Raw genomic sequence first — 115,343 nt, 5'->3', positions numbered from 1 at the left:
CCAGGTGGTGATTCCTGCGCAAAGTATTGGAGCAATACCGGCAAGATCAAGGTTTTCTGGAATATTTAAAACAAAATGTTCATCGACCACAATGCTCTCGGAATAGCCACCAAATGTTGGCAGATCTAAATGCTTATCATGGCCACCATAGGTGCCCACCCATTCAGGACAATATTGCTCCAGATCTTTTTTGCAATTCCCGCATGTCCTGCACGAATCTACCAAACAACCCACAGCAACAACATCGCCGGCTTTAAAATTGCTTACCCCTTCCCCTACTTTAATGACCTTACCCACAATTTCATGACCGGGAACTACAGGATACACACTAAATCCCCAATCGTTGCGTGCAAAATGCAAATCGGAATGACATACGCCACAATATAGAATTTCTATTTCGACATCCTTAGGAGTAACTTCCCTTCGGTTGATTTGCATGGGTTCAATAGCAGCATCAGAGGCTTCTGTGCCATAAGCTTTGATATTTTTTACATTCATTTTATTTTAATATTTAAGTAATTATTTGATTCATTTTTAATACACAAAAACTTCTATAAATATACATAATAAAGCGTTCCACACAAATTTCACCACCACTCCCCTGTCCTTTTGAAAAAAGAGTGTATTTGTATAATAAAAGCCTGGATTTCTCCAGGCTTTTGTGTAATAATTACTAAAACTAATTTAAAGAGCACTAATCAGTTTCATCATAAGGTTTTAATTTTATTGTATCCATAGTTTTATATTATAATTGTTTGACTAATTATTATTTACACCATGAAGTAAACATCCAGTTTCTTTTCTCTAGATTTCTCATGAAGTCAGTGACTATTTGTTCAGTGACATTATCACCAGTTTCTAAAGCAGCATTAACAACATCTAACATCTTGTCATGTAAAACATCAAAATCTTTTAATACTTCTGTGACCATTGCTGTAGGAGACATTTTATCTGCACTAACCTCTTTAATTTCAGACAAATCTAAAATTTCTTTTATTTTCATCGATGGTTTTAATCCAAATACGCGAATTCTTTCTGCTATTATGTCAATGTTTTGCTTAACTGTGTTATATTCTTTCTCAAATTCTTCATGTAATTCAAAAAAATCATGACCGTCAACATTCCAATGAAAATTTCTCAATTTATTGTAATGCACAAAATAATTAGCCATTAACTGATTTAAGCTAACTACAATTTCTGCGGTTTCGAGATAAGTAAATCCTAATTTTCTAAAAGGTTTTCTATTTATTGTTTTATTTTCTGTTATTGATTTCATTTAATATAAGTTTTTCTAATTAATAATTTATAGATTAAATTATACAAATCTGAATGATAGATTTTTATAATTAATCAAATGCTTTATAACGTCTGTGATTTTTACAAAATCGGGAAGTAGAATATATAGACTTTATTAAAGCCTAGAACATAATGAAGTGGTATGTGTCGCCTACAAATAACATACCTTTAATATAGGCTTTTTAATGAAAAAGTCAAGTTTTTAACGCTTTTTAACGGTCTTGTATAGAATTTTCATCATCTGGCACTTCATTCAAAAGGCAAATCATTGCCTTTTTCATTTTGCACTATTAACGCTTTGCCATGACTTTTCTAAATAAAAGATTCATGACAACACGAAAAAATAGAAATTTGTTGAATTATATACCATAACTCTTACATCCTTCAGAGTTTAATAATTCCAGGTTTTCATCAAAACGACTATCTAATACATTGCCTGTTTTTTTGTGACAAAATGGGCAAGCATTCATATCCCCATCTGTGTCTATGTATATTCCTTTTTTTCCAGCACTTAAGCAACCTTGTCTTCGCTGATAATAACCATGGTACGTAATTATAGGATATGTGCTGTACTCCGAAGTAAAGTTCATTTTCTTAAAGAATTTTTCTAATAGGTCTATTTGATCTTGATTTAGAATTACGTCTTTATTGGCATAATGGCCAACTGCTTTGGGTTCTAAGAATTGCACAAACGAAACCTTTAGTTTTTTGGCCAATTCCATATATGACATTAAATTATCTTCAGAAATAAACTCTTTGGTGGCACATAAAGAAAGTGCAGTGATAAGATTATTGTTGTTTGCGTTTTTAACAGCTTCCTCAACCCAATAATAGGCATCCTTAAAATTTCTGAACCTATTATGTAATTTCGGACTAAAGTGATCTAAGCTAATAACAGCACCAGTTAAACCAGCTTCTTTTAAACGTTTAGCATTGGTATTATTAAGCATAAAACCGGAGGTGACCACCCAAAACTCTGTTGATTTATCTGCACCATTTAAAAGTTTAACCAGTGCATCCATTTTAATCAAAGGTTCGCCACCAGACAAGTGAATTTGACTCACACCTTTATCTTGAATTCTTTTCACTATACCCTGTAATTCACTATCTGATAAAACCTCTTTCTTATTTAAATTATCCCATTCAAAACAATGTTCGCACTGCAAAGCACATTTTTTAGTAATAGCAAAAAAGACGTTATTAAATCTATTAATGGTCCCTTTATTTACTGGCTTAAAATCATTAATTTGAGAAGCAATAAACCTTTTATAAACCTTACTGTTCCATCCTGGGGTATATAAACCTATATGGTATTTGCCATTTATACACACCATTTTATGCACTTTATTATTGCCTAAAAAACGTCTTCTGAATCGAATTAAATAGCGAAGGGATTGTATCCAGTCTAAAGGATTATGATAACATTTTACTATAACTTTTAAGAGCGTAAACTTTATTCTTAATCGAATGAATTTCAATCTCAATCCAGTAATAATTTGCGGTTTGTTTGAGGTGTCAATTGTTGTGGAAATTAATCTGGTTTCCTTTGCCTCTTTATCCTGAAGTTCAACTATCATAGCTTTTTATTTAGTGTTTGATGCTAAGTCAAATTGATTTTCATAATCCATTAGGGCTTGATATTCATACATTGAAAAATCTGTAAATGCACCAGCTTGTTTAAACAATCTTAGTTTTTGAAAATCCGGTTCACCTTCATAGTTTCTTATATAATTATAATAACCTCTGTTTTTTAAAAAAACCGTTCTAATTATATCTGGAGTTGGTTTACTAGTCTTAAAGGTAACTATGACTTCGTCACCAATATTGGGTTGAACAAGGTAATTTTGATCTTCTCCTAATAGTAGTTTAGTTACATTATTATTATTTCCATCAATAGCGGCATTAGGATTAATGTAATTAATATCTAATGCTAAATTTTCTGTGAAATCAATACCAACATAATCTACCTCCCAAAACATAAATCCAGTTTCAAGTTTTATAAATACTTCCTCACCAGGCGCGTTACTTATGTCAATTGGTACAGCTATATCTCTTGAAGCCATGGGGCCAACTGTATTTATTCTATCAACTAATTCCCAACCAGTATTAGTTTTTAAATAAACCGATAAAGGTATGCTTTGTTCGTTCATCCATTTCGTGCTTTTTTCTTTAGAAAAATCTTGTTGGTCTTTTTGAAATTGAGAATAATAGGAGCCAAATTGTTCGTTAAATTTCCCAAAAACATAATCTAACCACATAGAATTTTTTACAGTTAAAACTAATTTAGCGTTTTTTGTCTGTTGAGGTTTATTAAATTTTAATTCAATATTTCTTAAACTACTAGAGCTAATTAGTTCTGAATTAAACAAATAAGAGTTGTTGTCTTTAACTAATACGGGATCGCTATTAGTGTTTAAATGATCAACCAACACATTATTTGGAGAAATTATATTTGAAAATGTATGTAGTTTGCCATTTTTATCTAACAGCACTTTAACATTATCAGGATGATTAACTTCTAATAATTGAACATAATCGGTGTACTGGATCTCTTTTAATTCATTAGTAATCTTAATACTATATTCATTATTCACTTCATTTAAATTGGGTAATAATAAATAATCATTTCGTTGTTGATTTGCAGTTAAAATTCCTGGATAGAGCTCGCCTGTAAAAACAAATTCTTCTCCATTATTTATATAAATAAAAGGACAAGAGCTCTTTGTCAAAGCAGCAATAATGCCTATCACAGCTATCACTCCTATTGTGCCTACGGCAATATTAGCAGCAGTACGACCATTATTTTTATCATTTACGGATATGGTATAAATTTCAGAAAATGGAATACTTACTTCTGTACCAAAATCTGGAATGTTGTTATTGTTTACAAAAAAATGAATTTCATTAAGAGGTGTTTGTTTATTGTTATATCTATGAACTTTCTTTTTTTCTCTTGGTTGAAATGGGATATGATACTTATCTATTTCTTGAGCTATACCTGAAATGGTCTTGTTTTCTTCACTTAAAACAAGATTTTCTAAATGCCAAATAGTTCCTCCGGAGTGTATGACTACATATTTTTGAGATTCATTTAATTCATCGATTTGACGTGCCATTGTTTCGGGAGATGTTGTTAAATCTCTAACCTTATAATAAGAACAGCTTATAATTAGGTTCAAAAAAGAAAGCGTTAAAAACAGGGATAAAAAAGAGGAAAATTTTTGATTTTTTCTAAAAAAATAGAAAGGGAGGAACTTTTTTTGTGATAAAAGTTTCATTATAGTATTACTTTAAAAGAAAGCCTTATTCTGATTAAGATTAGAGGGGATAATGTCTAATAGTTTAAAGAAAATTAGTAATAGATATAGTTTCAGTCTCTTTAAAGATATATAAAATAAATAAATATGAAGCAATATTTTATCCTTGCCCCTTATGGAAGATTTTATTAACAGGATTAATCTATTTTTAAGACACCTATCTAAAATAATCTGCAGCCTAATAGATACAATTTAGTAACTTCTATTACTATCTATTCGGGTTTCTGCTCCTGTTGCGGTTTTGAGATCCGTTACTGTTTGAATTTCGTTGCTGGTTCCGATTTCTGTTGCGATTAGAATTGTGCGACCGCTGTGGTTTCTGTTCCTTCTTGGTTTCCACCTCGTCTTCACTGTCCACAAATTGGTGTGCCGGCATACGGGGAACGTCCTGTTGGATGAGTTTTTCAATATCGCGCAGGTAAGGTTGTTCTTCCTTATCACAAAAAGACAATGCTATACCACTGGCACTCGCCCGACCTGTTCGCCCAATCCGGTGCACATAGGTTTCCGAAACATTGGGCAGGTCATAGTTGATAACTAAGGATAGTTCCTCTACATCAATGCCCCTTGCTGCAATATCTGTAGCGACCAATACTTTTAGTCTTCCATCTTTGAAGTCCCCTAAAGCCTTTTGCCTGGCATTTTGTGATTTATTGCCGTGAATGGCGGCCGATTTTATATCGGCTTGTCTTAATTTTTTACCAATTTTATCGGCACCGTGTTTTGTTCTGGAAAACACTAAAACGGAATCTTCAGGTCTCCCCTGTAATAGATGTACCAATAATTTGGGTTTGTTGACCTTACTTACGAAATAGACACCTTGTTCTACTTTCTCAGCGGTAGCTTGTTCCGGTTTGATGGTTACCCGCTCAAAATCGCCCAGCATTTTTCTGGAAAGCGCTACAATATCTTTAGGCATGGTTGCCGAAAAGAAAAGTGATTGTCGTTTTGGAGGTAGTATGGAGATGATCTTCTTAATGTCGTGAATAAAGCCCATATCCAACATATGGTCGGCTTCATCCAGGACCACAAATTCTAAGTCCCTAAAGGAAATATATCCCTGGTTTAGCAAATCGAGTAAGCGGCCTGGTGTGGCTACCAGGATATCAACGCCATTTCTTAAGGTATTTACCTGCTTCCCTTGTTTGACGCCACCAAAAATAACGGTGTTTCGCAAACCTGTAAATTTTCCATAAGCGCTTAAACTCTCGCCTATTTGTATGGCCAGTTCGCGTGTTGGAGTTACAATCAGGGCTTTTATCCGTCGTTTACCCTTTTGTCCGTTTTGCGAATTATACAAATGCTGAAGTATTGGAATTCCGAATGCTGCGGTTTTTCCCGTTCCCGTTTGTGCCACACCCAAAAGGTCTTTTCCTTTGAGGAGTATGGGAATCGCTTGTTCTTGAATTGGGGTGGGATTTTCGTAGCCTTCTGCCTGAAGTGCTTTAAGTATTGGTTCGGCCAAGCCGAGTTCTTTAAATGTCATTTTGTTAAATAAGCCGCAAAGGTACGCTTATTTAGGCTGAGAACGGTGAATTAAGATGTCTGAGCGAGAAATACTTCACAACCCGGCAACAGCAGCCTCTGCACAGCGCTCCCCATCCATGGCCGCTGATACAATGCCACCTGCATACCCACCACCTTCGCCGCAAGGGAACAACCCTTTGATTTCCGGATGCTCTAATTGCTTGTTTCTGGGGATATTTACCGGAGACGAAGTTCGCGATTCTACTCCCACGACATTGGCTTCTGAAGTGTAATAGCCTTTCATTTTCTTACCGAACTCGGTAAACCCGGTTCTTAAACGACTCCCTATCAACCTGGGAAGGAGTGAATGCAAAGGTGCGGATTTAAGTCCCGGTTGGTATGATGTTGGGTTTAAATCCGGAGAAAATATACCCTCTACAAAATCTGTTAACCTTTGTGCAGGAGCTGTTTGGGTTCTTCCACCGGCGGTAAAGGCTAAACGTTCTAAATCTTTTTGATATTCCAATCCTTTTAAGACACCGTACTTTTCGTATTTCGGAATATCTTCCTCCACGTTTATTTCAACAACGATTCCTGAATTCGCGAAAAGGTTATTCCGTTTCGAGGGCGACATGCCATTGACAACCACTTCTCCCGGGGATGTTGCCGCAGGAACTATAAAACCACCGGGGCACATACAGAACGAATACACCCCGCGATTCTTCACCTGGTGCACCAAACTATAGGCGGCCGCCGGAAGCAATTCATTACGCTCTCCTTTGCAATGGTATTGAATAGAATCGATAATTTGTTGTGGGTGTTCTACGCGAACGCCCATTGCAAAAGACTTTGCTTTTAGGGCAATGTCCTTTTTTTGAAGCAGGTAAAAAATATCGCGTGCAGAATGGCCGGTTGCCAGAATAACCCGAGACACTTGCATTTCATCTCCATTTTGTAAAATAATGGTTTTTAATTGATTACGTTCTATTATAAAATCTATTACTTTAGTATTGAAATGTACCTCACCGCCATATTTAAGTATAGTTTCCCGAATGATCTGCACTATTTTCGGGAGTTTATTCGTGCCAATATGGGGGTGTGCATCAATAAGTATTTGCTCCGTTGCGCCATGGTGCACCAGACTTTCAAAAATTCGCCTCACATCACCTCGTTTAAGACTCCGTGTATATAATTTTCCATCAGAATAGGTGCCTGCACCGCCTTCCCCAAAACAGTAATTGCTATCCTCGTTAACGATATGGTCCTGGTTGATGGCTTTTATATCTCTTCGACGATTTTGAACATTCTTGCCCCGTTCCAGTACAATAGGTTTGAAACCAAGCTCCAAACAACGCAATGCTGCCCACATACCTGCCGGACCAAAACCGATGATATGAATGGGTTTGGCTTTTGAAACATCCTTATAATCAAAGGAATAGGAAGAATTCTTAGGAGCTTTTTCCTTGATGTAAACGGCAAGTTTGTAATTGAAATAAATAGTTTGTTTTCGGGCGTCAATAGACTTCCGGAGTACCTTTAATGTAAAATCAACTTCAGGAATCCCAAGGGTTTTGGCAGCTTTGCGCCTAAGGATGCCTTCCTGGCCTTCTTCCTTTAATGGTATCCTTACCTGGATGTTTCTGATCATAAGGCAAAATTACTCGAATTAAAGTATAGGTTTCGATATAATTATAATCATAGCAATTTACAGCTATAACCTAATCCTAAGTTATAGTTATTTCCTTCTTTTACTTTTATTATAATTCTTATCACCTCTGGTTTTGGGTTTTTTGTATTTAGCCTTAATTATGCGTTTATAAGACCCTCTTTCATTTGTTTTCTTATTCTTTTCTGACTTTTCGTGAAAACTTGCTCCACGCTCATGCTCATTGCTTTGTTTATGGGGATTATTTGGTTCACTAACCTGAGGTTGCTCTTCAGGGGTTAGCCGTGTGGCGATTTCTACCTCCCTTGGAAAAGGAATATGTTTAATTTCCATATTCATAAGTGCTTCAATAGCATTTTTATAGGCAATTTCTTTCTCTGTATAGAACAAGAGGGATTCTCCCTTCTTTTCGGCACGACCAGTACGACCAATACGATGCATGTAATTTTCAGGAAAATGCGGGGTGTCAAAGTTTATAACATGACTTATTTCGTTTAAATCGAGACCACGTGCCATAACATCAGTTGTGACCAAAATCCTGTTTCTACCTTCATCAAACTGTTTAATAGACCGCATACGGTAGTTTTGCGTTTTATTAGAGTGAATTACACAAATTTCCTCATTATATGATTCTTGTAGTTCTTCAAACAACCGATCAGCGCTTCTTTTGTTGGATACAAAAACCAGTACTTTTTTAAAAGTTGTTGCATTTTTCAGTAGGTGTATTAGCAAGTTTACTTTCGTATAAAAGTTAGGAACTGCATAACTACTTTGTGTAATATTTTCTAAAGGCGTACCACTTAAGGCAACGGAAATCTTTTCAGACAAAATAAAAAATTTAGCTATTAAATCTTCTATATCTTCTGTCATAGTAGCCGAAAACATAATATTTTGACGCTTTGTTGGTAATAAATCGAATATATTGGTAAGCTGAAACCTAAACCCTAAATCCAACATGACGTCCACTTCATCGATTACTAATTTTTTAATCGATTTTAATTGCAATGCGCGACTTAAAATCAAGTCGTATAAACGGCCAGGGGTTCCTACTACAATGTCCTGGCCTTCCACTAACAATGCTTTTTGAGTGTTTATATTGGTGCCTCCATAAACTCCTAATACCCTATTATTTAAGTATTTACTAAATTTTTCAATCTCCTCAACAACCTGCACTACCAATTCTCGCGTAGGCACTAAAATTAAAACTCTTGGATGCTTATCTGTTGAAAACGTAAGCGATTGCAAAATAGGCAGCATATAGGCAAATGTTTTACCTGTTCCAGTTTGTGCAATACCTACGACGTCCTTACCTGATGAAATTACCGGATAGGCTTGAGATTGAATTGGTGTTGGATTTGCGAAACCTAAATCGGTTATAGCCGAACGCAGTTGGTTGGAGATATTAAATTCGTCAAACGATTGCATCTTTATTAAATTTTATGCAAAAGTAATGTATTACAGCTACTGGCAGGAATTGATTCAACTCTGGTTACTATATAACAGGAATTCAAGTAGTTCGTTCATGGATCTCAAGCGTCTCCTCACTCCTAAGTCAAAATCACTTTTTCAAAAGATACTAATCTGGGTTTAATTCATCAACATGCAGCATATAGGTAGCTATGGTTTTCAGTTCTTCATCAGATATACCTTTTAAAAAACCGTCAATATTAGCCTGCATAATAGCCACCTGGCTGGAGGTGGTGTCTACAATGGGTTTAGCATTACCCTTTAAAAATGCCACTATATCTCCATTTTTTTCTTTATAGATCTTCATGATTTCTTTGACTGAAGGTCCTGTTTTTTCCTTGTTTACTTCATGACAGGTAATACATGTTTTTTCAGAAAACAGCCTGTTGCCAAGAAAAATTTGGGAGTCTCTACTCAATTCTGCGCGTTGGGGTATAGCTTTATCTATAACCTTAGTTGACTTTTTATCCATCTTACAGCTATACAACACAAGAAATACTATAAAAAATGAAACTAAACGCATATGTTTTGAGATATAAATAATGATACTACTAAATATAGTGAAAAGGGTACTTTATATTCTAGTTATTCACGTATTTTCTATAGCTATTAATGGAATTCTTGAATGTTTTACTTTGGACGGGATACAAAAATATTGGCTATATTACCGGTATTTTGTGAACCTTCACAAGCAACCGAGCGTAACCCATGGCAAAAAAGAAGAAGTTTGGAACTTTTGCAGGAGTCTTTACCCCTTCCATACTCACTATTTTGGGGGTTATCATGTACATGCGCCTGGGTTGGGTAGTTGGTAATGCCGGCCTGTTAGGTGCCATTCTTATAATCATAATAGCCCATGTAATAGCTGTGACTACGGGTTTGAGTGTATCTTCAGTAGCAACCGACAAGAAGATAGGTGCCGGCGGCATTTATTATGTATTATCCCGGAGCATGGGAATTCCTATAGGGGGCTCTATAGGTATAGCCTTGTCTGTAGGAACCGCTTTATCTATTGCCCTTTATTTAATAGGTTTTTCAGAAAGCTTTAATGCGTATTTTGGATTTGGAACGTCGGTCAATGATTTCAGATTAACGGGAACCATTGCATTGATAATACTAACGGCGCTTGCATTAATAAGTACGTCTCTGGCCCTAAAAGCACAATATTTTATCCTGGCGGCGATTGCCGTTTCATTGATTGCCATCTTTTCAGGAACATCTGAGTTTGTACCTGAATCTGTACCCTTATTTTCAACCGAGGGCGCCGTACCCCTTGAGGTAGTCTTTGCCATATTTTTTCCGGCAGTTACCGGTTTTACCGCCGGTATTGCTATGAGTGGAGATTTAAAAGAACCTAACAGATCGATCCCTGTAGGTACATTATCGGCTATTGGCGGAGGACTTGTGGTTTATATTGCCCTTGCTGTTTTTATGGCCTATACTATTAATCCGGATGTATTGAAAACAGATTATAACATCCTCATGAAGATTGCCATTTTTGCACCTGCTGTTGTTGCCGGTATTTGGGGCGCAACCTTATCTTCGGCCTTAGGAGGCATTCTTGGAGGTCCAAGGATTTTGCAGGCCATGTCTATCGATAAAGTAACTCCTAAAATATTTGGGAAGGGAAAGGGCTCCAACAATGAACCGGTGAACGCATTATTGATGGTGTTTATTATCGCAGAAGCAGGCATTCTCATAGGTGAATTGGACGTTATTGCGCGAGTGGTCTCCATGTTTTATCTCACTGCTTACGGTTTTATCAATATATCTTATTTCCTGGAAAGTTGGGCGAATCCTGATTTTCAGCCAAGCTTCAAAATTAAACGCTGGATCGGTCTGCTTGGTTTTGCTGCGTGTTTTGGGGTCATGTTCAAGTTAGATATGATTGCCATGTTTGCGGCATTGGCGGTAATTGGTGGTCTGTATTTTGGCCTGCAACGAAAGGAAGTAAAGCTACAATCAAATGACGTATGGAGAAGTGTTTGGGAAAACGTGGTGAACAAAGGGTTAAAAAAAATAGATGCCGAGGTGGACGAAAATTCCAATTGGAATCCAAATATTATTCTCTTCAGTGGTAAAAGTGACCATCAGTCCTATTTGTTGGAGCTATGTAAAACAGTTTCGGGCCGCACCGGCATCGTAACTAACTTTAAACTCATTGTTAATGCCAAAGATGATACACCCTTAAAAAAAACAGAGCAAGTCGTACGGAATGAATCCTTTAAAGAACTTGGTATTTTTGGGAGGCAGGTTAAAGTGGAGAACATCTATAGTGGTATTACCAATATTGCCACAGTTTTTGGGTTTTCCGGGGTAGAACCCAATACCATAATGATGGGATGGCCCAAAGGTTTGGAAAATTCAGAGGAATATGCCAAAATGACCGAGACCTTGTTGTATTTGGATTATAACTTATTGTATTTGGATTTTGACAGGAAGAACAAATTCGGCAATTATAGCACCGTAGATCTTTGGTGGCGGGAAACAGACAGCAAGAATGCCGAAATGATGCTGAATATTGCACGATTTATAATCGCCGCCCCTAAATGGAACAATACCAATATTCGGGTATTGTTCGTTAATAACAACAATGTTGATAGTACACTCATAAATTCGAAAATTTCTAAACTTGTTGAAGATTTAAGAGTTAATGTTGAAATTAGAATTATTAACAATGCAGTGGAGCAAAAACCATTTTATAACATCATTGAAGAACAATCTGCGTCAACTGATCTGACACTGGTTGGTATACCCAATTACAAAATTGAAAAACAGGCCGAATTTGTCATAAAAACGAATCAATTGTTTGAAACCATAGGTTCTACCCTATTGGTCAAAGCTGCTAATAATTTTAATGAACTAGATTTAACTCTGATCGAGGCGAATTCTGAAATTACAGAAAGTTGAGTCTTGCTGTAACCTCTTATCTAATTTTAGAAGAAATATTTAAAAAGGGATGTACCGGGGTTAAGGATAATAAAAAAACCCATCACTCGTGATGGGCTTTTGTGACAAAGTTTAAGCGTATATGTTAAATAACTTTTACGTTTACTGCATTTAATCCTTTTTTTCCTTCTGTTAGATCAAATTCAACTTCATCGCCTTCACGAATTTCATCAATTAATCCAGAAAAATGTACAAAATGTTCTTTGTTTGAACCTTCTTCTGTGATAAATCCAAAACCTTTGGCATCATTGAAGAATTTTACTGTTCCTTTACTCATTGTAATTTAATTTAAATGTATTTATAATACTTATTATTAGACAAAGATGGTGCCAATAATTTAAAATCCAAAAGATTAACTAATTAATTTATAATCATTGATCATTTATTATCACTATAATACATGCCTTACTGCCCTCAATAAGGTGTTTTTATAACTGTTTGTCTGAATTGTGTTTCCCTTTCCTTTTGGCAACGGTGAATGCATTTTAGGTGTTGCCAGGCACTTTTTAATTAAAAGTCATATTTCAAAAGGTCATTACCCAGGTTTGTAATGTAAAGCGTGTGGCCATCATCAGAAAAGAACATGCCCGTGAGTAATCCTGGCAGGGGATCAAAAAGATCAGGTGAAAGTAATTCAAGTCTCTCCATTCCCAAATGACTTCTTCTATTCCATTCGTTTGTAATCTTTAAATTATCCGTTGTGGAACCATCAAATAGCACATGCTGCGAATGATTTTCAAAATCTACAACAATTACCTGATTGTACAGAGGTGAAGCTACGACTAGCCGACCATCACTATCTACTAATAAATTATCCGGAGTTCCCACATTAGCAACTACTCCGGCATATTTGTATGAACCACTATTCGTATCTACTTCAAATTTATGCACTCTGTCCATCATGGTTTCTGAAATATAGAGGTGTTTTTCGTCCTTATCCATGGTAATGCCATTGGCAAAATGAAGACTGTCCATAATTCTAACCGGAGGACTTTTTAAATCGGCCATTCTGAAAACTGCTCCATGTGGTACTGGTAAATTTACATCACGAAACATTTCTTCCAAATTCGTACTCTCCGTAGATTGGGAAAACCAAAGTGCTCCGGTTTTATCCCTGTAGATGGTATTAACCCCATAAGGATGGTCATAGATCATTTCTGCTTTTTCAGAGTCTATGTTTACTCTATATATCTTTCCGTCTGCAACGTCCGACATTAAAATATGTTTACCGTCGTGTTCCAGAACCATGCCATTAGGTGATGCAGTCTGCTCTGGTGGAAGATGCACAAAACCGGCTGCGGCGAAATCACCAAACGGACGATTAGAACCATCTTTTTCAATTAGTCTGAGGCCATTGGCCTGATCTACAACCACAATTCTTCCATCTTCCAGTTGAACCCCATCTTCGGCACGAAGCAAGCTGCCATCTCCTGGGAATAAATTTTCTTCTTGATAGGTAAAATATGGGAGCGGTTTTGCGGATTCTTTTTTATCACTAATCTTCTCTGCCGGTTTAGGCGTATTGCAGCCAATAAACGTAAAAACAAAAAGGAATAAAGGGTAGATCGATAATTTCATTATTGATTGGTTTGATATCCATAAAGATAAAAGAATTAGGAATAGTTGATTACGTAATTGCTAACTACTTATTCAGAAATCTTTTAATTTCAATTATGCCTATCATCAATTATTTCTCGCAACTCATCTCCTCTGGAGATAGTATGGAATTAATCTATAGATTCAGGTTCAAGCCGCTTAGAAATTATAAACTCTTAGTTTTCTGCTTCTATCTTCTTTAACATGGCCTTTGAATTCTTTGCAGTAGCTCCATCAGGATCTAGTTGTATGGCTTTATTATAAAATTCTTTTGCTTTCACCAGGTCGCCGGATTTCCAGTAACCCTCAGCCAAACTGTCCCAGGCATTAGCAGATTCCGGAAAAAGTTTAGTATTCATTTCAAATACATACAGAGCTCCTTCGAATTGGCCGGAGCCCAGTAATTGGTAACCTGCCTTATTAAATTCAGCTTCAAAATCAAAAAACTTATAAGCAGGATCCTGTACCAGGCGTTGGGCTTCTGTAGCCAACAGCTCATACTTTTCATCCATAAAGAGCTGCGTGAGATAACCCATGGGATCTATGATAAAATTATCTGCAGAAAAACTCAAAGCGGTCTCCAGAACCGGATCTTCGTTGGCACTATATTCTGCAAAGGTGGGTTCTACGGCCAAATGGGGTACCGTATAATCTGCATTTTCCCATTGGGGCTTATCCTGCCACCAGGCAAAAGAAAGATAAACGGGTAGCTTTGAATTAGGTAATTCTACACGGCGGTTGTCGCCATAGAAATTGATGTTTTCCCCGGTGGGCTCTCCTACAAAAATGGCATTGGTATAATTATCCAGTTCATTCACCAAATTCTGGCAGGCTGAAAAAGTATCCCGTCCTATGATAACGAAAAATTTCCCGGGTTGATTGATCTTTTGGTGCTCTATGATACCTGTAACTATAGGCTTATTCTTATAGTTGTTGCCACCGCCATTAAGACGTACGTCCAGAATTAATTTCTCTACCTCATTGTTGTCTATAAATTCAAACAGACGTTTGTAAAATGCGGGGATATTCTCACTTGGATCATCTTGTATCTGGCTATGCCGCACATAAACGGCCTTTTCGTTGGGCAGGTATTCAAAATAATAGATCTTATCCAGGTTTTTTAAATAGAGTGGATTTTGTGATTGATCCCTCACCCCTACCCAGTCGCTGTCTGGTTTCGGTTCTCCATATTGTAATGGGGTATCAAGATTGCTGGTGGCATTGATTACAGAATTAAATGTCTTGCCGTCTTTTTCAAGGCTTAGGTTAATATTCTGTTTTAAGGTTTTGGTGATTCCCTGTGCATGCAGCACCTCAGGTATTACCATATAGATGCCGGCATAAGCTTTAAAGAATTGTTCGTTTTCTACAGGAACCACAGGGTAAATAGCTTTTGATGCTTCCTTTGTGGGCATGCCTTCAATGGCGGTTATTTTGGCACCAACCACAGACGAAAAATCTTTATGTGCTCCTATAATATAAAGCCCGTCAGGGAATTGGTATAGGTTCAGGGGTAATTTATGATAAGGTACCGGGCTTTCTCTGAAGCCAACTCTGGTATGCCCGTATTTGAACATCCCTATGATCCTGCCAAAACCTACGAGTACCTCGTGATCCTGCATCTGAGGGATCTCCTTATAAAATTCTTCAACAGCCTCATCAAAAGCAGCGGCGGTGACCTTTTTAAAAAGGAACGAATAATCCTTATGAACAGTTTCCAGTAGGAAACGCAAATCCTCCTGCCATTGTGTACTTGAGATTTTTTGTTGTGCGGGTACTTGCCAGAAAAGTAAAAAAGCAGCTAAAAAGTATAGTTTTTTCATCGTCGTTGAGTTAAAAGTTTAGGCATAAAGAGATTATGCTCTTTATAGGACAACATTATTTACTAAATGTTACAGTTCTTCTTGTATAGGGATCTAAAACGACTTACAGTTTACTGGTTCTCATTTTAGACCTAATGCCTGTGTAAAGGATTACTACCAGGATATATACCAGTCCAATAATCCAAAACCCGGGGTCACTAAAAAAAGAAAGATGATCTCCCCCGGCAGGTATAATAAATACAGGAACTGTTATTAAAGCATCTAAACCAATGGTAATCAAAAACATAAAAACCCCTAATTTAAACCCATTTGTATGTGCTCCGTTTTTATAATAAAACTTAGTTCCAAGAATTGCACTCGGTATTAAAGCTAAAGTGAGGACCACATTTGCCTGGAGTTCCGGATTATCCATAATTTTTACAAAATGAGATAGAATGTAGGCCGAAACGCCTAAGACCCAAACTATTGACGTAGCTAGTATTGCTCTTTTGATTTCCATGATTCCTTTGTTATTAGGGTTGTTATAGATAACTAAAATGAAATAGGCAGGTTATTTCTATTTGTGCCCTACCCCTACCGGGTCCCATACCCCCCTTTTTACAGCAGCGTTTACGTATTCCGTAAAATCTGTGGGTTTTCTACCCAATACTTTTTCAATATCATTCGTAATCACAGAATTACTTTCTACCAAAACTGTTTCAAACAAATAGTTGATTAACCACAGGTAGCCATCGGGTAAATTAAATTCCTGCATCATTGCATTGTATTCTTCCATGCTTATAGCCGTGAATTGAATTTCCTTGCCCGTTGCTGCGGAAATTTCTTTAACCACATCTGAAAATGTCAGGGTACGCGGACCAGTTAATTCATATATCTCACCATTATGTTTATCATTCAACAAGGACGCAACTACCACATCTGCTATGTCATTGGCATCTACATAGGGGACCAGGGCATCATTTTTAGGTAAGGCAACATGGCCGGCAAGAATGGGATCCAGAAAGAAACTCTCACTAAAGTTCTGATTAAACCAGGTAGCTCTCACTATAGTCCAGTCCAGACCGGAATTCATTACTATTTTCTCACATTTTTCTGCCTCTATCTCCCCTTTTCCTGATAAGAGCACCACTTTTTTAACTCCGGATTTCACAGCCTGCCCGGTAAACCCCTCAATAGCTTCGCTTGCTCCCGGGACCGCCAAATCTGGCTGAAAAGTTATATATACCTTATCTATTCCTTCCAGGGCGCCTGCCCAGGTAGCCGGTTCCTCCCAATCAAAAGAGGGGTCTTCACTACGGGATCCGATTCTGACAGCTTGCCCTTTTTCAATTAACCTGCCTGCTACGCGACTTCCTGTTTTGCCTTTGCCGCCTAATACTAAAATGTTTTGTTTTTTTGTCATGATGTTAATTTTTAAGATTTATAGATTACGTGTTTAAAGTGTTGTTTCTGCTAAGACAGACTAGAATCAATAATAAAAATGAAAGTGTTGCACAAAGCGTTCTTATTAGATGATAGCTGTTCCATTTACTTTCAAACTTGTCTCTAAGCAGCTTTATTTCTTCTGCACTGGCCTGCATTAAATCTGTTTTATCCAATAACTCATTGAGCGGTACATTTCCAAAAATAGTGACCAAACCAACCCCAATAATATACAGGGCGGCTGATGCAACAACCATCCATAGAATAGTGCCGGATGAGGTCCTGAATAAAAAGATATTTGCGATATGTAAAAAAACCGGACCAAAGAATACGAGTATAAACACGGGATTAATAATGCTCCTGTTCATCTCCTGAAAAGAGCGCAGATAACCTATGTCTGCTAATTGGCCAATACCGGGCGTTACCGCATTGTTCCAGGTAAAACAAAGCCCTGCTGTAAGTCCGGTTAGAAGCGTTGCCAGTACTACTACTATGGCTTGAGTGTCAAAATTTAGCGTTGTCATTATTACATTGTTTTAAGATTACAATGCAAATTTGCGGCTAAACGCTATGACTTATTTGTTTGAAAAGGATTGAAATTTGTTCCAAAAGGATTATGATTTTACCTCACTGGGGCGAAAGCCATATTTTTTGATAAACGCATTAGAAAAAGAACTCAGACTTTCATAACCAACAGACCATGCCACTTCCTGAATGCTGACATCCTGAGAGCTCAAAAGATCATGGGCTTTAATCAACCGTTCATTCTGAAGGTATTTGTATACAGGAAAACCAAACAGTTCTTTAAAATTCTTTTTGAGTTTAAAATCATTGAGCCCAATGAGTCTTGACAGTTCTGATATAGATGGCGGGGTCTCCATGTTCTTGGAGAGTATTTCCCGGGCCTGATATAACTTTTCACGCTCTGTATCTTTTATAGAGGTATTATTATCCTTTTCCAGGGTGGAAACTTTCGCAAAGAAATGAGCTAATAATTCTGTAACCTGACTTTTGAGAAAAAGCGATCTCGCAGCCCCTTCGTAGGTATTGGTGAAAATTTTATCGACCGCATTTTGCATATTATGGTCCATAAAAAAAGTGGGACCCTCTACATAATCACTGGTGGGGTTGATAAGTTCATTTAAGGTTTCTGCATAGATTTCGCGTTCGCCATCCGGTAATTTATTTAAATTCTTAAGGCTATACAGGATAACCACACAATGTAATTTTCTGGATTCTGAAACGGTATGTATAAAATCAACTTTTTCATTGGCAAAAAAAGACATGGCCAGCCCTTTGGTATTGTTATAGCTTTTTTGATGTGTGCCGTATTTTACATTTAAATCCACGTTGCCGGACCCATAGAATGCAAAGGCAATAACTTCTTCGTCAAAACCGCATTTATCAATGGTTTCTTCGTTGGAATCTGCATATTCCAAAAGAACCAGGAAGTCGTTTATATTCAGGAAATCTCTCGTCATACTAAATACTAAGATACTTAATTAGGTAATTACAAAGCAGATTCAATTTCTTTTACTTCCTCTGCCCCCTGGTTCAAAAATAAAAAGTATAGGTGACGCTTGGGAGGCCACAAAAGATGTGGAAAGGTATAGTGCAAAAGTATCATTGGTGGTTTTGGCGATAGGAATGGAATCTGTTAGCTTGCCCTGTTCATAGGTTTGCTGCGCATTTAATTGGGTAACTACTCTCGGTAAGAATAGGTGGTAAATGAGCCTCATGATCTAAATTGGAATACTGTTTTTTAGTCCCTGTACAAAGTACATCTTTAGTTTGCCCCTGTTCTTAACCTCTATTTCTCCGCGATATTCGCAATCTGCATCCTCTTTTATCAAGGCATAGGTGTTTTCAGATATATTAATGCGGCCGGGTTCTGACATAGATTCCATTCGTGACGCCACATTTACCGCATCACCCCAGATATCGTAGGCAAATTTTGTGGTTCCCACTACCCCGGCAACCACGGGTCCGGTATTGATGCCAATTCTAATATCAAAGGTCAATTCACTGGCGGTTACATCATTTTTTGTTTCCTCTACAAATGCAACAATTTCCAGGGCAGCCAAAACCATTCTGTAGGCATGATCTTTCTCATTATCATTTAATCCGCCGGCACACATATAGGCATCTCCTATGGTTTTTATTTTTTCCAAACCATACTTCTCCATAATCGCATCGAACTTAGAAAAATAGAAGCCCACGGTTTCTACCAAAGCCTCTGGTGACAGCTTTTCAGAATAATTGGTAAAACCCTTAAAATCTGTAAATAATATCGTTGCAGCATCGTATTTTTTGGCTTTTACCATGCCATTGTTCTTTAGTTCTTCTGCGGTTTCCTCAGGGAGTATATTTAGCAATAAACGATCTGAACGATCTCTTTCTTCCTCAATGATTTGTTTTGTTTTTCTGATAAATTTATTACGTCTCAACAAGCCAATAGCCATGAGACCAATTAAAAATAGGGCAATTGCGGTCCCTATTGCTATATTGCGTTGGTTTTTACGTCTTTGATCAAGTAAATCTACCTCTATTTGTTTTTGTGAAACCTCATAATTAGTGCGCTGATCTGCCATTTGCTGCACGGCTTCAATGTTTTTTACACTATCCCTGTAGGCAATATGTGCCCTGTAATGTTTATAGGCGGAGACCTGATCGCCCTTTACTTCATACAATTCTGAAAGTTTTAGATTCGTATCACTGATCTGATCTTTTAGACCATATTTTTGTGCAAGGTGTAAGCTTCGTTCCAAATAACCAAATGCAGTATTAAAATCGAGTTGCTTGGTATAAATATCGGCCATATAGGTAAGATATACCGAAATGGGATAATAATCTTCCAGCTCCTCTAGAATAACTATCGCCTCATTAATCCGCTGTTCTGCCAGTGCATGTTTCCCCTGCTCAGCATAGACCATCCCGATATTTCCTAGATTATAGGCAGTGCCATTTAAATAATTTACCTTTTTAAAAATGATTCCAGCCTCATCAAAATAAATCAGGGCCGAATCATAGTTTGAGGAATTAAAATACTCATCTCCGGCATTTGTTAAGGCTGAGGCCAAAGGAATGGAATCTTTAATCTGTCGAAATAGTTCTATGCTTTTACCGTAGTAATTCTTTGAGTTAACGGGGTTTCCCATTATGGAATATACGTCGGCAATAGCAATAAATATTGCACCTTGGGTTGCTGGCTTTTCAGCTTCTAGCGCTATCTCAGCACCCTTATAAAATGAGCTTAAAGCCTGCTCCAAGTTACCAAGAAGCCTGTGGGCATTTCCCTGTCGAAGATACCCGGAAGACAGGAATTCATTATTTTCCTGTAAGCTCGATAAGGTAATTAATTCTTCTGCGTACTTTAGAGATAATTCCACATCATTAACCTCATTAAAGGATAAATCTCTTAGTAATTGTAGCTTTTCCGTTCCTGCAAGTCTATTTTCATGATACACCTTTGCTAGACTATCAGACAATTTCTGATCCTGTCCGGAAACATCACATGGGAAACAACAAAAGAAGCCTATTATTAAATAATAGGCTTTTCCTTTTAAATACATATTTTTTGATTAGCGATTAACACTAATTTTAGGGTCAAAGGTATGTTCCTCTGGTGGATTTTTTTCATCGTACCAAACAATATTGTAGTCTTCTGTAAGTGGAGGAGGATCAGGAATGGTAAGGTTAGGATTGATCGTTCCTTGCCAATTTGTGGAACCGCCCCCAACTGGTGCTGGATCGGGGTTAAATACATCTACTGAAGTAGTTTTATTTTTAATTTCTTTAATGGAACTAACTCCTGAATTTGGATTGATAATCCAAGTCACGATCTGACTTTTATTCGCACCGACTGCTCCACTGGGCGATAAGGTAAGATCTCCAGTTGTTGTGTCGCTACCTGTAATTCTAATTGATGGCATAATTTAAGTTTTATTTAGTTAATATTCTACAATTTATTAGAAGAAAATCATAATGAATTATTTTATAATGTATCTTCCAAATAGTATAAAAGAAATTTACAAAAAAATATTAACTTGATAAGGAATATTACCCGGAGCCCATCATTTTTTGTCCGAAACCCCCTATTTTTTTACCGAAGATTTTTCTGAAAGTTTCTTTGCTATTTTTTAAATCTTCCTAAAAGCATTATTTTTTTCTTTGTATTTATAAAGTAAACCCCTGTGAGTAATACACCGGCGGCAGCAATGGATTGCATGCTAATAGGTTCATTCAAAAAATAACTTCCCAGAAACATGGCAACAATAGGGTTTACATAGGTATTGGTGGCCACCTTTTCCGGGGAAACATTTTTTAAGAGATAATTAAAGGAAGTAAAGGCCACTATACTACCAAAGATTATAAGTAAAAGCATAGACCAGTTGGTTTCTGCACTCCAGGTAGTGGGCAGGCTCCAGGTTTCGCCAAAAGCCAGGCTCATAAGGCCCAGCATTAGTCCTCCGGTAAACATCTGGTAGCCAGTATTTACAAAAAAGTTTTTTGGAAAATCGGCACCGGCCACAAAAAGGCTGCCATAGGCCCAGGCCAGCATAGCAGAAAAGATCATACCTATTCCCAATAAAGCGTTTTCCTGCTCCAAGACGGCTTTTTGGTTAATAAGCAAATACATTCCTATGATGCCCAGAAAAATGCCGATTAAGGAGCTGGCTTGTATCTTCTTCCCCTGCAGGAGCCACATCATCAGAAGAACTATAAGGGGCTGTGCAGAGATCTCCAAAGCCGCAAAATTACTATCTACATATTTCAGGGCCCATACTACTACCCCATTGCCAAAACTAAGAAAAAGGAAACCCACAAGGATGGTATTGCCGAGCTGTTTTTTGGTAATGCGAAGGCTTTTACCCAGTAGTGCCGCAATACCAAAAATTAAGAGGCCGGCTGCGATAAAACGTACTCCGGCCAGCATAAAGGGCGGTAATTCTGCTACTGCAATTTTGTTAAGCAGATAGGTAGAGCCCCAAATCACATAAATGGCGAAAAAGGCACTTATAATTAAGGGTACATTCCTTTTGGACTCCATATGCTTTGCAATAGAAAGCAATATTAGCTTTTTGGGAGTACATCCTAAAGTATTTTACCCATAACTATACGCGGATGGTTTTAAAAATGTTTAATAGGCCTAAATAAAACAAACCCAACATGCACATATGTAGTTTGTTATAGGTTTTTATCTTAAGTATTGGTAACTAGGATTGGCTAATTGCAGTACAAATCATTTCGGGATAAGGTTTTGCCTTTAAATTTGATGGGAATTCCTACCATCACAGAATCTTTATCGTAAACTGCAGCCTGAAAATGAAGATGAGGTTCCTGGGAAAACCCGGAAATACCTACCAAACCCAATGGTGATCCCTGCTTTACATAACTATCTTTGGAAACAAATATGCTGTATTGCTTAAAATGAGGGATAAAAATATAAGCCCCATCACATTTTAATTCCACATAATTTCCGGTGCCATCCTCAGCGCTAACATTCATACTACTGCCTTCATTATCCTTAACGGTGGATTTTGTATCTAAAATAACCCCATCACACGGGCAATATACGGTGTCCGCAAAAATATGGTGATCTGTATTCCTGGAGGACATGAGTTTTTTTGAGGCACCCCCATAGGGGCCTAACTTGTTGATATCAATAGCGTAGTGCTGTGCTGTGGGAAAATCCCTGATGTGATTGTTGATTAATTTATGGGACCCTGCTGAGGAAACATAATACGTACCTCCTTTTAAAGGGAAGGTCAATTCAATAGCCTGCTCCGCATAAAACCTGCCTTGTAATGCATTAAAAACCATCATTATAAGCAGGATTGCCAATGCAGCGGTTACCCCTATACTAATCTTTTTAAAGATACTTCTAGGTTTACCTAAGTTGCCCGACTTGAACCGGACAAAAGCGCTGCCAACAATGCAGAGTATGAGAAGCAGTAGTAGATATCTAAAATAATAGCTGCCTACTAAAGACCATTGCCCCCATAGGTAAAGAAAAAAGAGAATAGCAGTGTATAATATGGTCCTTGTTATTAAACCAATAGTACTTTTAGGCTTTCGCAAAAAAAAATCTGTAAGCAGTAATAAGGGTAATCCAAGGTGAATAAAGGCAAATACGATCTTCTCCATAAAAATAATGCTTTAAACGGCCCACGTTTAAAATATAGATAAAACTATTTGCAAATTGTTACAGTCTAAAATCTTTCCCTTTAAACCCATTGTTGAATTTTATATCCTTGAAGGTATACCTGCCATTTAAAAGATACTCTCCCTGTTCATTGGGGCCGTAAGACTCCCGTAACGTTGTCAGATAAATGCCATCAATGATTTCATAGGCTAAAGTCATTTTTAATATAGGGTCGTTTATTCCCCAATCCGGTAATGAAAAATAGAAAAGATCTATTAAATGGGTGTCAGGGTTGAAATACAAGATGTACTCATCGTTCTTTTCTTTCTTTGTTATATCAGCATCATAAGTCAGGCTTACTTTATCATAGGTAATATCATCAACACTTTCAGTACCTAAATACTTATAATTTGTCCCAGGGTCTTTTAATTTATACATCATCGTAAACCAATAAAAGTTCACTTTTCGTAAAAAAACGGTTCCATCCAGTGCTTTTTGGTCAGTAATTGGCTTACCGTCCAATGTTAGTTCAGGTTTACCATCTACTAATGATTGGACTGCTAAACCTTTTTGATTGGGTAATACGTTCCGTTTATGTTCTTCATAAGATCCCCATGATTGTTCTCCATTAAAAATATGCCGTTCGGTAGAAACATCTCGCCCCTTATCCATATTGTCATAGATATAAGTAAACTGCACATCTTTTTTTGCGGCAATTTTTTGATAGCCTCCATTGACATTTGTCATAGCGTTTAACAGCTCTTTAGATTTAGTATCGGCTTGTTGCCCGTAAAGGAGGTTACCGGATCCTAATGCCAGCGCCAATGCGAATAATGCAGCCGTTTGCTTCATGAATTTTGTTCTCATCTTTTTTGGTGATTTTTGATTCTAATTTATATAGATGACTTCTTCGTCGTTAAAAAAGACTATAGCTTTCAAACTGTTCTGTTTATTAGCAAAAACAGTTTCGCCAGCGAACTAGAGGAATTTTTTAAGATGCTTTTTAAAATACACGGCACTATCCTCAATACTTTGCATAGAATTAACCGCAAAATTACTTCCCTGTTCTATATAGTAATACTGAAGCCCCGAAAGCGGCAGTCCCGGTAACATGCTTATATAATCTATAGACCCGCTACCTAATTCTGTATAGTCTCTTGTAATTTTGTCCATATCTTTTATGTGCCACATCACAAATCGTTCTGGTTGTTTATTAATTAATTCTGCCGGACTCAGCTTAGAAGAATGCATCACCCAATACAGGTCTAGCTGCAACTTTACAAGAGCAGGATCTGTCTCTTTCAAAATCAGGTCGTATCCATTTTCTCCATGATGATCCAGAAATTCAAAGTCGTGGTTGTGATACGCAAAGCCCAGTCCGGATTTATTCACTCGTTCTCCAATCAAATTCAGTTTCCCGGCTAATATTTTATAATTTTCCATTGTCCTGAACTTAGGATCGAGCCAGGGCCAGGTTATAAAATCCTGATCTAAAATATGGGCTCCTTCAATACATTGGTCTACATATCGCATAAGATCTGCCTCAGGCTTGTCAAAATAAGCCGGTAAGTTGTAATGCCCGCTGGAGGTGGTAAGGTCATGATCATCCAGTACTTTTTTAAATTCGGTAGCTTTAAAACCATAGTATTTACCAGTATCCCCATCATAACCAAAGATCTCCAGGTCTTCATACCCCAGGGAGCGTACTTGTTTTAGACTACCCAGCGAGTCCTTTTCCATAGCATCTCTTATGGTAAAGAGCTGTAAGCCCATTTTATACTTTCTTGAACCAGATAACGCAAATCCTGAAGGAGTAACCATTGATGCCGAAATTAGTAAACAGGATTGAACAATAAATTTTCTGCGGCTAATGCCTTTGTGCTCTTGCATAGGGTTAGGAGAATAAGTTTAAAATGATTGATTATTTCTTCCTGGCTTTTTTCCTGCTTGCTTTCGCATTGGGGTTAAATGCCAGGGTAAGTTTTATCCAGTACTCCAAATCCTTATCCAGGTCCCAGCCATCCGGGCTTACATAAATATACCCCTTCATAGGCCTCCCGGTAAAGTCCATAGGCAGGCATTCTGCTTTTTCAATTTCTTTGGAATAGGCCTCCTCGCCTATTCTGGCCATCAGCAGGCTATCCCCATATTTCTTATCGATATGGATGCCACAAAGCATTTTGTCATCTACGGAGAATAAAAGTCCTCCCATCATTTTTTTTGTAGTATAAACCACCCCAAGACTATTCAGGATTTGTTTTATTCTATCGGCTAAGTATTCATCGTAGGCCATAGTGATAACAAATGTAGAATTACTAAGTTAGCCAATAAAAATTAAAAAATTGGCGTATGTCATCCCACGATTTATGCCCTATATTTTCCTGATACGAATGTATGTCTCCCAGGATGGGGTGGCTCACTGAAATATTTTGTCTCTCCGCCAACAAGCCATGTTTATAGCCTGGTTTTTATGGTGATTTTTATACTAATGAGCGGCTTATTCACGCCCATAGAAAGTATGCCACAATGGGCCCAGTTTATAACCGAGTTTAATCCGATAAAATATTTTGTTGAAGTAATGCGAATGGTAATGCTAAAGGGATCGTCTTTTACAGATATATTACATTAATTCTTAAAGACTACGATTTATGCTTTAATTATGAATGCATTAGGCGTTTGGAGCTATAAAAAAACCAATTAGCCACAAGTTTTCTGTATTCTCTAACTTCTGAATTACCCCAATCCTTATTACATATTCTTCAATTCACTAACCAGATTTGTTAGTGCGTCTTTTGCATCCCCAAAAAGCATAACCGTTTTGGAGTTGTAGAATAATTCATTTTCAATACCTGCATAACCTGCATTCATGGTACGTTTGTTAACTATGATATTTTTAGCATTTTCAACATCCAGGATAGGCATTCCATAAATTGGGCTTGAAGGATCGTTATGTGCGGCAGGATTTACCACGTCATTTGCTCCAACTACAAGAACAACATCAGTATTCTTAAATTGAGGATTAATATCATCCATTTCTAACAACAGGGAATAATCCACATTGCTTTCTGCAAGCAATACGTTCATATGGCCGGGCATACGGCCTGCTACCGGGTGAATGGCATATTTAACATTAACTCCTTTCTTCGTCAGCAATTCTTCTAATTCATGAATGACATGTTGTGCCTGAGCAACTGCTAAACCATAACCGGGTACTATGATTACATTAGTAGCATAATTCATCATAATTGCGGCATCGCTGGGATTTGTTTTTTTAATCGTCCCTAATCTTTTGTTTTCACCGGCTGTTGTATCTGTTGAACCAAAAGAGCCAAAAATTACCGCTCCCAAAGTTCTATTCATTCCCTTACACATAGCTATTGTAAGTATAATCCCGGCGGAACCCACAAGAATACCTCCTACCAACATCACCATATTAGAATATAAAATCCCTGTGATGGCAGCAGCAATTCCGGTTAAAGAATTAAGCAATGAAATTACAACGGGCATATCAGCACCACCTATGGGCAGCACGAATAAAATTCCATAAATTAAACCGGTAGCCAATAAAACCCCCACAAAAACCTGTTCGTTAACACCTGTAGTTACCATAAAGACAGCAAAAGCAATAATCCCTATTAAAAAAAGATTGTTTACTATTTTGTGAAAAGGAATTTTTACTACGCTTTTAAGAGACCCATTTAATTTTCCCCAGGCTATCAAACTTCCTGAAAAAGTAATTGCCCCGATAATTATACCTGAGACAATAGTTGTGGCTTGCATCTTATCTCCCACATTTTTACTGAATTCTACCAAACCAATTAGGGCCGCACTTGCACCACCAAAGCCATTGAACAAAGAGACTAATTCCGGCATCTTTGTCATTTTCACTTTTATGGCCATCCAGGCTCCTATAGCAGAACCTATTGCTATTGCCAACCCAATTAGAACATAAATAATTGTTGGCACCTGTAAATCATGGATAAAAATAGTCCCTGCAATAGCAAGTCCCATACCGATGGCAGCAATTAAATTACCGTTTTTTGCAGTAGCCGGATGCCCCAGCTTTTTTAATCCAATAACAAAGGTTATAGTGGCTATCAGATAGATAATACTCAATGATATACTCATTAATTTTTCTTTTTAAACATTTGAAGCATTCTACCTGTAACTGCAAAACCACCGACAACATTCAAGATTCCTAAAATTACAGCTATAAATCCCAGGGTCAAGGCCAGATAATCCTCCGGATCTGAATTCAGCATAACTAATATGGCGCCTACGACCACCACACCACTTAGTGCATTAGCACCGGACATCAATGGCGTATGCAATACTGAAGGGATGTGCTTGATTACTTCAATACCCACAAATATCGCAAGGATTAGGATATATGTAATTTCGAGATTATTACTTATAAATTCTATCAATTCATTCATCTTATTTGCTTTACTAATTTCGAATAATTCCGTTATGTACAATTAAAGTTTCATTTGTTATTTGTTCTTCCAGATCCCATTTGAATTTGGTGTCTTCGGTCAGATGCATAATAAAATTGTACATATTTTTCGCATACAATTCACTGGCGTTAGTAGAAACACTTTCCGGTGCAATGGTGGTGCCAATAACTTTTACGCCATTTCTCATTACCGTTTTATTCAGTTTACTGATTTCACAATTTCCTCCCTGAGCAGCTGCCAAATCTATGATTACGGCACCGTTTTTCATTTGTAACACCTGTTCTTCAGTAATTAAAATAGGAGATTTTCTTCCCGGTATACCTGCAGTGGTAATAACTAAATCTGCTTTAAAAAGAGACTTATTAACTGCTTCTTTTTGTCTTTGAACATAATCCTCGGAAGCTTCCTTGGCATAGCCGTTTTCAGATTCACCTACGGCTCCTTCTACCATAATAAATTTTGCGCCTAAAGACTCTACCTGCTCCTTGGTTTCTATTCTAATATCTGTAGCCTTAACCATGGCACCTAAACGTCTGGCGGTAGCTATTGCCTGTAATCCTGCAACCCCTACCCCGTAAATCAAAACCCTGGCTGGTTTTATTGTCCCGGCCGCAGTCATCATCAACGGTAATATTTTAGTCATTTCATAGGCTCCCAGAATAACCGCTTTATAACCCGCCAAATTGCTTTGCGAACTTAATACATCCATATCCTGCGCCCTTGAAATTCGTGGTATAGCATCCATAGAGAAACAGGATGCTCCTTTTTCTGCAATTGAATTTATCAATTGTGGGTTGGATTTATGAAACAACTGACTTATTAAAACCTGTCCTTTGTCTACTAATTTTAAATCTTCTTCATCAAACGGATTAATTTTTATAAGAAGTTCCGAGTCTTTAAAGACAACACCCCTCTTTTCTACCCTTGCTCCCGCTTCCCTGTAGTCTGAATTCTTATAAGATGAATAAGTGCCTGCATCTTTTTCCACAATTAACTCGAAACCCTTATCAATTAATTGTTTTGTAATTCTTGGAGAAATTGAAACACGCTTTTCGCCTTTTTGAGTTTCCTTCAATATGCCTATTATCATATTCCTTGGTGGTTTATTCGCGTATTGTTTTTTTTAGTCTTGGACTGTAAATTTAGGGGTTTATTGAAAAACTGAACTATCTATTTCCCGATTTGTGTGTTCCGACAAACAGTTTGACATAATTAAAGCTATCGAAACGGTGGATATAAAAAATTCGGTTCTTAATAAATCATGAAAATATGTTTTTTTTTTTTAATACTGCACATATCATATCAAAACTCTAGCGAGTATTTTCATATATAAAACATAAGAGTTAGGAGTATTAATTACAATTACAGCAATTGTGTTGGTCTAAAAGGAATATTATTCGATTTTCACAACCATATAGGTCTGTTTGGCAACAAAAATAGCAACTACTTTGAAGAAGCTGCTAGATTTGGCGTTGTACAATAAAAAGTCAGTACAAATGAAAAATATAATTTTGGCGTTTGCATTCACATTTTCAATAATGGGATTGTATGCGCAAGAAGGATTAAAGTTAGGAATTCACGCAGGTTTGCCTATAGATGATTTTAATGATCAAATAAGCATTATGGCAGGTTTGGACCTTGGATATATGTGGGCTTTGGGAGAAACAGTGGACCTGGGAATAAGTACGGGACTTATTTATGGATTTAAAGAATCTTTTCAATCGGATGTAATTGTTTCTGGACTAACTGATGTTCAATTTGTACCGCTTGCCGCTTCGGTAAGAATTTGGCCATCCAATTCATTCTCCTTTGGAATTGAAGGCGGATATGGCCTTGGATTAAATAAAGGTAATGATGGAGGTATTTATTACAGACCTATAATTGGTTATTTAATTGGGCCTTTGACTGAAATTAACCTGTCCTATACCGGAATACAATTAGAAAACAGAACCTGGAATACAGTCTCCCTCGGATTCTTGCACACATTCGAGTTTTAAAAGGAGGCAAATCTCACTAATCCCTTAATATTTCTTCAATCAATTGTAATTCTTCCGTTGTAAATTCCATTTTATCAAGAATACCAACGGCATCTTCTATTTGCGATACTTTGCTGGCACCTATTATTACCGAAGTAACTCTTTTGTCTCTTAAAACCCAGGCGAGCGCCATTTGAGCCATTTTTTGACCTCTGGATTCTGCGATTTCATTTAGTCTTTTAACTTTGGTTATCTTTTCTGGTGTGATATCTGCAGATTGCAGGTAGCTATCCGCTTTTGATGCCCTGGAGCCTTCCGGAATCCCCTTAAGGTACTTATTTGTCAAGAGCCCCTGGAATAAGGGACTGAATACTACAGAACCAACACCATTTTTTTCGAGCACATCCAATAATCCATCTTCTACCCATCTGTTGAACATGCTGTAAGACGGCTGATGCACCAGGCAGGGCGTACCCAGGTCTTTTAATATATCTATTGCCTGCTGAGACTGCTCAGGATTATAGGAAGATATACCTGCGTACAAAGCCTTTCCTGATCTAACGATTTGATCAAGCGCCATCATAGTTTCAACTAATGGAGTGTTTGGATCTGGTCTGTGGCTATAAAAAATGTCTACATACTCCAGTCCCATGCGCTTAAGACTTTGATCACAACTAGCGATTAAATATTTTCTGGAGCCCCACTCGCCATAAGGTCCGGGCCACATATCATAACCCGCTTTTGAGGTGATGATCATTTCATCTCTATAAGAATGCAGATCGGTCTTTAGAATTTTGCCAAAGGTCTCTTCCGCAGACCCATAGGGCGGGCCATAATTATTTGCAAGATCAAAATGTGTTATTCCAAGGTCAAATGCCCTGCAAACCATTTCCCTCCCGTTTTCATAAACATCTATACCTCCAAAGTTATGCCATAACCCCAGGGATATAGCAGGCAGAAGCAAACCACTGTTTCCACAACGGTTATATTTCATTTTTTTATACCGATCGTTGTTCGCTGTATACTTCATATATAAAAAGCTGTTATTATCGTAATTTTTGACTTAAATTCTAAAGTAAATTGAAAATTGTTAGAATAATCACTAGTTGTTAATAGCATGACCCACGTCTACAGCGGTTCGCACTTTTTTCCAATCTACCTTCCCTAATAAAGCACATTCAGCGCCTAAGATAAAACGATCCGGAGCTTCTTTAAGAACTGCGGCTACCTGTTGTTGTATCTCCTGATCAGTACCGGTCAGGATAGGCCCCCTTTTCTCCAAGCCGCCCATTATAGGGCGTTCACCGAACATGGAATACAGTTCTTTTAACGGAACCCTTTTGCCGGCAACGATATCACTCAAATTCACGATATGACCGGGATAATCAATAAATGGACTTAAATCGTCATAAGGTCCTTCATAGTCACAAATATGTAAAACATTGCAGATACAGTTATCATTAATTTCATTCTGCACCACCATATCCGTAGGCTTAATATAATCCAAAAATATGTTCGGATCCTGAAACCTAAAGGCTTCATTGCCCTGTGTTGGAGCTAAGAAACCATCGACACCTATTTTTATACATTCTTTCAAAAAGATCATTACACTATCTGTGATAATTTCAAGACCCTTTATAACACTCTCAGGATCTTGTTTTAAATGTTCGGTAACCAATTGGCTTGTAACACTGTGACCGGCGCACATAAAAGGGGAATAAAAAGTGGCAATGACAGGAGCTAACTTTTTACCTTGTTTTACAAGTTCCTTAACCACATAAAGCTGCTTTTCGTAATAGTCTTTCCCGTAAAAGGGCATATTAGCCCAGTCTTGCGGTTTTTTTATGGTATCGATTGCCGGAAACAGCGCTTCATACTGGATTTTGATAAAATCCATATCAATAGCTTTAAAATATTCGAGATGCCTGGCTACCGCAGCATCACCCCATTGATACCCTTCGCCAAAATGAACGAAAAATCCGCTTGGGATATAGTCCTGCTTTCCGGTTGAAGTCAACAGATTTAAAACAGCCTCCCTTTTATTGAATACAGGTGCAGACTCGCAGGATCCCAGGCTAAAAGCTCCCAGACCTGATGCATATGTTCCAGCTGAGATAAGACCCAGGGATTTGACAAAATCCCTTCTTTTAATTGTTTGTATGTCCATAAATCAGAATTTTAAAATTATGAATTCTTGCTAGTTGTTTTTTTAAGTTCAAAGGAGAGATAATCATAATTCATCCGTCCATTTTCAAGGGTATGCAAAGTGAGTAATTGTATGCCGCTTTTAAGCTCAATCTCGCCAAGCTCTTGGGTATAGTTCCAATGGTGCCATTGCCGCCAGGCGATTGTATCATTAGCATCATAAGTAGATTTAATTTGCAGAGGACCGGATTCTTCTCCGGTAGTTGTTGTGATGCTAATTTTTCCGTCTTGATTTGCTGTATACATTAATCCAATTTGGTAGATCCCTGTGGCTTTCACATCCACAGTATATCTTGTCCATTCACCTGGTTCCGTCCAGCCAACATATAATTGCCCCTCCTCAGGCTGCACAAGATTATATTTTGAATTATCACTGCTAATGTGAAATTTTGTATAAGAAATATCTACAGCTTCCCCTTTTCTGAAGGCGCTTAGATAATCATATCCTTTATTAAGGTTTCCGCTCCCATTGTTGACAGAGTCTGTATCATGATAAGCTATTCCTTCGCCTCCCAGATCGTAATATTCACAGTGTAATTTGCCTGGGATGGTTTGAACACCCTGCTTGTATTTATCATCAGAGTAGGCTGAATTTAATTCCTCCTTAGATAAATTTTTACATGAAGAACCAAGGATTAAAATTAAAGCAAAAAAATTAGTCAGAGAAGCAGCTTTTTGTGTCATGTGCGGGTTAGTGAGTAAGCATAACTTTTTCCACCGCCTTTTGAACAATATCGAGATCGTTAAATCCCCTAAAACCACTAAATCCAACAGATAATAGTGTGTCCTCAATTTTGATGGGTTGCCCTCCTACCCATCCAATAAGGTCCGGGAGTTCTATGGGTGAATCTTCAGGGTCCATTTCTCCTCCAAAAACTATTTTCTCATAGTCGCCTGTTCGTTGCCCCGTAATCCAAACCTGACTTGCCTTTTTATAGGCGACGCTAAAAAATTGCCGTCTTTTTATCTTATCGACTCCAAATAGTTTGCCGTAAACCCGGCCATCTTCTGTTATTATACAGATGGCTACATTTCCATCTGATATATTCCAGTCTTCAGGGCTGTTTTGGTAGCTAAGGATTTCTTCTTCTAAATTCTCAAATAGGGAACTTATTATTTTTTCAAGCGCAGTTTGATTCATCTATATTGTTTGAGTTGAATATTCAAATCCTAATAAATATAGTATAAAATGCTTAAAGTATAATTATGCCAAACCGGGGTTTGCACATATTTGATAAAGCAGCTTCAATAACAAGTAGTTGCTTCAATAAATTAAGGAGTGGCAGTAAATTTTATTAGTCAAAAATGGGGAAGTGAAATGACATGTACTTCATCTTCCCCTAATTGTCTTACATCCATTATTCAATTCAACAGATCTGGATATAACTATTTTTGAAAACCTGTTTTAAGCTTTGGGTTTTATATTCTGGTTTACCCTAAAGAAATTGTTTGGATCATGCCTTTTTTTAATCTCGGACAATCGATTATAATTGTGTTTATAACTGGCCTGAACCCTTTCCTGACCCTCGTCCATCATAAAATTAGAATAAGCACCACCGGAAGAATATGGATGTAGGGCTTCCCAATAGTCTTTGCACCACTGGGTAATTTTTTCGGCATTATTGGGATCAGGATCAACTCCGACAATTACGCCTGTATATTTTGCATCTCTATAAGCCCATGGCGTATCTTCTTTACCAACCCGGCTGGCTGCGCCACTAATTGGATACAGGTGCATTTGCGACAAGGGTGTAGGGATACTGGAACCGTATTTTAAATGAACAGCCCTTGCTTCTTTGTTAATATCATTAAAAAAGTCTGCCCTCCAATACCATTGCATTCCAGACGGCATTAATCCGTCAAAAAGAGTTTGTATAGAAGGATAGGGCATCTCCCCTACATGTTCAAATAAGGGGTTTTTGTCCCTTACCTCTTGAAATAGTTTATCAAACTTGGAGGGGTCACCTGTATAACACCATACGATGCCACAAAACATTTTATTGTGCAATTCTTCAGGAAAAGGTGGTCCGGGGATAATCATGGTAGCAATAAAACCATTCAAGTCATCGGGTGCATTTAAAATAAAATCATGATACCAAGACATAATTTCTTCTGTTTTTTCTATTGGCCATAAGGTAGGTCCACCAATTACAGTACTTACAGGATGTGCCTGGAATTTAAAGGATGTTATCACCCCAAAGTTTCCACCACCACCGCGAATAGCCCAGAAAAGATCTTCATTTTGATTCTTGTTAACCGTAACAAAGGAACCGTCTGCCAAAACCATATCTGCCTCTAAAAGATTATCAATGGTCAGACCGTATTTTCTGGAAAGATGGCCTACTCCTCCCCCAAGAGTTAATCCACCTACACCAGTTGTTGAAATAATACCAGCCGGTACTGCCAAACCGAATGGGTGTGTTGCATGGTCTACTTCGCCCCAAAGATTTCCACCTCCAACGCGTACTGTCTGATCTGCCAGGTTCACCCGTACACTCTTTAGTCCAGATAAGTCAATGACTAGTCCATCTTCGCAAAGCCCAAGTCCTCCGCCATTATGACCACCTCCCCTGATGGCAACCAATAGATTATTTTCCCTGCCAAAATTTACGCAAGCCATCACGTCTGCAACGTCTACACAGCGTACGATCATTCCCGGATGCTTATCAATCATTGCATTATATACTTTTCTGGCATCCTGGTATTCGGGGTCCGAGGCCTGTATAATTTCTCCCCTAAGATGCGAGCTAAATTCTTCGATTAATGAAGTTGCTAAATCTTTAATAGTTTGTTTTTTTTCCATTGTATTTGAAATTGTTTTAGTTATTAATTGGTTGTTATATTTTATTTGGAAAGTATCATTCCCTTTAAGGACCATAGAATGTAGAGTACCTCCTTTTTGGCTTCATCATTAATGCCATTTTTATCTAAGGCCACAAAAATATCATCAATTACATGCATATATTCGCCAAGACTAATATTCATGCCTTTATGTGCAGTTACCATATCTTGCCCGTTATATACCGAAGGCCCCCCACTACCAGCGCTAAAAAATTCAATAGTATGCTGCTTTATCACCGCAAGGCGTTCGGGTTGCTCTTTTAGTGGCAAAAACCGGGCATTCACTGCCGGATTGTTCATATGGGCATCAACAGCATCATCCACTATCATCGAAATGCCTTTTGTTCCTCCTAATCTTTCAAAAAGTGTTGTTTTCATCTTAATTGTTTTGGTTATCTCGTAAAGTTAAAGAGACTAAAACACCCAGATTACCAATTTTAATCCAAAAAATTACACTTTTAATGCATCGTGGTCTTAAAAGAAGAAAATTTTAACTCTGATACATTTGTGCATATTTTGAGGGGAGGATCCCAAACTTCTCTAAAAAAGATTTTGAAAAATAAGCGGGACTATTAAATCCACTTTCAAATGCAATTTCAGAAATATTTCCCTGTTGGTTATGTATTAGCTCCAATGCCTTATGCAACCGGTATTCTCTAATAAAGGTGATTGGTGATTTACCGGTTAGTTTCTTAACTTTTCTGTATAATTGAGATTTACTATGCCCAAGTTCTTTGCTAAGGTTGAGTATATTGAAATTTGATTTATTCCAGGTACGTTCACAAAATTCAACCAATTGAGTAACAAATAGTACCTCTTTAGGAGTCAAGGTTCTGATTAATTGATCGTCAATGACAGCATTTCGATTTTCATTTTCATACAAGGACTTTACAGAAGGAGAAATAACGATTTGGCCCTGGATAATTTCGCACATCTGCGTTGCTAAAAAAATAGATTCTGAAAAGAAACCATCCTTTGCTGTTACAGGAGCACCTGTGCATATACCTATTTTGAGGCGCTGATTATCCCTTTCCAATTTGGGATAGCTGTACTTAAAACTTTCCTGGATCTTCAAAGCACATAATACTGCATTGGTGACAGATTTAAAAGAAATTAAGTATGATTTGTCATTTTCCCGAACGATACTTCCTTCAAAGTGATTAACAGATTTCGCAACACTACGATGAAATTTCTGAGTGAACATACTTAGCTGATGCGTATCTAACCTGTGAAGGTAATCGGAGGTTTCTAAGACCATGATCACCCTAAAGGCAGGATCATCAATAATATTTAAGTCCTCGTTTTCCCCCTTTTGAGGATCTTCAATGCGGCCTAGAAAGGATTCCACCAAATGTGGGTCTACTTCAATGATATCATGTGGAAAATCTCCATGGGCATGGTTGTGCATATTTTGAATGGCCTCCCTGTTAGGTGCCTCTATCAAACAGAATGCAGTATGCCGTTTAGTGTCACACCAATAAGTCATTCCCTTACACCCATATAAATGCTCCACTTTCAGGTCTTCCTGGTGCATTAAAGCCACATGTTCTGCAGTAATTTCTTCAGGGATATCATGTCGGTCCATGTATAAAGGCATCGGCTTTGTTTTTATACAATTTAAGAAAAATAATTAAATTTTAACAAATTATTTCCGCCAAGCAACCTAACTAAACCCAAGTGACAGAAATTAAATTGGCGGAAATAAACCAACAGAGATCATAATAACCTAGTCACTTATTTTAACCAATAATAAGCTAAGAGCAGCGAGAAGTCCAAAAAGACTTTGTTACCTTGCCAACTCAAATGGATATAAAACCACGTCACTTCAAGCTTTATAAACCCTTCGGAATAATAAGTCAGCTCAATTCGAATTGCTCAAGGGAGTTACGAAAAAAGAAATTTTTAAATGAGCTTTTTGATTTTCCCAAAGGTGTGATGCCAATAGGTCGGTTGGATGAAAAATCAGAAGGATTGCTCCTGCTTACAACTGATGGTAAGCTAAGCGATACTATAAATCGCTCGGGTGTCGAAAAAGAGTATTATGCTCAACTGGATGGGGAAATAACAAATGAGGCAGTAGCACTTTTAGAAAAGGGCGTTGCAATTGGTTTTGAAGGAAAAAGATACCTTACAAAAGCCTGCAAAATAGACAAATTAAATTCCTTGTTAATACTTCCTGAGGCCGATAAAAAACTTCGAATTGGACGACACAGGCCTACCAGTTGGATTAGCATTACACTTACAGAAGGTAAGTTCAGACAGGTTCGTAAAATGACGGCAGCTGTTGGCTTCCCAACTCTCCGACTTATTAGGATCCGCATAGGAGATATAACTTTAGAAAATTTGTCGCCGGGAGAAGTACAACCGTTGACAAATCTTACTAGTAAAGGCGAACAATTCAATTCATAGGAATAACCTGTCCTGAGCCGGATATATCTATAATCATACTGGGACTACCTTTGTAATAAACATTACCACTGCCTTCAATGGTCACTTTTAAATTTTCTGTGCAATATACTTCACAATCTCCTGAGCCCTCAATGCGCAAATCTACATTGGCCGCCATAAACTCTGCACAATTAATAGTTCCGGACCCTTCATTGATAATAGTTAAGTTATCTGTGTAACCGGCAATTGCAATATTTCCAGTCCCTACATTTTCAATTTCCATAATCCCGGTATTTTGTAATTCGAATACAGTAATATCTCCTGTGCCTTCGTTTTTTATGCCATTTAAATCCGCCACCGTAATATTGGCTTCCAAATAGGTGTTTTTATAGTTTCCATCTTCCAGATGTATCTTTAATTGTCCATCGGAAACTGTGGTTTTAACTCTGCCAATGATATTGTCATCCGCGATAATTTCCAAAGATTGTGTCGGACCCTGAGTTATATTAACACCAAAGGTTCCTTCACTACTAATTTTAGTAAATAGATTTACGTCTCTGAATTCTGAAACCGTATTTCCTGATCCTGTATAATCATCTTTGGAGCAGGAGGCTAATGTTATTGCCGTGATTGCTATTAAAAATAACCTTCTCATGATGTATTGAATTGATTTAAGAGGATTTGTTATTTCTATAAGTTCTTTTTAAGGAATGACTTCTGCTCATTCCCCATCCATAACCCATTTGATAATTTAAGGTCCGTTTAATGTAGTTCATGTCAAGTGTTCTCATGATGATCGTTTTTTGATTGATGTATACTTAAAAGACGACGTCTTTTAATTTTTGTTACAAATCGCACTAAAAATTGAAGCAATTGTTTTGTAATAACATTAAGCCTTTATTTAAGTTATTACAAAAAAGGGCAGAGGTAATTAAGTGATATATTTCAAAAAATATCAAGGGGAAGAACCCCAATATTTACCCGAAAAACACTTGGAAAAATTTGTAGTGGCTATTTTATTCCTAAGATTCTTTTAAATATGCGAACCTCACATTGATAGAACTTGCAGATAAATTCTATTAATTCTGAATACTTATTGTCTGATTTCATCTTGTTTTGAATATACTATTTAACCATAAGTATAGGAATACATTAGAAAATCACAATTAAATTAAGACAATTTGAAAATAATCCGAGTAAATGATGTTTTGAGGAGAAAGTTTGAAGTTAAACTTTCTTTACCCGAACGGCATTAAGCCCTTTCATCCCTTTTTCCAGTTCAAATGACACCTTATCATTTTCTACAATCTCATCGATCAAGCCACTTACATGGCAGAAATATTTTTCATTGTTTTCAGCATCAATGATAAAGCCAAACCCCTTAGAGGAGTCGAAGAATGATACTTTGCCCTTTCTTACCGGATCTACCTCTTCTATATCGCCTTCTTCCCTTTTTGGAATACCAAGGATAATATCTTCAGCCTCAATTTCCACTTTCAGTGAAGGATCTGGGGGGGTGTCTGTTAAATTTCCATTATGATCTACATATGCAAATTCAATGCCGCCGCCTTTTTCTTTGGCCGCTGCTTTACGTGCTTCTTTTTTCTTTTGTTTATCCTCTCGCTTTTTGAGACGTTTTTTTTCTTTTTCGCCTTTGCTATAGGTTTGTTGCGATCTTGCCATTAAAATATTTTATTTGGATATTATAGTTTAGTTTAAAAAGAAGCATGATTAAGAAATGAGCGCTTGGAAAAGTAAGTGTGGAACTGTGAATACTCCAAAAAATTAGCCAGAGCGATGGTAACTATAGGTCGGTAGTCATCTCATTAAACTTCTACAAAGATAACACCTTGCATTTTAATTTACAATTAAAAGGGCTGGAAAGCTATTTTTGAGAACCTCTAGGGATAATTCCGGTTAGAATTTGCCAATAAATCCTAAACTATCTGTTATTTGAACGAGGATGCTAATATTGTTTTCTAAATGCTTATTTTTAAATACAAGTATTAATCAATAAGGTTATAGATTTTCTATATCAGATAAGTAATTAGATTAAGGTTATCAGCCCTATGAGAATAAGACTAAAAAAACTCAAACGAATCTCATGGTATATAATTTGGTCTGTTTTTTTGATTTTAGGCTTGCATTTCTGCAAGGATAAAAAAAACCAGATTACTGTTGTGGAATCGGGGATTATCCATCAAGAGGAAGAAGGTTTTGTTCAAATTTTTGATGGAGCAACTTTGCAAGGCTGGGAAGGAGACCCTGCGTACTGGCACGCATCCAATGGGGTTCTGACTGGAGAAGTCACGCCCGAAACGCTTTTGGAAAGTAATACTTTTATTATTTGGCAGGGTGGCCGGCCGGCAGACTTTGAGCTAAAATTGGACTTTCGTATCGCTGAGTCCGGGAACAGTGGCATTAATTACCGGAGTGAACGCTTAGACACTATTCCTTTTGCCTTAAGGGGATATCAGGCAGATATTGACGGCAAAAACACATATACCGGGCAGAATTACGAAGAGCGAAAACGCACTACCCTGGCTTACAGGGGAGAAAAAGTGATAATTAAATCGCAAGAAAGTGCACATGAACCGGGTTCCCTGCAGGCAAATGTCCAAAATAATGCCTGGAAGAACAGGGAGGTAATCGCATCACTGGGGAGTTCAGACAGTTTAAAAACAATGATAAAAACCGAAGACTGGAATAGCTGCCATTTAATAGTTAGGGGAAACCGTATGCAGCATTATATCAATGAAATTTTAATGAGTGAAATAACGGATCTGGATTCAGTTAACCGGAAATATTCTGGCTTTCTTGGTTTACAGGTGCATGTGGGTCCACCCATGAAGGTAGAATACAGAAATATAAAATTAAAAGAACTCTAAGCAGATATGAAACCCATAGTACAAATATCCCTGGACCTGACAAATATTGATGAAGCTTTGGAAACTGCAGCATTGGCCATGAGGGCAGGTGTCGATTGGCTGGAGGCAGGAACTCCTCTACTTTTGGCCGAAGGATTGCACGGGGTAAAAAAATTACGTGAAAACTTTCCGGGTGTGCCTATTGTTGCTGACCTGAAAACCATGGATGGGGGCTACCTGGAGGCGGAAATGATGGCTAAGGCCGGTGCTACGCATGTAGTGGTCATGGCCAGGGCACATGAAGAAACCATTAAGGTGGTCGTTGAGGCAGGAAAAGATTTTGGAATTGAAGTAATGGGCGATAATCTTGGCTGCCCGGATATGGTTGCCGGTGCCAAAAGGCTGGAAGAACTTGGTTGTGATTATGTTATACACCACATCGGCTATGATGAGCGCCGAGGAATAGCTGCTCAGGGGTTTCCCATGCCAAGTCCGCTTGATCAGTTGCGAGAGGTAGTAGCGGCTGTAAATATTCCTGTACAAGCCGTAGGTGGCTTATCGTTGGAACAGGCAATTAGGTGCCCGGAATACGGCGCGCCACTGGTTGTGCTGGGAGCTCCCTTAACCATAGACGCCGATTCGTTTAGGACGGCTGATGGCGATCTTGAAGCATCATTAAAACTTATATGTGACAGAATACATGCTTATACAGATGTTAAATAATCTACCATGAATTGAAGATTAAATAGTAATTATATGAACTCTATTGCAGTTGTAAATTTTGCTCCTAAAAAGGGCAGTGTAGAAATCAGAGAAATAACCAGGCCTGCCATTAGTGATGACGAAGTTCTGCTTGAAGTGGCTAATGTGGGAGTTTGCGGGAGTGATCTGCACCAGTGGACAGCAGATCATAGCTGGCCTGTAAATTATCCTGTAGTTCTTGGACATGAATTTGGAGGCCATATCGCTGAAATTGGCAAAGGCATCAAGGATTGGAAAGAAGGTGATGCAGTGGTGAGTGAAACCGCTGCAGTTATAAATGCCCAAAGTCCGCTGACCAGACAGGGCCTCTACAATTTGGACCCCGATCGAAAGGGATTTGGATATGGAGTTAACGGGGCCATGACAAGATTTGTTAAGGTCCCGGCAAGATGTCTTCATAGAATACCTGAAAATCTTTCTTTTGAACAGGCCTGTTTAACTGAGCCCTGTTCTGTTGCTTATAATGCTGTAATAACTAATTCAAAAATACGACCCGGAGACCGTGTCATTGTTATAGGTCCAGGAACCATAGGAATATTGTGTGCTGCCATGGCTCAATTATGCGGAGCCCATGTAGCTCTGGTTGGTCTGAAAAAAGACGCAGAGAGATTATCAATAGCAAAGCAATACGGCTGTGATATTATTGTGGATGATGCTACCCAATGGGCACTAGAACAGGATGGTCTCGGGGTAGATTGTGTTATTGATGCGGCAGGGGTAAGTGAAACCCTGAAATTGGCACTAAAATGGGTAAGACCTAATGGGCATATCACCAAGGTTGGTTGGGGTCCCCAACCTTTTAATCACTCGCTGGATCCCCTTGTACAAAAAAATGTGACTTTGCAAGGCAGTTTTAGCCATAACTGGCCTGTTTGGGAAAAAGTTCTTTCCTTGTTGGCAACAGGGCGATTGGATGTAAGACCAATAATTGGAGGAATATGGCCCCTAGAGCAATGGAATGAGGCTTTTGAAGCCATGCACTCCGGGAAAGTGGTAAAAAGTATTTTGAAACCTAATTAACTTAGTATGCGTTTAAAGAACAAAGTTATTATAATTACCGGAGGTTATACCGGCATAGGGCAGGCCATTGCAAGGGCATGCGTAAAAGAAGGCGCGCAAGTCCTTTTAAATGGATTGCGGAATGAAAAGGGCCAGAGATTGGTTGAGGAGTTAGGAAGTAATAGTGCCATTGCAATTACAATGGATATAACCACAGAGGAGGCTCCGGAAATTTTGATAAATGAGGCTGTAAAGAAATTTGGCAAACTGGATGCCGTGGTCAATAATGCCGCTATGATTGTTTCTTCAAATATTAATACTACAGATCTTTCTTTTATGAGAAAGATGCTGGCCATAAATACCCTGGCTCCTTTTGCTATTATTCAAGCTTCCCTGCCTCATCTAAAAAAAACAAAAGGATGTGTACTAAATATTGGCTCTATTAATGCCTGGAGCGGAGAACCCAATTTATTGGCCTATAGCATATCTAAAGGTGCTTTGATGACTTTAAGCAGAAACCTTGGAGATAGCTTATTCCGGGATCACGGGGTTCGTGTCAATCAAATTAATCCAGGTTGGGTATTAACGGAAAACGAAAAAATAAACCAGAACCAACAAGGGATGAATGATGATTGGTTTAAGGAGTTACCAGACCTGTTTGCTCCTGCACAACGTATTTTTGAGCCTCAGGAAATTGCATCTGGAGCTGTTTACCTGCTGTCGGATGAATGCGGCCCTGTAAGCGGTCAGGTACTAGAGTTGGAACAATTTCCTATGATTGGCCGAAATTTACCGAAAAACTGGAAGGGATTCCGTAAAATATAATCAAATAATCACCAGATAAGAAGTGCCAAAGTTAGCTGTTTTCCCAAAAGCGTATATGCAGGATCTTTGTAAAACCGGAACTATGAAAGTGGCGGAATGGATTGATTTAGCTACTTCATTGGAAATTGATGGTTTGGAATGGTATGCGGGTTTCCTGGAAATGGCAGATAAGTCTAATTGGGAATTGTTCAGAAAAAAAGTGGAAGAACAGGGAAAAGAGATTCCTATGCTTTGTTGTTCGCCAGATTTTACGCATCCCGATAAGGCTTTCAGACAAAATGAAATCAAAAAGCAAAAACACTGGATTACAATGACCAAAGCCCTGGGAGGATCCTATTGCCGTGTTCTCTCCGGGCAAAGACGCCCTGAACTTTCTATAGATAAAGGTATTGAACTGGCTGCTTCCTGTATAGAAGCTTGTTTACCTTACGCAAGCGATTTAGGCATTACCTTAATTTTAGAAAACCACTATAAAGACGATTTTTGGGCTTACCCTGAATTTGCCCAGAAAATGGAGGTATTTTGCAAACTTGTGTCTTCCATAGAACACCCGAATTTTGGGGTTAATTATGATCCCAGTAATGCCTTTCTGGCAGGGGAAGATCCTTTGGAATTATTGAAAAGAGTTTCCTCCAGAGTAGTGACCATGCATGCCAGTGATCGTTATCTTCTTGAGGGAACCTTGGATGATCTTCGAAAAGAGGAAGACGGTGTTTTGGGTTATGCTAAAAGACTTCGCCATGGGGAAATTGGAAAGGGTTTAAATGACTATGACGCTATTTTCACAGAGTTGAAAAGAGTAAATTTTGATGGGTGGATCAGTATAGAAGACGGCGTGGACGGAATGGATCAGTTAGCGCGAAGCGTAGCTTTTCTAAGAAAAAAGATCGCGGTTTACTGGCCTGAATTCGAATAAATAAATATCTTAACAATAGGTCACTGCTAGTTATTAAAAATAACAACTTCTAACTTATTCCTGCTTAAATCTTTTCTTCAGGTATTCTTTGTCGACCACAAATCACCTTCGCCTTTTTACTTAATCAAATTACGACATGCTACCCATTCCTTAAGTTTCTCCCGGGCATCCGCAGCAGGATACCCCAATACAGTTTTCCCGGCCGGAACGTCGGCCAAAACCCCTGAACCAGCGCCAACAGTAGCACCGGAATGAATGGTGGTATGATCTTTTATAGACGCACTACCGCCAATAACTACTCCGTCTCCCAGGGTAACAGATCCAGCTAATCCACTAGCTCCTGCCATGATACATGAACGCCCTAAAATACAATTATGCGCAATCTGGACCTGGTTGTCAATCTTACAACCGTCGCCTATTATAGTGGAACTGAATTTTGCTCTGTCAACCGATGAATTTGCTCCAATTTCCACATCATTACCAATAACCACATTGCCTATATGCGGAATTTTCAATAAGCCTCGTCCATCTTCTCTCGGACGATATCCAAAGCCATCACCACCAATACTAACATTATTTTGAAAAATACAGTAAGCCCCTATCTCAGTTCGCTCCCGAATAACCGTACCAGACCAAATAACTGTATGAGCTCCAATTTTAGTTTCATCCAGAATAGTAACATTAGGATATACAATAACAGCTGCTCCCAAAACAACATCCTTTCCAATATAAGATCCTGCGCCTATTTTAGTCCCTTCACCTATTGTGGCTGTTTCATGAATTACTGCAGTAGGATGTATATCTACATCAAAATGAGGCGGTTCTTTAATAAAAACTTCCAACAATTTGGCCATAGCCAAATCAGCGTTTTTGACCTTAATCAGGGCTCTGTTTTCTCCAGGCTCAGCCTTGAGTCCTTCATTAATAATTGCCGCTGCCGCGTTGGAATCATCCCATTTTTGAGCATATTTTCTACTCCCAATGAAGGTAATTTGCGAATTACCCGCTTTATCAATTTCTTCTAAACCCAATATCTTTTGGTCTGTATTTCCAACGAGTTCTCCTTCGAGAATTGCATTAATTTCCTGAATTGTAAATGATTTCATATGATTTTGCAGTTAGCTTTTAAAGTGGCAATAAACCAGATTATACAAAGATAGAATTTATATTTAGAGCATCCATTTTTATGCACTTTACAAAGGTATAAGCCTATTAATCCGTGGCCACCCTTTAAAAGTGGTTGCATTATGGCGCAGTTATTATTAGATAATAAAACACTACTCTTCAGACATGCTTAGGCTGGTAATTGGTATTAGTTCCAACTTCCGGAATTCTACTTCCGAACCTTCTGCCTGTATGGCAATATGTCCGCTTTTAACTGTGGCATTATATCCATAGTTAACCAAATCTCCGTTTACCCAGACTTTTATTTCATTTTTCAGACATTCTATACTCATTGAATTCCATTCACCAAGTGGTTTTTCAGAACCATCGGTAAGGTTTTTAATTCTCCTCCCCTTACCTTCTATAATACCCCAATTCTCTTCTGGCCCTCTGCGGTCTATCATATTGTCCGTTTTAATGTCTTCAGCAATACACCAAAAGTCGCCGGCATTTTCATGCATCATTTGCACTTCTATAGATTTCGGGAACATCAACATGCCATCCATTCAAATCTTTTCCATTAAAAAGGCTAAAAGAATCATTTTGGCTACAGCCCATTATTAGTATTATGAATAATGAAAATGTCCAAAACCTATTCATATGTGCTGTTATTGATTAAAAAAACACCTAATTAATTATCTTAAAAAGAATTGACGACTGTAATTCCTGATGAACTATTTTCATGCATCTTTGGTAAGTGAACAGGCACTTCTTGAAGGGAAATGGTTTTTGTGATCATATTCCCTAAATTAATTCCTGCCTTGTCTATAAAATTAAACATTTCCGGATATTTATGAGCTTGCATCCCATGGCTTCCAAGAATTTCCAATTCGTTTGCCACAATATTTGCCATAGGTATTGGAGGCGCAGCATGTGATTCTGTCATTAATCCAATCTGAATATGTTTACCTCGTTTTCTAAGGCCCATTATAGAATTAATACAGGTAATACTATGCCCTAATGCATCTACGGAGACGTGTACACCGCCACCGCTAAGTTCTTTTACGGCTTGCACAACATTGGTCGTAGCTGCGTTAATAGTATAGTCAGCACCCAGATCTTTTGCCAGGTTGCATTTTTGCACGTTAATATCTATGGCAATGACTTTGGCTCCAATACCCTTTGCAATTTGAATCACTGAAAGCCCTACTCCACCGCATCCATGTACTGCAATGGTTTGATCTGAAGTCAATTTTCCCTGCTCTCTAACACCCCTGTATGCCGTAATAAATCTACAACCCAATCCTGCAGCTTCAAGGAAGTTCATATTGGCAGGTAATTCTACCAAATTTATATCAGCATAATCAATTGCGACATATTCAGCAAAAGAACCCCAGGCTGTAAACCCCGGTTGAAACTGAAAGTTACAGACTTGTTGATTACCTTCGAGGCAATAGGTACAGGATCCACATCCTCCTACAAAAGGGACGGTGACCCTTTGGCCTGCCCTCCAGTTTTTAACCTTTTTGCCTACACTCATTATAGTTCCGGCCAGTTCATGACCAGGAACGTGTGGCAAAACAATATCCGGATCATGCCCCATCCAGCCATGCCAATCACTAAGGCATAAACCACTGGCTTCTACCTTAATAACTACACCAAACTCTGAGGGGTTCGGATCAATGACATTTGCAATTGAAATTGGTCCTTGAAATGCATTATATAAAGCAACTTTCATAATTGTAAATAAAAGAAAAACCAGAATTTTTAATTCATGGAATTACTGACTATTACAACCGAAAATAATGATTTTCGCCAATTAAAAAGAATGGAATTTACAATTATTGATAAGGGTTATCTGAAGGTAATCAATAAAAAAGGCGGAATAGTGATATTCCGCCTTTCGGACTTAACCACTGTTCCTTATGGCACAGGAACCAAATCAAAGTCTTGAATTATTTTATTCCCCGCCACAATAGTTACTTCTTCAATAATTTGCGTTTCATAACCGTCCAGTTCTACCATCACATCATATGAACCTGCATTAAGACCCATTATAGTATAATTACCGTTCTCATCTGTAGCGCCAGTCTTAAAAGGTTCTTCTTCCATGGTTCCTGTCTCATAGACATATAACATCGCATTCTCCAGCCCAACTATCTCGTCATTGTCCATCTTTGTTGAAACCAATCCTGATAGTGTACCAGCAAAAGACATATTACTTGCCTTAATAACAGGTTTAAAATTAAACCCGGTAATACCAGAAATGTTATCGATATTTCCTTTGGGTATAAAAGATCTGCTTACGTCAAAGTCTAACAGCAGATCTGAACTTATCTCCCCACTTACATTAATAGAAGGTTTTACAAACACCTTTATACCTGTTTGTTCTCCGCTCGGAACCTTTAAGTCAAAGGTTCTGCCGTCATTAAGAACAACATTAACCCCTTTGACGTAAATTCGGATAAGATCATATGAACCTGCAGGAACCTCAATATCTGCTAATGTCTCGGTAATTCCATTAGTTAGGTTTAACAGATTAAAATCCCTTTCTTCTTCCATTAAAACTATAAAAGAATTGCCTTCATCATCATTATTCTCGTCACCTTCCATTGAATCCCCTTTATAACGCGCATCTACTTTAAAAATAGTAACATTGGCCTCAGAGATCATATCATAGGGAAATGGTGCATCCGTTAAATGCACTGTAAGTCTTCCCATGGTTGCTTCGTTGTTCAAGTCTTCAGAACATCCTAAAAAAAATAGTGATGCCAGAACGATAAAAGAGGATAAAAGTTTAATTTTCATGGGGGATATCATTTAGGGTTCGTAGTATTATGTTAGAATTATTTTCAGGTAATCCACATCATTTTAAAGTGCTAATTTCCTGATTTTAAAAAGAAGAATTACGATTTTAGCCATTTTTTCGATGTAATACATGACAGGTCCAACTTAATTAATGCTTCTTTTAATACTACCAATGATATATCTATAATACTGTTTATCAGTATTTTAATCTTGCGATTCGCATATTTCTTTTTAGGTATTTTACCCGGGAGGATCAGAAAACCAAAAAGAGCGCAAATAGCGCTCTTTTAAGGGTTTTTTTTGGATTGGTTGATTTACTTTGCCTCGAGCACCTTGGTACTTATATAGGAACTAGACCTGACTATCTTTCCATCTTCATCAAAGTCGTGAATATATAATGCTGGGAGAATTATTTTTTTCCCGTCAGCTTTTCTTATCATTCTGAATTTCCACCAGGATTGCACGGCTCTTGCATCTCTCAGATCGTATTCAAGGTAGTCCGGATAACCTACAACATCTATGCTCGTAATTTCAAAATCTTCCATGATCTTATTGTTTCTCGCTTTTACTTCTTCAAGGCTCATGGTTTCACCATCCGGCAACTCTAAAGAATTAAAGCGGGCATCTTCTTTAAAAAAGCTGTAGGCAGTTTCAAGGTCCATGTTTTCAAATGCGTTCATCATTTTCCGAACTGAATTGATATTGTCATGATGGTTGTATATAGTGCCGTTTTTTCTGTCTTCAAAACTTTGACCGATTTCCCAGAAAACACGCTCATTATAATAATTGATCATGGTTTCTATTTTGTTATCGTCATTCAATTTAAACAGCCTGTGAGTTGGCATATCAATTTTTACTCCGGTTGTATTATGCATTGCCTTTAAGTGGTTCCAGGTCTGTACCCAGGTGCCACCATCTTTATATTCAATAGCGTCGGGATAAGCACCACTTGTAGGTTTAAAAGAAACATAGGATAGGTTTTCTTTCCAATAATTGGCCTGATCTATAAACTGTTCTTTAGAGTTTCCTTTGTTATCTTTATTAATGCCTGTGCCATTATAGGCTTTAAAATCTTCAGCGAGGTATGATGCCACCTTATCAGCATCTCCCGCAAAGAAAGCCTCGAGCATATCATTGACTATACCAATAGCAGGGTGTTCATTAAATACCTTGCCGTTGTTTTTCTTTTGAGAATAACCCATAGTTGCTAAAAGCATTAGGGCAGTAAAAAATACATTTTTCATATTTATCTGTTAAATGGTTAATGGCTGCGAATTAAAAAAATCCATTTAAGATCACCAACCCAAAACGGACGAACATACCTATTTTATGTCCCAGTATGGCAGTTTACTGATCGAAAGTAAAAATCGACCCCGTTTTTTAATAATTTAGTTTGTTATTCCCTATGGAAAAATTGATCTATAATTGGCACATAATTGTTATCTTCTGCACTAATTAAACATTACTTATTGTATAATGGAAACACAGCCAACCAACAGTAAGAAATTTGGAACATTTGCAGGTGTATTCACGCCCACACTTTTAACTATTCTAGGCGTAATTATGTACCTGAGAATGGGTTGGGTGGTAGGCAATGCAGGTCTTCTGGGTGCCTGGTTAATAATTATTGTATCGTTTCTTATTACCCTGACTACGGCCTTATCCATGTCGGCGATTACAACCAATATACGCATTGGTGCCGGTGGTGCCTACGCCATAATTTCCCAGGCATTGGGGCTGGAAGTAGGTGGAAGCCTAGGCATTCCACGTTATATTTCACAAGGTTTGGCGGTAACTATGTATATCTTCGGTTTCAGAGAAGGATGGCTTGGTATATTTCCTCATCATATCCCGTTTTTGATTGATATTATTGTTTTTGGAATTTTATTAACTATAGCCTACATCAGTGCTGATCTGGCTATCAAAACCCAGTTCTTAATTATAGGTATTATTATTCTTTCTCTAATATCTATAGTTATTGCGGCATATTATGGTTCTATGACCATTCCAACGGAAGATGCCATCAGATGGGGTAATTTTAAAGGTTCACCGGAAAATGATTTTGGTGGCAGTGGTTTCTGGATTGTATTCGCAGTATTCTTTCCTGCTTCCACCGGTATTATGGCAGGGGCCAATATGTCCGGGGAGTTAAAAAACCCTAATAAAAGTATTCCTTTTGGTACTTTATGGGCAATTGGGATTAGTTTTGTAATCTATATGGTTTTGGCCTTCTGGCTAGCACGCTCAGCCACGGAACAGGAACTGATCTCCAATTATAATATCATAATTGATAAGTCTTATTTTGGACCCTTAATAATTGCAGGTATCCTTGGCGCCACCTTCTCTTCTGCCCTGGCCTCTCTTGTTGGCTCTTCACGTATTCTTTTTGCAATGGGGGAACATCGGGTATTGCCCTATGGTAAATTTCTTGCAGGCCAAAGTGCAAACGGGCAGCCAAGAAATGCTATGTTGGTCACAGGCATAATGATTTTTATTACCATGTTGCTTCGTGATCTGAATGCGGTGGCTCCTCTTGTAACGCTATTTTTTCTGATTACCTATGCAATGATCAATGTTGTTGTAATTATTGAACAAAATTTAGGGTTAATAAGTTACCGCCCGTTGTTTAAGATCAATAAATGGGTTCCATGGGTAGGGTTGGCATCCTCTGTAATGGCAATGTTTATTATTAACCCGACGATAAGCCTTATTTCAATAAGTATTGTTTTTGTAGTCTATTGGTTTTTATCACGCCAACATATCGAAACCCCTTTTGAAGATGTTAGATCGGGCCTTTTTGTTTCATTTGCAGAATGGGCGGCCAAGCATACATGGGGCATGAAAACCATGCAGCAAAGGGCATGGAAACCAAATTTGATGGTCCCGGTAAGAGATGTTGTTGGTGCTAAAGGTAATTTTCAGTTTTTAAGGAATATTGCCAAACCTAAAGGATCGATAAAACTCCTGGGGATAGAATCAAATAAAGCAAACACAAAATTGGCTGAGGAACTTGCTTCTCTTTCGGAAGCATTTAGAATTAAAGATGTTTTCTCTTCCTGGACGGTAATTAATACAGATGATTTTGCCAAAGGGGTTAATTATGGCAATCAGGCTTTAAAAGGAGCTTTTTTTAGACCTAATGTTGTTTTTTTAAACCTACAGCAACATGACAATTACGAGACAGAGATCAGGCCTGTTATAAAAGAATGTATCCGCTTAGAAATTGGTGTTTTACTATACTCTTCTCATCCAACAGCATTATTAGGCAGAAGAAATATGATTAATGTATGGGTAAGTGACCGAACTGACAATTGGGATATAGGATGGGATATTGGTAATTTAGATTTGTCGATCCTAATTGCATATAAACTTAAAAAAAATTGGGATGCTACTATTCGGTTGATTATTGTTATTAAAGATGAAAAAGAAAGAGAGAATGCCCATAAATTCCTGAAATTGTTAATTAACCTGGCCCGATTACCCGAAACACTTACTGAAGTTCGGGTAGGAAATTTCAAGGATACTGTGGCAAATGCACCTTCGGCCGATCTTAATATTTTTGGTATGGAAGAAAATTTAAAATTTGAATTTGTAAAGGAAATGACTATAAGTACTAACAGTTCCTGTCTTTTTGTTAAAGATTCCGGCCATGAAAGTATACTTGCTTAAATATTCCTCCTAGTAATTTTTCTAATTTCCATCAGAACTTTCCATTAACTCATATCCCTGATTTACACCTTTCTCCATGGCAGGAACGCCACGATCCATCCATACTGGTATTGGAGCGCCTTTTAAATAATGATCGAAAAACTGAGCCATTCGAATATTAAAATCTTTACGATTTTGCAATTTTAGGGGCCAGTGTGGTTCTCCATTATAATTGAGAAACCAGGAAGGTTTACCCAATCGCCTTAAACTTACAAAGAATTCTATGCCCTGATACCAAGGTACAGCACCATCCGCGTCATTGTGCATAATTAAAAGAGGGGTATTAATCTTATCAATATTAAAGATGGGTGAGTTCTCCATATACCGGAAGGGGTATTCCCAAGGAGTTCCTCCTATCCTACTCTGTGTATGTTCATATTGAAACTGTCTGCTTAAGCCGGTCGACCATCGGATTCCCCCATAAGCACTTATCATATTCGGAACTGGAGCTCCTGCCTCAGCTGCTTTAAAAATATCTGTTTTGGTCACCAGATAAGCTATTTGATATCCTCCCCAGCTATGACCCTGTACCCCAATATTATCCTTATCAACAAAACCTTTTTCTATTAAGGATGTAATTCCGGGAATTACACAGTTATATGCGCTTTCTCCGGGATAACCAATGCGATAGTGTACATCGGGGTTAAAAATCAGATAGCCCCGACTGGCATAAAAGCTATAATTAATTGTAGAACGCCCAGGGATTGGAGCTCTGTGATAATTTAACCTATCGGCACTTTTTTCATAAAAATTAACGATCATTGGATATTTTTTTGAAGGGTCAAAATTTTCTGGCTTTACCAACATTCCTGTCAAAGCTTCACCATCCAGAGAGGTCCAGTTAACCAATTCAATCGTACCCCAGTTATATTCATTTTGCCGGGGATTTGCATCGGATACTATCTTTACATTTTTAAAGCTGAGATCAGAATAACGAATATCTGGAAACTCTTTGAATGATTCTCTGGTGTAGATAAGTGCATCATCCAATTCCGCCTTTATTGGATTTGTAAAGCGAAACGGCCCTTTAAGTAATGTTTTTAACCTATTATCCCCAGGATTAAACTCTGCGTAGCCTCCACTCTTATCAGTTTCCTTAAAAGTAGTGAATAACCATTTTTTATTGGTGTCTATAAACTTCACTTCTTTGTCCAGAGATACATAACGAAATCTGGTTTTAGATTCCCTGCCATTTGTTAAACGCTCCGATAAACCGGTGTTAGGGTCAAATTTCCAAACATCATATCGGTCATACAGAAGTAAAGCGTTGTCATTTTCAGTCCAACCGGCTGCACCATAAGGTTCCGGGGGGCTGGGTGAATCATGTAATTCATCATAAAAGACTTTATCCTTGGTCAAATTCAAAAAAGTGTCTCGTTCAATATTATAAACAAACCAGGTTTCCGCTGTAGAATTATATCCGTAAACAAATCTACCTTCCGGGCTTAAATTTACTTTTCCCGCAACTTTGGTAAGTACTTCTTTCAACTCACCTGTATTGGTATTTATAATGGCATAATCCCGTGCCCTTCTGCCAGTCCATTGCCGTTCAAGGTCATAGGGCTCCGATCTGTTTATCAAAGCATACTTTGCATTTCCTTCATCTCCCAGTTCGACTTCCGGAAATGTTTCCGAACCCAGTTGTACAATCCTGAGATCTTCTTTTAGGTGTACTACGGATTCGAATGACTGGATAGTATCACTTTTAAGCTGCAATTCTTGGACAGTATATAGCCTGGGCTCATTATATGTCCATACTTCAACATTAACAATTTCGTCTTCTGTAAGCAGTGTATCCTTGATAATAGGTGGTTTTAACAAGCCAAAAAACAATTTCGACTCATCTTCTGAAAATACCAGCTCTGCGTTGGAAGATGGATGGTATGCATTGGGAGTCATAGAAGCGTCGGCTACTTTTTGAGCCTTGTCCTGCCCTTTAGTCCATAGATATAGTTCAGTTGGTCTTACCTGAACTTTTGTAGTATCCTTATCAACAATAAAACCCAGATTATTTCCAGATTCACTAAAATTTAACTGATAATACTTTCCTTTTTTAGCAGTATGAACTTGTTTCAGGCTGGCTTTTTCCAAATCCAGTATATAAACCCCGGAATTATCTTTTTTGTCTTCTCCTGAAGAGGCGAATGCTAATTGCTTACCTTCTTTGGCAAAGACATAATCTGTAACAAACTTAAAGGTATCCTTTTGCCCCGTTTGTATATCCTGAACCAGCAGGTGATAGCCATTCTTTTTTCCAACCTTTTTCTCTTTATCCTTAACATCTTTGTCCTTATCTTCTGTAGTATCCTTTACTTTCTTTATTTCCTCCAATTGATAAGCTAGATAGCCAGTCCATTTTTCAGGTAATTTATACGACTTTATATGGCCTATTTTTGTTAGCGAATTATTCTTTAAATCTAATATCCCCAGACTGTCTTTTGGCAAATCTTTCTTTTTGATTTTACGGCTTTTCATGGCCAGCACGCTATCTCTCCAGGCAGTAATGGTAAAAACAGCATAGTTAGAATCATAGGTAAACCCACCTTTTGAGCCCCGGTCATATTCAAAGACAATATTTGCCTTATTATCCTTTATTTTCAAATACTGATCCGCTTCTCCCCTTTCAAGGGAATACATGATAAAATTACCATCCGGGGAAATAGACTTGTTTTTTATAGAATTCCAGATTTCAAAATCTGCATGATCTAAAATCTTCTTTTGAGCAAGAATTATAGAACAGGAAAATAGCAGCAACGCAGCAAGAATTACCTTCATAATTTGGTTTAATTTTGAAGCTTAAATATACTAGGAAAATTCTTTTATAAAATTCATGGATCAAGTTTTCCCGAAATTGTACTTCAATGCTTAATAATTGTTTTTATAAAGTGCGACTATTATAGTTTTACAGCCGAAAATTGTCGGATTAGATTAAAAAGTTGAACAGCACCCTTTGAAGTAGTAATGTTTTAATATCTTTAATTCTCAGAATTTAATAGTGGAACACAAAGTGTTGTAATTGCAAATTAAAATGAAAGCCACTCTTATAGCAGCAGATACCTTAGAATCTTATTTTCAACCTTTTCGAAAACAGGTTGTTGGCATAGATCAAACTTTTGAATCGCCTTTTGGGATCAAAAAAATAATTTATGCGGATTGGATTGCCAGTGGAAGACTATACCGTCCAATTGAAGAAAAGTTGCTTAATGAAATTGGGCCATTTGTAGCTAATACACATACGGAAACTTCTGTTACCGGGTCTGCTATGACTCTGGCTTACAAAGAAGCCCGTACTATTATTAAAGAACACGTAAACGCTTCAGAGGAAGATGTCCTAATAACTGTCGGGACAGGAATGACAGGAGCCATAAATAAATTTCAAAGAATTTTAGGATTAAAGGTAGCAGAAAATCTCAAAGCGCATACAAAGGTACCCGAAGCCATTAAACCGATAGTTTTTATTTCTCACATGGAGCACCATTCAAATCAAACTTCATGGTTAGAAACTATAGCGAAGGTAGAGGTAATCCCTTGCAATTCTGAAGGTCTTATTTGTTTTGATAGTTTTCGGGAACTACTCGTGAAATATGAGCAACATCCAATTAAAATTGCATCTGTTACAGCCTGCTCAAATGTGACCGGTATTATTACAGATTATTTTGAGGTAGCAAAACTTATTCATAGTTATAATGGCTTATGTTTTGTAGACTTTGCATGCTCCGCGCCTTATGTATCAATTGATATGCACCCAAAAGACAAAGAGGCCTATTTGGATGCTATCTTCTTTTCCCCGCATAAATTTTTAGGCGGCCCAGGAGCTTCAGGGGTTCTCATTTTTAATAAAAAATTATATAAAAATCTGATTCCGGATAATCCCGGTGGCGGAACGGTGGCCTATACAAACCCATGGGGAGACCATGACTATATAGACGATATTGAAACCAGAGAAGACGGAGGTACTCCAGGTTTTCTGCAGACCATAAAAACTGCTTTGGCCATACGGCTAAAGGAACAAATGGGAACAGAAAATATATTGGCTAGGGAACATCAGATTATTGACCGAATATTTAAAAAATTATCAAATATTCAAAATATACATATACTAGCCCAAAGGCACAAAGACCGATTAGGGGTATTCTCATTTTTTATAGATGATGCCCATTATAATTTGATTGTTAAATTACTCAATGACCGATATGGAGTGCAGACCCGAGGCGGATGTTCCTGTGCAGGAACATACGGCCATTATTTATTAAATGTTGACCTGTCTACTTCAAAAGCCATAGAACAAAAAATACTGGAAGGTTGCCTCATTGAAAGGCCAGGTTGGGTGCGCATGTCTGTACACCCGATAATGACTGATAAGGAAATAGATTTAATTTGTGAGGCTGTAAAGCAAGTTGCTTTGCATCATAAAGAATGGGGAAAGGATTATGAGTATGATAGCCTAAAGAATGAATTTATATATAAGGATAAAGAACCTGCAGAAAAGGCCATTACAGCTGAATGGTTTAATATTAAATAAAACTGAGCAGGATTCTCATTTATTAATTGAAACCTACTCAGTTTCAGCACTAAGTCAGACTTAGCAGATGTTCAGGTTGATCCTTGTTTAGGCTATGTTAAACCAATTCTTCTTCTTCTTTCTTTTTTATGGTTTCCACATACTTGTCAATTAAGTCCGGTACTTTTTCAAAAGCGGCGGCCAAACCATGAGCTTTTCCTGCTTCTAGGAAAGAGATTTCATCTCCTTTGGTTACCAAAAAACCTAATGGTTCAATTCCTACCCCGGCTCCGGCACCCATTCCCTGCCCTTTTTTTGCTTTTGCTTCCATACCTTCTCCTCCTCCTGATCCAAATCCCATACCTACTTTAATAACAGGTACACATTTAAATTCTCCTAATTGAAATTGTTCGCCAACAACAGTTTCAGTTTTTGCTTCAGTTTTGATAAAATCTGTGATTTTACCTAAAAATTCTTCAAAATGTAATTCCATGATAAATTTTTTAAAAGTTAATAAATGATTTTATAATGTTTATAGGCCTGCTTTGCAGGTGTAAAACCATGTTCACTCTGCCTTCAAAATTTACTTGAAAAGTGCCTACATGGTGATTCAATAAAGCAAATGCAGGATACAATTTTGCGTTTTGTATACAATTACCGGTATCTATATCTAGTATTAATTTCTTGACTTTAAATGATTTTATTACTTGCAGTCCTCTTTTAAAGTTTGACTTAAAATTTCGCATCTTCCTGGATTTTGCCTCAACTTTTTTCTTCTGTTCCTTTTTCTTTTTTCTTAATGGATAGAAGTAAAATCGGGTAAATAGGGTATTTAGCTTAATTCGCAAGAATTCTTTTTCATGTCCTTCTAAGGCGACTTTAGCCAAACCCCAAATTCGCATAAAGTATTGGTTTTTAGTACTATTTATAACAATATCCATAGGAACAAATAATAGATACAGTATAAGTAAAAATAAAAGTATACCGAAAAAGGCCCAGAGCATCGTTTAATGTTTATGCAAAGGAAATACAAAGCGTATTTTTTGGCAATGATTTGAATCATTCCAAAGCACTATCTCTTAAAAAATTTGACAATCAATTTTTTCTGTGGATGATCATAGGGAAAACTTATGTAAACCTGCATAAGTGTCAATTTAAAATAACTACATCGCCTGATCCAGTAGTGATAAATAATTATTTTATGAGTTGGATTTAAAATAGCCCTTTTCGGACAGAAGATTCTTAACATTATACCAAAAAACTTTCATGACGAAATTTGATTTTTCTGAACTAGTTGAAATCTCTAAAAGAGAGCTCTTAATTTCTTGGACTTCGCTATTCAAGTGGGCATTTAGGGGATCGTGATAAAAGGCCATTGCCCATTCATTGAACGTCCGTAAATTCGTTTGACCCTCTGAAAGTATGCTAAAATGATCATGGCGATCATCCAGCTCAATCTTATTAAGTAAGGTCATTACAAGCTGCTTTTCTCCCTCAAGAATCTGAAGGAAGTGCCCGTTATTATATATCAGACAACCTGTTATGTCATGAGCAGTATTATATTGTGTTGCCTGTGTAATGATTTCTTCAATTTCTGAAATGGAAAGCCCCGGCTTAGCTACCGAGCTGTATGTTATCTGAAAAACCATATTGCGGTGTACTGTTTGTAAATCCTGTTAATTATTTAAAGCTTTATATTTTTTGTTAAGTTAGGGAATCATCGCCGTATCTCCATGTTTGCAGCCGTTTTCCGATTAATCTTATAGAGCGCAGAACTATTTTTAGCTATTTATATCACAGGGAATAAGAGACGAAGCAGCATAGTCTATTTTTTAAGTTATCTAATATAACTACCCGCATTAACATCTATGGTAGACCCGGTTGCGTGATCCATCTGTCCACTGCACATAAGTACTACCAGAGGGGCTATATCTTCAGGAGTGGTTAGCTCTTTTAATGCCAGTTCCTTAAGTATCTTTTCTTCTCCGTGTTTACCAATTGCATCTTCCGCCATTTCTGTTCGGGTGAATCCCGGGGCTATAACAAAAGATTTGATATTGTATTTGCCAAAAGATCGGGCCACTGTTCGCGCAAGGGATGTGAGTCCGCCTTTAGAGGCTGCATATGCCAGATATTCCTCCGTTTCACCGCGGAATGCAGCCCTGCTGCCAATGTATACGAATCTTCCCCCTCCATGATCTTTAAAGTGTTCTATACCTAATTTGGTTAATAATCCAACCGCTTCAAGATTAATAGCCATTGTTTTTCGCCAGATATCAAGCCATTTCTCTGTGGGATCATCTATCGGATGTGGTAAAAATATGCCGGCATTCAGAATAATAGTATCTAAATTTCCAAATTGACTAATTGTATTCTTAAAAAGCTGTTGCACCTGATCTATATGGCCGAGGTCTGCTTGAAATGTTTCCGAAAAAGGATATTTAACTTTTATTTTATTTGCCTCAGCACTGCTTTTATTATAATGGATTCCTACTTGGGCATTCGCTTTAAGCAAATGAATAGCAATTGACTTCCCTATGCCTTTGGATGCCCCGGTGACCAAAATATTTTGCCCTTTTAGATTCATAGTAAATTGTGAGATTTAAAAGTGAAAGTATTGAGAATCTAATACAATTCCAATTTTTCCCTGCTGCCTTCAATATCCTTATTTTCGCCATTGTCGAAGTTTACTTCTTTATGTACAAGAAGGTAACAAGGCTATGCATACTTTTTTTCAACATATATGGTTTCGGCATTCTGTAATAAGTAATTCAAAGAATGAAGATTCAGAGTATTAAATGAAAATTTGGCTGTAATTTTGCACAAATGCTCAAGTATTATGAATAAGAATATCGTTCACCTCCTCTATGACTATTTAATTGAACTGGGAATCTCAGAATCATTTGCAAGATATTTAAATCTCGTTGGGTTAATTCTGGCGATGCTATTTTTAGTAGGTATTCTTGACTTCATTATAAAAAGGGTTATCCGAAAAACCTCTATTTTTTTTGCTCGCAAAACCAAAACCAATTTAGACGACATTGCCATAACTAATAAACTGCCAAGTCGTTTAGCACATATCTTCCCTCTCCTTTTAGCCTTGGAACTTATCCCCGTTGTTTTTACCGACTTTGAATATTTAGGTAGTATGGTTTTGAAAGTTGGTGCGATTATAGGTATTATTCTGATATTGAACATTGTAGAAAGCATTTTACGAAGCTTGCGGGATTACCTCAAGAAACGACCTGGCTATAGTGACAAGCCTATTGATAGTTATATACAAGTCTTTATGATAATTGGTTGGATACTTGCCATACTGACCATTTTTGCTATTATTACCGATACTACAATTTGGAAGTTTGTAACGGCTTTAGGAGCCGCCTCAGCAGTTTTATTATTGTTATTCAAAGACACTATACTTGGCCTGGTTGCAAGTATTCAGGTAAGCATGAACGATATGGTAAGGATTGGGGATTGGATCACTTTTGATAAATACGGGGCCGATGGCGACCTAATAGAAATTAGTCTGGCTACGGTCAAAATTCAGAATTTTGATAAGACAATCACAACAATACCCACTTATGCCTTAATCACAGACTCTTTTAAAAATTGGAGAGGGATGCAGGAATCCGGTGGTCGACGCATAAAACGAGCATTAATTATTAAGCAGAAGAATATAAAATTTTTAACAGATAAAGAAATTGAAAAACTAAAAAAAATTCAACTTATAAGTAATTATTTGAATTTGAGAAATGAAAAAATTACAAATTATAATCAGGAAAATAATATTGATAAAACGCTTCTTCTGAATGGCCAAAATCTCACCAATATTGGTGTTTTTAGAAAATATATTGATTCTTACCTGAATAATCACAGCGCTTTGAATACGAAAATGACAATGATGACCAGACAACTCGCACCAACTCCACAAGGCATTCCTATAGAGATCTATGTCTTTAGCAGTGACAAACGATGGCAAAACTATGAATATATAATGTCGGATATTTTTGATCATTTGTTGGCTGCAGTTTCCTATTTTGATCTCGAAGTATATGAATTACCCACTTCACTCCAAAAGGATGATGCCTAGGGCTAATAAAAATGCTGTAGGCTTTAAAGAATTGGTTAGGACAACTCAGTGCTAAAAAACCAAATCTATAGATGCAATATCAAGTGAACGGGAATATTTGTCTATCTTGTTTATCCAAAAAAAATGCTGTGTATAAAAAAGTACTCTTCCTGGGCTTGCTGTTTACAATGGTATATGGGTATACTCAGGACAAGACAATAAAAATAATTAGCGAAGATATTCCTAACCGGATCGCATTTTATGCCATTAATGAAAATGAACAGGACCTTGATGTGATGTTTACCTTATCCGGAACTAATTTTAGGCAAAGCAGTGCTAGGCCAAGGTTTATAAGGGTTCCTGCTACTTCAAAAGTACATATGAAGACTATAGTCCTGATAAGAGGTAAGCAACCTTCCTTCAGTTATGACTTAAAAGTCAACGATAGTCTTTCAACCAGATCATTACTTAAGGAATCTGAACAAATCAAGATTAAGCCACCTAAACAAATAACCGTTTATATCCCTGATATATGTGAACAATGTGATAGTCTGGTAATTCCATTGAGTGAAAGTAAGTACATTTTCAACCTTATTAAACTCGATGAAAAACCAGAATTGCAGGAGCAACTACAAAAAGCATTTGGGAGAGAATCATCAATAGATTCAATGAATACTCCTATCGTAAATCTCGCCGGCAAACTATATACTAATTTGATTACCTATGAGCTGTTAATAGAAGAAATTAACAAGGATTAAAATTTCATCTGACTTTAGGATCAAAAAAAGATTGTTAGATCTAAAAAATGAAAAACACTAAATCTCTGGTCTGCCTTTAAGTCGTTTTTCCAGCTTTTTCTTAAGAACTGTTAAACGCTTCATTAGTTCCATTAAAGATGAGTCTTGCGTCTGCTTGTAGAGCTCATTTATTTCCAATATGAGTGCTTTTACTTCTCTTGAAGCAACAATGCGGTCATTTGTCGTAAGCTTATTCCACTTACGTTCTTCAAACAAACGCGCTTTGTCAATTATATCCATAGTAATTAAATTCTTGTTTATTAGAAGGAAAAAATGCAATTCCTTACACTATAATTAGCCTCTATGCCTTTTGTATTTTAATTAATCTTTAAAGCAAAACAGGACTACAATAATAGCAAGTTATTATAATATTATTACTGCGAAGCTATTTTTCAGAAATAAATTTATAAATTCTATTATATTGTCTAATATGTTTAACATATGTTTAAACATATTTTTTTAAGTTTTTAATACATTCAGTGGATTTTTTAAAAAAATCTCAGGGAAGCTGTCAAAAATAGTTTTTTAAGAAGTTTCGCCCATTTTTAGACATTAGCCTTGCTATAATTTCATCCGCATCCAGTACATTCTTAATGTTTTCCAGATTATGAGCCCCCATATAATTATATGCGTGGCGCTCCAGGAAATCTGCCAGATAAGGCAATTCTTCAGCAGTCCAGAACCCGTTTAGTGAATCTATTATACCGTCAAAATCGGAACCAATTACCATACAATCCCAGGCAAAGAGGCCTTCAGTATCTAATACTTCCGCAATATGTTGTATCTGATTCCACAATAATTCTGAGCGGTAATGCATTATTTTATTTCGCTTCAAGGAATTCTTGGTCTTCTTCAGAGTTTTTTTATTAACAATTCTGCGCTCATCCAGTTGCAGCCCGATTATGCCTTTACTTTTTGCAATGCGTATGATCTCTTCGTCGAAAAAATTTATGGAAACCGGATTTAGTTTGTTCGCAGTTTTGGGATGGGCTATAACAGGATCGTCAAAGGATTTCAGACCGTTACAGGCCGCGTGACTGCCGATTACCGGGATATTTGCAAATTTTGGGTTTCCAGAATCCAACAGCTGGTAGTATTCTTTTCTAGCCTGAATACTCATATGTTTAATATCCGGTATAATTCGTTTGCCATTAGTATCGTCAACAAGACGTTCCAATACTTTCCTTCCCATGGAGGTAAATCCACTGTTGAGTCCTTCGGACTGGTCTGCAAATTTCAATATGATCCCCGATAAACTTTCAGAATGTCCGCATAATTGATTCCAGAAGTGATGCGCGATGGTCACGAAAAAAGGGCGAAATTCCCAATTTTTAATCTTTTCCAGATTTTCTAATATTTCTTCACTGCTAAATGGCTGCTTTAAGCCAGTGTTGAGCACATGCAAGCCTTCTATACTTAATATTACACAAATGGTATGCACTTTTCCACCGGAAGCATTTTGATTCTTAATAGCCTCAATTTCCTTGTAATTTGAAACTAATTTGTAACGAAACTTGCCTTCGGGAAGTTGTACTATCTTAGCATCCAATTGCTTGTAAAAGTCATATTGAGCTTCAACATCCTTAAAATAATCGGTTATTTCCTGTAAATAATCTATGCGCTTATCCCCTACTCCCAAGGCAAAATTGGCTGTAAGATCCAGCAATAATTCATTGTTCATTTTGTTTCTCACAAACCATTTTTCTAATGGGTAAAGCGAGACACATACAATACCTACCCCGCCCTTGACAAGGCTTGTAAAGTTTGCCTGGGAAAACTTGGTAAGCCCGGTGGCGTAGTTTAATAATTTATCGAAAATTGATGGAGGGTTATAATGCCAGATACTTCGTTTGCTATTCCTATGGCTAATATGAATTCCAGTAGGAGTATAATTGAAGCTTTTCCCAAATGGTTTTAAGGAAGGATGACAATGAAAATCAATATACTCATCATTAAAATGCATTTCTGCCTATAATTATGGTGCAATAAAATTTACCTACAATAAAATACTATATTTTATTCTGTTGCAAAAGAATAATGTATCAATTACCAGATATCGAGTATGATCGGTTGATACTTTGAGCCCTTTTATTTAAGCATTTATGAACCTGAAATTAGAATTGGGACTTAAAAAAACCATACCGCCTGAAATATTGCGATATGGTTTATTTAAAACTTGTGCTGTTTAATTTTTAACCAGGTTTGCCTGAATATTATTAGGAACAGCTTTAAAAGCGGAAAAGGCTGAATTGAACGTGGCCTTTCCTTGCGTTAGTGACCGCAAGTTGGTTGAATACCCGTAAAGTTCGGATTGTGGCACGGCACACTTTAGAATCTGATAGTGATCAATACTGTCTATTCCTTGTATGATTGACCTTCTTGATTGTAAGTCGGTCATAACACTTCCTACCATTTCTTCAGGAACCTTAACAGTTAATTCCTGAATTGGTTCCAAGAGCTTTGGCTTGGCATTTAGAAAAGCTTCCCTAAAGGCATGGGCTCCGGCAATCTTAAAGGCAATATCGTTGGAGTCTACGGAATGCATTTTACCATCGTATACCATTACGCGAACATCCCGGATATATGAGCCTGTAAGTGGTCCCGATTCCATAACCTCCAAAATGCCTTTTTTAATGGATGGTAAATAGCGGATATCTATTACTCCTCCCACAATACAGTTATAGAATACCAATTTACCTCCCCAGTCAAGGTCAACTTCTTCCTTTCCTCTTATGTTAAAACCTTCCGGATCTGGCATACCCTCGTACCATGGTTCTATTTTTAAATTCACCTGAGCAAACTGACCTGCACCTCCTGATTGTTTTTTATGCCTGTAATTAGCATTTGATGATCTTTGTATGGTTTCTCTATAGGCAATTTTTGGGGGTTCGAAGTTTGCTTCAACCCCATAAACATTGGTTAATATCCATTTAATCGTTGCTAAATGTAATTCTCCCTGACAACCCAAAATCAGTTGTTTTAGTTCCTTGGAAAATTCAATTACTACGGTTGGATCCTGACTGTGAATCTTCTTTAAAGCATCGCTAAGTTTCTCCTCCTCATTCTTGTTGACCGCTGATACCGCCTTACGTGTTCTGGGTTCCGGGTATTGTATAGGTTTAATAGTAATTGACTTCCCAGCCACATGAAGCGTGTCATTGGTTTCTGTACTTTTAAGTTTTAATGTGGCTCCAATATCACCTACTTCCAATTTTGATACTGATTCACGTTTTTTACCATCCATTATATAGAGATGGTTCAGTATTTCAGTATCACCAGTTCTGGAATTAACCAATTTATCATTTGCCTTAACAACACCTGATTTCACTTTAAAAAATGAGATCTGACCCAAACTGGGTTGATAAACAGTTTTAAAAACAAACAAAACTGTTGGTGCTTCTTTTTTTCGAACCAACACATCTCCTTCAACAGTTTGTTCCGGGTTTAAATCTGCAGCAGCTGGTGCTACATTATCTATAAAGCCCATAAGCCTTCCGGTACCCATATCATTTAATGCAGAAACACAGAAAACCGGAAACAGCTCATGATTAAGCATTCCTGCTTTAATACCTACCCGCATTTCATCCTCATTTAGAGTTCCTTTCTCAAAAAACAACTCCAATAATTCTTCATCATTCTCCGCAGCTTTTTCAACAAGTTCATTGTGTAATTGATCTGCTCTTTCCTTTTGATCTTCAGGAATTGGTAATTTTTCAGGTTTACCTCCTTCAGGTGAAAATTTATAACATTTCATCTTAAGAACATCAATGATACACTGAGCGCCATCAATGATTAGGGGATATTGGATAATTACCGCGTTGTTACCAACGAGTGCCTTTATACCCTTAAAAGAGTTCTCGAAATTACTATTAATATGGTCTATTTGATTTACCACAAAAAGAGTAGGTTTCGAATAGTTGCTGACATAATTCCAAATGATTTCAGTTCCAATTTCTACTCCATGCTGTGCATTTAAAACTGTAACAATTGTATCCGCTACCCGAATTGACGAAATAATTTCACCCACAAAATCATCGAGCCCGGGAGTGTCTATTATGTTTATTTTGTAATTACGCCATTCGGTATGCAAAGGTGTGGCATAAACCGATGTTCCTCTTTCATGTTCAATTTCATGATAATCTGAGACGGTATTCTGTGTTTCTACAGTTCCTCTCCTATTAATAAGACCGGCCTCGAAGAGCATGGTTTCCGAAAGAGTTGTTTTGCCACTATTATGAGCCCCTACGAATACTACATTCTTAATGTGTTTGTCATCATATATTTTCATATGTCCTTGTTTTTGGGAATAAAATCATAAATCTAATATGGATATAAAATATAGCATATGACTTTTGTTAGGTTTTGGTACGAATGGTTTCTACAATATAAGTTTTAATTGCTTTTTATCCTTAAGATTTTTGTCTTTTTTCCAATAATCTCTCCAATATGACAATTTATTGATAAATAACATAAATAGTATCATTTTTACATAAAAAGCAGTATATGAGGCATATAGCGATATTTTAACGACAATGGTAAAAACATAATCTGTTAAAAAATGTATAAAACGGTACTATTTTATACATAGTACTGTAACAAATGAATTTAATTGTCGTCTATTAGTTGTAGGTCTTTAAGATTTACAGTTTATAAAAAGTAAAAACAAACAATATCAATTTAAAAACTTAAACGATGAGAAATTTTAACAATCAAACACCAACAGGATCAAGAAGGTATTCATTCTTTTCCAATTTTAAAAACAGCAAAAGAGTACGCTGGTCAGAAGCTAGAAACTATATCAATTAATATTAATATCAAAAACGAACAAATCATGAGGCATTTTATCAAACAAACACCAACAGAATCCAGAAGACATACGTTCTTTTCAAATTTTAAAAACAGTAAAAGAGTGCGCTGGTCAGAAGTACGACACTATACTATATAAGAATTATAGATAGAAAAATAGTAAGTAATCAAAATATTAAATATCAAAGAAATGAGAAATTTATTGCACCATTCACCAACAGATTCAAGGAGGTTTTCATACTTCTCTAATTTTAAGGACAGTAAAAGAGTACGTTGGACAGAAAGCAGAAATTATGTACGGTAAGAGCAAGCGAGTAACTGGCCCGATGAAGCCAGCAGAGATTTAAGCAAGGAGGTAATAGAAATTAACCTCCTTTTTTTATGACCTATTTTAGCTTATTTATTCTTTCTTGTCAGTGGAACAAATCTTACAGCCATAACTTCCTTGGTTTTAATCTTACCAGATTTTTTTGTGATTAGAAGCAATTGCCTTATTCCATTGTGAGGTCCAACAGGAATAATCATCCTCCCTCCTTCTTTTAACTGTTTTATTAATGGTTCAGGTACTTCCTCCGCACCGGCCGTAACTATTATTGCGTCAAAAGGTCCTTTCTCCGGCCAACCAAGGTATCCATCGCCGGTTTTTACTTCAATATTGCCATACCCTAATGCTGAAAGTCTATTTTTTGCTGTAAAAGCTAATGCTTCAACAATTTCTATGGTGTATACAGTATCTACGATTTGTCCTAATATAGCTGCCTGGTATCCGGATCCGGTGCCTACTTCCAAAACCCGGTCGTGATCTTTTAGTTTTAAGACCTGAGTCATATAAGCAACTATATAGGGCTGTGAAATGGTTTGGTCCATTCCTATGGGTAACGGATTATCCGAATAAGCATATGGCTTCATCTCCGGTGGTACAAATTCATGTCTGGGAACATTCCGAATTGCTTTTATAGTAGCCGGATCACTTATATCTCTTGCCAACAACTGCTCCTTTATCATGTTTTCCCTCAATTGTTTATGATCTATTTGGCCGTGGCCTAATATGACAAACAGATAAATTATACCAAGAGCAATTGATTTAAATAGCGTTGCATTTTTAAGTATTATTGTCATTGCGTTCCATTATGATAAGATGGCATCTACAGTAATTAGCAGAATTATTAAAAGGTATTTTATGTAATAATTTACTCCTTTAATGGTTTTAAATACCCACTATAATTTATAGAAGACCTGGAGCTACTTATTACTTTTACAGTGGTCTGCCCACTGGAGCCCACAGTAAGTGTAATATCGTGGCGCTCATTGCTGCTGCGTATACCTATTTTAATGATTGATCTTCTTTTTTTATCAATATGTTCTACATCATATTTATCCGGAACCCCTTTATAAGTTATGCGCGGATTACTATTGTATCCACCATCTCCTCTCGCTGATCCAAAAAATGGTAAATCTATATCAACCTCTCCTTCTTTAACTATAAAACGATTTGTATTTGTTGCAAGCGACATTCCACCATTAACAAAGCTTGCATTGAATATATAGGTGCCGGAATCTATAAGGCTTTTGGTATCTGCAAACGCAACATTTTTTTGGTCTTCTTTTTTTTGTTTCTTTTCTTCTTTAGTTTGTGCTATCAAATTAACTGAGAACAGCATCAAAATTATTGAGTTAATAAGTATGTTTTTCATAGTAATTGTTTAGCAAGACGATATATTTTTCCTTTATACAATGTAGTAAAAGCATTCATGATTCAGGAAGAACCCCGACCATTACCCATATCATTTTATCCGGGTCTTCTTCCCAATAACCAAGGTCTTTTTCTATTGCGATCACCTCAAAACCGGCCTCTTTCAATTCATTTTCAACATATTTTGGTGCGATTGTATGCCCCAAGGTTTGCTCTTGTCTGGATTTTCCAATCTTTTGTCGTTTTAGTTTTTCCAGAATTAAGATACGTCCATCTGGTTTTAATGCTTTTTTTACATGAAAAAGGATTTGCTTGTAGTCATTCATTTCATGGTAGGCATCTATAATTAAAACAACATCTATGCTATTCTCCTCTAATTTAGGATCGTCATAGTCTCCTAAAATAGTTTGGATATTCCTGATACCTCTTTTAGAGGCAATATCATTTAGTTTGTTTAAACGATCCTCCCGAACATCTACGGAATATACTTTTCCGGTCTCACCAATAAAATCTGCAAGTCGAATGCTTATATAGCCCTCATGACAGCCAATATCCGCAACTTCGTTACCAACCTGTATGCTGGCTATTTGGAATATTTCCGCAACTTTCATCCATTTATCACGAGCCTTCCAATCACTCTCGGAATATTGGCTATGTATATCAGGGATGATCAATAAAATTAAAAGAAAGCCTATGTTAATTGCTCTGGAATACATCATTAAAAGATACTATTTTCAAAGATAAAAAGCACTTAAAACTATCTTAAAATCTTTATCCATTACCGATTTACTATGGGCAATCTGATTTGGGAAGGATATTGTTTTGAATGATGAACACTATTGCGTGCAACTACGCCTTGATTTTCATCGTAGTTTTTCCCCCCAGTATTTAAATTTCTTGCGAATCTTGGAAAATTACTGCTCGAGACTTCGATTCGAATTCTATGTCCTTTTTCAAAGAAGTTACTTGTCGCCATTGGTGTTAAGTTAATTTTATACACCTTACCTTTCTCCATAAATACTTCCTTATCATAACCTTCTCTGTAACGAACACGTTGTATGGTTTCATCAAGGTTATATGCCCGTCCATCTGGGTATACATCAACTAGCTTTATTGTAAAATCGGTGTCTTTAGCGTCAGATGAAATGTATAGTGAACTTTCTATGAAACCAGTAACTTCTATACCTTCTTCCAATGGTTCTGTGGTGTAAACAAGAATATCCTGTCTTGTCTCCATGGCCTGTTGATCGTACGCACCTCCTTTTACCGCATTCCCAGTACAACAAACATTCCCCCCGTAAGAGGTCACAGGATTCATAGGATCATATTTAAAACTATCAGGTGCATTTTCACTATTAGGCTCTTTCATACTAAGCCTTCCATCCCCATATAGGCTATTAGCTTTTCCACCACTTGTCAAATAAAAGGTTTTCAATTCAGAATTTTCCGGAGGCCAGGATTCAGCAGACTGCCAAACATTACTTCCCATGGTGTAATACTGAACTCTTGGCGTGTTGTCTTTAAAATTGTTGTTTTCTCCTTTTAACCAAAGATCAAACCAGGAATATATTTGCTCGCTATAGTTGAGCCTGGCATCCCCCACATTTCGTTCACCTACTATTGTGTTCTCAGTAGCTCTGGTATACCTGCAGTGTAATGTAGGCGCGATTACCAAATACTGGTTATCTTTAACAAATTGGTCCTTACTATTGTTTCTGACATGATTATATAATGCCAGGTTAGGACTTATAGATACATCGTACCATGAGGCAAACCAAAAGCTTGGCACCCCTATTTCCATATCGTCGTGGTAGAGCCCACCTTTATACCAATCCTTATGATTAGGATTACGCCTCACCATTTTGTCAAAAACCTCTCGTTTCCCTTTAATATTCTGTAAAATATCTTGAATAGGTAAATGGGCTAAAGCTTCGGACATATTTACCGGAGGATTTTCCGGTGCCAAATCATAGAATCTGGAAATACGGATAAGGTCTTCCTGACTGGCTCCTTGAGGAATTCTGGGTTTGTACTTATCATGTTCCACACCATACAACCATGCAAAAAATAGCAATTGCTCCGCACCACCTCTGTACCAATTACCCTGTTCATAATAGTCGCCGACTCTACCCACGCCTGCACCAAAGCTTTGAGGTACCATGGCCGCATGGGAAGGATGATCTAAGGCGGCAACAGCCATCTGCCATTCTGCAGTAGATGAGCATCCAAGCGTTCCAATCTTACCATTAGACCAAGGCTGATCCTTCATCCAGCTAAAGGCATCATAACCATCAGTAAGCGGAATCCCTAATATATCCCATTCACCTTCTGAATAATATCTTCCACGCTCATTTTGCACAACATAAGCATAACCCTGTTGCACAACTTCGTATGCTCTTTCCGCTGTTCTGGTTTTTTGCTCGCCATCACCCCAGGAATTAAAATTATATGGTGTTCTGGAGAATATGACAGGTACTTTTTTATCAGTTTTGGGTCTGTAAATATCAGTAGCCAATCGAATTCCATCTCGCATGGGCATCATTACTTTCTGATCTATTATTGCAATTTCCTGGAGTTTTTCAAAAATATCATCCTGCGCACAGGTATTGAAGACACCAAAAGAAAAAGTAATTACAAATAATTGAAAAATGATTAAAAATGTTCTCATAAGCTTGGATTTTAAAACAACAATTGAAGATCAAAAATAGGAAAATACGTTATCGCTTTAACATAAAATATCCAACCTGTGAATTACCCTGGGTAGTTTCTATTCTGTACCAATAGGAGTCAGAGGCCAGGGGTTTTCCATTAAAATTACCATCCCAACCCTGATCGGGAAATAATTGCTTCAACAATTGACCATACCTGTTAAAGATATGCACCGTACTTACTTCGAATTCGGGAGTTGAGCTAACTATCCACAGGTCATTAAAACCGTCATTATTTGGAGTAAAAAATCTCGGGACGGGTAATTTCTCAGGCATAAGTTGAAATCCAGTTGTGTTAAATGATTCCTCCCGGCAATTTTCTGCCAGGTAATTTGCGCTATAGGGAATAATCGTTACATAAATAGTGCTCGCCTCAGGAAGTGGCTGTTCAAAGCTGTAAGTCGTTGTATTCCCTAAATCAAGTGTATTCACCAAATCTGTTCCACCTGCAGAGGTCCCTACGGATAGTAAATATCCCAAAATATTATTTACAGATTCCCATTCCAAATTAGAGTTCACACTTATATTACCAGAACCATTTTTTGGGTTTAATAAATTCGTGCATTCCGGAGGGAGGGGCCCTGTACCAGTTGTAAAAGAAATTGGCTGACAGTTTGGAGCTACTCCCAAGTCATTGTATGGAGTTACTCGTACAAAATACAATGTATTACCTTCAAAATCAGGGGGTTTATAATTAGTCCCGTTACCGACATCAAAGTTGTCAAGAATTTTAATCCCACCAATGGACGCTTTCTCCACTGTCATAAGGTAACCCGAGGCATTAAAATCTCTTATCCAGGTGATGTTTGCTGTAACGGAAACAAATTCTCCTCCGTCATTCGGATTTATTATTTCCGTACACATAGGTGGGTTATTTCCTCTGGTCCTAAAAGTAACTTCGGAACAGGAAGGAGATTCTCCAGCGCTGTTATAAGGTGTTATAGTGATATAAACACGCTGGGAAAGTGGTAAATCAGCAGGGGGATTATAAGTAGTCACATTTCCTACATCCTCATTGCTTAAAATATCGCTTGCGCCTGTGCTTGTACCAATATTCAGAATATATCCTATGGCTGCTGACTGGCCATCCCAGCTAATATTAGTATCCGGCGGCACCCCATAAGAACCTGCAGCCGGACTGGATAAAGTAACGCATCCGGGAATAGCACTGGCCTGTCCAGTTGTAAAACTTTCCTCATCACAGTTTTGAGCATTGCCGTTATTATTATTGGGAATTACTGTTACATAATAAACTGTATTGGGCATAAGACTTGTGGTGGGTGTATAACTGAGATTGCTTCCCATTGATACTCCATTTAATATATCTGTACCACCCGGATTGGTACCCATAAAAAGGAAATATTGTGTGGCATTTGCTACTGCCTGCCATTGCAGTTGGGTATTTACAGAAACTCCTGTTTCACCATTAGAAGGAGTAGTCAATGTCGTGCAAGCAGGCGGTGTTTGTGCTGAGACATGAAATAGGAATCCGAAAAACACTACAATCAATAGTATCTTTGGTATCGTTTTTTTTATTCGTGTTTTATATGGTACAACTTGATGATCCACCTTTAAATATAGTAGAAATATTAAATATGACCCTACATGTAAGGTTGGTCTTAGAAAATTGCTAAAACTTTCAGTCTCAAACTTAAATAATAAAACCCTTAATGGACCATTAAGCAGGTCAAAGCGAGTACATTAAAATTTTCGGTATTTCACATGTCGCATCTTATTGGCCGCACTGTTGCCTTTAAACTTTTCTGTATCAGGATTCCAGTGAAGTGTTTCACCAAGATCATAGGCAATATTTGCAATATTGCAAACACTAGCCGATCGATGCCCTGTTTCTACATCACAGATAGGTTGGGTTCTATTTTTTATAGCATCCATCCAGTCCTGATAATGATCCTTTTTTACTTTGTACAAACGTGTGTCTGTATCTTTTAACTCTACGTTCAGAATACCTGCAGGATCAGTTTCAAGAAAACTACGACTCACATCCATCTTACCTTCCGTTCCAATAAAACGAACACCCCATCCGCGTTCAAAATCTTCATGAATAACTTCAATCCCGTTTGCGTAGTACATCTTTAAACCTCGCACCGCATTTTTATCAGCTGGAGGCACAAATTTCACAGGTCCGGTCCTGTCCATACCCAGAGCCCATTGAACGATATCAAACATATGTGCTCCCCAGTCGCACAAAATACCACCTCCGACTTCCTGATATAAACGCCAATCCGGCCAGAAATCCACATCATTACTGGAAGGTGCAAGCCTGTGATTGTAGCCTAGAAGAGGTGCGGGGCCACACCAATTATTCCAATTAACTTCGTTTGGCATGGCCTCAGCCTTTAAATCATAAGGCCTAGCGGGGTCACCAACATTTACCAAAATTTTCTGAATATCTCCTAAATAACCATTCCTTACCAGTTCACAAGCTTTTCTAAAATTATCCCACGAGCGTTGCATACTTCCCGTCTGTACAATTTTGCCGGTTTTTTTGGCCCATTTTACCATCTCCTTACCTTCCTTCAGCGTATGAGTCAGAGGTTTTTCACAAAAAACATCTTTACCGGCTTTCATGGCGTCAATAGATTGTAAGGCATGCCAATGGTCCGGAGTAGCCACAACAACAGCATCTATTTCTTGTTGATCCAGCAGTTCTCTATATTCAAGATATGTATTTACGCTGTTATAATTTGATTGATTGCGATGTTCTGCATAGACCTTTTCAACATGATCTTTAAACCAGGCATTTTTAGTGGTCCAGACATCGCAACTGGCTATAATTTGCGCATTCGTGTTCTGAACAAATCGAGCAGCAAGTCCCCTACTCTGCTTTCCAAGACCAATAAACCCAAGATTCACCTTGTCGCTGGGCGCTATAAAACCTTTTCCTAAAACATGGCGCGGTATTATTGAAATGGCCCCTACAGTAAAGGCGGTATTCCTAATAAATTTCCTGCGTGAAAGATTTAGTTCATTAATTCCTTGTTTTGCCTTAGAACTTAGTTTTTTTCCTTTCATGATGGGTAGTATTAATGTTAGTTAGATAGCCGAAATAGCATCTTAAATTACGTGAAAAATTTAAATATTTTATATAATAAAACCATTTTTACAGTGTTGAATATTACATTTTAATTCCTCCATAAACTATTGGTTTATTTATTAAACCAGTAAGTAAGTTTAAGAGTAATTGACCATATCCTCCCGTCAAATGGTGCCAATAATTCATTATTAGTATAAACAAGAAACAAATCTGAAGCCGGTTTATAACGCCATTGAAGCCTTGAGTTTAGATTAAAGTTTTTGGATTGTTCATTATATTGAAATAAGGTTGCAAAAAATAGTTTATTGGTAAATGTTATGTCTACTTCAGATCCTATTAACCAAAATTCTGTAGTATTCCATGGTTCAGGTAATTTAATGTTATTGTAACTAATATTTGAGCTTAGACTTACATATGGCTGAAAACGATAACCCAGTTCGCTTGTTAAGGTTGCTAGTGTACCGTCTTCATAATAACCCCCAACTCTTCCGCCTGCAGAATAGGTAAACATGCTTTGTGGTCTGGAATTATATTCAAATCTAAAGGCATTCCATCTATGTTTGGTACCTGTAGCCAGGGAATCTTTTCCTGTGCCCGTAGGATCAAAAGGCGCCAATAATTTAACATACTCATTGAGTCCTTCCACGCTTATACTACTTCGATTACGAAAATTTATGAGGTATTGTAGTATATTCTGATGATCTGTTTCGTTAATTTTTTCATCAAAATAATAATTTAATTTTCCAACAGGCCCATGACTTACTACCGGACCAGCTTTAGGGAAAAACAGATAGCCTAAAAATGTGTTGAAATTAAAATATCCTTTTCTGGGTACATAGCCCACTTCTGCGGTGTATGAGCTATCCACATATTCTTCTTTTATACCCCAATTCCATTTTCTGCTCTTGTATTCAATATTGGCTGCCTGAGTAATCCCATTCCCCTGTTTATCGGGTGCAAATGATTTAAGTAAAAAGGCCTTTCCATTCCACAGGTTATCCGGAGACGCCAAATTATATTCCAATCCAAAATTCCGGTTAAATTTTGGATAGATTGTGCGCAGAGAGTCACTATCCTGGGGATAATTAGTTGACTGCTTATTTACAAAAAGCAGCCCTATTGTAGATCTGCTAAACACTTGTCGCTGCAGGCTAATGACCCCAAAATTTTGACTTGGAAGTCCTGTTTCTTCGTCTTTTGCTGTTTGCATATCCATGACTCCTATTCGCCATTTATCGCCAAGGTTTCCGCTGAGTCTTAATCCTGCATCAATTGGAATGCCGAGCCCAATTCGCCTGGAAAAGAAAGGCCTTATTGTCTCATAACCGAAGCTGGCAAACAAATCAGCGTTTTCGAGGAAGAATTGCCTTCTTTCAGGAAAAAAGAGCTCAAATCTGTCAAGATTTGTAACCTGCCGGTCAACTTCAACCTGAGAGAAATCCGGATTTATCGTCAGATCCAGGTTTAGAGAGGAGGACAGGCTTATTTTAACGTCCCCACCAACTTTGGTCTCATAGTCTGTATTTCCATCTATATCATATGTCGTTTGGCCTAATGCATAGGGAATTAAGGAAAAATTGAAACGCGGTGCAGGAGGAGGTTCATCCCAAACTAATACTCCGGTATATGCCAATGATGCGGTAGGAAACTGTCTTGGTATTGGTGTCCAGCTAGATTTTTCGCTGGTGGCCAAGTGAAGTCTGCTAAAATTAATGCCCCATTCTTTTACGCCTTCTTCATACCTTATGGATTTAAAAGGCAGAGACATTTCAAAAACCCATTTTTCATCATCGCGAGATACTTCCGACACCCATTTGCTATCCCAATTGAGATCAACGTTGCCCCCGCCAAACATGGTCCCATCCCACTGAGCCCCTGCAGCATTCGAACCAAACGAGAACCCGGTAGTTTGGTTGTTAAAGGGATCCAGGAATAATAAGAAATTATCATTCTTTCCAAATGAAAAATCCCGTCTTAGAGACTCTACAAAATAACGTCCGGGAACACTGTTATAAAAAGTAGCGATTAGATAAATATTGGTATCATCATAGGTCATTCGTATTTCAGACTTATCCGTAGCCTTGTCTATGTCCATAGGTAATACCATATAAAAGTCTTTGGCAACATCAGTTCCTTCCCAGGCTTCATCATCGGCAATACCATCAATTTTTACAGGTAAATTGGTCTTTCGAATATTTAAGCGAAAGCCTTCATTCTTTTTTTGGGCGTGAAGTTGTAGTACCAATGTTAAAAGCACTAATGTTATGGGTAACTTCTGCATGCTACTTTTCTAATGATTCGGTCTGAACTCTTGCACGAATGATGTTTACACTTAATAAATGACTATTAAATGAAATTAAAGATCGTAGTTCGTATATTCTAAAACTATGATAAAGTTCAGTAAAAATTAAAAAAGATCCTGAAATTAAACACTGAAATAATAACCCGCTAAAAAGCCCCGTTATACGGGGCCTGATAAAATGAGTATAACTATAGGAATTTAAGTTTCTAATTCCTTTAGAATATTTTCAGCAGAATTAGTTATGTTCTTGTAGCATTTATAGCCCCATCTGGTAAATAAAAGCAGGAATATAACCATCACGGGAATATAGGTTAGCCATATTTTGCCCAGGAGAAAAAGATCCTTGTTATTCATGATTTTACTAAATACCGGTAAGCAGGTAAACATTAAGACAAAACTCAAATATATTCCAACCCTTTGCATAAGCAATAATTGATTCTTTGTCTTTGTGTAACTTACAATAGTTTCTTTAAAACTATTTTTTACAATATTCATCCGCTGTATTTTTCCGAGTAACCTCAGAGTTATCACAGGTAAAATTAGTAATAAAGCTATTGTAAATACCCCACAGGCCATAAGATACCAGGTGTCTAACTTATTTATGTTAACTAATAAATATAGCGCCATTACAAAACATACTACGGCTCCTATTGTTTCATAAAATGTGATCTTATCAAACTTAGTCCTATATCTTTCCTGTGTCATTTTCATGATTAATTCTGTGGTTAGTTTTTTTTGCTTTTCTAACTGATCCGTCATTTCTGACCAAACCGTTTGGATTTCTTCTAAGTCCATAATTTACTTTTTCAATATCCTTGATTTCAACTTTTGCTTAATTCTGGAAATACGGGTACCGACATTTGTTTCACTTAATCCGGTGATTTCCGCAATCTCTTCATATTTTTTTCCTTCCAATAAAAGGAGTATTAAACCTTTTTCAAGTATGTTCAATTGATGAATTTGTTCATATACCATTTTTAAGCGTTTTTCAAATTCAGTGTCGTAATTTTCAGTTTGCCGCAGAACGACCTGATCTATGGAAGTCGTAATAGATTGCTTTTTTCTTTTTTTTAATTGACCTATTGCCGTATTTAATGCGATACGATACATCCAGGTACTGATTTTGGATTCATTTCGAAATGAATCATAAGACTTCCATAATTGATATACAATCTCCTGGTATAAATCTTTTTGGTCCTGTCCGTTTTCTGTGTAGATTGTAGTGATTTTAAAAATCAAACCTTCATTTTCCTTGATTATCCTGGTAAATGACTCTTCTTTACCCATATTTTCACAACTTCTGCTTAATTAGTAAATCAACACCAAAAAAAATCACACTTTCTTTAAAATATTTTTAGAGGCTAAGAAAATAGGTAATTTATGGACATGTCAAAAATTGAATTTCCAATAAAAGAGCAGTATAGATTTATTTGTAGAACTAATTAGGCCTAAATGGAATAACATCTCCAGAAAACCTTATAGTTTATTTGGCAAACAAACTTTGATCCAGTCCTGGCAGTAGTTTTAAAGCGTTTTTGTAATATACTTTTCTCAATACCTCGTCCGGGAGATCTAACCCATACATAGCCCAGAAAGCGTGATACTTTTTATAATAAGGAAAATATTCATCGGCGGTTTCCAAAACCCTGAAATAGGTTGGAAATTCCTTTGGTTGATAACTGTCTTTGCCAAATAAAATTCGATCCTGATAGGTAATAAAGAACTTATGGGCAGCTCGAGGCTGTCTTCCCAGCTCTGCTATAATTGCACCAATACCCACATACATATTTGGCATTTGCTCTAAAAGTTCGGCCAGCTTTTGTAAATCATTGGCATACCATCCCATATGAGCATTAATGAATTTAGTTTCCGGATGCTTCCTAATCATATTATGTTGTTCCCCGATTATTTGTTCCCATGGAGCGGGATTATCTGCTGATCGTTTCCTACGAGGCCTGGTTTTTAATTCCAACCAACGTTCGTTATTACTATCCATTGGATCCCAGAAGGACTTTGGATCTGCGGCATGTATCAGAACCGGAATACCCAATTCCCCGCATTTGGCCCAAATAGGATCTAAACGGCTGTCATCAATTGCTATTCGATTCCCATTAATATCATTATTTCTAAGCCCAAGGCTTTTATATATTTTTAATCCTTTTGCACCATTTTTCACATCCTGTTCCAGCTGCTTCACTGCATTATCTGACCAATCCGGACTTCCTACTCCATCAAAATTTACATTTGCAAAGACTACGAACCTATTTGGGTAATTCTGTTTAACATTGTCCAGCATATTTTTAAGACCTTCACCAGACCCTCCGCTTAAGTTAACCATAACGGCCATATTGAGATCATCCATCGAGGCAATCAACTGGGATAAGTCCTGAGTGGCCATCTTAAACTGATGACTATGAATATCAATAAAAGGATACTTCGCCTTCTCCACTATATTTTCAGCAACCACGAGTGTGGATTTCGGATTGTACTCTTCAAAACTCATTTCCTGGGAACAAGCAGAAATTGTTATTAATAGAAATACGATATAATAAAGTTTCATAGTATTGAATATCATTATTTTACAATTTATATGTTAATAGTTACTTTAGTTGTTTTAATGCCTTATAATAATCATCCAATGTGTCCATATCCTGAGCTTTTCCTTCGGGATCAAGGAGGATCACCTCTTTTCCATACTTCTTAAGTAAATCCCTGGCACCCTGGTCTGTGTTTAATTTTTCTAATTCTGGAAAATAAGTCTTATCAAAAATAGCGGGTACCCCTGCCTTATCAAAATAGTTTGTGGCAATTATCCCATTACTGCTGTTAAGGTAGTTAGTAATAAGCAAATTTAAATAGGCAGTGTCTATGAAAGGTTGATCAACCAGCACTATAAGTACCGCTTCATAATTCATTTTGTTTTTTTCTAAAGCTTTAATACCACAGGATATAGAAGACCCCAAACCGGATTTCCAGTTTTTATTAAACACTATTTGAACTTTTTCACCCTCGACTTGTTTTTGAATTGTATTGGCTTGAGAACCCAACACGACGGCAACCGTATTGCAAGATGCCTGCTTTGCAGACCTTATAGCGTTGCCCAGTAATGTGGTATCCCGCCAGGGTAATAATTGTTTGGTAGTTGATCCCATGCGGTTCGATGCCCCGGCGCTCAATATCAGGATAGCTATTTTTGTTTCTGAATGGGTCATCAATAAAGGAAACCTTAAAGAAATTAAGAGTGGAAGATTCTACACGGTCTTTCCTATGTATTGTGATGGGTTTTTATCAAAACTTACCTTGCATCCATCACAGCAGAAATATACCTTTTCTCCCTGATATTCCACAATGTGTTTAGGATTTTTTTTTGAAACAGGAACTTGACAAACAGGATTAATATAATATTCTTCTGAAAACTTATCTTGTTCTTTTACAACCGATGTTTGTTCCGATGTTTTGGAACCACAGCACGAGGCCTCAGATTTATTTTCATTCCTAAAATGATTAATAACTTCCGCTAAGATACTTATAGCCACCTCACTTGGCAACTTCGCATTAATATCCAAACCAACGGGACTTCTCAATTCCGCTACACGAGCTTCCGAAATACCTTCTTTTTTTAAATATATTTTTATATCGTCTGCCTTTTTAGCGCTAGCTACAAAGCCTACATAACCAGCGGAGGTTTCTAATGCCTCTTTGACGGAACGTTCGTCATTTTCGCCTTGTGTGGTAACTATAATATAAGTATTTGTTAGCCCTTTAAAAGCACTGAAATCTACTATATCAGAAATACTATGGGCGTCTGGAAACATCTGCACATCTGCTTCAGTAGCCATCACCGATACCCTAAAATCTGCTGCCGCAGCCATTTGCACCAACTTTCTAGCGATATTCGATTTGCCAATTACAATTAATTCCGGTTGTGGTATTACAGGTTCTATCATAATTTCTAATGTTCCTTTACTTTGACAAGACATTACGTACTCTTTATAGGTAGCGGTTTCCCTAGAACCACCTTCAGGTGAAATACGTACACGTCGATAGCGTTTTGTTCTGATGACATCAATGGCTTCTTTTATTACGATACCACGAACGCAGCCACCTCCTATCCAGCCAATCAATTCACCCGTTTCCAAAATTAGCGCCTTATCCCCTACTTTACCCGAGCTCGGGGCAATACGGTCCACTACCTGAGCAATGGCAAAGTTTGAGCCTTTGGCCAAATGCTTTTCTATTTGTAAAGCTAGTTCGTTAAACATCCATCAATAATTTTTCTAATTTTAATAAACTATCCAAGTTGTGCGCCGATTCAAATGCATCTAAATGCGGCATCACATTCACCATTCCTTTTTGAATGGGCTGATAGCCATCCATTCCTTTCAACGGATTCAGCCAAACTAAGGTCTTGCATTTTCTGCGTATGGTTCTTACAGCCTCCCTAAGCACTGTTACACTACCGGTTTCGAGTCCGTCACTGAGTATCACTACAATATGTTTTTGGCTCAAAAATTTACTTCCATACTCAGAGAGAAATTCCGTGAGCGACTCCCCTATCTTGGTACCGCTCGACCAAGAATGTACATTTTTGCCAATCTGTTTTAAAACTTCCTGTTCATTGTTTTGTCGAAGCATTGGCGTAACATGAGTCAGGGTTGTACTAAAGGTAAAAAATTCCAGACTCTTAAAATACTTCTTTAACACCATTACGTATCGCAAAAGATAATAGCTATACGTATCCATTGAACCACTCACATCGAGAATAAAAACCACTTTGCGCTTTTCTTTGCGTTTTCTTTTATAGGACAAGTCTAACATTAATCCCCCTTTAGACACTCCGTGACGAATCGTATTTCGAATATCGATACTCCCCTTGTTCGCATTCTCAAGTCTACGTTTAAAACGCATACTCATTTGATGAAATAGCTCTTCGGCCAGTTCTTCCAGTTTTTCCTTATCATTAACATTTACCTTAGAAAAATCAGTCCGTCTTAGGCGTATACTTTCATTTGCCCCAACAGTTTCTTTAGCCTCTTGTTCTTTAACTTCCTTTTTTGGGACTTTGAATTCCGTTCCCAAAAATATAACCGTAGCAGTTTCTTTTTCCTTTTTAAGTAGCTTGACTTGCTTTTTGCGTTGTTCTAATTTCTCTTCGTAATAACGACTCCAAAAACGATCAAACATTTCATCAAAACGGTCAAAATGCTCTTTGCGTTTACAATAAATAGCCTTTAAGCTATACTGAAATAGTTTACGATCTAATACCCAACCACGTTTTGCAACTTCAAAAGCATCACTTGTTTCTTGTGGGCCCAAAACAAACTGCCGCTCCCGACAATACATGGTAAAGTCGATGAGGCGTTCTTTGAAAGTATTTTCTACAGCTTGCACGGATTATAGAAATTTTGCTTTTAAAAATGAACTTGAAATTGGTGTTTTTTATATCGTTCCCGTCCTACGGTTCATTCCGCTTAGACTAATATTCTAGTCAATAGGATATAAAAATTCTTGAACGGACTTGTTCCGCACAAACTCTACATCATCTTTATGTTTCAGAACACTTCCTATGGTAGTTTTTACAATCTCATCGGTGATATTCTTTTGATTCATCAACAACAAGGTTTTTGCCCAATCTAGAGATTCTGCAATACCCGGTGGTTTGTGTAAACTTGACTTTCTCAAATTGTGAATAAAAGTAACCACCTGCGCAGCCAATGCTTCATCAATATTCGGAAGTTTTTTTGCAATGATATTGATCTCACCCATCTTTGATGGAAAGTCAACCCAATGATACAAACATCGTCGTCGTAAAGCATCACTGAGCTCTCTGGTTCGATTGGAAGTCAAAATCACCAAAGGTTTTGATTTTGCTTTTATCGTTCCCAATTCAGGAATACTGATTTGAAAATCAGAAAGCAGTTCTAATAGATATGCTTCAAATTCTTCATCAGCCCTGTCAATTTCATCAATCAAGAGCACCACAGGTTTATCAGCGCTTATTGATTGTAACAAAGGGCGTTGAAGAACATATTCCATTCCAAAAATCTGATTTTGGAGTGCCAGCTTATCCTCGTCTTGTTCAAAAAGTTTGATATGGAGCAGCTGCTTTTGGTAATTCCATTCGTAAATGGTAGTGCTTACATCCAAACCTTCGTAACATTGCAAACGAATTAAATTCGTTCCTAAATGTTCCGCTAAGGTTTTGGCTAGCATAGTTTTACCAACTCCGGGGTTACCCTCCAATAATAACGGTTTTTCCAAATTCTTTAAAAGGAAAATGGAAGTCGCCAAGGCTTCGTTGAGAATGTAGTCGTGCTCATAAAAGTCTTTTATCAGCGCATCGATTTCTTTATTCAATAGCTAAAATTTTAAAAAGCCATGCTTGGGGAGCATAGCTTCTGATTATAGATTCCGGGAATATCTAAGCCGATGTCGCTGCTTCTGCTGCAGCAAGTTTCTTTGAAAAATTGGAAACGAACTGTTTGAACAATTGATTGGAAACCGTAGTAATTAAACGAGAACCGAATTGGGCTATTTTTCCATTTATGGTAACATCCATAATGGCATCTAACTTTACCCCACCTTCAGCACGTTCAATAAGGTCAATGGTCATCATCATTTCTGCATTTCCATTACCTTTGGAATCAACACCTTCTCCTGTAATAATAATTTTTCGATTCGCTTTATCAATTTCATTATAATGGATGTCTGCATCGTATTTTACCCCCATAGGACCGAATTTCATACCAACTTTTCCCTTGTAGTGATTATCACCCACCTTTTCATCTATGGTGACCCCTGGTACGCAATCCATTATTTTTTCTGGGTCGATTAAATGTTCCCAAACTAAATCTGTGCTTTGTGGAACTTCAAATGATTTATCTAATTGTGTTTTCATAGAATTTTTTTTAGCCTCTCTAAAGAGGGAAAGTATTTACTTGTGTTCTGTATTTTATTAAACTGTTTTAAAACAATGGATTTCAAGGTTTCTAAACCCAAAACTTGGGCTTTCAAATCCTCCGTCTCAAGTCTATGGTATTAGCATCCTCCCATTTTCAAGAGGGAGGAGCCTTACCAATCTATTTGATTTCAACTAAGTTATTATTGCATACTACTTAGTACAAATTCCCCACCTAAGCGTTCGCTTTTGCTACTTGAATTGCATCCCAAACTTTGTCTGGCGTAATAGGAATATCCAAATGCTTAATTCCTAAAGGATATAAGGCATCTATAATCGCATTTGCAATTGCCGGAGGTGCTCCAACGGTAGGGGATTCAGCAACACCCTTCGCACCTAATGGGTGGTGTGGTGATGGCGTAATCGTATGTCCTGTTTCCCAATGTGGCGATTCTACTGCGGTTGGCACTAGATAATCCATTAAGGTTCCGTTCAGTACATTTCCCTCATCATCATAAACAATACCCTCGTACATGGCCGGCGCAATTCCTTGTGTTAATCCGCCATGAACCTGACCTTCTACAATCATTGGGTTAATTATATTACCGCAATCATCGATAGCCACGAAGCGTTTCACATCAATAGCACCCGTTTCTTCCTCTACTTCAACCACACAGATGTATGCGCCATTAGGAAAGGTTAAATTTGGTGGATCATAGTAATGTGTTTCCTCAAAACCGGGTTCCATTCCTTGTGGGAAATTCGTGTATGCCGCAAAGGCAACGTCTTGTATCGTTTTAGACTTTTCCGGAGCTCCTTTCACAAAGTACTTTCCTATTTCCCATTCAATATCCTCTTCACTCACCTCCAATAAATGGGCGGCGATTTTCTTTCCTTTGTCACGTAATTTACGTGCTGCGATTGCTGCTGCTGCTCCAGCGGTAGGTGTACTTCTACTGGCATAAGTACCTAAACCATAGGGAGCGGTATCGGTATCTCCTTCGTCGATTTCAATATCAGAATAGGGAATTCCCAATTCTTCTGCTAGAATCTGAGCATAGGTAGTTTCATGACCTTGACCTTGTGACTTGGTTCCAAAACGAGCTAATACCTTTCCTGTTGGATGTACCCGAATCTCGGCACTATCGAACATCTTGATACCTAAAATATCAAAATCCTTAGATGGCCCTGCACCTACTACTTCGGTAAAAGTGCAAATTCCAATGCCCATCAATTTTCCTTGGGCTCGCTTTTCAGCTTGCTCCTTTTTATAATCGGCATAGCCCACCATTTCCATGGCTTTCTCCAGTGTAGCTTTATAATCGCCACTATCATAGCTCCATCCTAAAGGCGAAGCATATGGAAAATCTTCTTTCTTTATAAAGTTTTCGAAACGTAATTGCGCAGGATCCTTCCCTATTTCCGCAGCCAATTTATCTACCATACGTTCAATAGCATGCACAGCTTCCGTAACACGAAAAGAACAACGATACGCGACCCCACCTGGAGCTTTATTCGTATACACCGCATCTAATTCTGCAAAAGCATGTTCATAATCATACGAACCTGTACAGATAGAGAACATTCCCGTAGGATATTTAGAAGGGTTCGCCGAAGAATCTGTATACCCGTGATCTGCTAATGTCGAAACTTTAAAGGCTTGAATTTTTCCGTCTTTAGTTGCCGCCAATTCACAATCCATGTGATAATCACGCGCAAATCCGTTCACCAAATTCTCAGAACGGTCTTCAATCCATTTTACTGGTTTACCAATTAAGAAAGAAGCGGCAATTGCAATTACGTATCCCGGATAAACAGGAACTTTTCCTCCAAAACCACCTCCAATATCCGGGGCGATAATTCGAATTTTTTCTTCGGATAAGCCAACGTGACCTGCAACCAAAGCTAGAATCGTTCGAATCGCATGAGGCGCTTGAGATGTTAAATAAATCAACATTTTCTCTGTATCCTTGTCATAAGACGCAACCACGCCACATGTTTCAATTGAAGCAACATGAATTCTAGGTAGGTGAATACGTTCTTTTACCACCACGTCAGCAGCAGCAATTGCCGCATCCGTTTTTTCACGCTCACCGCGTTCCCAATGGTAAATATGATTATCTTTTTGACCTTCTTTGTCTGGTCGTAATAAAGGAGCATCTTCATCGAGAGCTTTAAAAGGATCGACTAATGCTTTCATTGGCTCATATTGCACATCTACAGCTTCCGCTCCATCTACAGCGATATATCTGTCCGTTGCAATAACAGCACAAACTTCTTGCGATTGGTGCATCACGGTATCCGTTGGTAAAACCATTTGCGAATCCGAAAGTAAAGTGGGCATCCAATGCAGGTTGTATTGTGCCAAATCTTCACCAGTAATGACTGCTAAAACGCCTTCAATAGCCAATGCTTTTTCTTTATTGATACTTAATATTTTGGCATAGGCGTAAGGACTGCGTACAATAACCATATGTAACATACCCGGTAATTTGACATCATCGGTATAATTACCTTTGCCGTGCAAAAATCGAGCATCTTCTTTTCGTTTTACAGAGTGACCCATTCCGCCTACCTCTGGTGTTGTTTTACATGAGAACATAATTTCTTTGTTTTGAGGTTAGACTGAAGCTTCTTTTTCTTTGGACATTTCTTCTGCGGCCTGTTGAACGGATTTAACAATATTGTTATACCCTGTACAGCGACATAAATTTCCTGAAATACCCCAACGAATTTCTTTCTCCGTGGGATTTGGGTTTGTCTCTAGCATATCTATACACCTCATTATCATACCTGGAGTACAGAAACCACAGTGCAGACCATGTTGATCGTGAAATGCTTTTTGCAAAGGATGATTGGTGCCATCAGCAGCAATACCTTCTATTGTAGTTATATTAGCACCATCAGCACGAACGGTTAAATACGTACAAGATTTTACTGATTTACCATCAATTAAAATGGTACAAGCACCACAACTAGATGTATCACATCCAATATGGGTACCTGTCATATCTAAATTTTCTCTAATAAAATGAACTAAAAGCAGGCGAGAATCAACTTCCGCAGAAACGCTTTCGCCATTAATTGTCATTGTTACATTGTGTTTTCCCATAGCGATTTTTATTGTCTTGCTCTTTCTAAAGCCTTATTCAACATTCGTTTCGTAATTGTATTCAATATTGATCTTTTATAGGCTTCAGAACCTCTTAAATCAGATTCAGGTTCAGCATCTTCACCAGCAATAACGCCTACTTGTTCTATCAATTCATCAGTAACCTTTTTCCCTCTTAATACTTCTTCGCCTCGTTCCAAACGCATAGGCACTGCGCTGACATTGGTGAGGCCAATGCCAATTTCTTGACAAACACCATCATCATCTAGTTCGATATGAACAGCAACTCCAGCCGTAGCATAATCACCAACCTTACGTTCTACTTTATGATATGCACCGCCACTATTCTTTTTCGATTTCGGGATTTGAATTTCAGTCAAAATATCACCTGGTTCCAAAGCTGTCATATAAAAACCATGGAAAAATTCATCTATCGGTATGGTTTTTTTACCATCAGCGCCTTCTGCAATAATAGTTGCACGAAGTGCAAGCATCAAAGCCGGTTGATCATTTGCAGCATCTCCGTGCGCAATGTTACCACCAATAGTTCCAAAATTTCTTACGGAAGGGTCGGCAGTTAACCATACCGCATCACCAAAAATTGGATATTTTGATTTTAAAATTGCATTGTGTTCTAATTCAGTCTGGGTTGTTAAGGCCCCAATTTTCAAAAAATCTCCATCTTCCTTTATATAAGACAGTCCTTCGATTTTACTGATATCGATAATGTGCTCGGGTGTGGCAAAGCGAAGTTTCATCATCGGCAACAGACTATGCCCGCCCGACATGTATTTTGCTTCTTCACCAAGTTCCGCAGACAAAGCAAATGCTTCTTGCAAAGAAGATGCCTTGTGATAGTTGAAATTAGCTGGAATCATAATTATTTGTAAGTTAAATTAACAAGTAGCTAATATATTAAGAAATATATTTTTAATATAGCAATTTAAGTGGACTTTAACGAAAAAGTTCACATATATAATAAGGAATATTTATTCTTATATATTTATACCTTATACTGAGCAAATAACAGATTACAAATTTTCATATTTTTATAAAGATTTTATACATTAAATAAGAGTCATGAATTACCCATTGTATTTAGATTATAATGCAACAACTCCATGCGATCAGGATGTGGTTGATAGTATGCTCCCCTATTTCTCCGTAGATTTTGGCAATGCATCCAGTGAACATCATCCGTATGGTTGGCTGGCCAAAGAAGCAATTGAGGACGCCACTCTACATATTTCTTCTCTTTTGAAAATAGATGAAAAGGAAATCATTTATACTTCCGGGTCTACAGAGAGTATTAATGCAGTATTAAAAGGTGTATACCGCAAATTAAAACATAAAGGGAATCAAATTTTGACTGTCAAAACGGAACATAAAGCTACTTTGGATGTGTGTGAATATCTTCAGGAAGAGGGTGCTGATGTTACTTATTTAGATGTTGATGGAAATGGGGTTATTGATCTTAATGCACTTGCACTTGCAATTTCAGATAATACCCTTATCGTATCGGTTATGTATGCCAACAATGAAACTGGAGTTATTCAACCCCTGGAAGCTATTGCAAAGATCTGTAAACAAAAGAACACCCTCCTTTTCTCTGATGCGACACAGGCTTTAGGTAAAATTCCATTAAATAATTTCTTTTCCTGGGTGGATTTTGCTTGTTTTTCAGCACATAAAATTTATGGCCCAAAAGGGATTGGGTTTACTTTTGCGAAATTGGAAAACCAGGCAAGCCTGCAAAGTTTTATTCAAGGGGGTGGACAACAACGAAAATTGCGTGGAGGAACTTACAATACTCCTGCCATAGTTGGAATGGCTAAAGCCATTAATCTTGGAATTTATAACCTGGAGGCTGAAAGGGACAGATTGTCCAACCTCAGAAATCAATTGGAAAAAGGACTTTCTTTAATAGAAGAGGCTACCATAAATGGCAAAAAATCAGATCGACTATGTAACACTCTGAATATATCTTTTGAGTATGTTGATGGTCAGCAATTGCTGGCTGCCCTCAGCCGAAATATAGCTGTTTCCAATGGCTCTGCCTGTAACTCTGCCGCGATAAATCCCTCCCATGTACTAACTGCCATGGGGATTGGCAGAAACCTAGCCCTTTCAACCTTGCGCATCAGTTTAGGAAAATATACAACCGAAGAAGATATACAACAGGCAATCCTCATCATTACAAAAGAAGTGGCAAAGCAGCGTGCGAGTAATTTACTTTGGGACAGGCGTTAGTTTATGTACTCCTCTCGTGTATTGGACCTGACTTATCACGTAACATCCCTCCTTTTTTCCCGGCAAAAACCGCCAATATTTCTGCGAAAATACTAGTTGCGATTTCTTCAGGAGTATTTGCTCCTAATTCCAAACCGCAGGGTGCATATATTCTGTCCAGAAAAGCCTTAGAAAGTGGCTGACCTTTCTCTTTAAACTCATTTTCAATTTTAATAAAGCGTTTTTTCGGTCCTAGCGAAGCAATATAAGCAGCTTCACTTTCCAATGCCAATTTCAGATTGCCTATATCTGTCTTAAAATCATGAGCCATTAATATAATGGCAGTCCTGTCATCAATAAATAGTTGTGCTTTATCCTCTTTGCTGTAAATATGTTTAACCGAGGTCAGTTTCTCCTTTTTTAACTTCTGTATATTACCAACCAAACTAACTTCCCAATCCATGACTTTGGCTAATTCAATCATGGGATATACGTCATAATTATCACCGAAAAGGACAAGATGAAACTGAGGCGGAATCAATTCTATAAATACGCTTACCGGCTTTTCAGATATCTGATAATTGTAAATACCTGATTTTTTATTATTTACCACTGTGGTAATATCCTTGAGGAGTTGTTCTTTGAGTTCAGGATCTAAACTTCCACCTTCTATAGTGTTCGCTTTCGTGTCAAAATAGTAGGTAGTTCCCAATAAGTCCGGATCAGCCGGACAGGCCGTCAGCGTAATCAAAACATGTGACTGTCTGGAAGCAATACATTTTTCCAGCAAGGGTATGGTAGATAAAGTATCTGTTATGGGAGAAATTAAAACATCAATTATTCCGTTGCAGCCAAGGCCTACCCCTATTTGGTTTTCATCATCTTTTGAAGTGTCATAAGTCACAATAGATGGCTTCTCTTTTAAAATTGCCATCTGGGATCTTTTTAGGGCATCCCCTTCCAGGCAACCTCCGCTTATACCCCCCTCAAAAACTCCAGATTCAAATACGAGCATTCTTGCGCCTTCTCTGCGGTAAGATGATTCTTCCACCCGAACTACTTGTGCAATAGCCGCTTTTTCGTTGGAAGAGCTTAATTTATTATATAGCGATAAAATGGATTTAATTTCCTTCATCTTTTATTGTTTTATTAAATTCATTCTAAAGATGCCATTTCTATTAACAAATAATTTGCATACTTTGAATTATTTTTTGTTGTATTTTTAGCATCTAACCTTGAACAATATTAATTTTTTTTTTGGTTTTTAGTTCCAAAATTTAGGTTAAATATTCAAGTCCATTTAATTACTTTTTAAATCGTTTATAAACATGCAGCTTAAAGACAGTTACGACAGAACTATAGACTATGTAAGAATTGCCGTTACTGACCGCTGCAACTTACGATGCTTTTATTGTATGCCTTTGGAAGGCATACAGTATGAACCCAAAGCTCATCTGCTTACTTATGAAGAAATAACAAGACTCTTGTCTGTCCTGGGTAATATTGGGTTCAGAAAAGTACGGTTTACAGGTGGAGAACCTTTTTTGAGAAAAGACTTTATCAAACTTCTCGAAAGCACCCATGGCCTAAACAAGTATGACTCTATACACATCACCAGCAATGGGACATTATTAGAAAAGTATATTCCAAAACTGAAAGAACTTGGCATAAAAAAAATAAATCTAAGCCTGGACTCCTTAGATGCAGAGCGTTTTAAAAAAATAACAAGAAGAAATGATTTTGCCAAAGTAATTACTGTCTTACACAGGTTAATGGATGAGGGTTTCGAACTTAAAGTAAATGCTGTAGTGATGTTTGGGATAAATACCCAGGATATTCTGCCTTTGGTGCAATTTTCTCAAAACCATCCCGTAAATATTCGTTTTATTGAAGAGATGCCCTTTAATGGAGGCTACAAAGAAAATAACCAAATATTTAAGGCCACTGATATCTACCGAGTTATTAAAAAAGAATATCCCAGTCTATCTGCTCAAACAGGCAAGCATGGTGAAACTGCAACCAATTACATTATAAATGGCTTTAAGGGAGACATTGGAATCATCCCTGCTTTCTCACGTACTTTCTGTAATACTTGTAACAGATTACGAATAACTGCGAAGGGTGAAATCAAAACTTGTCTCTATGATAGTGGGGTATTCAGTATAAGGGACTTTATGCGCAGCGGGGTTTCTGATGAGCAATTGACAGCCAAGTTTATCGAACTTGTAAAACTGAAACCTAAGAACGGCTTTGAAGCTGAAAAACACAAGAAAAATGTATTGGGTAGAGAAGAAAGTATGAGTTCAATAGGAGGATAAGCGCAGTGGAGAAGACATTTATAACATATGAGGAAGCACTAAGTATTTTAGAAAAAAATAAAACTACTTTTCCGACGATAAGAGTACCGATCAAGGATTGTGGCGGTTTTGTTCTTGCAGAGGATTTGACAGCGGACCGTGATTTGCCTCCATATGATCGTGTAACTATGGATGGGATTGCTATTGACTATTCCTCATTTAGAAATGGGCAACGTGAGTTTCCTATTATGGGGATTGCTCCAGCAGGATCACCACAGCAAACACTTTCGGATGAACACGCTTGCATAGAGGTAATGACCGGTGCTATTTTACCCAATAAATCAGATACCGTAATTAGATATGAAGACATTACCATAGCCGATGGAAAAGCCTGTATTGACATAACGGAAATTAAACACCGCCAGAATATCCATTTCAAGGGAAGCGATGTTGCAAAAGACTCTGTGATAAGTAAAGCAGGTAATCTTATTTCAAGTGCAGAAATTAATGTAGCCGCTGCTACAGGAAAATTCACTGTGGCTATAAAACAAATGCCAAAAGCAGTTATAATTTCTAGTGGAGATGAGCTGGTAGACGTACACGAAACACCGCTTACCCATCAAATCCGCAGGTCTAATGTTTATGGTATTCAGAACACATTAAAAGAGTGGGGAATTCCTGTAGAACTTAGGCATTTACCGGACAACAAGGAAGAAATGAAAACCATATTGGCCACTTTGCTGCAGGACTACGATTTACTTGTAATTACCGGAGGTGTCTCTAAAGGAAAGTTCGATTATTTACCTGAAGTATTGACTTCGCTGGATGTGGTAAAACATTTTCATAAAATACAGCAGCGCCCTGGGAAACCATTTTGGTTCGGAACTAGTAAAAATAATAAACGGGTTTTTGCTCTTCCGGGTAACCCGGTATCCTCCTTTGTTTGCGTTTATATCTATTTAAAGTTTTGGTTGATTAAATCACTTGGAATAGAAGAATCAATGCTTTATGTTATTTTAAACCAAGACGTGCAGTTTGAACCAAACTTGATTTATTTTTTAGAAGCAACATTAGAAAGTAATGTCAATGGTTCCTTAATGGCAACTCCCGTAAAGGGCAATGGTTCAGGAGATTTTGCTAATTTAGTGAAAGCAGATGGGTTTTTGATTTTGCCTCAAAATAAAACAATTTTCACGAAGGGAGAAGTATATCCTTTCGTACCCTATAGAAATAATCTTTAAAGAAAGATGGAAAACATAAAATCTACCTGTTGTAAAAAAGTCCACACTCCAAGTAAAATGGCTGGTGGATCAAAGGGTTTTATTTCTTTTATCTCTACATTACTGTTAATTCTGCTACCCAAATGCCCTTTTTGTGTAATTGCATATACCGGGGCAATTCTTATGTTCTTTGATATAGATAATTCCCAATTAGCACCTTTTCTGTTGCATGCAAAACCAATTTTGGGAACAATTGTTGTTTTAATGATTCTTCTAAACAATAGAGGTCGGAAAACATTTATTGCCACAGTTATTTCCGGAATTGCTTTAGTCCTATTAATTTTAAGTGCATACCTTTATATTCAAATTATTCCTGAGTGGGTCTTGTATACAAGTTTTGTTTTTGCAATCTGGTATAATGGCAACTTTGAATATTTCTTTCGTTATCTAGGTTTTAGAAAACAATAATCGATATTTTAAGTTTTAAAAGAACTAACTGCATCTTGAAAGGAATCTCCATTTTTTTTATTTAATATATATTTTTTGTTGGGATAAAAGGTACAGGCTCTCCTTTATGAAATAATTTTTTGTCAGAAGAGAGGCGAATAAATCCGTGTATTTTTGACAAACTGATCAGGTCTCCAAGGCCGGTAGTAGCCACGGTTCTGGCCAAAACGCATCCATTTTCCCATTTGATTTGAACCCCTGCAAATTGAGTGAATTCCCCTGCAACGACCATAGAATCTTCTAATAGAACATTTATTTCATTTAAAGGCAGCTCAATTGATTTATAAAGCCAATCCCTGAAGTAAATATGAAAATTTAAAAAAATGGAAACTGGATTTCCGGGAAAAGAAAAAACAACTGTATCCGCATTATTATGGGTTCCAAACCAAAATGTTTTGGCTGGATATTGATTAACCCTATCGAACAGCTTCTCTACACCTAATTCCTCTAATACCTTGGGGATAAAATCAAATTTTCCCATTGAAATTCCGCCACTTATTAGCACAACGTCCATAGCTTCTATGGCATAATCCAACTTTTGGCGTATCAAATCCTTATCATCCTCTAAATACAATAACATCGGCTTAATACCTAATACTTCCAGGGCGCCAAAAAGGGAATAATTATTGGACCTTCTTATTTGATGTTGTAACGGTTGTTCATCTACCTTTACCAATTCGTTTCCCGTTGCAATGACAGCAACCCGGGGTGTCTTTTTTAACCAAACATTTTTCTTGCCAACACTAGCCAGTATTCCCATTTCAGAGGCCGTAAGTATGGTGTTTTTTTTTAATAAACCTGCCCCTTTGAGTTGATTACTTCCACGCAGACATATATTTTGACCCCTTACAGGTAAACTATTGACTGTTACAATATCCTTTTCAATACTCAGATCTTCATACATAACAACTGTATCCGCTTCGAAAGGAACTACAGCACCAGACATAATTTCAATACATTCTTCAGATTCAAGGAAAGGAACGGTAGGTTTTCCGGCAGCTAAGATACCTTTAATCTCAAATGATCTTCGGCCATGCTCAATAGCATCAAAATTTATGGCAATACCATTTTTAGTGGCTCTATTAAAGGGAGGAAAATCCCTGTCAGCATAAATATCTTCAGCTAAGACCCTTCCCATGGCATTTATCAAAGGAACAGACTCTGAGCCATAATCCCGAGATTGATTGAGAACAATTTGATAGGCTTCCTCAAATGAAATCATAAACTGTTGATTAGCTTTAAATTATGGGTGATTTAACTGTCTAATTATGCTTCTGTGCTTGTTGTTCCTAAACTGCGTCGTCTCATTCAAAAGAGTTACTTGCCAATTACGTTGATTTTATTAAGGTATTCCAGAGGTTTACACCTCCCATTATTGAATGAGATTCACAATCAGGGTATTGATTTCTTGCAATGCTTACTGCCTTAAGACTGCGGATTCCCGATTGACAAATAAAATAAAGTGACTGTTGGGGCTTAAGTTTATGAATTTGTATTTCCAAATCCGACAAAGGAATATTAACGGCTTCCTTTAGCGGATCTAAGGTAAATTCCTCTTTTGTTCGGACATCTATTAGTTGCCATGAATTGCTCTCGCTCTTTATCTTTTGAAATGCCTCTATAGATACTTCACTAACGAAATCGCAGTTGGGAATTTCGTAGGTACTCTCGAGGCTGGAGCGTACTAAATTTTGAGGCTCTAATTGAAAACCTAATTTATAAAAGGATTGATTTAGCCCATTGTATATTAATAACTTACCCGATAACACTTCCCCTAAGGCGGTAATGCATTTAACCACTTCTAATGCCTGTAAAGTACCAACTATTCCCGGAATAACTCCTAACACTCCATTATCATTACAATTGGGAATAGATGACTCCTCAGGCGGCACGGGAAACAAGCACCTATACGTAGGGCCTCCCTTGTAATTAAACACGCTGATATGTCCTTCAAAACCGTGTAATGCACCATAGATAAATGGCTTATTTAAAATAACACAGGAGTCATTAACAAGATAACGCGATGGGAAATTGTCAGTTGCATCAACTACAATATCATAATCATTAATAATACTCAAAGCGTTATTACGGGTTAGAAAAGTATCATGAGCTATTAGTGTGGTATTTGAATTCTGGGCTTTTAATCTATCAATTATCACTTCAAGTTTAGACTTTCCAATATCTTTTTCGGAATAGATCACCTGCCTTTGTAAGTTGGTAATTTCTACCTTATCCCCTTCCACTATTCCCAAAGCTCCTATGCCCATAGCATTTAAGTACTGTAGCACAGGAATACCAAGGCCACCTGCTCCTACAACTAAAACGCGTGATTTTAACAATAAATCCTGAGATTTATGACCAAATCCTTTAAGCGAAGTTTGACGTATGTAGCGATTTGAATTCAAATGGATTCTAATTTGGATAATACTTCTCTATAGTCTTCCTCTGAGTTTGCATTCATTAAAACAGTATCATCCTTGGGAAAGACTAATTTAACCGCAGAATTAATCAAAAATTTGCGTGGACAACTGCTAGTGGCTTGTTTTAAATAATCTATCGCATTGGCTAAACCGTGGGGCTCCCATATCGCGGCTAAAGGTTCTGGTAAACCACTTTTCCTGGTAGCAAATGCAGTTGCGTTTTTTCCCTTATCTCTGGCAGTTATCAATTGATTTATTGCCTTTAGATCTATTAGCGGAAGGTCACAAGCTAATACAAGCCAGGCAACTTTAGGATAGGCATAGTTTGCGCTCAACAATCCATTAAAAGGGCCTTTATATTCATCCCTGTCAATTACAGTGGGTATGCCTTCTGAAATTTCTGATTCCTGTTCTTTTCGAATACTTAAAAATGTTTTATCGCAAACCTTAGATAGCAAATTATAAACATGCATGCGCTGTGGCAGCCCGTGATATTCTATTACTCCTTTATCCTGACCCATTCTTGTGCTTTTTCCTCCAGAAAGCACCAGGCCATAAAGTTTTACTTGTGAGTTTCCATCCTGGATTTTCATCGTTCTATAGATTTACTGGTAATTAACCTAGTCCGTTTGATCTGTTATCATTATCCTCCTATGGAGGTCATGGAATTATCAAATACTCCTTTGTGTTCTTTCTGAGCCTCAAAGCCCGTAATTGCTCTGTTGCCAATGACTCTTTCTATTGCTCGTTTAATATTATATTCGGGAGAATTACCTCTTATTATTTCTCTGAGATTAATTTTGGGAGGACCATACAAACAGGTAATAACATCTCCCAGGGCAGTTATTCTTAGTCTGTTACAGCTACCACAAAAAGTTCTGCTAAACGAAGGAATAATTCCAAAATTCCCTTTATGACCTGCTATTTTATAATTAATTGAGGTAGAAGTTTTTGGGGATTGTATTAATTCAAAGGAAGGATATGTACTACTAATATGGGATAAGATGGCTTTATAGTCCCATTTTATGGTATTGAATTTTTTAGATCCCCCATTAAATGGCATTTCTTCCAGGAACCGAACGCTTACCGGGTAATGTTTTTGTAAATCCAGAATTGGAATTATATCCTGAGTATTCTGATTGTCAAGGACGATAAAATTAATTCGGACATTAAACCCTTCTGATATAAGACGTATTAGATTATTATGAACAGTTTCGTAATGATTCCGCCGCGTTATCCGTTCAAATGTAGTCCGGTTTATTGCGTCCATACTTACATTAACATTTTTAATGCCTAGTTCTTTAAGTTGATCAATGTGTGGGCCAATTAAAGTCGCATTCGTAGTAATAGAAATATCCTTAAGCCCAGGGTTATTCCTGAGGTTCCTCAGCAGGGCCATCAAATCTTTTCTCACAAATGGCTCTCCTCCTGTTATCCTGATTTTATCAATCCCCATTTGAACAAGTAATTCACCAATTTTTGAAAGCTCTTCCATGGTCAACAACTTGTCTTTTTTAGCAAAGTCTATGCCTTCAGAAGGCATACAGTAATTACATCTCAGATTACATCGGTCTGTGACGGCCAGGCGCAGGTAATTAATTTTTCTATTGTGGTTGTCTAATAGCATTTAATACACCGAATAAGATTTTACTTATTTTAAAGGCACTAACCTCCGCTTACCGGTGGAATCAATGCAATTTCATCAAAATTATTTATGGCAACATCATCAGCTGCATAACTGTTATTTACGGCCACAGCCAAAGAACTTAGCCTATTTAATTCAGGATAAGTGCTGCCAAGATATGTTTTTAATTCCCCGACAGTCTTCAGCTTTAAAGATTTCGCAACAGGCATTGACAGCGATGAACTACCAACTATATCCTTGGTTATACCAAACAATAAAATCGTCATATTAACCAATGATTTCTTTTTCCGGCCCTGTTAATAATTCGGGGTATTTACTAAAGGGTTGATTATATAGTCTTTTTCCCGTTGCCGCCTTAAAGGCATTTGCAATTGCAGCACCGGCAGGAGGCAGCGTTGGCTCCCCAAGTCCGGTTGGAGAGAACTCGTTTTTAATCATATGAGTTTCCACTATGGGTGCCTCTTTCATCCTAATGAGTCGATATTTGTCAAAATTAACTGACTGTGGCACTCCATCCTGGAAAGTAAAATCTCCGTACATAGAATGGCCAATACCATCAATTATACCACCTTCGATCTGATTTAAGGCTCCTAAGGGGTTTATTACAATTCCGCAATCAACGACGCAGGTTATTTTTTTGACCACCGGTTGGCCATCCTCCAAAACTACATCTGCCACTTCCGCAACATGACTGTTATGACAATAATAATTTACAAATCCCTGATAAACACCTTCAGGTTTTGTGCCCCAACCTGATTTCTCTACAGCTGTTTTGATTACTTTTTCCATTCTTTCCGGTGAATACTGAATTCGCTCGTCGGTTGTGCCCTTCACTTTCTGAAGCAGGTCTAATCTGAGTTGTATCTTATCAACTTCCATCATTTCCGCTAATTCATCAAAGAAGCTTTGTTCTGCAAAGGCAAGAAAATTGGTATATGGAGCTCTCCAAGCTCCGGTTGTGATATTACTTTTATAATTGGCTACATCTACCTGATAATTTTCAATTGCGCCTGCAGGAAAAAAGTTAGGTATAAGGCCATACATATTAGAATTAATGGCGGCTTCTTTTAAATGATATCCGGTAATTTTCCCATCTTTAACCGCTGCCTTTATTCTATATTTTATTGCCGGTCTGTAAATGCCATCCGCCATGTCATCCTCTCTTGTAAATACAACTTTTACCGGTTTTTTGGCCTTGTTAGAAATCTCCGCTGCTTCCACGGCAAAATCACCATATAACCTCCTGCCAAAACCACCACCAATCCTGGTCATCTCTAAATGGACATCCTCAAAATCACGCTCCAATACTTCAGCGATATGTTTGGCTGTTCCTTCCGGTGTTTGAATAGGGCCTACCAAATGTATCTTATCCGGAGTAACGTTCGCATAAAAGTTCATAGGTTCCAAACAATTGTGAGGCAGGAATGGAGATTCATACGTTCTTTCCAATACTTCATCTGCCTGTGCAAAAGCTTTCTTAATATCACCGTCTTTCCGAAGGGTTTCAAATTTATTACCGTCTAACAATCCCAGTAATAATTTATCATGATCTTCAGTACTTTCTAATTTGGTATCTGTCTTCCATTCTGCCTTTAATGCATTTTTTCCTTTCATGGCCGACCAGGTATCTTTTGCCAAAACGGCAATTTTATCTCCGAAACTAAGTACCTCGGTAACTCCATCGACAGCTTTCGCGTCTGCATCATCAAAGGATTCCAGTTTTTGACCAAAAGCCGGAGGGCGCATTACACAGGCAATGAGCATACCTTCAGTTTTAAAATCGAACCCATAAAGATTTTCACCTTTAACTATTTTATCGATATCAACATTGGTGACATCGCTTCCAATTATCTTATAGTCTTTTACCTCTTTTAGAGTAACATCTTCAGGTATCTCAAGGTTTGCAGCTTCATTAACAACTTCGCCATAACTCAATGTTTCTCCTGCAGCATTACTAATAACACCTTCACTGGTGGTACATTCAGATGGATCAACCCCCCATCTCGCCGCCGCTGCATTAATGAGCATTTGTCTTGCTGTTGCCCCGGTCTCCCTTAAGGCATCCCAGCCAAATCTAATAGACTGGCTTCCTCCGGCCACCTGCCTGGTGTAATTATTGGTATCCAATACACCCTGCTTCACATAAACGTCTTTCCACGCCACGTCTAATTCCTCAGCAATTATCATAGGCATTGAGGTTTTAACTCCTTGTCCAACTTCAGGATTGGGTGAAAATATAGTCACTGCCCCATTATCTGCTATTTTAATAAAAGCGTTAAAATCATTGTAGTTTAATTTTGCCAAATCAATGGATGGTTTGGCATTTGGCTTACAGGCATTAAATAAGTTAAAACCAATTATTAATCCACCTCCTGCCAGGGAGCTGGCTTTCATAAAGGATCTTCTGCTAAATGTTATTGATGTTTTTTGTGTAGACATTTTGATTTTTTTTTTGCTGGTTCACTATGCCATTTTACTGGCGGCTATTTCAACTGCTTTATAAATTCTGGTGTAAGACGCACATCTGCAAATATTACCCTGCATAGCATCTTTAATCTCATCTTCAGTTGGATTCGGATTGTTTTTAAGAAATGCTGAAGCAGTCATTATCTGGCCGGACTGGCAATAACCGCATTGGGGAACATCTACCTCTTTCCAGGCTTCCTGAACAGGATGAGTACCATCTTCAGAGAGACCTTCTATGGTGGTTATAGATTTTCCCTCTACCTGAGCCAAGGTTAAAGCGCAACTTCTGACAGCAATTCCATCAAGATGAATTGTACATGAACCACAAAGTGCAATGCCGCAACCATACTTTGTTCCTACGAGGTCTAAATGATCGCGTAAAACCCAGAGTAACGGGGTATCTTCGCTAACTTCAACTGACCTCGATTCACCATTAATATTTAATTGATACGTTGGCATATGAATGTTTTTTAGTGAGTAATTAGAATACTTCTTAAAGTTATCAAAATTATAAATAACTCTTGCCCATTTAACAAATTGTTAAATGTTAAAAAGCAAAAGAATTTTCAAATCTGGTAATTTATCTCTTAATCTTCTTCAGCTAACCCTTGCAAGAATTTCTTACCGGCTAAAATAAGAACATTCCCTAATGGTAAGAACATAGAAACATATTAAGTTACAAAAAAATTATATTCCGTTTTAACAAGATTTAACAAAGTTTTTAAATACTCCCATAATTTTAAATAGAATTAGCCGTTGTGCTGTTTGAACAACAAAATTTATGAAAATGAAAACTTATATTAAACTTCTAGGTCTACAATGTGCTTTAATCCTATTCGTTTCTTGTGGAAATGCAGATGATGATGTAAATTTTGACATCAACCAGGCTGGTTCGCTTGGTTTAGGTAATCCTGTTGATGACTGTCTTGACCTTGGTGAAAGCGATCTTGTATTATCTATTCAGGATCAATTTACCACCTTACCTGGTAAAGTATCTATTTTTTTTAAAGTCTCTGACAATATTGGAAATCCGGTTCCGGGATTAACTGCAGAACAATTTACCATTTATGAGCAAGGAAGAAACGACGAATGTTTTAATACCATATCTGCCTCTGAGTCTTATGCCCGTATTTCGCCTAATTCACAAATTTTTAATAACAGTACTTTATTGGTACTCGACCTTAGTAATAGTGTACTTAGCAGTAGTTTGGATGAGTTAAAATCTGCAACCACTAGTTTTATAAACAATGTAATGCCCACGATAGAGGAAGACTCGTTTAAAATGGCTATTTATTGGTTTGACGGGGAAGATGAACTACATTTATTGAATCCCTTAACTGCCTCCAGGGACGAATTGATAGCTGCAATAGCAGGTATAACAACTACAATTAGCAATGATCCCTCAACTGATTTATACGGAGCGGTAATTAAATCTACGAATATTGCTTCCGAATTACTTAACGAAAGCACAAACAATAGTATTATTGGCGCTACTTCAGTAGTAGTTTTTACTGATGGCACTGACCAGGCTTCGCGATATAGTGAAGAAGAAGCCTTAAAAAAAGTAGATGAATCTAATAGTAATATTTCTTTTTTTGCAATTGGCTTAGGATCTGAAATTGATACTGAAATACTAATGAAAATTGGTAAAACTTCGAGCGTTTTTGCCGGTAACAAGGAAGAACTTGAAACAACTTTTAATGATATTTCACTTAGGGTAACCGAACAGTCAAATAGTTTTTACCTCTTTGAATATTGTACCCCAAAACGAGATGGCAGTGGGGAAAATAATCTGGCTATACAAGTGAGTAATGGCAGCCTGCAGGGAGCTGTACAGACTAAATTTGACACCTCTGGCTTTACCGGAGGCTGTGAGTAAAAACTTAATAATATAAGACAATTAAAGAGGTGCTATTTGGCACCTCTTTTTTTTTGGATTATCAAAAATATATTCTCGCAAAGTAGGGTTTTTGGGACATAACTTGTTTAATATGTAACAACCCCAATGAACTGTTGCAACTTAAAGTCATCCTAAAATGTATTAAAAAATGTGTAACGCTAAAAAAAGAAATCATGGATGTAGTAAACGAAATTATCAGTCAGAGTGCAATAGGACCATTATCCAGATGGTATAAAAGTGTCGTTCTCTTAGTATTTTCATCAATAGTAGTTGCTTTGTTTACTATGTTGGTAATCTTACTTTCAAATGCTTCCCATCTTACCACTAATTATAGTTATCTATTCAACGGTAACATATAACCCTAGGCTTAGAAGAGATAAACAAAGTGTAAGTAGTAAGGCCTTAGATCTAAGAATTAACTTATTTATAGATCATAGCATTTACAAAATCGGTAGCACCAGTTTCTAAATCTACTAAAAACCCATTGATCACTGCTTTTTCAATTTTCTGATCCTTGGCTAGCAGAAAAGTTGGATTTTTACCGACGGAGAGATTAAATTTGGGAACTTTATAGGTTGTTGAAATAATATGTAAAGGGATTGGTGAGTTTAAGGAATTTTCGTCAAGTTGTTCCACTCTGATGTAAGTGTATCCGGATTTTAATAATTCCATGGGATTCAACTTGTTCAGCTCCTGAATTGACTTCACTGTCTTTGGATATATCTTTCCCGGTTTAAGTTTATAGCCCGCGGCATTAAAAGTCTTATATCCATAATAGGTCGAAAGATCTCCCTGATCTATTATTCTGCTGCTATACCAAAAATCGTTATGCCCCTCCATATCCACTTCAGGTCTTTGAATACCCAAATCAAGAATATATTCTGAGCCCATCAATTCATAGCTAACTCCTTCTATTTTTAAATCAAAAAGTTTACGATCATTTTCCGGTATTTTTTCATAATCCTCCAGATTGATATCTTTATAATTTCCTTTGGCAATAGTATAAATTGCAGACAGAATAGAGACGTAATTCAACTTTCGTATTTCCTGTTTTTCAATATCCCCGGGATAGCCGCCAGATTCAATTAAAATTGTGCTTGTCCCCCACTTTTGAATATTATCTCCAAAGGCTCTTGGTTCAAAATCGTCGTTATATCTTCCAACTTGTCCCGGGGCATATTTCTGAATGATATTGTTCATATAAACAATAACTTTCATGGCATTGCCTCTAACCTCATTTATATCTTTCTCATAATTATATGCTGGAGCCAGATATGATACAGTGGCGGGTTTATTAGTGCGTTCCGCATTATAGTACGTACTCTGATCATGAAGATTAAAACCAAAGTTAGCACTTAGACTATCCCGAACCCGTTTAAGGGTTTTACTTTCGGGAGATTGGAGTCTTAGTGCATCCCGGTTAATATCTATCCCAAGAGTATTTCTTCTTTGAAAGACCTCGGCACCATCAGGATTTAGCATAGGTAAAAAGTGAAGTCTTAGATTTTTTAATATCTCCTCTTTTTCATCTTTAAAATCATCACTATCCAAAAAGTTTAAGATATCAAATATGGCTTGAGTTGCTGTTGGTTCATCACCGTGCATTTGTGACCATAAAAAGACATCAGTTTCACCTTTACCTATACTGATAAGGGATAGTGTTCTGCCTTCAATGGAGCTTCCAACAGTGGTAACATCAAATTTGGGATTATTACGGTATCCTTTTACAAGCGGTACCAGCTCTTGATGTTTAATTCGTCTTTTATTCAGAGTAGGTTCTTTATAAGAATCATATGTCTCATATAGCGAATTTGTTATCTCCACCGGCTGAGCATATAGCTGAGTAGCAATTATAATGAGAAGAAGTACATTTAGATATTTAATTGTCATTATTTTCTGGTTTTTTCGGTACGGGTTTAAAATTAAGATTTTTGGTTGCTTTACGTACTTTTTTCATAAAATCTTTACCCGGATCTGTTTTTACCGTCCTGTAGGTTTTGTCTTTCTCCAACCATAAAGGATGGTCTTCAAAATTTGTATACTCATAGTGTCCGATTAAATACTCAATTGGATATTTATTGGTTAGGTATTCCACCAACCAAATATTTGCTTTTAACTGGGCCCTTGTCAAGGGTAACTCTTTAGTGCCTCCAACGTTTTCAACTCCTATTGCACAATGATTCAGCCCAATGACATGCCTTGCCATATTTGTTTCGGGCATCAAACTATAGATGGTGCCATCCCTGTCTACCATAAACTGTGAGGACACATTCAGTCCACTTACGTTTTCTATATCAGGTCGCCAATTGGGTAAAGTGGCTGGGTCAAATGCCTCAAATGCCTCTTCCAGGCTGGGAATAACTGTCCAGTGTAATACAATCATCTTGGGTGAAATGACCGGAGATTCCTGCTCCAGTCCATAACGTTCCAATAAGTAGGTGCGTGTTAGTTCAGTTCTTTCCTCGTTAAATACAATTGGTTTGTCTACAATTACTTTTGAGGCTGAACAGGACAGAAAAATTAGTGTGATAATTATTAGAAGAAGTTGCTTCATTCAGGCGGAGAAATCTCTTTTGTTATGTTCAGTTTATTTTTATAGAGCATTTTGTAATTAATCAGGGTTAATCGCATATTGAATGGTGACTTTTTTAGACCCCCATTCCCTGGCTTGCTTTATGTTTTCTCCCATGTAAATATCAATTTTATTTGTCCATCTTTCATTCATTTTATCCTTTACCAAGTAGATTCCTTTTAAACCCGTAATTTTTACTTTGGTATTATGGTCAATTCCTATCGATAACAGATCACGCGATACTGCAATACATTTCATGCCAGGTTTAAGCGTATCGCCCCAAGCCCCTAAATTAGGTTGATCTGAGGTTTGATTCTCCAATGAGTTATAAGCTGAGGCCGTAACTTCAATCGATTTCCATATAACTTCTTCACTTTTACATGATACTAAAAGTAACCCCATTAGCAATATTAAAATGACTTTGCGCATAGCTAATTGTTTGAGTTATTTTAAAATATTTTCCAACACCATTATATCAACATTTTCCTCATTCCATCGATCGGAAAAAGATTCGGGTACAGGAGTAAATGCATAAGTAAACGAACTTAAAATAATATCTTCATCCCCATCATTATCAACATCCCCGGTATCTATTAAGAACCATCTTCCACTATTTGAATCTTTAAAGGTACATTCAGAAAAATTGAAATTAAGTTCGTTTTTATTTTCTAAATATACAAATGAGAAATCTGGCTTATTTTGATAATCGGGGAACGATGCTACCAGTGCAATATCTATATCTCCGTCCTGATCGAAATCTAATGCTTCCAGGGCGGTAGCACCATTTAAAGGATAGAAGTAGGTCTCCGTAAATGAATTTTTTCCATTGTTAATATGAATGCGCATTCCATGATATGGCTTGGGCACAAATGATTTGTCCGCATTATCGCCGTGCACCGTAATTATATCATCATCTCCATCATGATCATAATCAATCATTTGAAACGCACTACTACCATATACAGGACTAAAACGGATTACTTTTTCGGGTCTGAATTTTAAATCATTTTCCTGATAAAGTATGGTGATCCCTTCATCCCCCTGGGCAGTTAATACTACCAGATCATCCTTACCGTCATTATTCATATCACTTATCTCAGCTTTTATTGTACCTGGTTGATTTAAAAGTATATGCTTTGTATAGGTTTCTTCTTCCGTCCTTTTTCTAAAAATTGATAGCTGCCCTTTTATGTCTCCAAACTCACTAACAACCAATTCTTTAATCCCATCCTTGTCAAAATCATGAGCAAGTACATGCACCGGGCGATGGAGTGCCTCGGGAATAATCTTTATTGTATCCGGACTCACTTCAAATAGTCTGCCTGAAAATAATTCGCTAGGTCTTATACTTCCAATTGCAGCTACAATCATATTATCGCCATCTTCTTCTATGGAAACCACCGGACTTCCAAATCTACCTACACGATTGTTTTGTTTAGCGGCAAAACTGTATTCAGATAAGTTGCCATATAGATCACCCAGCATGAGTCCTTTTTTTTCCTTTTTAAATTCCATATAAGTAAAAAATGCCCCTTTTGTACTATCCAGGGAAATCCTGGTTGGTGTGAACTGTGATAATTCTTCAGGAGTAACACGGTTACCTATTACTGGCAATGAATCTGGGGCATTACTTATAATATATTCTTTTAGGAGTTCCCAATCGCTTATATTGAGCATGGGTTTACCAGGAAATATTCCGGTTTTAATTACCGCATCCATTTCTACAAATGAAAGTCCCTTATAGGGATTGTAACCCGAGTCTCTTATCCCTAATCTTGCTCCCATTTCAGGAAGTATTTTCTCTGACCAAATATCCTTTGGCAAGCTATTTATTTCAGGAAGAATGTGACAACTGGTACAATTGGTTTCATATAGAACGACTGCTTTATCCTTTTTTGGAGAATTACAACTACACAGCAATATGTAAATACTGAATACCAGACCGCTGTATTTGAAGTTTTTAAAGAAGTTATACGAGTTGATCATAGAATGAAGATAGCCTTTAAGAAATAAGAATACAAAATTGTGGGTTTAACGAGGAAGTGGCACATAGGTTCTGTCTGTTTGCATCATTGGAAAAGTCTTATTCTTCCATGCCTGTTTAGCTTCATCAATTTTATTTTTGTCATGAGAGACAAAATTCCAATATATATGCCGTTCCTCGCTAAATGGCTCTCCCCCAAACAACAAAATATGGGAATTGGCCTTGACTTTAACGTTGCAAACATCTGAAACTTTGGAGACCAGGATATTGCCTTTATTAATTTCATTATCACAAGCCACTATAGCGCCTTCTACTATGCAAATTCCAATTTCTCCATATAATTCGTTTGATGTGTCCAACACATAATCTTCAACCGTCTTTATTTCTACCATAAATAAAGGGGAATGAACGGGTACAGGCGATGACTTACCGTAGCCATTACCAGCTATTAATTTAAAGGTTGTACTACCAATGTGCCATTGAGGAAGTTCATCCGCACCAAAGTGATAAAATTGTGGGGCTATATCCTCTAACTCCTTTGGTAAAGCGACCCATATTTGGTATCCGTGGGTAACTAAACTTCTCCCATCCCTTAGATCAGCGGGGGTGCGCTCTGTATGGGAAACTCCTTTACCTGCTATCATCCAATTTACGGAACCGGGTGTAATTCGTTGCTTTGTACCCAAACTGTCTTCGTGCATGATTTCTCCTTCTAACATAAAAGTTAGTGTGGCCAGTCCGATATGCGGGTGTTGATCAACATCCATATATTTTTCGGGGCCCAAACTAGTGGGACCCATATGATCGATAAAAATAAATGGACCTATCATTCGCTTTTTGCGAAAGGGTATTAATCTCCCAACCAGAAAGTCTCCAATATCCCTGCTCCTTTCCGCAATTATCAATCCTATATTAGACATCCAATCAATTTTTATATTCTAAATGAATGGGTTATTAATAAAAAAAGTTAAGGTAATAAAATTCAACAAAAGATTCCTTAAGTGAGAATTGTATGAAATTTAACAGCCATTACATAATTGAGGCTCCATTTTGCGATTAAATAACAGGAATTGCTCTGTTTACCACAAATCTATGATTGCTCACAACAATAATTATATTTTCAGAAAGGTTGGCTGTATGTTTACAGTGTAAATAACAAGAAGTTAATTTTTTCATTTTCATATAGTGTTCTCGTAAAAGAGTCTTGTCTTAGTTGGCAGGGCTCTTTTTAGTTTTAACAACTTCAATCTTATTGCTTACACGAATACCTATTATCTGCTAGAATAACAGATTATCTCATATATTTTGTCTTTAAACCATAATTATGTGCTCGCTATTAGTTAAGTTCATAATTTTATGATGTTCAGTAAAGCTTTCTTTATTGGAGTTTAAGGAACACCTTAGTATAGAATATTAATTCAAACTGATTGCCGGAGATGAAAAAAGATGAGCATCAATTTTCTGTGTTAATCCCAGATGGAGAAAGCAAATATTTAATGCTAGTCTTGAATTGTCTTTCCCTGGTTAAAGGCATCAAAGTGCATGTGATGTCCAATGATGAAAAATACGCTGCCCTTCGGTATTCCAACAGGATATGTAGTTATTCATACTATCCAATAACCACAGATGATTCCCTTTGGATATCCAATATTAACAAAGAAATAACCAAATATAAAATTGATGTTTTGATGCCCATATTTAATGATGGGATCATGAAATTAAATTTGAATAAAAATTCATTGAGTAATGAATGTGCGTTGGTTGCTCTTCCCCCCTTAACCTCATTAAATAAGGCCTTAAATAAATGGTCTCTTGCAGAGCATATGAAGAATAATTTGATTAACGGACCTAATAGTATTCTTATAAAACCGGAGGAGTTTAACAATATAGATAAATTTAATTTTCAATTTCCATGTCTAATAAAACCAACTGTAAATACAGGAGGTGGCATAGGAATTCAAAAAATTAATTCCAAAGAAGAACTAAAACAATATATTAATAATAAAAATCCAGTTCATTCAATATTATTGCAGGAATATATTGATGGTTTTGATCTTGGGTGTAATGTTCTATGTTCACAAGGCCGAATTTTGGCTACTACAATTCAAAAAGGCAATTTATATAACAACATACCATATTCACCTCAAATTGGATTGCAATTTATTAAGGAGGATAAGGCTTTGGAATTAGCAAAGAAACTGATGAAATCCTTAAACTGGTCTGGTGTTGCAAATATTGATATGATATATGATCAGGAAAGAGATCTTGTGCAAATATTGGAAATTAACCCACGATATTGGCTAACCACTGATGCCTCAGCTATTGCGGGCGTTAATTTCCCTTACTTATATTGTCTAAATGCCCTAGGTATAAATTTTGAAGTTCCGGCTTATTCAGAGCTTAACTATTTAAACTTACAAGGCTTAGTAAAAAGCGTTAGCAAGGATCCGCGGCTCCTATTTAATTTCAAATTCATCTGGAACAATACTCCTTTTAAATTTGCCATTAAAGATCCAATACCAATGATTTATCATTTTATTTGGCGAACAAAAAACATTTTACTTCAAAAACTAAGGAAGCCAAGGGTGTAATTTCATCAAAATAAACCTTAGCTAACTTTATGGAATCCATTTATCAGTTCCAAAATCAGGTTTTCTCTTTTCTAAAAATGCATTTCTGCCTTCTTTTGCTTCTTCTGTCATATATGCCAATCTGGTGGCTTCGCCGGCAAAGACTTGCTGACCAACCATTCCGTCGTCTGTAAGATTCATCGCAAACTTCAACATTTTAATGGAAGTAGGCGATTTTGCCAATATTTCCTGAGCCCATTCAAAAGCGGTCTCCTCTAGCTCCTCATGAGGTATTACCGCATTAACCATACCCATTTCATATGCCGCCTGTGCGGTATAACTTCTTCCTAAAAAGAAAATTTCACGGGCTTTCTTCTGCCCAACCATTTTAGCCAGGTAAGCCGAGCCATACCCCCCGTCAAAACTTGTAACATCAGCATCTGTTTGTTTAAAAACAGCATGTTCTTTACTCGCCAGGGTAAGATCACAAACCACATGCAAACTATGTCCTCCTCCTACAGCCCACCCGGGCACTACTGCAATAACCACTTTTGGCATAAAGCGAATTAAGCGTTGTACTTCCAGGATATTCAGCCTATGCATTCCATCATCACCCACATAACCTTTGTGTCCCCTGGATTTTTGATCTCCCCCGCTACAAAACGCATAGACGCCGTCTTTGGACGAAGGCCCTTCAGCGGAAAGCAATACTACACCAATAGAAGTGTCCTCTTGCGCATCATAAAAAGCTTCATATAACTCGCTTGTAGTTTTAGGCCTGAACGCGTTTCGTACATCAGGTCGATTAAAAGCAATACGAGCCACACCATTGCTTTTTTTATAGGTTATATCTTCAAAAGTTTTAACGGTTTTCCAGTCTATGTTCATATCAGAGTATTTCTATGTACGCATTAAAGATAAGGCTTGTACTGTTAATGTCCTTTTATTTTTATAAGGTCTTTGTCTTATTAACGTCGAGTTTTTTATTGTAACAAATTGTTTTTGGCTTCAATCCATTTGGATAAATATTTAGTGCTCTGCAAAGTTTTATGTGCCAAAATGCCCCCAATAATGTTGGTTGCTCTATGTTGATTCAGGTTTTTATCTAATTCTATAATTTTCTTATTAAGTCTTTCTCCAAAAACTACCTTGTTAAAATGTTTGTTTATCACATCTGTGCCCAAATTTTGGGTTTCCTTCCATTTATACTTACTCCGGTAAAGTTCAATAGCTCGTTTAGAAAAACCTATGGCTTCGTCCTGTGTAAAAAGGTTTAATTCTTCAGAATTACCTATCCCTTCCATTCCAATAGAAGTTGTAACGTTAGGTGTTCCGTTTATAAAACCATCCAACAGTTTTCCCTTTAATCCGGCACCAAAACGCAATGGTATCAGATTAAGCTTTGCCTGAGCCATTATAGAAGCTGCATCCCTTACCCATCCTTTAATTCTAAACCCTGTTTTAGGGCTTTCCATTTTTCGAACTCTTTCCGGCATATATGGACCATAAATATGCAATTCTGATTCCGGTAGTGATTCCCTAATTAATGGCCATATTTCGGTATTTAGCCATGAAATTGCATCTATATTTGGGGCATGTTTCCCGTTTCCGATGAATACAAAATGTTGTCTTTTATCAAAGGGTGGCCAATTCTTAGTAATACTTTCGTTTAATTGTTCGTACATAAAAGGCAGATGGAAAAGTAAACTCTCATCTACCTTAACTATATCTTTTAGTAGTTTAATCTCAAATTCGGAAATAATCAACGATAAATCTGAACGGAAAATACTTGCCAGTTCTCTTTTTGTAATATCCAGACTTAGCCAATCGGAAATATTAAATTCTTTTTGAACAGAGAAATTTTTTTCTCTCGCGGATCTAAGCGAATGAAGGTCTTCAGTATCCAAAACCCGAAGCGCATCGGGTAAATTTTCCGCTATCCTCCAACCAAATTGTTCCTCCATAATATAACGGTCGAAAACAACTATAGAAGGATTTAATCGCTGAGCAAACTCATCAAAGCTATGATGGTTTAGTTTTACGGATTGCTGATCAACCCCGTACGCCGTTAAATTTTCAGAATACTCATTAAAGGCAGCGGTACTGGCAAAAGTAATTTGAAATTTTTTTTCTAAAAACCAATGAATTAATTGCATCATCCTGATTCCTGCCGCCGTTGTCTTAGGTTCCGGCCAGGTTAGACCAAGAATCAACACTTTGTTTGAATGCATAGCTCTATATACGGTTAACTAAGAAAAATACCCTAATAAATTAATTAACATTGTTCAGGTATATTATGGCTGGCTTTAGCTACTTATAGCTGTAAAAATCACATCCTTGACGCAAATTTTTGGGATATATTCAAGCGCAGTTTACGTTCATAATCTTCTTCCAACCATTCTTTATAATTCTTTGTATTGTTCATAATACAATATGAATATTGCCTCACCCGATAGGAGATTTCTTCTTTAAGCTTTTTGGCCAGAATTCTTGCATCAAAAACATCTTCACTATTTTCAACACATATTTGGGCATGCTGTTCTATACTGCGTTCAAGTACAGTTTTAGACTTCAGACCCTGTGCAAACACCTTTTTATATTCGGCTTTAACATCAAAATCAATTTGGGTAGAATTAGCAAATTCAGCCCTTAATTCGGGAGGCATGGTATATACAAATTCACGTTCTATATCCTCATCATTCTTAATGTTTTCAAGGAAAAAATCCGGAAAGTGAAATATTTCCTGCCAGTCAATGGGTGCGTCCCACATTCCAAAACGAGATGCATTATTTCCCATATCCACAACCGTGAAATCTGTTTTATTTTCAAGAATACGAGATCCTCTTCCTATCATTTGAAAATAAAGAGTCAATGATCTTGTCGCCCGGTTTAGGATAATGGTCTCTACGGTTGGTTCATCAAATCCGGTTGTTAAAATACTTACCGAAGTCAAAATAGCATCTTGGGTTTCTGAAAACCATTCTAAGATTTCCCTTCGTTCTGAGGCACTATTCTTATTATCTAAGTGTTTAATGGGATAGCCGGCTTTTTTAAAAGTTTCATATACATAACGCGACGTGTTTATACCATTATTAAAAATCAAGGTTTTTGTTCCCTTGGCAATCTCCTCATAGGCACTTAATAATTTAACCAACATGCTTTGATTCCCATACAATTCATCGGAAGATTTTACGGTATAATCTCCACTAATCCCAAGCTTTAATGAACGTAGACTAACATCATAGCTATACATATTGGCCTTCGCAAGAAACTTCTTTTTTATAAGCGATTCAATAGATTCCCCAACAATTAACTTACTGTAGTTGTCCTTCATCGGGAGCTTAATGTTGGAGCTCAGGGGTGTAGCCGTTACCCCCAAAATAATCGATTTTTCAAAGTACTTAAAAAGCTTTCTGAAAGAATTATAATGTGCTTCATCAATTATCACCAAGCCCACATTATCCAACTCAATCATCTCTTCCTGCAGCCTGTTATTAAGGGTTTCAACCATAGCCACAAAGCACATGAAATTATCCTGGTCCTTTAATTCCTTAATTTCACTATTAATGATCATGTTCTTAACGCCAAATCCGGTCAGCATTCTGGAAGTTTGGTTACTTAATTCAATCCTGTGGGTAAGAACTACTACCTTTTTTTGAGTTTTGGCTATAAATCTTTTGGCTATCTCGGAAAAAACCACGGTCTTACCACCACCTGTCGGTAGCTGATAGAGTAGATTTACATCTTCTGAAGCTTCCTCCAAAAAGGAAAATATTGTATTCAGATCCTGTAATTGGTAATCGTAAAGTTTTTTTTCTATTTGATCTGTTTGTATCTGCAAAAGCGAATTTTCATTGATAGATTTAAGGAAATACTTATCTTGAAGTTGTCGTAACTCCAATTTTGCAAAATTATATGTTTTTTATACTTAAAAGAAATTATAAACCTGAAAACTACAAGTTAATATCCCTTTTCACGATTAACTATATTATTCAAAGGCAATCCTTCTTTTAATCTTCCGTAGTTTTCTAATAATTGTGGTATTACAGATTCAATATCAGAAACACTGGCAATATGTGGTGTAATATTTATTTTTGGATGCGTCCAAAAGGGATGTTCGACTGAAAGTGGTTCCTCATGAAAAACATCTAATCCTGCTCCTGCCAGATGTCCGTTGTTAATGTATTCCAACAGGTCTTCATCTACTAAATGACCACCTCTTGCAACGTTAATAACATAGGATTGTTTTGGTAACTCTTTAAACAATTTACTGTTTAATATTCCAGTAGTTTCCCGGGTTAATGGCAATAAACAAACAACTATATTACTCTTGGACAGAAAGGTGTTTTTTTCTTTATCACCGGTGTATACTTCTACACCGGGAATAATTTTAGGCGAAGTTGCCCATCCAATTACTTTAAATCGGTTTTTGATAAGGTCTTCTGCGAGCTTCTCGCCTAAAGCTCCCATACCCATAATTCCCACAGTAACATCAGAAATCCTCTTATATTCCTGAGGGTACCATACCTTCTTCATTTGATCTGTCCTGTAGTTATTAAGGTTTTTGAAAAAACTAAGTATCAAAGCCAAAACAAATTCAGACATATCACTTGCCAAAACGGGATCTACTACCCGAGTTATTGGGATATTTTCAGGAACGGACTGGTCTTTGAATATAAAATCGACCCCGGCGCCCAATGAAGCAATACATTTAAGGTTGGGATATTGCTTTAGAGAATCGACTGGCTGTTTCCAAACGCAAGCCAGAGTAATTTCTTCTTTTGGGTGTTCTTCCAGATAGCTGTAAATCGAGATATCCGGAGCTTTGGCCTTTAAAGCTTTCTTCCATGAATCTATTTTATTGTCTTGTCTTATAATTACAATAGCCATTTACGTTCTAAAATTTTAAAATAAACAAACATTTAATTAGTTGGCAGAGCTTTAAGTTTTCCAGACTTAATCAATTATATCCAGTGCTCTGGTAAAACCCTCAGAATACTCCCATTTTTGTTCCAATGTAGTATTATATACTTTTATAATTCGATCTTTAAAGTCGGGGAGCATTTCATAAAAAGAAACATGATGAATGAGCTGTGTAAATGAATTAAGCATGCTTTTATAAAACGAATCAGGAACGTTGCGTTCGCGTGAAAATGATTGTGCTACTTCAAGGTTAAAAAGCATAACATCTGCTATTAAATAAGGAGCCATGCCCAATTTTAAAAACTGCTTTATATACTTTTGTGCGACTGACCTTCTGGCTCTTGCTTTTTTTCTTTTAAGAGGAAAGTATTCATTTGAGATTTTTACTTTAGCCTCCTGTACCCATTTATCTTCTCTGGGATTAAAAACAAAATCATAATATTGTTTAACAGCCGGGAAACGGTCATATAAATCAACCATTTGCTCTTCTAATTCTGGCTTTTTAAGACCCGTCAAATACTTTTTTAGCGCTCGTTTACTCATTATACGGCTATAAAGATAGTATTGTTCGCTTTAATCAGCATATAAAGTAAAGCAAAATAGTAATAAATAAGGCCCTTAACAGATATATGGAACTGTCATAATTTATGTAAAACATTAGTGGTTTAGGTTTGGAAAAGACAGAATAAAACATTATACTGAGAAATTATAAACTAATAATCTAGACAATATATATGAGGCAACTTAAGATTATCAAGCAGGTAACTAATAGAGAATCAAAATCATTAGATAAATACCTGCAAGATATCAGTAAAATAGAACTGATTACGGCAAATGAAGAGGTAGAATTAGCGCAGAAGATCAGGACCGGCGACCAGGCTGCACTGGAAAAATTAACAAATGCCAATTTGAGATTCGTAGTCTCCGTGGCAAAACAATATCAAAATCAAGGATTAAAGCTTCCCGATTTAATTAATGAAGGTAATGTAGGGTTGGTAAAGGCTGCCAAAAGATTTGATGAAACCAGAGGATTTAAATTTATCTCCTATGCGGTTTGGTGGATTCGCCAATCTATTTTACAAGCGTTAGCGGAACAATCTAGAGTTGTTAGATTGCCTTTGAACAAAATTGGATCTATTAATAAAATTAAGAAGACTTTTTCCTATTTAGAACAAGCGCATGAAAGACCTCCTTCTGCTGAGGAAATTGCAACCGAACTGGAAATGAGTGTTAGTGAAGTAAAGCAGTCCATAAAAAATTCAGGCAGACATGTTTCTATGGATGCACCTCTTAAAGAAGGTGAGGATTCCAATTTATATGATGTTATGCGATCTGGTGAATCTCCCAGACCCGATAAAGATCTGATGCAGCAATCCCTTAATACGGAAATAAACCGGGCTTTAGAGACCTTGTCGCCAAGAGAAGCAGATGTTGTCAAACTTTATTATGGTATTGGCGACCAACAGTCGATGACCCTTGCTGAGATTGGACAAACATTTGACCTTACCAGAGAAAGGGTTAGACAAATACGGGAAAAGGCAATTCGAAAATTACGTCATAATTCCAGAAGTAAGCTGCTTAAAACCTATTTAGGTTAAAAACAAAAATAAAGCCCGGTAAAACCAGGCTTTAACTAATAATCTGTTAAATAAAACACTTAAGAACAGCTTAGTTTGTGAATATTGTAATCCAATAGAATTTCATTAAGATCCTCAATGAAATTTAAATACGCGGTATTGTCTTGATTCTGGTTTGCCATAATAATAATTTTTAAAAAGAAAAAGCCGAGTGGTCTATAAATAGTCCAATTCGGCTAATTCGTTTAAACTTAAAATTTCATTCAAATCTTGGAGGAAATTTAAATACTCCTCCCCGTAGGTGTCGTATAACATGGTAAGATTGGTTTTTACATTATTGAGATTTGGGTATCAATAATCATATAGTAAACGTAAAAAATCCAATAATATTACCCAATTAAATGTGGTGAAGCCAGTAAATTTTGTTGTAAACTATCAATTTGTATTGGTCAGGAAAGGAATTAGAACTTTGTATGATATCTAAATCCGGCAGAAAGCGCCAAAAAGAATTTACCCGGGTCAAATACTAATTCCTGTCTTGTTATGCCTAGGCTGGCTCTGTAGCTGTTCGTAAAACTTTTGGCGGTAAACTGGTATTCGAAAAGAAGTTGCTGAGATTCCACAAAAAGCAGTGTCTCTGCAAGTACTATATCACTATCAGAGATGAGTTGCTTAATTTCAGGCGAATAACCCAATATCAGGTTTATCCCAAAATAATTTTCACGATCCTGAAAATACTTTCGGGCTAAAAGACTTCCGGAGACACCAATAGGCCCATCTGTTCTTGGGGTAATGTACGGTCTTAAAGAAAAATAATAATCCCCGTTATATAGCCCTAAAGAACCGGTATAAATTATAGCCCGGCTGGTTACGAAATCCAAATAGCGCATTCCCGCTGATACTTCCAGCGCTTTTGGGAGATTAGCAAAAAGTTCAGCCCCTGCTCTATGGTTTGGAAAAATCCTCGAATTAGAATACCCATAATTCGTATAGGCATAGAAGGTTTTTGAAATTTTTGGATAGAAATCCATCTCATATTGTAATCCATTGATATTAAAACGGTTGCTGTAATTTACCCTGGGTATTATTTTTCCAATTTCAGTTTCGCGAATATACTCCACCCCGGAATAAAGCATAGGGTCGTATACGATATCAAATACATCTAAGGAATTAACAATTCCTATTCTATTCTTGTATGATTTAGCCTCTGTTTCCTTTAATTCATCTTCGGCACTCGTTTCAGTTGCATTTTGTTTGCTGTAAATTTCATTTACAATATCATTGCGTAAATTCTGCAAATCAGAATCATCTTTTATAAAAGTTAGTGCTTTGTTTGCCAGACCTAAGGCGATGGTATAATTCTTCGCATACATTTCATTTTTGATAGCAGCTATCCACACTTCCTTATTCTGTCTTTCTACTGAAGTTATTTTATTGAAATGCTTCCTGGCTTCATTATGATTGCCATCCCAACTGTATGTTTTTGCAAGTAGGTTTCTCACATCGGTATAATCCGGGTATTTAGAAAGAATAAGCCGTAAGGTGTCTCTGGCCATTCCATGATATCCTTCAAAAGCAAGATCGCGGGCAATAAAGAATGAATTATCCTGATTGCCCTGATATGCCAGGTCCTGTGTCATGCCTTTTTGAAGGAAAAACAACAGAAATAACCCTAAATATATTATTCGATATAACATTAGTTTCTATTCGAAATTAAGGGTGATTCCCCAATTGATTTTATTAAGTTTTTTTGACTGTTTTCCTTTTCTTCAGTTTTCTCAATTTTCTGCTGAGCCCGCTTCATTTTGTTTTGTACTTCTTTATTCTGAATGTTATTTCTTTCTATAGAACGTTGAAGAGACAAAGCGCGCTGGTTATTATCTGACCAGAAAAAGACATCTAATAAAGCAGCATAGCCATCAGCATATATAGGATACTTATGAATAGCTCCTTCCAGTATTTCAATTGCTATATCATACCGACCCTCCCATGCATGAATTCTTCCCATTAATATTTCTGTATCCGCATGACCGGGTACCTGAGATAAGATATATCCTCCTAAAAGCAGGGCCCGTTTCGTATCACCAT

The 115,343-nt window shown here is 37.3% G+C and carries 105 protein-coding genes and 1 pseudogene (2 of these 106 only partly in view); 20 read left to right on the top strand and 86 right to left on the bottom strand.

Going from position 1 to position 115,343, the window contains the following annotated elements; all coding sequences use genetic code 11:
- The 8 genes from Q0874_RS09805 to Q0874_RS09770 all read right to left on the bottom strand — a co-directional run.
- On the bottom strand, positions 1-498 hold the start of the coding sequence (locus tag Q0874_RS09805) for an NAD(P)-dependent alcohol dehydrogenase (RefSeq protein WP_299162469.1). The gene continues 558 nt to the left of window position 1, outside the view; 498 of the gene's 1,056 nt are visible here — the first part of the coding sequence; the start codon lies at positions 496-498; its stop codon lies off the left edge, out of view.
- A gap of 268 nt (positions 499-766) precedes the next feature.
- Positions 767-1,276 (bottom strand): DNA starvation/stationary phase protection protein, encoded by a 510-nt coding sequence (locus tag Q0874_RS09800; RefSeq protein WP_299162468.1) that lies wholly within the window; start codon positions 1,274-1,276, stop codon positions 767-769.
- A gap of 379 nt (positions 1,277-1,655) precedes the next feature.
- Positions 1,656-2,873, bottom strand: coding sequence for a radical SAM/SPASM domain-containing protein (locus Q0874_RS09795; protein ID WP_299162466.1), 1,218 nt, complete (start codon positions 2,871-2,873; stop codon positions 1,656-1,658).
- A gap of 6 nt (positions 2,874-2,879) precedes the next feature.
- Positions 2,880-4,574: a hypothetical protein gene (locus tag Q0874_RS09790; RefSeq protein ID WP_299162464.1), complete on the bottom strand. Its 1,695-nt coding sequence runs from the start codon at positions 4,572-4,574 to the stop codon at positions 2,880-2,882.
- Positions 4,575-4,821: 247 nt separating this feature from the next.
- Positions 4,822-6,099, bottom strand: coding sequence for a DEAD/DEAH box helicase (locus Q0874_RS09785; RefSeq protein WP_299162462.1), 1,278 nt, complete (start codon positions 6,097-6,099; stop codon positions 4,822-4,824).
- 75 nt (positions 6,100-6,174) lie between these two features.
- Positions 6,175-7,728, bottom strand: coding sequence for an NAD(P)/FAD-dependent oxidoreductase (locus Q0874_RS09780; RefSeq protein WP_299162459.1), 1,554 nt, complete (start codon positions 7,726-7,728; stop codon positions 6,175-6,177).
- An 87-nt stretch (positions 7,729-7,815) separates the two neighbouring features.
- Positions 7,816-9,171 (bottom strand): DEAD/DEAH box helicase, encoded by a 1,356-nt coding sequence (locus Q0874_RS09775; protein ID WP_299162456.1) that lies wholly within the window; start codon positions 9,169-9,171, stop codon positions 7,816-7,818.
- 151 nt (positions 9,172-9,322) lie between these two features.
- Entirely contained in the window at positions 9,323-9,685 is a 363-nt protein-coding gene (locus Q0874_RS09770; protein ID WP_299162453.1) for a c-type cytochrome, read from the bottom strand.
- Positions 9,686-9,921: 236 nt separating this feature from the next.
- Between Q0874_RS09770 and Q0874_RS09765 the strand changes: the two genes are divergently transcribed.
- Positions 9,922-12,123: an amino acid permease gene (locus Q0874_RS09765; protein WP_299162451.1), complete on the top strand. Its 2,202-nt coding sequence runs from the start codon at positions 9,922-9,924 to the stop codon at positions 12,121-12,123.
- Between the two features lie 124 nt (positions 12,124-12,247).
- Here Q0874_RS09765 and Q0874_RS09760 read toward each other — a convergent pair whose 3' ends face one another.
- The 15 genes from Q0874_RS09760 to Q0874_RS09690 all read right to left on the bottom strand — a co-directional run bounded on the left by Q0874_RS09760 (position 12,248) and on the right by Q0874_RS09690 (position 25,441).
- On the bottom strand, positions 12,248-12,439 hold the full coding sequence (locus tag Q0874_RS09760) for a cold shock domain-containing protein (RefSeq protein ID WP_299162448.1): 192 nt from the start codon (positions 12,437-12,439) through the stop codon (positions 12,248-12,250).
- 233 nt (positions 12,440-12,672) lie between these two features.
- The gene (locus tag Q0874_RS09755) at positions 12,673-13,740 is read right to left on the bottom strand and encodes an SMP-30/gluconolactonase/LRE family protein (RefSeq protein WP_299162445.1); all 1,068 of its coding nucleotides are present in this window, start codon (positions 13,738-13,740) and stop codon (positions 12,673-12,675) included.
- A 194-nt stretch (positions 13,741-13,934) separates the two neighbouring features.
- The gene (locus Q0874_RS09750; protein WP_299162442.1) at positions 13,935-15,581 is read right to left on the bottom strand and encodes a tetratricopeptide repeat protein; all 1,647 of its coding nucleotides are present in this window, start codon (positions 15,579-15,581) and stop codon (positions 13,935-13,937) included.
- Between the two features lie 103 nt (positions 15,582-15,684).
- Positions 15,685-16,080 carry a DUF5367 family protein gene (locus Q0874_RS09745; protein WP_299162439.1) on the bottom strand — a complete coding sequence of 132 codons (396 nt, stop codon included), beginning with the start codon at positions 16,078-16,080 and terminating at the stop codon, positions 15,685-15,687.
- 57 nt (positions 16,081-16,137) lie between these two features.
- Entirely contained in the window at positions 16,138-16,983 is an 846-nt protein-coding gene (locus Q0874_RS09740) for an NAD(P)H-binding protein (RefSeq protein ID WP_299162436.1), read from the bottom strand.
- A 25-nt stretch (positions 16,984-17,008) separates the two neighbouring features.
- On the bottom strand, positions 17,009-17,527 hold the full coding sequence (locus Q0874_RS09735; protein WP_299162433.1) for a DUF1772 domain-containing protein: 519 nt from the start codon (positions 17,525-17,527) through the stop codon (positions 17,009-17,011).
- A 90-nt stretch (positions 17,528-17,617) separates the two neighbouring features.
- Positions 17,618-18,484, bottom strand: a complete 867-nt coding sequence (locus Q0874_RS09730) for an AraC family transcriptional regulator (protein WP_299162430.1) — start codon at positions 18,482-18,484, stop codon at positions 17,618-17,620.
- Between the two features lie 42 nt (positions 18,485-18,526).
- Positions 18,527-18,742 (bottom strand): hypothetical protein, encoded by a 216-nt coding sequence (locus Q0874_RS09725; protein WP_299162427.1) that lies wholly within the window; start codon positions 18,740-18,742, stop codon positions 18,527-18,529.
- 3 nt (positions 18,743-18,745) lie between these two features.
- Positions 18,746-20,575, bottom strand: coding sequence for an adenylate/guanylate cyclase domain-containing protein (locus Q0874_RS09720; protein WP_299162424.1), 1,830 nt, complete (start codon positions 20,573-20,575; stop codon positions 18,746-18,748).
- A 9-nt stretch (positions 20,576-20,584) separates the two neighbouring features.
- Positions 20,585-20,935 (bottom strand): hypothetical protein, encoded by a 351-nt coding sequence (locus Q0874_RS09715; protein WP_299162421.1) that lies wholly within the window; start codon positions 20,933-20,935, stop codon positions 20,585-20,587.
- A gap of 200 nt (positions 20,936-21,135) precedes the next feature.
- Positions 21,136-22,053 carry an EamA family transporter gene (locus Q0874_RS09710; protein WP_299163229.1) on the bottom strand — a complete coding sequence of 306 codons (918 nt, stop codon included), beginning with the start codon at positions 22,051-22,053 and terminating at the stop codon, positions 21,136-21,138.
- Positions 22,054-22,229: 176 nt separating this feature from the next.
- Positions 22,230-23,150, bottom strand: a complete 921-nt coding sequence (locus Q0874_RS09705; protein WP_299162419.1) for a M23 family metallopeptidase — start codon at positions 23,148-23,150, stop codon at positions 22,230-22,232.
- A gap of 58 nt (positions 23,151-23,208) precedes the next feature.
- Positions 23,209-24,015 carry a DUF6503 family protein gene (locus Q0874_RS09700; protein ID WP_299162417.1) on the bottom strand — a complete coding sequence of 269 codons (807 nt, stop codon included), beginning with the start codon at positions 24,013-24,015 and terminating at the stop codon, positions 23,209-23,211.
- Between the two features lie 111 nt (positions 24,016-24,126).
- Positions 24,127-25,038: a sugar phosphate isomerase/epimerase gene (locus Q0874_RS09695; protein WP_299162415.1), complete on the bottom strand. Its 912-nt coding sequence runs from the start codon at positions 25,036-25,038 to the stop codon at positions 24,127-24,129.
- Between the two features lie 31 nt (positions 25,039-25,069).
- A complete protein-coding gene (locus Q0874_RS09690) occupies positions 25,070-25,441 on the bottom strand; it encodes a TfoX/Sxy family protein (RefSeq protein ID WP_299162412.1) in 372 nt (123 codons plus the stop codon).
- 145 nt (positions 25,442-25,586) lie between these two features.
- On the opposite strand from Q0874_RS09690, the pseudogene Q0874_RS09685 reads away from it, so the two are divergent.
- Positions 25,587-25,849: pseudogene (locus tag Q0874_RS09685) on the top strand (ABC transporter permease); the annotation flags it as partial.
- 47 nt (positions 25,850-25,896) lie between these two features.
- On the opposite strand, the gene Q0874_RS09680 reads toward Q0874_RS09685, so the two are convergent.
- The 3 genes from Q0874_RS09680 to Q0874_RS09670 are packed head-to-tail and all read right to left on the bottom strand — an operon-like array spanning position 25,897 to position 28,695.
- Positions 25,897-27,276 (bottom strand): NAD(P)(+) transhydrogenase (Re/Si-specific) subunit beta, encoded by a 1,380-nt coding sequence (locus Q0874_RS09680; RefSeq protein WP_299162409.1) that lies wholly within the window; start codon positions 27,274-27,276, stop codon positions 25,897-25,899.
- A complete protein-coding gene (locus tag Q0874_RS09675; protein WP_299162407.1) occupies positions 27,276-27,584 on the bottom strand; it encodes an NAD(P) transhydrogenase subunit alpha in 309 nt (102 codons plus the stop codon). Before Q0874_RS09675 ends, Q0874_RS09680 begins: the two co-directional genes overlap by 1 nt.
- A 13-nt stretch (positions 27,585-27,597) precedes the next feature.
- The gene (locus Q0874_RS09670) at positions 27,598-28,695 is read right to left on the bottom strand and encodes a Re/Si-specific NAD(P)(+) transhydrogenase subunit alpha (RefSeq protein ID WP_299162405.1); all 1,098 of its coding nucleotides are present in this window, start codon (positions 28,693-28,695) and stop codon (positions 27,598-27,600) included.
- A gap of 406 nt (positions 28,696-29,101) precedes the next feature.
- On the opposite strand from Q0874_RS09670, the gene Q0874_RS09665 reads away from it, so the two are divergent.
- A complete protein-coding gene (locus Q0874_RS09665; protein WP_299162403.1) occupies positions 29,102-29,602 on the top strand; it encodes a hypothetical protein in 501 nt (166 codons plus the stop codon).
- 16 nt (positions 29,603-29,618) lie between these two features.
- On the opposite strand, the gene mgrA is transcribed toward Q0874_RS09665, so the two are convergent.
- The 7 genes from mgrA to Q0874_RS09630 all read right to left on the bottom strand — a co-directional run bounded on the left by mgrA (position 29,619) and on the right by Q0874_RS09630 (position 36,224).
- Positions 29,619-30,611 (bottom strand): L-glyceraldehyde 3-phosphate reductase, encoded by a 993-nt coding sequence (mgrA, locus tag Q0874_RS09660; protein ID WP_299162400.1) that lies wholly within the window; start codon positions 30,609-30,611, stop codon positions 29,619-29,621.
- 72 nt (positions 30,612-30,683) lie between these two features.
- The gene (locus Q0874_RS09655) at positions 30,684-31,748 is read right to left on the bottom strand and encodes a uroporphyrinogen decarboxylase family protein (RefSeq protein ID WP_299162398.1); all 1,065 of its coding nucleotides are present in this window, start codon (positions 31,746-31,748) and stop codon (positions 30,684-30,686) included.
- Between the two features lie 17 nt (positions 31,749-31,765).
- Positions 31,766-32,470, bottom strand: coding sequence for a carbohydrate-binding protein (locus tag Q0874_RS09650; RefSeq protein WP_299162396.1), 705 nt, complete (start codon positions 32,468-32,470; stop codon positions 31,766-31,768).
- Positions 32,471-32,477: 7 nt separating this feature from the next.
- Entirely contained in the window at positions 32,478-32,927 is a 450-nt protein-coding gene (locus Q0874_RS09645) for a hypothetical protein (protein WP_299162393.1), read from the bottom strand.
- Between the two features lie 264 nt (positions 32,928-33,191).
- Positions 33,192-34,589, bottom strand: a complete 1,398-nt coding sequence (locus Q0874_RS09640; RefSeq protein WP_299162391.1) for an FAD-binding oxidoreductase — start codon at positions 34,587-34,589, stop codon at positions 33,192-33,194.
- 41 nt (positions 34,590-34,630) lie between these two features.
- Complete coding sequence (locus Q0874_RS09635) at positions 34,631-35,005, bottom strand: group 1 truncated hemoglobin (protein WP_299162389.1); 375 nt, start codon at positions 35,003-35,005, stop codon at positions 34,631-34,633.
- A gap of 112 nt (positions 35,006-35,117) precedes the next feature.
- Positions 35,118-36,224, bottom strand: a complete 1,107-nt coding sequence (locus Q0874_RS09630) for a nickel-binding protein (protein ID WP_299162387.1) — start codon at positions 36,222-36,224, stop codon at positions 35,118-35,120.
- A 206-nt stretch (positions 36,225-36,430) separates the two neighbouring features.
- Here Q0874_RS09630 and Q0874_RS09625 point away from each other — a divergent pair, with 206 nt between their 5' ends.
- Complete coding sequence (locus tag Q0874_RS09625; RefSeq protein ID WP_299162385.1) at positions 36,431-37,036, top strand: pseudouridine synthase; 606 nt, start codon at positions 36,431-36,433, stop codon at positions 37,034-37,036.
- Here the strand turns inward: Q0874_RS09625 and Q0874_RS09620 are convergent.
- Together Q0874_RS09620 and Q0874_RS09615 are read right to left on the bottom strand one after the other, a co-directional pair.
- Positions 37,026-37,670, bottom strand: a complete 645-nt coding sequence (locus Q0874_RS09620) for a head GIN domain-containing protein (RefSeq protein WP_299162383.1) — start codon at positions 37,668-37,670, stop codon at positions 37,026-37,028. The genes Q0874_RS09625 and Q0874_RS09620 overlap by 11 nt on opposite strands.
- 572 nt (positions 37,671-38,242) lie before the next feature.
- Complete coding sequence (locus tag Q0874_RS09615; protein ID WP_299162381.1) at positions 38,243-38,698, bottom strand: cold-shock protein; 456 nt, start codon at positions 38,696-38,698, stop codon at positions 38,243-38,245.
- 386 nt (positions 38,699-39,084) lie between these two features.
- Between Q0874_RS09615 and Q0874_RS09610 the strand changes: the two genes are divergently transcribed.
- From Q0874_RS09610 to Q0874_RS09590, 5 genes are all read left to right on the top strand, one after another.
- Complete coding sequence (locus Q0874_RS09610; protein WP_299162378.1) at positions 39,085-39,903, top strand: DUF1080 domain-containing protein; 819 nt, start codon at positions 39,085-39,087, stop codon at positions 39,901-39,903.
- Positions 39,904-39,909: 6 nt separating this feature from the next.
- The gene (locus Q0874_RS09605) at positions 39,910-40,605 is read left to right on the top strand and encodes an orotidine 5'-phosphate decarboxylase / HUMPS family protein (protein ID WP_299162376.1); all 696 of its coding nucleotides are present in this window, start codon (positions 39,910-39,912) and stop codon (positions 40,603-40,605) included.
- Positions 40,606-40,638: 33 nt separating this feature from the next.
- On the top strand, positions 40,639-41,664 hold the full coding sequence (locus Q0874_RS09600) for a zinc-binding dehydrogenase (RefSeq protein ID WP_299162373.1): 1,026 nt from the start codon (positions 40,639-40,641) through the stop codon (positions 41,662-41,664).
- Positions 41,665-41,670: 6 nt separating this feature from the next.
- Positions 41,671-42,468, top strand: coding sequence for an SDR family oxidoreductase (locus Q0874_RS09595; RefSeq protein ID WP_299162370.1), 798 nt, complete (start codon positions 41,671-41,673; stop codon positions 42,466-42,468).
- 82 nt (positions 42,469-42,550) lie between these two features.
- Positions 42,551-43,384: a sugar phosphate isomerase/epimerase gene (locus Q0874_RS09590; protein WP_299162368.1), complete on the top strand. Its 834-nt coding sequence runs from the start codon at positions 42,551-42,553 to the stop codon at positions 43,382-43,384.
- Positions 43,385-43,500: 116 nt separating this feature from the next.
- Here Q0874_RS09590 and lpxD read toward each other — a convergent pair whose 3' ends face one another.
- The 5 genes from lpxD to Q0874_RS09565 all read right to left on the bottom strand — a co-directional run bounded on the left by lpxD (position 43,501) and on the right by Q0874_RS09565 (position 48,540).
- Positions 43,501-44,490: a UDP-3-O-(3-hydroxymyristoyl)glucosamine N-acyltransferase gene (gene lpxD / locus Q0874_RS09585; protein ID WP_299162366.1), complete on the bottom strand. Its 990-nt coding sequence runs from the start codon at positions 44,488-44,490 to the stop codon at positions 43,501-43,503.
- A gap of 171 nt (positions 44,491-44,661) precedes the next feature.
- Positions 44,662-45,045 (bottom strand): DUF1080 domain-containing protein, encoded by a 384-nt coding sequence (locus tag Q0874_RS09580; RefSeq protein ID WP_299162364.1) that lies wholly within the window; start codon positions 45,043-45,045, stop codon positions 44,662-44,664.
- Positions 45,046-45,188: 143 nt separating this feature from the next.
- Positions 45,189-46,226, bottom strand: a complete 1,038-nt coding sequence (locus tag Q0874_RS09575) for a zinc-dependent alcohol dehydrogenase family protein (RefSeq protein ID WP_299162362.1) — start codon at positions 46,224-46,226, stop codon at positions 45,189-45,191.
- A 185-nt stretch (positions 46,227-46,411) separates the two neighbouring features.
- Positions 46,412-47,296 carry a DUF4382 domain-containing protein gene (locus Q0874_RS09570; RefSeq protein ID WP_299162360.1) on the bottom strand — a complete coding sequence of 295 codons (885 nt, stop codon included), beginning with the start codon at positions 47,294-47,296 and terminating at the stop codon, positions 46,412-46,414.
- 314 nt (positions 47,297-47,610) lie between these two features.
- A complete protein-coding gene (locus tag Q0874_RS09565) occupies positions 47,611-48,540 on the bottom strand; it encodes a nuclear transport factor 2 family protein (protein ID WP_299162358.1) in 930 nt (309 codons plus the stop codon).
- Positions 48,541-48,772: 232 nt separating this feature from the next.
- Between Q0874_RS09565 and Q0874_RS09560 the strand changes: the two genes are divergently transcribed.
- Complete coding sequence (locus tag Q0874_RS09560; RefSeq protein ID WP_299162355.1) at positions 48,773-50,965, top strand: amino acid permease; 2,193 nt, start codon at positions 48,773-48,775, stop codon at positions 50,963-50,965.
- A 21-nt stretch (positions 50,966-50,986) separates the two neighbouring features.
- Here Q0874_RS09560 and Q0874_RS09555 read toward each other — a convergent pair whose 3' ends face one another.
- Positions 50,987-53,779: a prolyl oligopeptidase family serine peptidase gene (locus Q0874_RS09555; protein ID WP_299162352.1), complete on the bottom strand. Its 2,793-nt coding sequence runs from the start codon at positions 53,777-53,779 to the stop codon at positions 50,987-50,989.
- A 253-nt stretch (positions 53,780-54,032) separates the two neighbouring features.
- On the opposite strand from Q0874_RS09555, the gene Q0874_RS09550 reads away from it, so the two are divergent.
- The gene (locus Q0874_RS09550; protein WP_299162350.1) at positions 54,033-55,526 is read left to right on the top strand and encodes an aminotransferase class V-fold PLP-dependent enzyme; all 1,494 of its coding nucleotides are present in this window, start codon (positions 54,033-54,035) and stop codon (positions 55,524-55,526) included.
- 97 nt (positions 55,527-55,623) lie between these two features.
- Here Q0874_RS09550 and Q0874_RS09545 read toward each other — a convergent pair whose 3' ends face one another.
- The 4 genes from Q0874_RS09545 to Q0874_RS09530 form a co-directional block, all read right to left on the bottom strand.
- Positions 55,624-55,998, bottom strand: coding sequence for a GerW family sporulation protein (locus tag Q0874_RS09545; RefSeq protein ID WP_299162347.1), 375 nt, complete (start codon positions 55,996-55,998; stop codon positions 55,624-55,626).
- Positions 55,999-56,008: 10 nt separating this feature from the next.
- Entirely contained in the window at positions 56,009-56,446 is a 438-nt protein-coding gene (locus Q0874_RS09540; protein WP_299162344.1) for a hypothetical protein, read from the bottom strand.
- 258 nt (positions 56,447-56,704) lie between these two features.
- Positions 56,705-57,154 carry a BLUF domain-containing protein gene (locus Q0874_RS09535; protein WP_299162341.1) on the bottom strand — a complete coding sequence of 150 codons (450 nt, stop codon included), beginning with the start codon at positions 57,152-57,154 and terminating at the stop codon, positions 56,705-56,707.
- A gap of 188 nt (positions 57,155-57,342) precedes the next feature.
- Positions 57,343-58,092: an SDR family NAD(P)-dependent oxidoreductase gene (locus Q0874_RS09530; protein ID WP_299162339.1), complete on the bottom strand. Its 750-nt coding sequence runs from the start codon at positions 58,090-58,092 to the stop codon at positions 57,343-57,345.
- Positions 58,093-58,344: 252 nt separating this feature from the next.
- Between Q0874_RS09530 and Q0874_RS09525 the strand changes: the two genes are divergently transcribed.
- Both Q0874_RS09525 and Q0874_RS09520 read left to right on the top strand, forming a co-directional pair.
- Positions 58,345-59,595, top strand: coding sequence for a mechanosensitive ion channel domain-containing protein (locus Q0874_RS09525; RefSeq protein WP_299162336.1), 1,251 nt, complete (start codon positions 58,345-58,347; stop codon positions 59,593-59,595).
- Positions 59,596-59,723: 128 nt separating this feature from the next.
- Positions 59,724-60,332, top strand: a complete 609-nt coding sequence (locus tag Q0874_RS09520; RefSeq protein WP_299162334.1) for a hypothetical protein — start codon at positions 59,724-59,726, stop codon at positions 60,330-60,332.
- Positions 60,333-60,389: 57 nt separating this feature from the next.
- Here Q0874_RS09520 and Q0874_RS09515 read toward each other — a convergent pair whose 3' ends face one another.
- The 21 genes from Q0874_RS09515 to Q0874_RS09415 form a co-directional block, all read right to left on the bottom strand.
- Positions 60,390-60,611 (bottom strand): hypothetical protein, encoded by a 222-nt coding sequence (locus Q0874_RS09515; protein WP_299162332.1) that lies wholly within the window; start codon positions 60,609-60,611, stop codon positions 60,390-60,392.
- Between the two features lie 271 nt (positions 60,612-60,882).
- Complete coding sequence (locus Q0874_RS09510; protein ID WP_299162329.1) at positions 60,883-62,334, bottom strand: membrane dipeptidase; 1,452 nt, start codon at positions 62,332-62,334, stop codon at positions 60,883-60,885.
- A 222-nt stretch (positions 62,335-62,556) separates the two neighbouring features.
- Entirely contained in the window at positions 62,557-64,659 is a 2,103-nt protein-coding gene (locus tag Q0874_RS09505; RefSeq protein ID WP_299162326.1) for a translation factor GTPase family protein, read from the bottom strand.
- A gap of 914 nt (positions 64,660-65,573) precedes the next feature.
- Complete coding sequence (locus Q0874_RS09500; protein WP_299162323.1) at positions 65,574-66,296, bottom strand: protein-L-isoaspartate(D-aspartate) O-methyltransferase; 723 nt, start codon at positions 66,294-66,296, stop codon at positions 65,574-65,576.
- Between the two features lie 71 nt (positions 66,297-66,367).
- Positions 66,368-66,871: a DUF4251 domain-containing protein gene (locus Q0874_RS09495; protein ID WP_299162320.1), complete on the bottom strand. Its 504-nt coding sequence runs from the start codon at positions 66,869-66,871 to the stop codon at positions 66,368-66,370.
- 55 nt (positions 66,872-66,926) lie between these two features.
- Positions 66,927-67,589: a class I SAM-dependent methyltransferase gene (locus tag Q0874_RS09490; protein WP_299162317.1), complete on the bottom strand. Its 663-nt coding sequence runs from the start codon at positions 67,587-67,589 to the stop codon at positions 66,927-66,929.
- A gap of 59 nt (positions 67,590-67,648) precedes the next feature.
- Complete coding sequence (locus Q0874_RS09485; RefSeq protein ID WP_299162315.1) at positions 67,649-69,538, bottom strand: CocE/NonD family hydrolase; 1,890 nt, start codon at positions 69,536-69,538, stop codon at positions 67,649-67,651.
- Between the two features lie 49 nt (positions 69,539-69,587).
- Complete coding sequence (locus tag Q0874_RS09480) at positions 69,588-71,147, bottom strand: T9SS type B sorting domain-containing protein (protein ID WP_299162312.1); 1,560 nt, start codon at positions 71,145-71,147, stop codon at positions 69,588-69,590.
- A gap of 132 nt (positions 71,148-71,279) precedes the next feature.
- Entirely contained in the window at positions 71,280-72,611 is a 1,332-nt protein-coding gene (locus tag Q0874_RS09475; RefSeq protein WP_299162309.1) for a Gfo/Idh/MocA family oxidoreductase, read from the bottom strand.
- A gap of 134 nt (positions 72,612-72,745) precedes the next feature.
- The gene (locus Q0874_RS09470) at positions 72,746-74,914 is read right to left on the bottom strand and encodes a DUF5916 domain-containing protein (protein WP_299162307.1); all 2,169 of its coding nucleotides are present in this window, start codon (positions 74,912-74,914) and stop codon (positions 72,746-72,748) included.
- Between the two features lie 219 nt (positions 74,915-75,133).
- Positions 75,134-75,730 (bottom strand): hypothetical protein, encoded by a 597-nt coding sequence (locus Q0874_RS09465; RefSeq protein ID WP_299162305.1) that lies wholly within the window; start codon positions 75,728-75,730, stop codon positions 75,134-75,136.
- A 3-nt stretch (positions 75,731-75,733) separates the two neighbouring features.
- Complete coding sequence (locus Q0874_RS09460; protein WP_299162303.1) at positions 75,734-76,222, bottom strand: sigma-70 family RNA polymerase sigma factor; 489 nt, start codon at positions 76,220-76,222, stop codon at positions 75,734-75,736.
- Positions 76,223-76,418: 196 nt separating this feature from the next.
- Entirely contained in the window at positions 76,419-77,510 is a 1,092-nt protein-coding gene (locus Q0874_RS09455) for an amidohydrolase family protein (protein ID WP_299162301.1), read from the bottom strand.
- A 25-nt stretch (positions 77,511-77,535) separates the two neighbouring features.
- The gene (locus Q0874_RS09450; protein ID WP_299162299.1) at positions 77,536-78,147 is read right to left on the bottom strand and encodes a nucleotidyltransferase family protein; all 612 of its coding nucleotides are present in this window, start codon (positions 78,145-78,147) and stop codon (positions 77,536-77,538) included.
- A 39-nt stretch (positions 78,148-78,186) separates the two neighbouring features.
- Positions 78,187-79,197: an XdhC family protein gene (locus Q0874_RS09445; protein WP_299162296.1), complete on the bottom strand. Its 1,011-nt coding sequence runs from the start codon at positions 79,195-79,197 to the stop codon at positions 78,187-78,189.
- Positions 79,190-80,326, bottom strand: coding sequence for a VWA domain-containing protein (locus Q0874_RS09440; RefSeq protein ID WP_299162293.1), 1,137 nt, complete (start codon positions 80,324-80,326; stop codon positions 79,190-79,192). Before Q0874_RS09440 ends, Q0874_RS09445 begins: the two co-directional genes overlap by 8 nt.
- A gap of 93 nt (positions 80,327-80,419) precedes the next feature.
- A complete protein-coding gene (locus Q0874_RS09435; protein ID WP_299162290.1) occupies positions 80,420-81,292 on the bottom strand; it encodes a MoxR family ATPase in 873 nt (290 codons plus the stop codon).
- A gap of 64 nt (positions 81,293-81,356) precedes the next feature.
- On the bottom strand, positions 81,357-81,833 hold the full coding sequence (locus Q0874_RS09430; RefSeq protein WP_299162287.1) for a CoxG family protein: 477 nt from the start codon (positions 81,831-81,833) through the stop codon (positions 81,357-81,359).
- Between the two features lie 235 nt (positions 81,834-82,068).
- Positions 82,069-84,435: an aerobic carbon-monoxide dehydrogenase large subunit gene (locus Q0874_RS09425; RefSeq protein ID WP_299162284.1), complete on the bottom strand. Its 2,367-nt coding sequence runs from the start codon at positions 84,433-84,435 to the stop codon at positions 82,069-82,071.
- Positions 84,436-84,453: 18 nt separating this feature from the next.
- Entirely contained in the window at positions 84,454-84,945 is a 492-nt protein-coding gene (locus Q0874_RS09420) for a (2Fe-2S)-binding protein (RefSeq protein WP_299162281.1), read from the bottom strand.
- An 8-nt stretch (positions 84,946-84,953) separates the two neighbouring features.
- On the bottom strand, positions 84,954-85,823 hold the full coding sequence (locus Q0874_RS09415; RefSeq protein ID WP_299162278.1) for a xanthine dehydrogenase family protein subunit M: 870 nt from the start codon (positions 85,821-85,823) through the stop codon (positions 84,954-84,956).
- 202 nt (positions 85,824-86,025) lie between these two features.
- Here Q0874_RS09415 and Q0874_RS09410 point away from each other — a divergent pair, with 202 nt between their 5' ends.
- A complete protein-coding gene (locus Q0874_RS09410) occupies positions 86,026-87,195 on the top strand; it encodes a cysteine desulfurase family protein (RefSeq protein WP_299162275.1) in 1,170 nt (389 codons plus the stop codon).
- Between the two features lies 1 nt (position 87,196).
- Here the strand turns inward: Q0874_RS09410 and Q0874_RS09405 are convergent, their stop codons facing one another.
- Positions 87,197-88,309, bottom strand: a complete 1,113-nt coding sequence (locus Q0874_RS09405; RefSeq protein WP_299162273.1) for an XdhC family protein — start codon at positions 88,307-88,309, stop codon at positions 87,197-87,199.
- 193 nt (positions 88,310-88,502) lie between these two features.
- Between Q0874_RS09405 and moaA (Q0874_RS09400) the strand changes: the two genes are divergently transcribed.
- From moaA (Q0874_RS09400) to Q0874_RS09390, 3 genes are read left to right on the top strand one after another with little or no spacing between them, the layout of a single operon-like run.
- Positions 88,503-89,492, top strand: a complete 990-nt coding sequence (gene moaA, locus Q0874_RS09400; RefSeq protein ID WP_299162270.1) for a GTP 3',8-cyclase MoaA — start codon at positions 88,503-88,505, stop codon at positions 89,490-89,492.
- Positions 89,493-89,497: 5 nt separating this feature from the next.
- A complete protein-coding gene (locus Q0874_RS09395) occupies positions 89,498-90,712 on the top strand; it encodes a molybdopterin molybdotransferase MoeA (protein WP_299162267.1) in 1,215 nt (404 codons plus the stop codon).
- A gap of 6 nt (positions 90,713-90,718) precedes the next feature.
- Positions 90,719-91,159 (top strand): hypothetical protein, encoded by a 441-nt coding sequence (locus Q0874_RS09390; protein ID WP_299162263.1) that lies wholly within the window; start codon positions 90,719-90,721, stop codon positions 91,157-91,159.
- 61 nt (positions 91,160-91,220) lie between these two features.
- Here Q0874_RS09390 and Q0874_RS09385 read toward each other — a convergent pair whose 3' ends face one another.
- The 7 genes from Q0874_RS09385 to Q0874_RS09355 all read right to left on the bottom strand — a co-directional run bounded on the left by Q0874_RS09385 (position 91,221) and on the right by Q0874_RS09355 (position 98,188).
- Complete coding sequence (locus Q0874_RS09385; protein ID WP_299162260.1) at positions 91,221-92,420, bottom strand: molybdopterin molybdotransferase MoeA; 1,200 nt, start codon at positions 92,418-92,420, stop codon at positions 91,221-91,223.
- Between the two features lie 106 nt (positions 92,421-92,526).
- Positions 92,527-93,603: a HesA/MoeB/ThiF family protein gene (locus Q0874_RS09380; RefSeq protein WP_299162257.1), complete on the bottom strand. Its 1,077-nt coding sequence runs from the start codon at positions 93,601-93,603 to the stop codon at positions 92,527-92,529.
- Positions 93,600-94,211, bottom strand: a complete 612-nt coding sequence (locus Q0874_RS09375; protein WP_299162254.1) for an NTP transferase domain-containing protein — start codon at positions 94,209-94,211, stop codon at positions 93,600-93,602. Before Q0874_RS09375 ends, Q0874_RS09380 begins: the two co-directional genes overlap by 4 nt.
- 50 nt (positions 94,212-94,261) lie before the next feature.
- On the bottom strand, positions 94,262-95,245 hold the full coding sequence (moaA, locus tag Q0874_RS09370; RefSeq protein WP_299162251.1) for a GTP 3',8-cyclase MoaA: 984 nt from the start codon (positions 95,243-95,245) through the stop codon (positions 94,262-94,264).
- A gap of 38 nt (positions 95,246-95,283) precedes the next feature.
- Positions 95,284-95,529, bottom strand: coding sequence for a MoaD/ThiS family protein (locus Q0874_RS09365; RefSeq protein ID WP_299162248.1), 246 nt, complete (start codon positions 95,527-95,529; stop codon positions 95,284-95,286).
- A gap of 1 nt (position 95,530) precedes the next feature.
- Positions 95,531-97,702, bottom strand: coding sequence for a molybdopterin cofactor-binding domain-containing protein (locus Q0874_RS09360; RefSeq protein WP_299162245.1), 2,172 nt, complete (start codon positions 97,700-97,702; stop codon positions 95,531-95,533).
- A gap of 24 nt (positions 97,703-97,726) precedes the next feature.
- A complete protein-coding gene (locus Q0874_RS09355; protein ID WP_299162242.1) occupies positions 97,727-98,188 on the bottom strand; it encodes a (2Fe-2S)-binding protein in 462 nt (153 codons plus the stop codon).
- 328 nt (positions 98,189-98,516) lie between these two features.
- On the opposite strand from Q0874_RS09355, the gene Q0874_RS09350 reads away from it, so the two are divergent.
- Positions 98,517-99,608, top strand: a complete 1,092-nt coding sequence (locus tag Q0874_RS09350; RefSeq protein WP_299162239.1) for a VWA domain-containing protein — start codon at positions 98,517-98,519, stop codon at positions 99,606-99,608.
- A gap of 441 nt (positions 99,609-100,049) precedes the next feature.
- Here the strand turns inward: Q0874_RS09350 and Q0874_RS09345 are convergent, their stop codons facing one another.
- The 5 genes from Q0874_RS09345 to Q0874_RS09325 are packed head-to-tail and all read right to left on the bottom strand — an operon-like array spanning position 100,050 to position 105,105.
- A complete protein-coding gene (locus tag Q0874_RS09345; protein WP_299162236.1) occupies positions 100,050-101,519 on the bottom strand; it encodes a M14 metallopeptidase family protein in 1,470 nt (489 codons plus the stop codon).
- The gene (locus Q0874_RS09340; protein WP_299162233.1) at positions 101,509-102,183 is read right to left on the bottom strand and encodes a peptidoglycan recognition family protein; all 675 of its coding nucleotides are present in this window, start codon (positions 102,181-102,183) and stop codon (positions 101,509-101,511) included. Before Q0874_RS09340 ends, Q0874_RS09345 begins: the two co-directional genes overlap by 11 nt.
- A 57-nt stretch (positions 102,184-102,240) precedes the next feature.
- Entirely contained in the window at positions 102,241-102,630 is a 390-nt protein-coding gene (locus Q0874_RS09335) for a hypothetical protein (protein WP_299162231.1), read from the bottom strand.
- A 15-nt stretch (positions 102,631-102,645) separates the two neighbouring features.
- On the bottom strand, positions 102,646-104,187 hold the full coding sequence (locus Q0874_RS09330) for a VCBS repeat-containing protein (protein ID WP_299162228.1): 1,542 nt from the start codon (positions 104,185-104,187) through the stop codon (positions 102,646-102,648).
- Between the two features lie 45 nt (positions 104,188-104,232).
- Positions 104,233-105,105 carry a pirin family protein gene (locus tag Q0874_RS09325; RefSeq protein WP_299162226.1) on the bottom strand — a complete coding sequence of 291 codons (873 nt, stop codon included), beginning with the start codon at positions 105,103-105,105 and terminating at the stop codon, positions 104,233-104,235.
- A 516-nt stretch (positions 105,106-105,621) separates the two neighbouring features.
- Between Q0874_RS09325 and Q0874_RS09320 the strand changes: the two genes are divergently transcribed.
- The gene (locus Q0874_RS09320; RefSeq protein ID WP_299162222.1) at positions 105,622-106,776 is read left to right on the top strand and encodes an ATP-grasp domain-containing protein; all 1,155 of its coding nucleotides are present in this window, start codon (positions 105,622-105,624) and stop codon (positions 106,774-106,776) included.
- A 27-nt stretch (positions 106,777-106,803) separates the two neighbouring features.
- Here the strand turns inward: Q0874_RS09320 and Q0874_RS09315 are convergent, their stop codons facing one another.
- From Q0874_RS09315 to Q0874_RS09295, 5 genes are all read right to left on the bottom strand, one after another.
- Positions 106,804-107,643 carry a 1,4-dihydroxy-2-naphthoyl-CoA synthase gene (locus Q0874_RS09315; protein ID WP_299162219.1) on the bottom strand — a complete coding sequence of 280 codons (840 nt, stop codon included), beginning with the start codon at positions 107,641-107,643 and terminating at the stop codon, positions 106,804-106,806.
- Positions 107,644-107,738: 95 nt separating this feature from the next.
- A complete protein-coding gene (locus tag Q0874_RS09310) occupies positions 107,739-108,986 on the bottom strand; it encodes a glycosyltransferase family 4 protein (RefSeq protein WP_299162217.1) in 1,248 nt (415 codons plus the stop codon).
- A gap of 98 nt (positions 108,987-109,084) precedes the next feature.
- The gene (locus Q0874_RS09305; RefSeq protein ID WP_299163227.1) at positions 109,085-110,596 is read right to left on the bottom strand and encodes a DEAD/DEAH box helicase family protein; all 1,512 of its coding nucleotides are present in this window, start codon (positions 110,594-110,596) and stop codon (positions 109,085-109,087) included.
- Between the two features lie 119 nt (positions 110,597-110,715).
- Positions 110,716-111,645, bottom strand: a complete 930-nt coding sequence (locus Q0874_RS09300; protein WP_299162214.1) for a glyoxylate/hydroxypyruvate reductase A — start codon at positions 111,643-111,645, stop codon at positions 110,716-110,718.
- Between the two features lie 66 nt (positions 111,646-111,711).
- Entirely contained in the window at positions 111,712-112,221 is a 510-nt protein-coding gene (locus Q0874_RS09295) for a DUF6155 family protein (RefSeq protein WP_299162212.1), read from the bottom strand.
- A 191-nt stretch (positions 112,222-112,412) separates the two neighbouring features.
- On the opposite strand from Q0874_RS09295, the gene Q0874_RS09290 reads away from it, so the two are divergent.
- The gene (locus tag Q0874_RS09290) at positions 112,413-113,276 is read left to right on the top strand and encodes an RNA polymerase sigma factor RpoD/SigA (protein WP_297703846.1); all 864 of its coding nucleotides are present in this window, start codon (positions 112,413-112,415) and stop codon (positions 113,274-113,276) included.
- Between the two features lie 440 nt (positions 113,277-113,716).
- On the opposite strand, the gene Q0874_RS09285 is transcribed toward Q0874_RS09290, so the two are convergent.
- Positions 113,717-114,895, bottom strand: coding sequence for a YaiO family outer membrane beta-barrel protein (locus Q0874_RS09285; protein ID WP_299162210.1), 1,179 nt, complete (start codon positions 114,893-114,895; stop codon positions 113,717-113,719).
- Between the two features lie 56 nt (positions 114,896-114,951).
- Positions 114,952-115,343, bottom strand: the 3' portion of a protein-coding gene (locus Q0874_RS09280; RefSeq protein WP_299162207.1) for an LTA synthase family protein. The gene runs 2,005 nt beyond the window's last position; only the last 392 of its 2,397 coding nucleotides appear in the window; its start codon lies beyond the right edge, outside the window; the stop codon is at positions 114,952-114,954.

This window comes from uncultured Eudoraea sp., from assembly GCF_947490415.1.
In the GTDB taxonomy this organism is placed as follows: Bacteria; Bacteroidota; Bacteroidia; order Flavobacteriales; family Flavobacteriaceae; genus Eudoraea.
Note: the sequence above shows the minus strand (reverse complement) of the source record. Positions and strands in the feature narration are given on the sequence as shown.

Excerpts from the sequence above, each read along its gene's own strand:
- Q0874_RS09800 (WP_299162468.1), bottom strand. The coding sequence starts at position 1,276 with ATGAAATCAATAACAGAAAATAAAACAATAAATAGAAAACCTTTTAGA.
- Q0874_RS09795 (WP_299162466.1), bottom strand. The coding sequence starts at position 2,873 with ATGATAGTTGAACTTCAGGATAAAGAGGCAAAGGAAACCAGATTAATT.
- Q0874_RS09790 (WP_299162464.1), bottom strand. The coding sequence starts at position 4,574 with ATGAAACTTTTATCACAAAAAAAGTTCCTCCCTTTCTATTTTTTTAGA.
- Q0874_RS09785 (WP_299162462.1), bottom strand. The coding sequence starts at position 6,099 with ATGACATTTAAAGAACTCGGCTTGGCCGAACCAATACTTAAAGCACTT.
- Q0874_RS09780 (WP_299162459.1), bottom strand. The coding sequence starts at position 7,728 with ATGATCAGAAACATCCAGGTAAGGATACCATTAAAGGAAGAAGGCCAG.
- Q0874_RS09775 (WP_299162456.1), bottom strand. The coding sequence starts at position 9,171 with ATGCAATCGTTTGACGAATTTAATATCTCCAACCAACTGCGTTCGGCT.
- Q0874_RS09770 (WP_299162453.1), bottom strand. The coding sequence starts at position 9,685 with ATGGATAAAAAGTCAACTAAGGTTATAGATAAAGCTATACCCCAACGC.
- Q0874_RS09765 (WP_299162451.1), top strand. The coding sequence starts at position 9,922 with ATGGCAAAAAAGAAGAAGTTTGGAACTTTTGCAGGAGTCTTTACCCCT.
- Q0874_RS09760 (WP_299162448.1), bottom strand. The coding sequence starts at position 12,439 with ATGAGTAAAGGAACAGTAAAATTCTTCAATGATGCCAAAGGTTTTGGA.
- Q0874_RS09755 (WP_299162445.1), bottom strand. The coding sequence starts at position 13,740 with ATGAAATTATCGATCTACCCTTTATTCCTTTTTGTTTTTACGTTTATT.
- Q0874_RS09750 (WP_299162442.1), bottom strand. The coding sequence starts at position 15,581 with ATGAAAAAACTATACTTTTTAGCTGCTTTTTTACTTTTCTGGCAAGTA.
- Q0874_RS09745 (WP_299162439.1), bottom strand. The coding sequence starts at position 16,080 with ATGGAAATCAAAAGAGCAATACTAGCTACGTCAATAGTTTGGGTCTTA.
- Q0874_RS09740 (WP_299162436.1), bottom strand. The coding sequence starts at position 16,983 with ATGACAAAAAAACAAAACATTTTAGTATTAGGCGGCAAAGGCAAAACA.
- Q0874_RS09735 (WP_299162433.1), bottom strand. The coding sequence starts at position 17,527 with ATGACAACGCTAAATTTTGACACTCAAGCCATAGTAGTAGTACTGGCA.
- Q0874_RS09730 (WP_299162430.1), bottom strand. The coding sequence starts at position 18,484 with ATGACGAGAGATTTCCTGAATATAAACGACTTCCTGGTTCTTTTGGAA.
- Q0874_RS09725 (WP_299162427.1), bottom strand. The coding sequence starts at position 18,742 with ATGAGGCTCATTTACCACCTATTCTTACCGAGAGTAGTTACCCAATTA.
- Q0874_RS09720 (WP_299162424.1), bottom strand. The coding sequence starts at position 20,575 with ATGTATTTAAAAGGAAAAGCCTATTATTTAATAATAGGCTTCTTTTGT.
- Q0874_RS09715 (WP_299162421.1), bottom strand. The coding sequence starts at position 20,935 with ATGCCATCAATTAGAATTACAGGTAGCGACACAACAACTGGAGATCTT.
- Q0874_RS09710 (WP_299163229.1), bottom strand. The coding sequence starts at position 22,053 with ATGGAGTCCAAAAGGAATGTACCCTTAATTATAAGTGCCTTTTTCGCC.
- Q0874_RS09705 (WP_299162419.1), bottom strand. The coding sequence starts at position 23,150 with ATGGAGAAGATCGTATTTGCCTTTATTCACCTTGGATTACCCTTATTA.
- Q0874_RS09700 (WP_299162417.1), bottom strand. The coding sequence starts at position 24,015 with ATGAGAACAAAATTCATGAAGCAAACGGCTGCATTATTCGCATTGGCG.
- Q0874_RS09695 (WP_299162415.1), bottom strand. The coding sequence starts at position 25,038 with ATGCAAGAGCACAAAGGCATTAGCCGCAGAAAATTTATTGTTCAATCC.
- Q0874_RS09690 (WP_299162412.1), bottom strand. The coding sequence starts at position 25,441 with ATGGCCTACGATGAATACTTAGCCGATAGAATAAAACAAATCCTGAAT.
- Q0874_RS09680 (WP_299162409.1), bottom strand. The coding sequence starts at position 27,276 with ATGAGTATATCATTGAGTATTATCTATCTGATAGCCACTATAACCTTT.
- Q0874_RS09675 (WP_299162407.1), bottom strand. The coding sequence starts at position 27,584 with ATGAATGAATTGATAGAATTTATAAGTAATAATCTCGAAATTACATAT.
- Q0874_RS09670 (WP_299162405.1), bottom strand. The coding sequence starts at position 28,695 with ATGATAATAGGCATATTGAAGGAAACTCAAAAAGGCGAAAAGCGTGTT.
- Q0874_RS09665 (WP_299162403.1), top strand. The coding sequence starts at position 29,102 with ATGAAAAATATAATTTTGGCGTTTGCATTCACATTTTCAATAATGGGA.
- mgrA (WP_299162400.1), bottom strand. The coding sequence starts at position 30,611 with ATGAAGTATACAGCGAACAACGATCGGTATAAAAAAATGAAATATAAC.
- Q0874_RS09655 (WP_299162398.1), bottom strand. The coding sequence starts at position 31,748 with ATGGACATACAAACAATTAAAAGAAGGGATTTTGTCAAATCCCTGGGT.
- Q0874_RS09650 (WP_299162396.1), bottom strand. The coding sequence starts at position 32,470 with ATGACACAAAAAGCTGCTTCTCTGACTAATTTTTTTGCTTTAATTTTA.
- Q0874_RS09645 (WP_299162393.1), bottom strand. The coding sequence starts at position 32,927 with ATGAATCAAACTGCGCTTGAAAAAATAATAAGTTCCCTATTTGAGAAT.
- Q0874_RS09640 (WP_299162391.1), bottom strand. The coding sequence starts at position 34,589 with ATGGAAAAAAAACAAACTATTAAAGATTTAGCAACTTCATTAATCGAA.
- Q0874_RS09635 (WP_299162389.1), bottom strand. The coding sequence starts at position 35,005 with ATGAAAACAACACTTTTTGAAAGATTAGGAGGAACAAAAGGCATTTCG.
- Q0874_RS09630 (WP_299162387.1), bottom strand. The coding sequence starts at position 36,224 with ATGCCTTTATACATGGACCGACATGATATCCCTGAAGAAATTACTGCA.
- Q0874_RS09625 (WP_299162385.1), top strand. The coding sequence starts at position 36,431 with ATGGATATAAAACCACGTCACTTCAAGCTTTATAAACCCTTCGGAATA.
- Q0874_RS09620 (WP_299162383.1), bottom strand. The coding sequence starts at position 37,670 with ATGAGAAGGTTATTTTTAATAGCAATCACGGCAATAACATTAGCCTCC.
- Q0874_RS09615 (WP_299162381.1), bottom strand. The coding sequence starts at position 38,698 with ATGGCAAGATCGCAACAAACCTATAGCAAAGGCGAAAAAGAAAAAAAA.
- Q0874_RS09610 (WP_299162378.1), top strand. The coding sequence starts at position 39,085 with ATGAGAATAAGACTAAAAAAACTCAAACGAATCTCATGGTATATAATT.
- Q0874_RS09605 (WP_299162376.1), top strand. The coding sequence starts at position 39,910 with ATGAAACCCATAGTACAAATATCCCTGGACCTGACAAATATTGATGAA.
- Q0874_RS09600 (WP_299162373.1), top strand. The coding sequence starts at position 40,639 with ATGAACTCTATTGCAGTTGTAAATTTTGCTCCTAAAAAGGGCAGTGTA.
- Q0874_RS09595 (WP_299162370.1), top strand. The coding sequence starts at position 41,671 with ATGCGTTTAAAGAACAAAGTTATTATAATTACCGGAGGTTATACCGGC.
- Q0874_RS09590 (WP_299162368.1), top strand. The coding sequence starts at position 42,551 with ATGAAAGTGGCGGAATGGATTGATTTAGCTACTTCATTGGAAATTGAT.
- lpxD (WP_299162366.1), bottom strand. The coding sequence starts at position 44,490 with ATGAAATCATTTACAATTCAGGAAATTAATGCAATTCTCGAAGGAGAA.
- Q0874_RS09580 (WP_299162364.1), bottom strand. The coding sequence starts at position 45,045 with ATGTTGATGTTCCCGAAATCTATAGAAGTGCAAATGATGCATGAAAAT.
- Q0874_RS09575 (WP_299162362.1), bottom strand. The coding sequence starts at position 46,226 with ATGAAAGTTGCTTTATATAATGCATTTCAAGGACCAATTTCAATTGCA.
- Q0874_RS09570 (WP_299162360.1), bottom strand. The coding sequence starts at position 47,296 with ATGAAAATTAAACTTTTATCCTCTTTTATCGTTCTGGCATCACTATTT.
- Q0874_RS09565 (WP_299162358.1), bottom strand. The coding sequence starts at position 48,540 with ATGAAAAATGTATTTTTTACTGCCCTAATGCTTTTAGCAACTATGGGT.
- Q0874_RS09560 (WP_299162355.1), top strand. The coding sequence starts at position 48,773 with ATGGAAACACAGCCAACCAACAGTAAGAAATTTGGAACATTTGCAGGT.
- Q0874_RS09555 (WP_299162352.1), bottom strand. The coding sequence starts at position 53,779 with ATGAAGGTAATTCTTGCTGCGTTGCTGCTATTTTCCTGTTCTATAATT.
- Q0874_RS09550 (WP_299162350.1), top strand. The coding sequence starts at position 54,033 with ATGAAAGCCACTCTTATAGCAGCAGATACCTTAGAATCTTATTTTCAA.
- Q0874_RS09545 (WP_299162347.1), bottom strand. The coding sequence starts at position 55,998 with ATGGAATTACATTTTGAAGAATTTTTAGGTAAAATCACAGATTTTATC.
- Q0874_RS09540 (WP_299162344.1), bottom strand. The coding sequence starts at position 56,446 with ATGGATATTGTTATAAATAGTACTAAAAACCAATACTTTATGCGAATT.
- Q0874_RS09535 (WP_299162341.1), bottom strand. The coding sequence starts at position 57,154 with ATGGTTTTTCAGATAACATACAGCTCGGTAGCTAAGCCGGGGCTTTCC.
- Q0874_RS09530 (WP_299162339.1), bottom strand. The coding sequence starts at position 58,092 with ATGAATCTAAAAGGGCAAAATATTTTGGTCACCGGGGCATCCAAAGGC.
- Q0874_RS09525 (WP_299162336.1), top strand. The coding sequence starts at position 58,345 with ATGAATAAGAATATCGTTCACCTCCTCTATGACTATTTAATTGAACTG.
- Q0874_RS09515 (WP_299162332.1), bottom strand. The coding sequence starts at position 60,611 with ATGGATATAATTGACAAAGCGCGTTTGTTTGAAGAACGTAAGTGGAAT.
- Q0874_RS09510 (WP_299162329.1), bottom strand. The coding sequence starts at position 62,334 with ATGCATTTTAATGATGAGTATATTGATTTTCATTGTCATCCTTCCTTA.
- Q0874_RS09505 (WP_299162326.1), bottom strand. The coding sequence starts at position 64,659 with ATGAAAATATATGATGACAAACACATTAAGAATGTAGTATTCGTAGGG.
- Q0874_RS09500 (WP_299162323.1), bottom strand. The coding sequence starts at position 66,296 with ATGACAATAATACTTAAAAATGCAACGCTATTTAAATCAATTGCTCTT.
- Q0874_RS09495 (WP_299162320.1), bottom strand. The coding sequence starts at position 66,871 with ATGAAAAACATACTTATTAACTCAATAATTTTGATGCTGTTCTCAGTT.
- Q0874_RS09490 (WP_299162317.1), bottom strand. The coding sequence starts at position 67,589 with ATGATGTATTCCAGAGCAATTAACATAGGCTTTCTTTTAATTTTATTG.
- Q0874_RS09485 (WP_299162315.1), bottom strand. The coding sequence starts at position 69,538 with ATGAGAACATTTTTAATCATTTTTCAATTATTTGTAATTACTTTTTCT.
- Q0874_RS09475 (WP_299162309.1), bottom strand. The coding sequence starts at position 72,611 with ATGAAAGGAAAAAAACTAAGTTCTAAGGCAAAACAAGGAATTAATGAA.
- Q0874_RS09470 (WP_299162307.1), bottom strand. The coding sequence starts at position 74,914 with ATGCAGAAGTTACCCATAACATTAGTGCTTTTAACATTGGTACTACAA.
- Q0874_RS09465 (WP_299162305.1), bottom strand. The coding sequence starts at position 75,730 with ATGGACTTAGAAGAAATCCAAACGGTTTGGTCAGAAATGACGGATCAG.
- Q0874_RS09460 (WP_299162303.1), bottom strand. The coding sequence starts at position 76,222 with ATGGGTAAAGAAGAGTCATTTACCAGGATAATCAAGGAAAATGAAGGT.
- Q0874_RS09455 (WP_299162301.1), bottom strand. The coding sequence starts at position 77,510 with ATGATATTCAATACTATGAAACTTTATTATATCGTATTTCTATTAATA.
- Q0874_RS09450 (WP_299162299.1), bottom strand. The coding sequence starts at position 78,147 with ATGACCCATTCAGAAACAAAAATAGCTATCCTGATATTGAGCGCCGGG.
- Q0874_RS09445 (WP_299162296.1), bottom strand. The coding sequence starts at position 79,197 with ATGTTTAACGAACTAGCTTTACAAATAGAAAAGCATTTGGCCAAAGGC.
- Q0874_RS09430 (WP_299162287.1), bottom strand. The coding sequence starts at position 81,833 with ATGAAAACACAATTAGATAAATCATTTGAAGTTCCACAAAGCACAGAT.
- Q0874_RS09425 (WP_299162284.1), bottom strand. The coding sequence starts at position 84,435 with ATGTTCTCATGTAAAACAACACCAGAGGTAGGCGGAATGGGTCACTCT.
- Q0874_RS09420 (WP_299162281.1), bottom strand. The coding sequence starts at position 84,945 with ATGGGAAAACACAATGTAACAATGACAATTAATGGCGAAAGCGTTTCT.
- Q0874_RS09415 (WP_299162278.1), bottom strand. The coding sequence starts at position 85,823 with ATGATTCCAGCTAATTTCAACTATCACAAGGCATCTTCTTTGCAAGAA.
- Q0874_RS09410 (WP_299162275.1), top strand. The coding sequence starts at position 86,026 with ATGAATTACCCATTGTATTTAGATTATAATGCAACAACTCCATGCGAT.
- Q0874_RS09405 (WP_299162273.1), bottom strand. The coding sequence starts at position 88,309 with ATGAAGGAAATTAAATCCATTTTATCGCTATATAATAAATTAAGCTCT.
- moaA (WP_299162270.1), top strand. The coding sequence starts at position 88,503 with ATGCAGCTTAAAGACAGTTACGACAGAACTATAGACTATGTAAGAATT.
- Q0874_RS09390 (WP_299162263.1), top strand. The coding sequence starts at position 90,719 with ATGGAAAACATAAAATCTACCTGTTGTAAAAAAGTCCACACTCCAAGT.
- Q0874_RS09385 (WP_299162260.1), bottom strand. The coding sequence starts at position 92,420 with ATGATTTCATTTGAGGAAGCCTATCAAATTGTTCTCAATCAATCTCGG.
- Q0874_RS09375 (WP_299162254.1), bottom strand. The coding sequence starts at position 94,211 with ATGAAAATCCAGGATGGAAACTCACAAGTAAAACTTTATGGCCTGGTG.
- moaA (WP_299162251.1), bottom strand. The coding sequence starts at position 95,245 with ATGCTATTAGACAACCACAATAGAAAAATTAATTACCTGCGCCTGGCC.
- Q0874_RS09365 (WP_299162248.1), bottom strand. The coding sequence starts at position 95,529 with ATGACGATTTTATTGTTTGGTATAACCAAGGATATAGTTGGTAGTTCA.
- Q0874_RS09360 (WP_299162245.1), bottom strand. The coding sequence starts at position 97,702 with ATGTCTACACAAAAAACATCAATAACATTTAGCAGAAGATCCTTTATG.
- Q0874_RS09355 (WP_299162242.1), bottom strand. The coding sequence starts at position 98,188 with ATGCCAACGTATCAATTAAATATTAATGGTGAATCGAGGTCAGTTGAA.
- Q0874_RS09350 (WP_299162239.1), top strand. The coding sequence starts at position 98,517 with ATGAAAACTTATATTAAACTTCTAGGTCTACAATGTGCTTTAATCCTA.
- Q0874_RS09345 (WP_299162236.1), bottom strand. The coding sequence starts at position 101,519 with ATGACAATTAAATATCTAAATGTACTTCTTCTCATTATAATTGCTACT.
- Q0874_RS09340 (WP_299162233.1), bottom strand. The coding sequence starts at position 102,183 with ATGAAGCAACTTCTTCTAATAATTATCACACTAATTTTTCTGTCCTGT.
- Q0874_RS09335 (WP_299162231.1), bottom strand. The coding sequence starts at position 102,630 with ATGCGCAAAGTCATTTTAATATTGCTAATGGGGTTACTTTTAGTATCA.
- Q0874_RS09330 (WP_299162228.1), bottom strand. The coding sequence starts at position 104,187 with ATGATCAACTCGTATAACTTCTTTAAAAACTTCAAATACAGCGGTCTG.
- Q0874_RS09325 (WP_299162226.1), bottom strand. The coding sequence starts at position 105,105 with ATGTCTAATATAGGATTGATAATTGCGGAAAGGAGCAGGGATATTGGA.
- Q0874_RS09320 (WP_299162222.1), top strand. The coding sequence starts at position 105,622 with ATGAAAAAAGATGAGCATCAATTTTCTGTGTTAATCCCAGATGGAGAA.
- Q0874_RS09315 (WP_299162219.1), bottom strand. The coding sequence starts at position 107,643 with ATGAACATAGACTGGAAAACCGTTAAAACTTTTGAAGATATAACCTAT.
- Q0874_RS09310 (WP_299162217.1), bottom strand. The coding sequence starts at position 108,986 with ATGCATTCAAACAAAGTGTTGATTCTTGGTCTAACCTGGCCGGAACCT.
- Q0874_RS09300 (WP_299162214.1), bottom strand. The coding sequence starts at position 111,645 with ATGGCTATTGTAATTATAAGACAAGACAATAAAATAGATTCATGGAAG.
- Q0874_RS09295 (WP_299162212.1), bottom strand. The coding sequence starts at position 112,221 with ATGAGTAAACGAGCGCTAAAAAAGTATTTGACGGGTCTTAAAAAGCCA.
- Q0874_RS09290 (WP_297703846.1), top strand. The coding sequence starts at position 112,413 with ATGAGGCAACTTAAGATTATCAAGCAGGTAACTAATAGAGAATCAAAA.
- Q0874_RS09285 (WP_299162210.1), bottom strand. The coding sequence starts at position 114,895 with ATGACACAGGACCTGGCATATCAGGGCAATCAGGATAATTCATTCTTT.